This is a genomic window from Nocardioides sp. BGA-UO-ETr-FS32 (genome assembly GCF_059567905.1).
On sequence record NZ_JCAQOX010000013.1, the window covers coordinates 1 to 114072 of the forward strand.

The following is a 114072-nucleotide window of genomic DNA, read 5'->3' on the forward strand; positions in this document are numbered from 1 at the left end:
GGCTCGAACACCTCCGCGGCTCAGCGCTCGGGTTCCGCAACCTCACCAACTACATCGCGAGATCTCTGCTCGAGTCTGGCGGCTTCAGACCCCGACTACACCCTGGATTGTGAAGAGCCAGATTCGCTCTCCCTACCTCATCTCGCTGGCGATCGTCTTCGCGCCCATCGCGGGGTTCATCGTTGTGATGAAGGCCTGGAAGGTAGGCCGAGACATCGCGAGCCAGCCATCGCCTGCCTCCGGAGGCGGTGCCAATGCTTGACACCTGGGGCAGTGACCTGATCGTAGGGCTGATGGCGGCCCTGCTCGGTGGCACCTTCCGCATCTTCGCGATCGTCGTCCCACCGACACGGCCGAACCGCAACGACAGACGCGAAGGCGAAACCCTATGGTCCGCTGCCATGCGACGGGCGGAGGAAGACAAGGCAGCGTCCCTTCCCAAGTCGGCGAAGCTCGCCACGATCGCCCTCTACGGACTCGTAGCCGTCATATGGATATCGGTCGCGATCAGCCCGGTCGAATGGCGTTGGATCGCGTTTGTAGTCGGCACTGCCGTCGGCTACGTCGTGGTCGAATTGGCATATCGAGCCGGGATGCGAACTGGCGGGGCCCAGCCGCCCACAGCCACACCCCGCGCGACATAGGAGACACGCCGCGCCGTGCGGAGTACGCGGGGCGAGTCGCCTCCTGCGGTCGGCGGTGCGGGGCCGACGACCACCAGCCGAGCCTGAGATCCTGCTGCGCAATCTCGTGGAGGCGCTCTACGGACGATCCTTCCGTCATGGCGTCCTTGCGCCCGAGGAAGGTGAGGGCGGGGCCGGTGTCGATGATCGCGCCTGGGCCAACGCTCATGCGTCGTCCAGCCAACAAAGGTCGACCGTGGAGTCGGCCCCCGCAACGAGGTCGTCCTCCTCTGCGGCGTCATCGCGGACCATGGCTCGATTCCCGCGCCTTTCAACTCGGTGGCGGGATCGGCTGGCGCCACACCCCGCACCGAGGCAGCAGTCTCCCCTTGCTGGCGCCTGCCGGGGGAGTTGGTGGGCGGCCAGGCAGGTGACGGTCCCGCGGCCTATTGCCTATCGGTGGAGCCGACCTGTCGCCAGGATGGGGTACGTAGATGGGTCGCACTTATGTAACGAGGAACTTCGGGCCTAGCGTGACGCGGGGCCGGCCGCCTCATTCCAGCCCAGGGTGGAGCGAAGAAACGCATGAGCAACTTTGAGCCCTACAGCGCAGGCGACCACTTTGCTTGGCAGCAGGCGCAACAGCAGCCGTTGTCGGCTCCGAACCCCTCTGCATCGAGTCGTGAGTGGGACCTCAAACGACACCTGCACGCCCACCCAGGAACGCCTGCGCTCATCAGGTCGATGACGATGGACGTCTTGCGGAGTTGCCGCGAACAGGTCGAGTTTCATGTCACGACTGTCGAGTTCCGCGGTGGTGCACTCCACCGCGAAATGGTGGGTAGGGCGAACGCATTCGAAGTGGTGCCGATCGGCACGTTAACGGTCAAGGGCCGGTACGACGACAGGTTCCAGGGCGACCTGGCCGTGCGTGCGGACGGCCGTTGCTTCCTTCGCACGCCCCAGGACGCGAATGTGGAGATGTCGCCTGACATGCGGTGGCGAGAACTTGAGGTCCGCCTTTCCGATTCGTTCGTGCTCGGCACCATCGCTCTGAGGTTGCACGCACTATTGCCTGTCCACCTCCGACCCGATCTTGACGAGGCGCTCATGCAACCAGGGCCACCCCGAGAGCCGGTGGACTCGGAGCCAACTAACGTCGAGGCAGCCAAGGCTCAGGTGCCGAGGAGGCCGGTGTCAAAGAGGGCGCGGCGCAGGGCGGCGACGATTCGTTCCAACAACATGCGCACAGCCATTGCCGCGTCAGACTTGGCCTCCATTCTTGAGCGCACTCAGCCTCACGGTCCGTTGACTCGCGCTGAGAAGAAGATGTGGAAGGACTTGAAGCGATTACGCGCCAAGTCTGCCCGTGCCCATGCAAAGGCCAACGCGTTAGACGGAGGTCAGTGACCGGGGTTATGTGAAGTTCGCGGCCCGTGGAGGCGCCGCCGCAACAGACCCAGGCGCATGTCGCCCGAGCGGCACGCGGCCGCTTACCGCTGCCCTGATTCCAAGCGCTCCTTGACACAGAGGGGTGCCAGATATGGATGCCCGCGAGGCTCAGAACTACAAGCGTTCGGCTGAACTAGCTGAAGTCGAGGCCGATCAGCTCAGCGGCTTCACGCAGTCGCGCCAGGTATCGGTGGGTTGCCATAACCAGCACGGTGCAGCCGACCTCTGTGAACGCATGCGCTTGGCCGGGATCCTGGTCGGCTGCGGGATGGACCCCGTAGTTGCCGAGGTCGCGAAGGTAGGAAGCGTGTGCGAGCAGCTCTTGGGTCATCGCCCGTGCCCGACGGCCCCTTTCGCGGAACATGTTCGCCACCAAGCGCTGCACCTCTCCCGTGCTGTTCCGCGCCAGTGCGGCAGCCAGCTCGGAACTCTCGGGTTCAAGCCCCATGCCCACCTCGTACCAGGCAGCTTCGCTCACGGCTCCGAGTAGGTTGACCGCGCTCAGGTACAGACCCCGGCGATAGGCGGCGAGGGCTTCGGAAAGGCACTCCATGGCTCGTGGGGTCAAAAGTGATCCGAGTCCGGCGGCGAACTCCGCGGCACTCAGAGCCGGTGCCTCGCCGAGCGGTCCAGTGCGAGGTTTCGCCCGGTAGGCACCATCCAACTTGGGCGTCGAGACTGGCACGCGTTCATTGCCTGAAGTTCCCGCGCGATGGACCGCAACCTGGATGTAGTCATTGCCGGGGGTCTCCGCTGGAACGATGACTCCCTCCGCGACCAGCTCGGCAATGGCGAGTTTCGTCGCGTGGGTCATCCGTGCGCGCTTGAGCTGCATCGCCTCGGGATCGACAGCTACCTCGGGTTCGAGTTCCGGCCTTATGTAGTAGTGCTCGTTGCGCTCAGCTGGTGTCACGCCCATGCTCGCAAGGACCTCATCGATCAGCGTCTGGGTCTGCGCGGCTGCTTCGGAGAGTCGGGACCGGACAGCAGCCTTGGCGACGACTATGTCCGCATCGCCAGGGGTGACCGCTAGGCGAATCGCCTCCATCACCTGCGCGCCGACGATATTGGGTGCCATGCGAGGACCATGCCTCAATCACTGCCACGATCGCTCGCACATCAGCTGATCCAGTCGTCGCGCCAGCGCCGACAGGCGGCGCAATGTGGCCCATAGGCTGCATTCGAAGGGACGCTGAGCGTCGGGCGTGCGCGGCAGCGGTGCACATCCCCTTTGGCGTGTTGGCGGGCGAGGTCTACCAAGGCGCTTTGAGCGCGGAGGCGCACATTGCCCTTCTTGGTCGCAGTGCTTCCAGCAGGGGCCAAGTGACACCGATCCGTGCAGCAGACCCAGACCGTGCGTCGTCCGACAGCGGCGTCTCCAGGTGGCCGTGTCCGGGGAGTGTGTGTCCAGCCGTAGGGACGGTCCTCAGCGCTGTACGTGCAGGACGGTGCAGGCAGCCGGGTCGGTCGCCTCACCCGGCAGGCTCGGGTCGAGCTCGCTCTTGCCGTTGCCCTTGAAGTCGTAGGTGCCGTTGCCGTTGTAGTCGACGCCGTGCAGCACGTAGACGGCCTCGCCGCGGCGGATGGCGCGCGCCACGTTCTTCGAGGTCCGGGTCAGGCGGTTGTAGTGGATGTTGCCGCGTGGGGCGGTCGGGAACCGGGTGACTGCGAGACCGCTCTTGGCGCTCGTGTCGCCCTTGGTGGTCAGCGAGATCCGGATGGGTCCGTAGGCCGCGGCGCCGTCGGTGGTGGTGAGCTGGTTGTCGCCGTTCTTGTCGTCGAACGCTTGCGGGCACTCGTGTCGAGCCTGGGCGCCGAAGTGGATGTGCTGGGCGTGCGGGACGCCCTTGACGAGCTTGCGCGCGTCGATGTCGACGACGACACGGCGGCCGGTGACGATGGCCTCGGCGCTGCCCTCCACGCCGGAGTTGTTGAGGGCGGTCAGGCGGCCGAAGGTCTCGGTGGTGTCGCGCGCTTCCATCGCGGACGCCGTGCCGCCCAGGGCGCCGACGCTGAGCAGGGTGGCCACGCTGACCGTGGCAGCGGTCTTCATCACTGTGTGCATGGGGATCATCTCCAACTTGGGGGTAGCGGACCGGGGTCGGCCCTGGTGTGTGTTCCCCGCCACCGCTGATCTCGGATGGGACCCGTCCCCCCGTAAGGGTGAGCGTCACGGTGCGGACGTGCTTCGCACGAGCGATGCTCGCCCTCACCGACACATGGGCAGCGACCAGCACATGTGCAGCGCCGACGGAGTACAGCGGCACCCCAGCCTCGGCGCGACCGCAGCCCTGCCCGACGCGCCGCGGGCCACAGGCATTGGCGCCCTGCTCGGGTTGGGAACGTGCGCGGCTGAGGGCTCGTGGAGCGCGGCGTCAGTCAGCCCCTGAAAAGTGGGCGCTACTCTCGAGGAGCCACTCGGGGGAGGGGGGTAAGACCCCTGCCGGAGCTTGGGGATCGCAACGTCCAGGGTGCCGGCGCGGGTGTCGAAGTCACGGTGCCGTTACGACGGTTAACCCGCTCCGGGGTGCTGAGGTCGGCACTGCAGATCGCGTCAGCCTCAGCGGACAGCAGCGTGTTGATGAACGTGGCGAGGAGCTCGCGCAACAGATCAGGGCTCGCCTGCGCGCGAGCTGTTCCTTGAGCAGACGGGCAGGGTCGATACTGGGGGTGACGGTCATCGTCGTGTCCTTCTTCGAGTTGGATGTAGGAGATCACTCGAAGGATCACGCGGTGGCCGTCACTGCTTCTACAGCGACACGCTCCCCGGGAGCCGTACACCACTCTGCTGGACGTCACTCGACGGTGGTTTCAGCTGGACCTGCTGGAACTACAGGTGCGCGCCCAAGTGGCGCTCGGGGACGGCGCCAACGTGTAGTGCTGGACGGCCCCGCTCGAGGTGGGAGGAACGAGCGGGGCCTGATCGTCAGCTTGCGCCGGTCGATCTGAGTTGTGGTACCCCAAAGTTGCTCCGTCTATGACGAAGGCCCGGCGCAACGGGTGAAGCGAAGTAGCTGGGGGCGGCCCGGCCGGTCGCTGGGGGAGGGGCGCGTCGGCCGAGCCTGCACGCCGGCGATGCTGACCTCGCCGGCGTGCGCCCGAGAATCTGGGCCATCGTGTCCCGAAACACTGAAGCTGTCCACACTCTTGGGGGTGGGCGCTCGCGTCGGCTCAGTCTGCTCCGAGATTTCTACGTCATGCCTCAACACTTTGACCGTCTCCATCGCTGAGGGTGTGGCCGCTCAGTCCCCGCAAGTTGTCCTCCCGCCGGCTTGCAGGCCCCTGAGCGCTGGGCGGCCACCCCGACGAGACGGTGACCCGGGCTCGGATCCTGGTACGCGGGCTGTCGCCCCGGCCTAGACAGTGTGGCTGGCCGTTCGCGGCAGGCGTAGCGTCACTCGCGGGGGCTGCGTTCGCCATCCCATCCAGGGGACCTGCCCGCGGAGCTACTTCCAGCCAGCTCCGCGGGCAGCGCCGCATCACTCCTGGTCGCCGCGGATCCGGCGAGCACGGATGGCGGGACGAAGCCGTCGAGGTCGGTGAGCTCGGGGCGGCGGACCCACTCGGCTGGGAAGGTGTCGATGCGGTTCTCGCCGATGCCGGTGTTGTAGCCGACCTCGAAGAACCAGTCCTGCGTGTTCTCGTCGACGAGCCGGGCGCGGATCTCGGCGTGCCAGGTTCCAGCGTGGGTGTAGGGGATGGGGAGTTCGAGGATGGCGTCCTCGCGCGCGTGGACGGGGTAGACGTCGGTCATCCGCATCAGAACATGTGCGAGGCGGGTCGGACACGACGGAAGCGCCCCGGCTCGCCCTGCGGAGGGCGGCCGGGACCGTCGAGTTTCTGCAGGCACTACTTCATGTAGACGTTCCCAACGTTCCCAAGGAGCAGGTCGGCGCCACCGTCGTAGGCGCTGAACCGGATGATACTGAGGCCGCTCCTTGCCGGCCAGGACCTCGGTGACGGGACTGGCGTGATGGCCCACGCGGACCTGGACGCCGAGGTGTCCAGCTTCGGCTGATAGGTGCACCGGTAAGCCATCAGCCTGAGGGCGGCCTGCACCCAGCGTCGACCGCAGGGCGGCTGCGCTTGACAGTCATAGGCGTATTAGCGGGCGACCTCTACAGGGGCGCTTTGAGCGTGAGCGTGAGTCCTCCCTCTGTTGGCGAACCCGCCGTCCTCGACACAGGTCAGTCGTGGTTCCCCTGAGCCACGAGCCCGGGACGCGTGTCGTGTCCCGGGCTCGTGGTGGTGGGCATGAGCGCCTGGGCATGGGTGGACCAGGATCAGGTGGAGCTACGACAGGTTGACGATCGGGCCCGTGTGGTCCACGACAGTGCCGTCCTCGCCGGACGTCGAGGTCCACGTCGTGACTGGGTAAACGACCCGCGGTCGATGTCTTCCTAAGTCACGACGTGGTACGGCAGCGCGCAGTTGTAGGCGCCATTGGCCGGCATGTTGCGCCAGCGGCAGCTGCGGGCGGCGATCGCGGGATCGAGGTCACACAGGTTGCCGCTCGGGACGACCGTGGTCACCGCACTCGTCAGGTTGGTGACGCGGTACGTGAACTAGAGCCGGTCGCCGACCGCGTACGGCGTCGACTTCGAGTTGGTGAGGGTTCCGCCCGTCACGGAGATTCGACCGTCGATCTCCTCGGGTCGCTTCGGAACGACCACCGCGACGGTGCCCTTGAGCTGCGTCCACCCTGAGCGGTCAGGCGGACCGGGATGCGGTAGGTGCCTCCTGCTTTGGACTCAGGTACGGACACCGTGAGCGGCAGCTCGGTGCTGCTCTCGGGAACGAGCTGGTCCGGGACGGGGGCGCTGACCGTCCATCCATCGGGGGCTTCGAAGGTCAGCTCCTGGGGCTTGATCACGGGCCCGAGCTGGTTCTCCACTGTCAGGGTGGTGGTCGTGTCCGTGCCACGCTCGAGGGTCACCTCGGGTGAGGTGACGGGAGCTCACAGGCCCTGAAGCCAGGCGAGGTTGAACTTGGCGAAACGGATGCCGTTGTGGCCCGGCTCGTAGAGCAACCCGACGTTGCCGTCGGGCAGGGTGGCCATCGTCGAGTCCCCGGCCTGCAACCGCCTCCCGTCGAGCCAGTCATACCGCGCAACAGGAGTGGGCGCCGGCGTACTACCTCTTCGACGCCGCTGGCCGCCGCCCGCTTGATCCCGAGGAGGTCCCGCTCGTGCGGGCACTCGCTGGAGAGACCGTGACCGATGCGGCCATCACGACGCGCCGGCCGGGCCACCCGGTGCGTCACCTGCGCTGCACTGCGGCGCCCCTGCATGACGGTGACCGGACGAGCGGTGCCCTGGTCCTGGTCACCGAGGTCTCCGAGCACGAGGACGACCCGGCGGCGATGGTGGACGCCCAGCTGACCCGCTACTGGCAGAGCATCAGTCGCCTGCAGGAGCTGTCCTCTCGGGTGGCCACCATCGCCAACCACCAGATCCGTACGCCGCTGACCGTGATCCAGGCTCACCTCGAGCTTCTAGAGGACGCGATCGATGAGCTCCCGGAAGACACCCGCCGAGCGGTCCCCGCCATCAGGCGAGGAGTGACCTCGCTGACCGACGCGCTCACCGCACTGGCGCGTGCAAACGATCTTGCCAACGCTGCCGATCCGGCGCTGGAGGCGGTCGCCCTTGTCGACGTCGCACGGCGTGCGACCATCCTGGTTCGGGCCAGTCATCCCATGCTGCGGGTCCATCTCAGCAGTGGGCCCACCTCCTATGTGCCCACGAACGCCGACTCGTTGTGGGTGCGACGAGCCATCGCTGCCTTGACCGAGGCCCTGGTCGGGCCACACCTCGACGCCGACGTAGCCCTCGAGGTCCTCGACGAGGGCGACACGGTCGGCGTGCGCCTGTCTCTGCTCGGGCACGAGTCGGACTCAGTAGCCCACCTCATTGAGACCTGGACATCGCGCGGCGATTCGTCGACCAGCCCTCGCTGCCTCGCGTTGTCCCTCGCCGAAGTCATCGCGCTGGCTCACGAGGGTCGCGTCGAGATCACCGAGACCCCGAGCGGGACCATCGCAACCCTCGTGCTGTCCCGTGCCCCCCCAACTGCCCTCGTCACGCTTGACCACGGCATCGCCCCACTCCGACAGCTGAACCAGCAACCGCTCGGAGCCAGCCGGGAGCCCAGCTGTCGGGAAGGGGGCAGTTTTCGACCGCTGACAGGACTGCCATCCTTGCCGCTGGGAAGGCGTACGTCCGCCTGCGATCCTCAGTCGCGGCGCCCTGAGTCCCGAGACCAGCCGCTCGTCCTGATGCCTTCCCTTCGGTGCGCGCAAGTACCGCGCGGTCGGGTGGTCAAGCGGCCGGCCAGGTCGTGACGATGGTGATGTCTGCCCACGTGCTCTCGCCGACGGCGTCTCGGATCCAGTCGAGCACTGCCTGCTGATCGGTCCGGTAGGCGAAGTCGACGCCACGGCAGTAGGCGTTCAGCCCGAAGGAGGTGACCCCGACGATGAGGTTGCTCTTCGAGCCCCCGTACAAGACAGGACCACCGGAGTCTCCCGAGCAGGTGCCGCCACGCCCGGCGCCGTTTCCGTTGGTCTGCAGGTTGAACCCGTCGGTGAGGTGGCTGCGCAGGTTCGTCAGCTGTGCCTGGGCCATCAGCCGCTCGCGGAAGGACGTGACCTTCACCGGGGAGCTCTCGGTCAAGCCGTAGCCGCTGGCGGTGAAGGTGAGCTCCTGCTGTCCTCGACGAGTGGCCAGGATGTCGAGCGTGCCGGCGGCCCCCAGGGTGCCGTACTCAGGCATCGCGATCTCCTGGTCCAGGATGACCAGGCCGACGTCGCGTGTGTTGGGAAGGCCACCGGACTGGGAGAATCCGTAGTTGTACAGCTCGTCGGAGGTGGCGCACAGCGTTCCGAGTGTCCCGGCTGCGCACGTCTGCGGGTACCCGGAGACCGGGTCCAGCCCGGTCGCAGGATCGTAGTTGGCTCCGGCGTCCTGCTGGAAGTAGACCCGCGCGGTGGCTGCGCCTGTCGAGGCGTCCGTGCAGTGCCCGGCGGTGAGGAACACCGTGGGCGTCAGCAGTGACCCAGAGCAGCGCTGCACGAACTCGCCGGCGAACTCAATCGGTTGTTGCAACTCGATCGTGAGTGAGAGGTTGCGGCGCGTGCCGGGAGTGAGGTTGACCGCTGATCAGCGGTTGGTGATTGAGCGGGCGTACATGGCGGGGTTGCCGCAGGCCACGATCGCGGCGTTGGTGGACAAGCATCCGTCAACGATCTCGAGGGAGCTGCGACGCGCGGGGTCGTTCGGGACTGCCTCGCCCCGCAGGCGGACAGCGCGGGCCGGTGGGCGGGGCTATCAGCTCAAGTACAGCGCCAAGTGGTCGCAGCGCGAGGCAGCGCGCAAGGCCCGCCGGCCCAAGGCCCGGCGGCTGGACCATGCGCCGTTGCGGGAGAAGGTGTGGCAGCTGTTGCGGGGCAACTGGTCGCCGGAGCAGATCGCAGCGATGCTGCCGGTGTTGTTCCCACGCGATGTGAGGATGCGGGTGTCGCACGAGACGATCTACCAGGCGTTGTTCGTCCAGACCAAGGGCGAGCTCAAGCGTGAGCTGACCGCGCACCTGCGCACCCAGCGGCAGCGCCGCAAGACCCAGGCTGGTGGCGCCAAAAGGGTCACGCTCGGGATCACCGACGACATCCGGATCTCGCAGCGTCCCGCCGAGGCCGAGGACCGGGCGGTGCCTGGGCACTGGGAGGGCGACCTGCTGCTCGGCGGCACGGGCAAGGGAGCGGTGATCACGCTGGTCGAACGGTCGTCGCGGTTCGTGCTTCTCGCGCCGCTACCGGGTCGTCACACCGCGGAGATCGCCCGGATGAAGCTGAGCGAGATGATCGCGACCCTGCCGTTGGAGCTCAGGAAGTCGATCACCTGGGACCGCGGATCGGAGATGGCCCAGCACGCCCGGTTCAAGACCGAGACCGGCATCCCGATCTACTTCTGCGACCCCCAGTCACCCTGGCAGCGCGGGACGAACGAGAACACCAACGGGCTGCTGCGTCAGTACTGGCCCAAGAGTGCAGACCTGCGCCACCTCACCGCCACCGACTGCGATGCAGTCGCCCTGCAGCTCAACACCCGACCCCGCAAGACCCTCGAGTGGCAGACTCCCGGCCAGGCCCTCAACCAGAGGCTCGTTGCATCAACCGATTGAGTCCGCGGCCGTCCTCGTCGTAGAACGCCACCAGTCCTACGAACGGGTGCTCGAAGTCCTCGACATAGTTGCCCGTGATCGCCGCCGCGGGGGGCGCGGTCATGGTCGTGGCCATGAGCAGGCCCGCCAGCAGAACCAGTGTCTTGCGCATGTTCGTTGCTCCTCCCGAGCCGGGCGCCCACTGCGCGTGACTCGTCAGCTCCTGGGGTCAGGCTGCCGTAGATCCGAGCGAATTGAGGGACCCACGCGGCGGCCACGCCAGGCACGGCACCCAGACGGCCCAGTCCAAGAGGACCGGGCCGTGTGGTGGAAGCGTCAGGCGTGGCGATCAGGTTGCGATTTATGAGGTGCCGTCCTCAACGGCTGGGCTTGTTGCCACCCTTGCCGCCCTTGCCCTTGGTGGGCGCGGGTGCTGTGGTGACCGACGTCGCCGTGGCCGCGGCGGCGTCGACGATGCCCCAGCCGAAGACCGGCGAGTACACCCCGGTGACCTCGGTGAGGGGCTGGCGTGCCGTGTCGAGCAGCACGTTCTCGACCTCCGCGAGGTTGCGGCCCTGCGCGAATAGCAGTGCCGCGACGCCCGCGACGTGCGGGGTGGCCATCGAGGTGCCCGCGTAGAAGTCGTAGTCCGCCTCGCCGCAGCCGGCGCTGCCGGTGCCCAGCGGCACGGTCGAGACGATGTCGTCCTCGCAGAACAGGAGGCCGGCACCGCCCGGGGCCGAGACCGCCTTGAGGTCGGCCTTGTTCGGCAGCTCCGAGAACCAGCTCTTGGCCTCGTTGCGGTCGGTCGAGGCGACGCAGACAGCGCCCGGCTCGAAGGCCGGGGTGTTGCACAGCGCGGTCGCGGAGTTGCCGGCCGCCGCGATGACCGCGACACCCCTGCTGTTGGCGTAGGCGATCGCCTCGGTCACCGAGCTCTCGAGCCCCGTCAGGGTCAGAGCCTGCGCCCCGGGCAGGGCGCCCAGGCTCAGGTTGATGACGTCGGCGCCGTTGTCGGCCGACCAGCGGATGCCGTCGGCGATCTCCTCGAAGGAGCCGCTGCCGTCCTCGAGGACCTTGACCGGCAGGATCTTCGCGTCCGGAGCGGTGCCGGCCACGCCGATGCCGTTGTCGGTGACGGCCGCGACGGTCCCAGCCACGTGGGTGCCGTGCTCATCGGCGTTGTTCTCCCCATCCGGGCCGCGGTAGTCACCGTTGCCGCAGGGCGACTGTCCCGTGCAGCCGGTGAAGGTGGCGCCCTGGAGGAGGTTGGCCTTCAAGTCGGGGTGGGTGAAGTCGACTCCGGTGTCGACCACGGCCACCACCGTCCCGGCGCCCGTGGTCGTGGTCCACGCCTGCTCGGCGCGGACCTGGTCCAGGCCCCACTGCAGATCGCGGAGGGGGTCGCTCGTGGCTGCGTGGGCGGTGCCGCCGTGCAGCAGCGCGGCGGCCAGGGCGAGGGGCAGGGCTGATCCAAGGACTCGGCGCATGGGGGGCATGCCTTTCCGTCGGGGGGTGCTTGTCTCGCGATGTCCAACGGGCCGGCCGCGCAGAGGTCACGGCGGCAGCGCGTCTCGCTGACCAGATCTGTTCGAATGCGCGCGAGAGTGGGCCTGCTGCTACGCAGGCATCGGACCGTGCCGTGAGGGACAGCCGACCAGCGTCCGCTGCTCGTTGTCGCGAACGCGCGGCTCGTAGTGACGGTGGAATGCGACGGCAATCAGTTCCCGTCGGCTTCGGACGCCGGTCTTCTCGAAGATGTTGCGCAGGTGCGCCTGCACGGTCCCGCTCGCGATGACCAGTTCCCGCGCGATCGTCTCTGTCGATTCGCCACGGATGACCATGAGGGTGATCTCCTGTTCCCGTGACGTGAGGTCGAAGGCACGCATGAGAAGCGAGGTCAGGTGGATCGGCTGAGCGGCCTCTATGACGACCGAGACCTGCCGGCTTCCGTCGCGGCGGTCGAGGCCGGAGCCATGCAGGACGATCCATCGTCCGCTGTCGGCGCGTACCCGTGATTCAGCTGGGCCACCGGCCTGGCTCAACACCTGTCCCGCGACCGCGAGCACGCTTGCTGGCCGCGTGTCGACAGTCCCACCCAGGTCGGCGAGCCATCCGGGTGCGGTGGGTGTCGCCGATTCGACGGCGAGCCGCTCGTCGAGGATGACCAGCCCGGGCGCGTGCGGGAGGTCGGGCTCGTGTGCCTGACCGAGGAGTAGTGCGTGCCGGGCGCCGGTGGCGAGCCACGGCGCCACGTGGCGTACCAGGTCGACGTCGACGCGAGAGAACGCCGGTCGACCAGTCTCGCGGTACAGCCCGACGAGGCCCCACGCCTCGCCGTCGCGTGTCCGCAGGGCGAACAGCAGCTCCTGGTCGCACCCGTACGGCTGCATCTCCTCGTGGAACTTGCGGGAGAGCTCGGGCCTTCCCCCGGTGGCGTCATGCAGTGTCCCGACACCCTGCGAGGAGTTCAGCACCTCCCGCATCGAGTTGTAGTCGCTCTCGGCGTACTCCCGGCCCAGCCACTCGCCCGGGATCTCGGGCAGTCCCTCCTGGAAGTGGCTGGTTGTCAGCAGAGATGCGGGATCGACCGTGAAGAAGCACGCGCCTTCGAAGTGGGGGACTGCCTCGGCCAGCAGCGGACCTGTCTCCCGCCACAGCGTCACCAGGTCCGATCCTGAGTCTGTGACCGACTTCAGCTTGTCGATCACCCGCTGGTGCGTGCCCATGTCGGTCTGCCTACCAGATTTCTGCAATGGCGTACGAGCGCGCGCCGCAGGATCCTCAACCCATGGAGACACGCATCATCCCCGCCGGCGAGGGGGAGGTCCTTGGCCCACCGCTGGGGTGTCGCGACCGATTCCTGGTCGATTCCAAGGACTGGGGCGGCAGCTTGGCGGTGGTCGAACACCTGCTGGCCCCCCACGCCATCGCTGCTCCACTGCACCGGCACACCAAGGAGGACGAGTTCAGCCTCATCCTGGAAGGCCGGGTCTGGTTCATCGCGAACAACGCAGAACACATCGCCGAGGAAGGTGACCTGGTCTTCAAGCCGCGCGGCGAGTGGCACACCTTCTTCAACGCCGCCGACGAACCCGCCCGACTCCTCGAGCTGATCTCGCCGGGCGGGCTGGAGGAGGCGTTTCGCATCATCGACACCGCCACAGACGACTTCGACCTGGACCGATTCATCGCTCCCTACGGCTGCGAGCCCGACTTCGCGGCTACCACCGCCCATCATCGAGAAGTACGGGCTGACCTTCGGATAGGACGACCCACGTCGCGGCAATGGTTCTCACGAAGGGCAAGTCGTGACCGCTGTGGGCGGGGTGAGCCTCAGCGAGAAGACGGTCCGGACGGTGTTGGCGTGCGAGCTCCGTTGCGCACGCCTGCGCCCGGCGAGACACTCATCTGATGGGTGGAAGCCCGGTTCCGACGTACTGCCCGTTATGCGTGTCGCGCTGTGGGGCACGCGCCACGGTGAGGGGCGGGACGTTGGTAGCGCTGGACCCGGATCCGTCGCACCCAACGGGTAGCGCCATCTGCGTGAAGGGCAAGGCGGCGCCCGACATCGTCTACCACCCCTCGAGGCTGCGCCACCCACTCAGGCGTACGACCAGCAAGGATGCCGTCGACCCGGGGTGGGAGCAGATCACCTGGGACGAGGCGCTGGACACGATCGCCCACCGCTTGAACGCCGCCGCTGCCGCGGGAGGTCCGCAGTCGGTCGGCTTCAGCTCGAGCTCGCCGTCCACCTCGGCGATCAGCGACGCCGTCGACTGGGTACAGCGACTGATCCGTGCGTTCGGCAGCCCCAACTACTGCACCTCCGTGGAGCTGTGCGGGTGGGGTCGATACCTCGCGCCGCTCTACACGTACGGCGCCTCCGTGCCCGGCGCGTACCTGCCGGACCTCGAGAATGCCGGCTGCATCCTGTTCTGGGGATACAACCCGTCCGTGGCCAGGCTCGCGCACGCGACGAGCACCGTGGCCGCGCTCCGTCGCGGCGCGCGACTGATCGTCATCGACCCGCGCAAGGCGGGCTTGGCGTCCAAGGCGCACCACTGGCTACGTGTTCGGCCCGGCACCGACGCGGCACTCGCTCTGGCCCTCACGCACGTGATGATCGAGAACGGCTGGTACGACGAGGACTTCGTCCGTCACTGGACGAATGCCGGTGACGACGTCGACGGCCGCAGCGTCTGGGACCTGCTGACCTCGCGCTGCGCGGAGTTCCGCCCGGACGTGACAGCGGAGATCACCGGAGTACCGGCCGGGGTGATCGTCGCCGCCGCGCGGACGCTCTGGGAGGCCCGGCCGGTGGCGTTCTACACGTGGAGTGGGCTGGAACAGCACAGCGGCACGACGCAGACCATCCGCGCGATCAACGTGCTCTATGCGCTGACCGGAAGCCTGGACGTGGCGGGTGGGAACGTGCTGTTCGAGGCGGTGCCGTCGAACCCGGTCGACGGCATGGAGTTCCTGACCCCAGCGCGCCCGCCGGCAGTGGGTCTCGAGGAGCGACCGCTCGGGCCGGCCCGGTTCGAGTTCGTCACCGGCGAGGACTTCTACAACGCCGCGCTCGATCGACGGATCAGGACGCTGCTGAGCTTCGGCGGCAACCTCGTGATGGCCCACGGCGACAGCGCCCGCGGCCGCGACGCGCTACGGAGCCTGGACTTCTTCGCGCAGATCGACCTGTTCATGACCCCGACCGCCGAGCTGGCAGACATCGTGCTGCCCGCGACGACGCCGTTCGAGTCGGAGGCACTGAAGATCGGCTTCGAGTACAGCCAGGAGGCTCAGTCGCTCGTCCAGCTGCGACAGCCGCTGGTGCCACCGCAGGGTGAAGCCCGCTCGGACCTGCAGATCGTGTTCGACCTCGCGACGCGACTCGGCCTCGGCGCGCACTTCTGGGACGGCGACATCGACGCGGCGTGGCGCCACCAGCTGGCGCCAAGCGGGATCACCCTGGAAGAGCTGCGAGCCCAACCGGAGGGGGTACGAGTGCCGCTGACCACGCGCTACCGCAAGTACCTCGACACAGGGTTCGCGACCCCTTCAGGCAAGGTGGAGCTCTACTCCGCGACCCTGGCCGATCATGGCTACTCGCCCCTACCAGAGTTCGTGGAACCTCTCACCAGCCCCCGCTCCCGCCCGGACCTCGCCGAGCGGTACCCGCTGGTGCTCAGCTGCGCGAAGTCACTGTTCTTCTGCGAGACCCAGCACCGCCAGATCCCCGCCCTGCGCAAGAGTGCACCCGACCCGCAACTCGAGCTGCACCCGTCCACCGCAGCCGCCCGCGGAATCGTCGCATCCGACTGGGTCTCGCTCGAGACTCCCCACGGCAGCATCAAGGCGAGGGCGAAGCTCAATGCCAGCCTCGACCCACAGGTGGTGTTCGCCCAGCACGGCTGGTGGCAGGCGTGCGACGAGCTGGGGCTGGGCGGCTACCCGCCGTACGGGCCGGACAGCGCGAACCTCAACCTGGTGCTGCGCCAGACGCCGAGCGACCCCATCAGCGGCAGCTCCCCGCTGCGCGCCACGGTCTGTGACGTCACCCTGCTCGACGCCGCTGTGCCTGCCGGGAGATCGCCAGCCGGCTCGCCCCTTGTGAGCAGGGCTGAGCTCAGGTTCCCGTGGTCTGATCCAGGGGCTCCTCCGTCGCAATCGGGGTCCATAGTGGATCGATGAACGCATCCGAGCAGACAGCAGAGGAGGTTGCCGAGCGGTTGTTCGGCTCGCTCCTCGGCACGGTGGAGATCATGTCGGTGTATCTCGGCGACCGTCTCGGTTGGTATCGCGCCCTGGCCAGCGACGGTCCGGCCAGCCCGGCAGAGCTCGCTCACCGTACCGGCACCCAGGTCCGCTACGCCCGCGAGTGGCTTGAGCAGCAGGCCGTGTCGGGGTTGCTGGTCGTCGAGTCCGACGGCGCCCCCGACGATCGTCGCTTCGCCATCCCCTCCAGCACTGCCGAGGTGATGACAGACGCGACCAGCCTGGCCTACCTCGCGCCGATGGGACGGATGTTCGGTGCCGTGGGCCCCGTGCTCCCCCGACTCCTCGAGGTCTACCGGACGGGGGGCGGCATCAGCTGGGACGACCTCGGCGATGACGCCCGGGAGTCACAGGCCGACGCCAACCGGCCGTGGTACGACACGCGGCTCGCCCCGGCACTCGCAGGCGTGCCCGCCGTGCACGACGCCCTCACGACACCGGGTTGCCGGGTGCTCGACGTGGGGTGCGGTGCAGGCTGGTCGAGCATCGCCCTGGCCAAGGCCTATCCCTCGGCCACGGTCCTCGGGATCGACATCGACCAACCCTCCGTCGACATGGCCACCGCGCACGCAGCGCAGGAGGGCGTGACCGAACGGGTGCAGTTCCTGCACCAGGACGCGGCCTCCCTGCCCGAGGGGACGGTCGACATCGCCTTCGCCTTCGAGTGCGTGCACGACATGCCTCGCCCCGTCGAGGTCCTCCGCGCGGTGCGACGCACCCTCGCCCCCGGGGGCTCACTGATCGTGATGGACGAGGCCGTCGCCGACGCCTTCGCCCCGGACGGCGACGAGCTGGAACGGATGATGTACGGCTTCAGCCTCTTCGTCTGCCTGCCCGACGGGCTGTCCTCACCCCCCAGCGTCGGGACCGGCACGGTGATGCGCCCCTCTACCTTGCAGGCGTACGGCCAGGACGCCGGCTTCGACACCTTCGAGGTCCTCCCGATCGAGGACTTCGGCTTCTGGCGCTTCTATCGGCTGTCCTGACCTCAGGCGCCGAGCTCCTCGAGCAAACGGTGAATGTGACCTTCGACCCTCCCAGCCCTCCATTCGGCACTCTCGGCGTCCCAGGACTGGGCGCATCGTGAGGTGAGGAGTCCTGTCGGCCGGGCCGACCAGAGCCCGACGCGGACCAACGGGAGGGGGCGGAGATGACTACCCGCGATACGCACGCGGCAGACGTTCAGGACGAGCTGGGGCGCGGGCCGGCAGGGGCGCGCCTGCCGAGCAGGTTCCGCGCCGTGAGGGGCCGGTCGCTACGCCCCGGGCTGGCGCTTCTGCACTCCCCCTATCGCGTGCTGGCGGGCGACCTCCACGGGGGCGCTCTGAGCGGGGGAGTGCACCCTCCCGATGTTGGTCTCCGACGATGGTGTGCGAGACGATCGGCCACCAAGACGGCGAGGGTCGAGTTGTCACCTGTCCGCGCAGCAGACCCGATCGAGATCAACTAGGACCAGGCGCCTCGCTCGCAGAGCCGGGCAGTCGAGACCACCGAACTGTCAGGAGTCTGTCGCGCCGGTAATCCGCGAGGTCGTCATCATGCGGATGAGAAAAACGTAGAACGCTGAAGGACTTCGCCGACGGGCAAGGTCTTGCCCAGCAAAGCGTCGCCAGGAACGCGTGAGTCGACCGTCAACCTCTGACGCATACGCAATCGAGATGAGCAATGTCGACGGCGTTCCAAAGCTGGTCGATCCCGGCGCTTGAAAAGTGAGCGGTGTTGCCGAGTCTAGGACTCGGTCTGGTCGGTGGTGGTGCGGATGCTGGGCAGGCTGTCGATGCCTCTGCCGCGAAGTCGGTAGCTGGCGCCCTTCAGGGTCAGGACGTCGGCGTGGTGAACGATGCGGTCGATCATCGCGGCGGCGACGGCTTGGTCGCCGAACACGCCACCCCAGCCGCTGAAGGGCAGGTTGGATGTGAGGATCAGGGAGGCGTGTTCGTAGCGTGATGAGACGAGTTGGAAGAACAGGTTCGCGGCGTCCTGCTCGAAGGGCAGGTAACCGACCTCATCGACGATGATGAGGCCGTAGCGCCGCAACCTGGCGAGCTCTTGGGGCAGCCGGCCGGCCCGGTGGGCATCGGTGAGTCTGGTGACCCACTCGGTCGCGGTCGCGAACAGCACTCGGTGTCCGTGTCGGGCGGCGGCGACTCCCAGCGCGGTGGCCAGATGTGTCTTCCCGGTCCCGGGCGGGCCGAGCAGAACGACGTTGCGGCCCTCGGTCAGGAACCCTCCCGAAGCAAGCGCGCCGATCTGCTGACGAACGGCCGGTTGGGCGTCGAAGTCGAAGTCCTCCAGCGTCTTCACGCCACCGAACCCGGCTGCGCGGATCCGCAGCTGTGCCCCTGAAGCGTTGCGAGCCGACACCTCGCGTTCCAAGACCGCGGCGAGGTAGTCCTCGTGGGTCCACCCGGCGTCGCGGGCCTGGTCGGCCAGTCGGGTGGCGGCTTCGGTGATCCGCGGTGCCTTCAACGCCGCGGCGAGGTAGGTGATCTGTTTGACGGCCTCGGTGCTCGCTGCGGCCCGGCCTGAACTGGCGGAACTGGCAGGGTTCTTGGTGGCGGCCATCAGCTGATCTCCTCGCAACCATCTGTGATGCCGCTGATCCCGAAGGCCCGGTCGTAGTCGGACAGGTCGCGCACCAGGTCCTCACCAGCGGTCGCGTGGACGCGGGGCTGTTGGAACTGCCTGCGCAGCCAGCCGGCTACTTCGACGTGCGCGGGGTCGGTGACCGTGGTTCCCCTGGCCCAGACGCGGGCGTGCTCGGCCACGATCCGGCCATCAGCGCGGACCCGGACGCGGTCAAGGTCAGCGGCCACGTCGACCATCCGACCGATCACGTTGGGGTCCACGGAGTAGTCGTTGGTGTCGAGGCGGACGTAGTAGTCGCGGCCCAGCCGGATCTTGTTGCGCCACCCCAGGTGCAGCGGGACCGGTGGCAGCGGCAACATCGCCGCCCGATCGGCATCGATGAGATCGGCTGGCGCGGCCTTGATCGTGCGGACCACCCTGGCGTTCGCCTTGTCCAGCCAGTCGGTGAACTGGGTGTTGAAGTCGCCCGGTGAGGTGAACGTCCGCCCGGGCATGAAGGAGGTCTCGAACCAGCCGTTGCGGCGTTCCACCACGCCCTTGGACTCCGGGTCCCTCGGCGGCAACAGCACCAGCTTGGTGGCCAGGGTGCCCATGAACGCGGTCACCCCCTCGGCGCGACGAGGGCCACGACCGATGCCAGGTTCGTTGTCCCAGATCAGCCGACGCGAGACCCGGCCGAGTTGCTGGATCAGCTCCCACGAGCCAAGCAGCAGGTCCTCGGTCTTCCTCGTCGGGATCATCCGTCCCGTCACGAACCGCGAATGCGCCGCGGTGATCACCAACACCGGCAACAGCTTCGTGGTGCCGTCCTCGAGCGGGATCTTGCGCGGCGGGAACCACAGGTCGCACTGCGCCGCATCACCAGCGGTCCAGGTGATCCGATCCGCCGGATCGATCCGGACATGGTCGGGACGCAGCCGCCGCACGTTGTCGCTGAACCATCGGATCGAGCCAGTCCACCCCACCCGCTCGGCCAGCACCGTGGCCGGCATGTCCGGGGTCTGCTCCAGCAGCGCCCGCACGTGTGGCTCGAACTCCGTGAACGACGTCGGCCCCGGCGCCCGCACATAGCGCGGCGGCGCATCCGAGTTCACCGCCTTGATGACCGTGGTCCGCGAGATCCCCAGCCGCTCAGCGATGCGCGACTTCGGCACCCCGTCCGCAGCCAGCCTCCTGATCAGCGCCCAGTCCTCCAAAGTGATCACACTCCAATCGTTGAGTGCTCACTTTTCACCGCCGAAACTGTTCAGTTTTCGAGCGCCGCCGACAAGCAACGTTTCGCAGTGGTTGAAGGACTGGACGATACCCAATACCCAGCGCAAGCTGGGTGAGGCCAATCCTGAACGTCGCGGTCCTCACCATCAGCCTGGACCGCGGGGCGCCGCGTCAGCGAACCGACTCCAGTCGCCGCCCTTGGATCGCGGCTGCCGTTGCCACGACCAGCGTGAGCAGCATGGACAGCATCAAGGCTGGGATCGTCAGGTTGGACGCCAGGAAGTGCAGGCCACCGTCGTTGCTGAAGAGGTCCTCGGTCCTGCGGCTCTCCCAGCCGTCGTCCGCCAGCCGCCCGATGGCTGCGACTAGCTCGAAGAAGTTGCCGAGGACTGCAGCCGGGATCGACACGAGCAGGGCGCCGAGCAGGAGCCGGGCTGCCCGGGCATCTGGTGACGTCGTCCTACGCAGTCGCAGTGCCACGAGCGCCGCCCACACGAGAAGGCCAGCCGCGACGATGTGGAAGGCGATGTGGGGATGGCTGTCGCCGACACGTTCGACCAGCGCGGGTGCAGCGAGCGCGAAGATTGAAACGAACGGCACCCACACGAGTGCGACAAGCTTCCAGTGCTGTTTCACGACTGTCTCCCTTTGCTGGACACGACGTCAGAGGTCGTCGAACCGTAGGAAAGGGCCCGTCAAGTCCGCATCGGCCCTTTCGCCTAACCCGCTTCGACGGGTCGGTCTTGGGACCACATGGTGGCGGCGGCGTGCACCCGGCGGTTGTGGTCGGGCCCCTCGGGGAGGTCGAGCTTGGCGAACACCGAGCGGAGGTGTGCGTCAACCGTGCGTTCGGAGAGGACCAGACGTGCGGCGATGCCGGCGTTGGAGAGGCCCTCGGCGAGCAGGCCCAGCACCTCGACCTCGCGCTGGGTGAGGTGTGCGGTGCCTCCGGGCGCCTCGTACGCCTCGGGCGGTGGGTCCTGCGTCACAGGAGGCGCGTGAACGTCGATGCCGAGATGCTCCGTTAGGGCCTTCGTGCTTCCCCACCCTGCGATCGCCAACGCGATGTCCATGCCGACGACCACTAGTACCGCCGCCCACGCACTCGAAGTCAGCCCGGGCGCAGCGGCGAGAGCGCCGCACGCGATGACCAGGAGCGTCCCCGCCAGTGAGGACGCGGCAACAAACGCGAGTCGACGGGCCGCGGCGTCCTCCGCGCGCCACGCCGCCACCAGCGCCCACACCGGTCCGAGCAGCACTGTCGCCAGGAAGACCGCATTGATCGACATGCCGACCGCCGTTCCCGTCGAGGAAGGGATCAGTGCGGACGCTTTGAGAGGGGCGAAGTCGTCGAAGAACAGCATCATGGTGAGTGCGGCACTGCATCCCAGCACCAGCACTGCCAGCACTGGCCAGCGCGAGGACGTGCCGCCCAGGTAGCGCACCGCCAGCAGCGGCAGCGCGGTAAAGGTCGCCAGGACCGGCAGGTGGGCTGTCACGGCCAGGACGGCCGCCCCCCAGGCGGCAGGGCTACCAGGCATCCAGGCCGACGCAACCGTCGCCAACCCCCACACGAGCGGGTAGCAGGCAACCAGGACGGCCGACGCCACGAGGTACCGGCGCCACACCACCCATCCCGGCCGCGTCCGCGCCGACGAACGTTTCAGGACCCAGCCCGCGCCGGCGCCCGCCACAAGGGCGATGACCAGTCCGGGAAGCGACGTCACAGTCCCAGTGTGACGGCACCGACCGTCCCGGCGCCACGGTAGCCACAGTTGCCACTTTATATCGACGCGGTGGGAGCGGGGCCTCGGCCGACATGCGCTTCGTGAACCTTGCTCGCCCGTTTGGCGCCTACATTGCCGATACTTCTTGACCGCCCGCACTCGAAGCGGCAGGGAGGTCCGCAATTCGGTGCGGGCTCAGGCGGTCAACGCAACACCTCGGCTAGTGCTTGTGATGGTGTCTTGAAGCCGAGGGTCTGTCGAGGTCGGTCGTTGAGCTCGAGTGCGATGGCGTCGAGGTCGTCTTGGGTGAGGGTCCGGAAGTCGACCCTGCGGGGCAGGTACTGACGGAGCAGGCCGTTGGTGTTTTCGTTGCTGCCGCGCTGCCGCGCTGCCAGGGTGACTTGGGGTCGCAGAAGTAGACTTGGATGCCGGTCTGGTGGGTGAACCGTTTGTGCTCGGCCATCTCGTGGCCCTGGTCCCACGTGAGCGACCTCGCCAGGTGCTCGGGAAGGTCCGCAACGGCGGCAGCGAGCGCATCAGCGACGGCGTCGGCTTTGTGGTTCCCATTGGGCAGGCCGACGAGCATCAGGTAGCGCGTTGATCGCTCGACCAGGGTGGCGACCGGACTCATGCCCTTGCCGAAGACCAGGTCGCCTTCCCAGTGGCCGGGCACTGCCCGGTCGTCGGCTTCGGCCGGGCGCTCGCTGATGTTCACGATCCCGGGCCGGCCGCCTCGACCGTCGGGCAACCGGGTGCCGTGCGAGCGTCGGAAGACCCGGCACGCGACACCTGCCGTAGGAGAACGCTGCACCAACGATTCGTCGCTCTCGATGCGATCGGCAACATGATGAGCGACGAGTCGATCTGCGTCCCTCGCACGGAGCGCCCCGCCGACAGCTGGACCCGGTTCGCCCAGCCCGGTGTCGTTGATGAAGCAGGCACGTGCTTCCAAGCCCAAGTCCCAGCGTTCTGGTCTGCGTCGCACCTGACCGTAGCCGGCCCTGGGCGTAGCTACGGGTGCCGTCTCGGCGCCACCCATTGACACCCCTCGACCCGGCGCAGGCAACCGCTTGTACGGCCGCAGGAGACAGCTCAACACGACGATCGACGTCTCGCCGCCGGGGGCACGCGTGGGCAGCGCCCTTCTGGGTGCACATTGTCTGATGCTCGTTCATGTGGGTCACCAGCGTGCTCTTCCCAGGAGTGCTTGAAAAGTGCACAATCGGGGGACAACAAGCGGTGGACCGGGACCGGGACCGGGACCTCGGAGCTCGGTGGCGGCGGAGGAGTCGTGCTGGATGGCCGAGAGGGAGCACTTCGTCGCGGCGTACGACGAGCCCGGCGCTCTGGTCGCGTGCATAGCCAGCTTCGTCGCTGGAGAACGGCGTCCCGGTCGTCACGATCAGTCGGCCTACGCGCCGTCGTGCCGTCGATGACGTGCTGGCCGACTTGGGCGCCGACCGGTCGGTGCGAGGCGGAACGGCACCCTCGTCACTCTCGATGCCGAGGAAACGATGAGCCTGTTCATGGTCGAGAGGCGTCCGGACCCGGTGCGGTTCGCGGGGGTCGTCGCATCGTTGGTGCTTCCCGGCGGGGGTCCTGTCAGCGCCTTCGGCGAGATGGTGGCCCTGCTCTGGCAGCGCGGCGAGGTGGCGGCTGCCCTTGAGCTCGAGTCGTTGTGGAACACGGCCATCGTGGCGCACCCCATCAAGTTGCTGTGCGTGTATCCCGGGGAGTTGCTGGCAGGCTCCGGTCTGAGCGACGTGGCCCGGGCGTGCGACCTGCGCGACCACGTCAGCCTGATCGGGGCCCATCCTGGCGCCGGCGAGATGCCGCGGTGTTCTGACGCGGCCCTGTCCAGCATCCACCTCCCCGTCCCGGCGGCTGTCTCGTCCGTGCGCCGCTACGTCCGCGACGCCCTAACTGCGTGGGATCTTCACGCGCTGGTCGGCGACATCGCGCTGGTCACCTCCGAGCTCGCCACCAACGCCATCACGCACGGCAGCTCGCCCTTCCGGACGTCGCTCACTCGAGCCGACGGTGTCGTGCGCGTCGCCGTGGAGGACAGGTCAAGCGCCTGGCCCGAGCGGCACCACGCACGCCCGGGCGACCAGGACGGCCGAGGCATGGCCATCGTCGCGACGCTGTCGCAGCTCCGGCTGCGAGTCCACCCCCGGCGGCAAGATCGCATGGGCCGAGCTGAACATCTGACCCGGCGCGGCACGGGCTGCCCAAGAAGCACGGGAAAACGCGGGGCTGTGCGGTCTAGTCGGCACGCTCACAGTCGTGCGCAATCGTGGCCCGGGTCGTAGCGTGGTGGCCAGGCCCCACGGAGGAGTGTGCGGCGGCCTGAGGTCATGGGTGGGGGGGCGCTGACCGAATGGCCTGCTGCGCACGGGGCCCCGGGACGTTCTGTCACCATCCTTGACTGGTTTGGGAGTGGTGTGCCCCCGGTTTCGCGGAGTCGAGGTTCGTTGGATCTCATGCCACGGCGATGATGCGGTTCCTCTCGAACTCTATCGGCGTGAGCCATCCGAGTTGGCTGTGACGACGCTTGCGGTTGTGCCAGATCTCGAGGTATTCGAAGATCGCGTTGGCTAGCTGTGATGCCCAGCCAGGTTGTCCAACCTGGTGATGGGCGCGGCCTTCCCGATTGCTGAGTGGGGCCGGTGGTGGTTGTACTGGTGGACCCATGCTGGCAGAGCCGCGAGTCGGGCTGACTCGGAGTTGTAGAACTTCTTGAACGCCCAGCCCTCGGCCAGGGTGCGGTGGAAGCGCTCGATCTTGCCGTTGGTCTGCGGCCGGTAGGGCCGAGTCTTCTTCGGCGTGATGCCGAGATCGGCGCAGGTGTCGCGCCACAGGTGGGACTTGTNCATGGGCCGAGTCGGGGCCGCCGGCGACAACGCAGCCATGGAGTCATTCTTCGCGCTGCTGCAGAAGAACGTCCTCAACCGACGAACATGGTCGACGCGCGAGGAGCTGCGGATCGCCATCGTGACCTGGATCGAGAAGACCTACCACCGGCGCCGTCGCCAAGCCGCGCTCGGACGTTTGACCCCGGTCGAATACGAGCTGATCATGAAGCCGGCCGCGACCCAAGCGGCCTAACCAACCCTGTCACCAGTTCGTGCAGCAGTCCCGTGCAAGGTGATCCGCCGATAGGCGCCGAACGTTGGGTTCGGCCGCGTCGTTGCTAGCGGGGTGAGGCAGATACGGGCGCTCCCGTGTCAACCTCCGCCCCCCATGCCGCCGAGGTCCCGTTTCGGACGGTCTTCGCCATGGGGGGCCGGACTGCGCTTGTTCAGCACCCAGCCCGCCCACGCTAAGAACGCGACCAGAAGAATGACAACGATCAGCCAGCCCGGCATGGGAACCACCTCTCTCTGAGGCTAGGGCCATTGATACCAAAAGGCGCAATGGTCCAGACCGCCCATTGCCGCGACAAGATGGCGATCGGAGACAGGTCCGTCGGGCACGCCCGCTCATCGGCTGATCCGGATAATGGAGCTGCACCGATAGACGGCGGTCAGCGGCGGCACGTCGGCGCGACATGGCGTCCCTCACAGGTTTCAGCGTGGTCGGGGGAGTGGCCTGTTCCTGTGATGGTCGCCGCCCCGGGTGCACTCTCCCAATCACATGTTGGCGGGCGACAACATCGGGGACACGCATCGGTCCTATTCACCTAAGTCCGTTCAGGGCTCACAGCGATCAAATCGGGCCTGTGTTTTTCGTTGCGTCCTGCGAGCTGCTCGTAGGTGACCGCGCCACAGGAAGACCTTGCACGTAGCGCTGAAGGTGTGGGCCGATCTGAACCGATCGTCGAGGAGCCACCACGGACAGGGCCACCTGAGGCTGGTGCCACGCGAGGGCCACGGCCAGGGTCGGCGCTGGGGCAGACTCGAGTGGTAGCCGCTGTCCCTCGTGGCCGGGCTCGGCGAGATTGAAGGAAGAGAGCGCTTGATGACGGATGCCTATACGACCCGGACGCTGTCGCCGGAGAGCTGGGACGACTTCTCCGCGTTAGTGGAAGCCAACAACGGGGTGTGGGGTGGCTGCTGGTGCATGGGCTTCCATGTCGAAGGGTTCGGCAGTGCCCCAACCCCTGAGCGCAACCGAGCCGCGAAGCGCGCCCACGTGGACCGAGGCACGGTGCACCAGATCCTCGTCTACGACGCGGACGGCAGCTGCGTGGGTTGGTGCCAGTACGGAACCCCGGCGGAGCTGCCCAATATCAAGAACGCAGCCAAGTACAACGCTGATACGCCAGAGCTACCCACGTGGCGGATCGGGTGCATCCTCACCGGAAGCCGCCACCGCGGCCGTGGTGTCGCCCGTGCGGCTGTCGCGGGCGTGCTAGACGCGATCCAGGCTGCCGGCGGCGGCGTGGTGGAGGCCTATCCCGAGCAGACCCTCCATCGCAAGCCGCAGCGCGGCGCCTACCTGCACACCGGCCCAGAGGAGCTCTACGAGCAGTTCGGGTTCGTGCGAGAGCGTCGCATAGCCAAATGGCGGTGGGTTATGCGCGCGGAGGTCTGAAGATCGTCCCACGCAAGGATCCCCTTGTGGGACGCACGGATCGCGGCAGCCATTGGATCGGGAGTTCGGTCAGTCTTGGCTGCCGCCTAGATCGACACCCGGCGCGGCGTAGTCGCCACAAACGGGCGAGGAGCAGGTTCCCTGACGGGATGTAACGACGGCATGCCACCGCGGAGCCGCCGGGTCTCAGTCGGAGAGGCGCTCCCCCGACTCGGTGTCGAACACGTGGACGTGCTCGGGGTCGGTCGTGACGTAGAGCGTCTCGCCCTTGTGCGGGTGGTGCCGGCCGCCGCTGACGCGCACGATCACGTTGGACGGCGTGCCCTCCACGTCGCTGGTGCCGTAGACGTAGCTGTCGGCGCCGAGCTCCTCGACCACCGTCACCTTGACCGGGAGGCCGCCGTCCTCCGCCGTCACGAGCCGCCAGTTCTCGGGGCGCACACCGACGGTGACCTTGCCCGACATCTTGCGCTCGGCGGTCGGGTCGACCGGCACCTGGTAGCCGCCGATCTTGACGCCTCCGTCGGCCGCCACGCCCTCCATGAGGTTCATCTGCGGCGAGCCGATGAAGCCGGCGACGAACAGGTTGGCGGGCTTGTCGTAGAGCTTGAGCGGGGTGTCGACCTGCTGGAGCACGCCGAGCTTCATCACCGCGACGCGGTCGCCCATCGTCATCGCCTCGACCTGGTCGTGGGTGACGTAGACGGTGGTGACGCCGAGGTCCTGCTGGAGGCGGGCGATGTCGGTGCGGGTCGCCACGCGCATCTTGGCGTCGAGGTTGGACAGCGGCTCGTCCATGCAGAAGACCTGCGGGTTGCGGACGATCGCGCGACCCATGGCGACGCGCTGGCGCTGACCACCGGACAGCGCCTTGGGCTTGCGCTCGAGGAACTCGGTGAGCTGGAGGATCTCCGCCGCCTTGGCGACGCGCTCCTTGCGCTCGGCCGCGGGCACCTTGGCCATCTTGAGCGAGAACGCCATGTTCTCCTCGACCGACATGTGCGGGTAGAGCGCGTAGTTCTGGAAGACCATCGCGATGTCGCGGTCCTTGGGCGGGATGTTGGTGACGTCGCGGTCACCGATGTAGATCTTCCCGTCGTTGACCTCCTCGAGGCCCGCGAGCATGCGCAGGGTGGTGGACTTGCCGCAACCCGAGGGCCCGACGAGCACCATGAACTCGCCGTCCTTGATCTCCAGGCTGATGCCCGGAACCGCTGGTTCGTCGGCGCCGGGATACCACCGCTGCGCCTTCTCGAACGTCACTGTTGCCATTGTCTGCTCCTTCACCGGCAGGTACGTGCCGGACGATCCGTAATGAGTGGGTTGCTGCGGTGCTGCCTGCTGTCTCTGTGTTGTTCGCATGCGATGCGTCGCGTGGCCTCTGAAGGTCAAGGAGGGTGCTGGACTGATCCGCCTACGCGTAGCGACATCGGCACGGTCGTTCGCAGGGGCGCTGTGTGTTCGCGGTCCCCGCGGGTGAGTAGGCGGCGTACGGCGAGGGCGCCGAGTTCTGCCGCGGGCAGGTCGAGCGATGTCAGGGCCGGACGTAGCCAACTCGCAAGCGCGGATCCGTCAAGGGACACCACGCTGACGTCGTCGGGCACTCGTAGGCCGGCCTCGGCCAACGCCTGGTAGACCCCCATCGCGACCCGGTCGCTCATGCAGATCACGCCTTCGACGTGACCGCCTTCAGCGAGCCAGCGGGTGGTGGCGTCAAAGGCAGCGGCCGTCGTCCAAGTACACGACAACACGGCCGCCGGCTCGATGTCGGCGGCGGCGAGCCGGGCGCGGATGCCGGCTACGCGGCGTGGCCCTGCCAGGTCTCTTGCATCGGCGCTGGGGGCGCCCACGACCGCGATGTCGGTGACACCGGCCGTGTGAAGGACTCCTGCTGCGACGCCACCGGCTGCATGGTCGTCGGGCACGACACAGGGGGTTGGCCGTTGGGGGTCCTCGCAGTTCAGGAGCACCACGGGAAGACCGTGGAGCGGTTCTGGGAGGCGGATGATTCGGGTGGCCTGCGTGGCATATACGAGTCCGTCGACGCCGCGGTCCAGCAGCTCCTCGATGAGGCCAAGCTCGAGCTGTGGGTCGCCACCGCCTTCGACCAGCAGCGCGAGGTGGCCGAGCTCGCGAGCGGCTTGAGTAGCGCCGGCCAGGGTGCTCACGCCGTACCGGTCGCCGGTGACGTGGTCGGAGACCAGGCCGATGGTGGCGGTGGTTCGGGTGCGTAGGTTGCGCGCGCTCGGGTTTGGCCGGTAGTCGAGGATCTCGGCCGCGGCACGAACCTTGGCGACGGTGGACGGTGAGATCCGCATCTGGTCGGCGCGGCCATTGAGGACGTAGGACACCGTGGTTGTCGATACCCCTGCCCTGGTCGCGACGTCGCGCAGCCGCGCCGGCTTGGGGCGTTCGCCTCCGGCCATGGACTGGGACGAATCGGACGGTAACGGGCGGGGAGGGCTCGGGGTGGGCACGGCTGATCGCTTTGCCTCAGTCGGTCATCAGCCAGGCGGCTGCATCGGCTGGCAGTTCGCACTCGGACGCGCCCGGGGTGCTGATCAGGACGGGCTCGTGGGTGAGCTCGATCGGCGTGCTGCCGAGGTTGAGGACGCACTCGAAGCCCGACCCGCGACGGAAGTGCAGGACGGTGTCGGGTGAGTCGAGCCAGGTCAGGCCGGGGTGGTGAAGGTCGGAGTTCTCGCGTCGGAGAGCCAAGAGCCGGCGGTACAGGGTGAGCATCGAGTCGGGGTTGCCGTTCTGGGCGTCGACCGTGAGGTTCACCCACGCCGCAGGCTGCGGGAGCCACGGTGTGACTTCGGGTGGGGAGAAACCGAAGGGCTGCGCGTCGCCAGACCACGGGATGGGTACGCGGCAGCCGTCACGGCCACGGATGGTGCCGCCGGAGCGGTGGAAGACGGGGTCTTGGAGGACCTCGGCGGGCAGGTCCTCAACCTCGGGGAGGCCGAGCTCTTCGCCTTGGTACAGGTAGGCGCCGCCGGGCAGTGCGAGGGTCAGGAAGATGGCGGCTCGGGCGCGGCGGCGGCCCAGGGCCAGGTCGCTGGGTGCCTTCTCCTCGAACCCCAGGGGTGCCCATCTGGCTTCGCGTCCGAAGCGGGTGAGGTGGCGGATCTCGTCGTGGCTGGACATCGCCCAGGTCGCTGGGGCGTGGACGAGCTCGAGGGCTTGCAGGGTGTCGTCGATGACGGTGCGCAGCTCGGCCGGGTCCCAGTTCGCGTGCACGTAGTCGAAGTTGAACGCGGTGTGCAGTTCGTCGGGGCGCAGGTACATGGCCAGGCGCTCGGCACCGTTCACGACCGCCTCGGCGACGAAGATCTTGTCGTCGCCGTAGGTGTCGATGAGAGCTCGCCATCGGCGCATGACGTCGTGGAGGGTGTCGACGTCCCAGTGCGGGTTGTCGACCCACGCCGCGGACTGGAACTGCAGGTCGTGGGAGTACACCGCGTCCGGGAGGCCGGCCTTCTTGCCCATGGCGGGGACCGCGTCGATGCGGAATCCGTCGACGCCCAGGTCCAGCCAGAACCGCAAGATGTCCTCGAACGCGAGGTTGACCTCTTCGGACTCCCAGTTCAGGTCTGGCTGGTCGGGGGCGAAGGTGTGCATGTAGTACTCGCCTGGATCGCCCGAGGAGTTGGGCACCCTCGTCCATGCCGAGCCCCGGAACGCGCTGATCCAGTTGTTCGGGGGCTCGTCGCCGCCTGCGCCTCGGCCGGGCCGGAAGATGTACCGGTCGCGCTCAGGCGAGCCGGGGTCGGCCGCTAGGGCAGCGCGGAACCAAGGGTGCTCCTTCGAGGTGTGGTTGGCAACGAGGTCGAGGATGACTCTCAGCCCGTGGCGGTGCGCCTCGGTGAGCAGCTGCCGCGCATCCTCGAGCGTCCCGTAGAGCGGGTGGATGTTCTTGTAGTCAGATACGTCGTACCCGCCGTCGGCCATCGGTGAGGGGTACCAAGGCGCGATCCAGATGGCGTCGACACCGAGATCACGCAGGTATCCCAGCCGGCTGGTGATGCCCGGCAGGTCTCCATGACCGTCGCCGTTGGCGTCGGCGAAGCTGCGCGGGTAGATCTCGTAGATGACGGCTGTACGCCACCAGGCGGCGTCTTCAGGTGTGGACGTCGTCATGACCGACCTTCCTCGTTGAGGCGGTTGGAGGAGCGATACGCGCCGGGATTGTGGGCGCGGTCGCAGGATGTACGCGGTGTGCGCCGGTGGCGGTGCTCAGCCCTTGACGGCGCCGGCAAGCATGGCCTTTGAGAACTGTCGCTGGAAGATCAGGAACACGATGATCGTGGGAGCCATGATGATCAGCGACCCAGCGTTGAGGAGCACCACGTCGGTGGAGTACTGGCCCACGAAGTTGAGCAGTGCCCCGGCCATGGTGCGGTGCGACGGTTCGTCGATGAGTGTGATGGCCTGGAGGAAGTTGTTCCAGGTCCACAAGAACAGCAGGAGGCACATCGACGAGATGGCCGGGATGGCGAGCGGGATCTGGACGTAGCGGAACGACTTCCACGTGGTGGCGCCATCGATCGCGGTGGCCTCGGTGAGGTCCTTGGGGATGGACATGAAGTGGGCGCGCATCCAGAACACCGCGAATGGCATGAAACCGCCTACGAGGGCGAGGATGAGCCCGAGTCGGGAGTTCAGGAGGCCGTAGTCCCGCATCTGGTAGTACAGCGGGACGATGGTTGCTTCCTGGGGAAGCGTCAGTCCGAAGAGGAGCAGGACGAAGAAGACGTTGCCGCCCGGGATCTTCAGTTGTCCGAGGGCGTAGCCGGCCATCGTCGCGAACAGCGCGGCCAGCGGAACCACGCCGGCCACGAGGATGAGGCTCGAGACGAGCAGCGGGGTGATGTCCGCGACCTTCCATGCGTCGGCGAAGTTCTGCCACTGCGGGTCTGAGGGCCAGCTGATGCCGGATGGTACAGAGCCTTGGGGTTGAAGAGCCGCGGAGAGCATGGAGACGATCGGGAAGATGCAGAACAGCATCGTCACGACGAGCAGGAGGACGCCTGGGAATCGTTCGCGCACCGATCGCATTGGTCAGTCCTCCTTGAAGAAGCGCTGGATGGGAAGGATGACGGCCAGGATGAGAACCGTGAGCACGATGCCGACGGCGCTGGCCAGTCCGATGCGGGACTCGGTGAAGCCGAGCTGGTAGATCAGAACGCCGGGGACCATGGTCGCGTTGCCGGGCCCGCCCTGAGTCGACATGAGGACGATGTCGAAGCTGGCGAGAGCGGCGATGATGGTGATGGTGACGCACACGCCGATCTCGTGACGCAGTCCGGGGAGCGTGACTGATCGGAAGGTGTTGAAGAAGCCGGCGCCGTCGAGGCGGGCTGCCTCGTAGATGGAGCCGTCGATCTTGCCCATGCCGGAGATCAGCAGGATGGTGCAGAACCCCAGTCCCAGCCAGCTGCCGATGACGCCGACCGAGGGCAGCGCCCAAGTGAAGTCACCGAGCCAGGCTCGAGTGAAGCTGTCGAGGCCGATGGCCCGCAGGAGCTGGTTGACGGCTCCGTTGGAGGAGAACATCCACACCCACGCGATCGCGGCGGCTGCGCCGGGGATGATCTGCGGCAGGAACAGCAGCGTGCGCGCCGTTGTGACCAGGCCGCGGAGCTTGATCTCCTGCAGCAGCGCGGCGATGAGCAGGCCGCCGGTGACCGGGATGAGGGTGAAGAAGATGATGAGGAAGAACGAGTGCCCGATGGTGCCCAGCAGTTCCGGCTCGGTGAGCACGCGGCGATAGTTCTCGATGCCCACGAACTCCGAGGCGGTGATGCCGTCCCAGTCGTAGAACGAGTACTGGAAGGCGGTCACGATGGGGCGCAGGACGAACACCACGTACATGATCAGCGCGGGGAGTGCGAAGAGCCACCCGCTCCAGTTGGTGTTGCGGCGCGCCCTGGGGCGGGCGTGCCCGCCCCCGCCCCCGACCTCGCTCACGGCTTCGCCCGCGAGCGTGGCGTCCAGGGTGCCACTCACTGGAGCTGTTCCTCGTACGCGCCCTGGATGTTGGCCAGATAGTCGGCGGGGCTGACTCGACCGGCCAGGAGCTCCTGGGTCTGGGACAACCAGTCGGCGTTGATGCCGCTGGTGGCGTTCTGCACGAACTGCACCTGACCGTCGGCCTCCACGAGCTGGGTGAACGCTTCCTGAACCTCAGCCTTGAGCGAGCCGGGCTCCGTCTCGGGGGTCTCGCCTGTACCGCTGGGGCCGGCTCCCGTGTCCACGACGATCTGGCGCGCCTCGGGTGAGAGCAGGAAGTTCAAGAACGCGGCCGCTGCGTCCTTCTGGTCTGACTGCGCCGGGATGCCGAAGTTCGAGACCGGGTCGGACATGCCGAGCGGGGAGCCTGCCTCGCCGACGGGAGCGAGGACGAACCCGACCTTGTCGCCCATCTGGTCCTGCAGCGCGGACGCGTCCCAGCTGCCGGAGAAGAAGTACAGGGACTCGCCCTTGACGAACCGGCCGAGCGCTACGGTTCCGTCCGTGCCGTTGGCGTCGTCGTTGAAGTAGCCGTTGTCGACCCAGCCCTCGACGATCTCGACTGCCTCGAGCGCCTCGGGGGTGTCGATGGTGGCGTCGGGGACGTTGAACACCCAGTCGTTGATCGGCTGCTTGCCGACGGTGTTGTTCATCATCATCTGCACAGCGAACGTCGCGCCGCCCGTCTGGTTGCCCGACATGATGGGTGTGACACCCGCATCCTTGGCGGTGGCCATGGTCGACTCGAGCTCCTCGACCGTGGTGGGGGGCTCAACGCCGAGCTCCTCGGCCACGTCCTTGTTGTAGTAGATGCCGGTGAGGACGAAACCGCTGGCGACCGTGTACTGCGAACCGGAGCCACGGACCCCGTCGTCGTCCACGCGGTACATCGCGAGCTGACCCTCGGGAAGGTCGTTCCACCCGTACGCCTCGGCGTAAGGGTCGAGGTTCGTCAACTGGTTGTTGCCGACGATGTCGGAGAGCGCATTGATGCGGGCGATGTCCGGGGGGTCGTCGGAGGCCAGCACGCGGGGTGCATTCTGGGCCTGGACGTCGTCGGGGTCGAACCGGGTCTTGACCGTGATGTTCGGGTACTGCTCCGTGAACGCCTCGATGAGGGTGTCGTCGATGGCCTTCAGGCCGGCGCCGTCGTAGAGGGTGATCTCCACCTCTTCGTCGCCAACGTCGGTGCTGATGGCGTCCGGGTCGACGGTGGTGTCAGCCTCGCCGGCGCCCCCGCTTCCCGGAGAGGAGCAGGCAACGAGCATCGAGGCGGCAACCAGCGCCGCGGCCCCCGGAATCAGGCGGTGCCGAGACCCGCGAATCGAACGCTGAGCGGTCATGAGGTTCCCTCCATGGGCGAGCAGTTCCGATATAGTTCGGAAACGTTTCCGTGAACCATGTCACAGCCAGTGAGAGGTGTCAACGACCGCCCCGGAGCCTCTTTATCGCCACTCGCAACGGGCCGCCAAGACCAGGCAGGGCGGTTCGGTGTCCACGAAATCATGCTTGATCTGCGTAATCGACCCGCCACTGTGGTGCCCTGGCGCGCGCGCTGGCTAGAGTGAGTCACATGACCGCCAAAGATGCCGAGCCCGGCACCTCCGGAACTCGACGCCCTTCTCGCCGCAAGGAATCGAAAGCGCTTCCTACTGCGGGGGGGTCGCACGTCAACATGGAGGACATCGCTCGCGCCGCGGGAGTCTCCATGGCGACGACGTCGCGGGCTCTCAATGGTGCTTACGGTGTCGCGGAGAAGACCCGCGCTCGGGTTCTGGAGGTCGCAGCCGAGCTGTCCTACGTGGTGTCCCCGGCTGCGTCCGCGTTGTCCGGCGGGTCGACCGGCCGGGTCGCGGTGGTCGTCCCGCACCTGTCGCGATGGTTCTTCGGGGAGATGCTCAACGGCATCGAGTCGGTGTTCCGGCAGGCCAACCTCGACCTGATGCTCTACCACGTCGGGGACGCCGAGAACCGACGCTCGTTCTTTCACGACCTGCCCGCACGCCGCAAGGTCGATGCCGTCCTGGTGGTCGGCATCCCGGTCAACCCCGAGGAGCAGGAGCGCCTCGCGCTCATGGGTGTAGGAGTCGTGGCGGCCGGCGGTCAGTCGGCCCCGTACCCGCTGGTGAGCATCGACGACGAGAAGGCCGGCTGGCAGGCGATGAACCACCTGTTACATCTGGGTCATCGCCGCATCGCCATGATCGACGCGATCGACCCGCACGCGGTGGTGTGGCCGATAGACGGCCGCGCACTGGCCTACACGGAGGCGTTGAAGTCCGTTGGTGTCGAACCCGATCCGGAGCTGCTGGTCCGTTCACCGTGGGGTGCGGACGAAGGCGCACAGGCGATGGCCGAATTGTTGACCATGCGTAAGCCGCCTACGGCCGTCTTCGTACACTCCGACGAGATCGCCTTCGGCGCTTTGAGAGCCATCCGGCAGGCGGGGCTGCGCGTACCAGAGGACATCTCGGTCATCGGCATCGACGACCACCCACTCTCGGCGCAGGTTGGGTTGACCTCGGTGCGCCAAGAAGTCTTCGAGCAAGGTCAGCACGCCGGCCGGCTCGTCCTCGGCGTCCTCGGGCGCACGGACGGTCCCCCGTCGTCGATCATCGTGCCGACCAGGTTGGTGCCCCGTGGCAGCACGGCACGCGTAGCTGACCCGGGCCATGCCTGAACCCGCGAGTCCCGTCCCCGCGAGTGACTTCGATGCCGACTCCAGGGTGGTTGCGGATACAAAGCTGCCGGCGAGGCGAGGGTCGTCTACATCGCGTGCCCCGACCCGTCATCCGTCACCCGAACACTCGTTGACCACCCACCGGTTAGCAGCACCCAGGAGGCTTTGATGCTCGTATCCGAGACGAACTGGATCTGGGACAGCTGGGTCGCCGACGACGGCGACTTCTACCACCTGTTCTATCTGCAGGCGCCCCGCTCGCTAGTCGACGCGGGGCTGCGACACCTGGCTGCGACCGTGGGTCACGCCCGCTCGCGGGACCTCGTGGACTGGGAGATCCTTCCTGACGCGCTCGGCCCCACAGAAGGAGCATGGGACGACGTGTCCATCTGGACCGGCTCCACCGTTCAAGGCGACGACGGGGTGTGGCGGATGTACTACACCGCAACCAGCTCGCGCGGGTACGGCGTCCGAGACCAGCTCATCGGATTGGCCGAGTCTGAAGACCTGCTTACGTGGCGCAAGGTCGGCGACTCGCCTCTTCTCGCCGCCGATCCCACCTGGTACACGACGCTGCCGGAGGACGGCTCGGCCAGCGAAACGTGGCGCGACCCCTTCGTCTTCCGCGATCCGGATGGGGATGGGTGGCACATGCTCATCAGCGCACGCAGTCACACCCACGGCCAGAACGACGACGGCGTCCTGGCGCACGCGACCTCGAGCGACATGCGCACGTGGGAGATCGGTCCGCCGGTGTGCGACCCCGGATTTGGTTTCGGCCAGCTCGAGGTGGCCCAGGTCAAACAAGTCGACGGCCGATGGGTGCTGGTGTTCACCTGCCACCCTCAGGAGATGACAGCCGAGCGTCGCGCGCTGACCGGCGACTACTGCACATGGTCCGTACCTGGAGGCAATGCGCACGGCCCTTGGGATATCGGCCTCGCGCGCCCCTTCACCGCCGAGCCAGACCTCTTCGCCGCGCCATTGGTGCAGCGCCGAGACGGTTCATGGGCCCTGATCGGGTTCCGCAACACCGAACCCTCCGGCGTGCTCTCCTTCGAGATCATCGACCCCATCCCGGTAGTCGTAGACGCGGCCGGTGTGCTGCAGCGACGTGACGAGCGACAGAGCGCCGTGTGAAGGCGAACACGTCGGCATATCGGACACCGGCTGGCGGATCGACAAGTGTCCGCCGCTACTTCGCGGATGATCGGCTTCGAACACTCATCGGCATTCCCGGTTGTCCCGCAAGCCAAACGTCATCCGAAAAACCATGCTGCCGTTCGCCTGATGTGCGTTGGCTCGTCCCAGTGCACCCGTCCGATGAAGATCCCGGCACGGGGGCGGCGTCGCACGGTTCGAACCAGGCGTAGCGCTGATGCTTGCCCCCTCCCTATCGCGTGTTGGCGGGCGACAACATCTCCTGTCTGAGTGCATTCGGGGGCCACCGAACCCGGGGTTTGCACTTGAGCACCCGACGTTCAGCGGGCGAGGACTCACCGCGGTCAACGTCCGCCAGTGCGTTTACCCCGCAAGCGAACGCTGTCGTCAGCGGACGCGGGCCTTGACCCTTGGGTCTGGCTTCAGCGTGGCGGTCGTGGCGTCGCCCTCGGGATGCGGGTGACGGTTGCTGGCCCGACGATCAACCACCAGGTGTCTGTGTGCAGCGAGGTCGTCAGGGACGGGTCCGCATCTGTGGCGAACGCTGACCGGCCGGGCGCGGGGCGAGGCCTCTTCGACTTCGGGACCGGATCGACCGTCGTAGTCGGGTGCTCCAGGGATCCGAGCACTTGATGGTAGGCGGTGACGAGCTCGTCGAAACGCCTGGCCGCATCAGGCGCTCCGGAGGTATCTGGGTGGATGGCGCGCGCACGCAGCCGATAGGCCCGGGCGATCTCCGAGCGGGGCGCACCCGGTCCCAACCCCAACACCGTCCACGCCGCAAGCGGGGCGGCGTTCCCCTGTGCCATGCGGAACCTCCTCGAACGGAGTGACTGTCCGGGATCCTCTTGAACTGTTGCCTACCGAGTGAGAAAATCTTTAATACCCAGTATAGGTCAATCGATGGTCCTCGGACCAGAGACGCCAGCAAGGAGGAGCACCGATGTTGATGCGAACCGACCCGTTCCGCGACCTCGACCGCCTCGCCGAGGCTGCGCTGGGTACCCGTGCCCGACCCGCAGTGATGCTGATGGAGGCCTACCGTGAAGGTGAGACCTTCGTGATCCATCTCGACCTTCCCGGCGTCACACCGGACACCATCGACCTCACCGTTGAGCAGAACGTGCTCTCGGTACACGCTGAGCGCAAGCCACCCGCCAGCCACAGTGCCGAGCGGCTCATCGACGAGCGCCCCTACGGCGTGTTCAGCCGGCAGTTGTTCCTGGGCGACAACCTCGACGCGGACAACCTCAACGCCGACTACCACGCCGGCGTCCTCACCATCACCATCCCGATCGCGGAGAAGGCCAAGCCCCGAAAGGTCGAGATCACCGCGGGCGAGTCGATCGGCGAGTCGAACAAGGAGATCACCAGCTGACCCGACCGCTCCAGGTGGCGCGCCCACGTCCCTGCACACGAGAGGAGGTGAACGGTGATGGGCACGGCGATCAGCGAACGGATCCGCGCGTTCCGGTCGGGTGCGGAGAGACGCACGTCTGACGTTCTCACCCGCCTGCGCCGGGTGGCCGGTCAGTGGTTGTACGGCAACCACCCACGGCACGAACAACGGAACTGAATGAGCGGGCCCCGGCGACCCAACCCGGGCTCGGGGCCCCGACTCGAGATGGAATACCGAAACCACGGCGAACACACGAAGCACCGTTGACACGTGATCGACGAATCGAGACTCGTAACTGCTGCACTATGCGGTTGTGGTCCTGGAGTGGGCAGACGTTCAGTTGCCACCGGCAGGCCGCCACCGTAGATGCGTTGAGTCGTCCTTGTACCGAAGGAAGGAGGGTCCGACATGACGACTCTGACGTTCCCCACGCGCCCGCCGAGGAGGATGTACGGCCGGCGTCGACCCGTGTTCTCCGCCACGCGAGCCGTGCTCAACACGGCTAAGACTGCCGTCTTCCTCGGCGCTCTCGGTGGCCTGCTGGTCCTCGTGGGCTCGCTGTTCGGCCGGGGCGGCGCCGTGGTCGGCCTTGTCTTGGGGCTGCTCGTCGCCGGGGGGTCCTACTGGTTCTCCGACACCCTCGCCATCCGTGCCGCCGGCGCAGTGCCCGTGAGCGCGGAGGAGATGCCCGAGTACCACCGCATCGTCCGCGAGCTGTGCGCCGAGTCCGGGCTTCCCACGCCCAAGCTCTACCTCGCCCCCGATCTGCAGCCGAACGCGTTCGCGACCGGCCGCAACCCGAACCACGCCGCCGTCGCGGTCACCCGCGGGATCCTCGACTTCCTCACGTGGGACGAGCTCAAAGGGGTGCTGGCGCACGAGCTGAGCCACATCGGGAACCGGGACGTCCTGATCTCCTCGGTCGCCGCCGCCGTCGCGACGGGCATCAACTTCTTGGCGAACATGGCCGCGTGGCTGCCATTCTTCGGCAGCTCTTACGACGAGGACGAGGGCGCCACGCTGAACCCGATCGCCGTGCTGGTCGCGGCCCTGCTGGCTCCACTCGCGGCCGGTTTGCTGCAAATGGCGCTCTCCCGCAGTCGCGAGTTCGAGGCCGACCGGACCGGCGCACAGTTGCTCGGCGATGGTCGCCCGCTCGCCCGCGCGTTGGTGAAGATCGACCGGGCCGCCCGGGCGGTGCCAATGGACGTCCACCCCACTCAGGCGTCGAAGTACATCGTCAACCCGCTGACCGGCAGCCGCGCCAGTTTCGCCAGTCTCTTCCTGACCCACCCCTCGACCGAGGAGCGGGTGGCCCGCCTCATCTCAGCCACCAGGGTTCGGTGAGCAGCTCGGTTAAGGGGTTCGCTGCCGCTGCCGCTGCCGGCACCGGGCCCCTGACCAATAGACGTACCGCTAGGTGTGATGCCCAGCCAGGTTGTCCAACCTGGTGATGGGCGCGGCCTTCCCGATTGCTGAGTGGGGCCGGTGGTGGTTGTACTGGTGGACCCATGCTGGCAGAGCCGCGAGTCGGGCTGACTCGGAGTTGTAGAACTTCTTGAACGCCCAGCCCTCGGCCAGGGTGCGGTGGAAGCGCTCGATCTTGCCNGTTGGCTGTGACGACGCTTGCGGTTGTGCCAGATCTCGAGGTATTCGAAGATCGCGTTGGCTAGCTGTGATGCCCAGCCAGGTTGTCCAACCTGGTGATGGGCGCGGCCTTCCCGATTGCTGAGTGGGGCCGGTGGTGGTTGTACTGGTGGACCCATGCTGGCAGAGCCGCGAGTCGGGCTGACTCGGAGTTGTAGAACTTCTTGAACGCCCAGCCCTCGGCCAGGGTGCGGTGGAAGCGCTCGATCTTGCCGTTGGTCTGCGGCCGGTAGGGCCGAGTCTTCTTCGGCGTGATGCCGAGATCGGCGCAGGTGTCGCGCCACAGGTGGGACTTGTAACAGCTGCCGTTGTCGCTGAGCACGCGTGTGACGGTGACGCCACGCTCGGCGAACCAGGCGACTGCGTTCTTGAGGACCTCGGTGGCGGTCTCCTTGGTCTCGTCATCATGGGCTTCGACGTAGGCGACGCGGGAGTGATCGTCGATGACGGTGTGCAGGTAGCAAGTGCCAATGTTTGGGTTGTAGCTCTTGCTGCGCGAACCGGTTCGCGCAGCGGTCGCGGCGCGGTTCTTCTCGCCCTGTTGTTTGCCCACGTAGCGCCAGCCGCCGCCGTCGGGCACCTTGCCGAGTTTCTTGACGTCGACGTGGATCAGGTCGCCGGGCTTCTCGTGCTCGTAGCGGCGGATCGGCTCACCGGTGGCACGGTCGATGTGGGCAAGCCGGTTGAGCCGGCACCGGACCAGCACCGCGTACACGGTCGAGGACTGCATGCCGAGCCGGTCGGCGATCTCAACCGGCCCCAGCCGCTGCTTCCACCGCAGGTGCACGATCTTGCGCACCACCCGCACCGGAGTGCGGTTGGGCTGGTGGTGCGCACGTGAGGATCGATCAAGCATCCCGGCTGGGCCTTCGGCCTCGTAGCGATCAGCCCACTTCTTTGCGGTCTTCCACGACACGTCGAAACGCTCGGCGGCGCGGGCGATGTCCCAGCCCCCGTCGACGATGAGCTTGGCCATCTTGAGGCGGGCACGAGGGGTCAATGCGGCGTTGGCATGGGTAGCGTGGGACATGAAGGCCTCCTTCGGTGGCGGAGCGGTTCATAGACAGCTCCACTCCACACCGGGGAGGCCTTCACCCATCACAGGTCAAACCGTGTCGTCGCAGGATCTCGACCAACGTGCCTGGGCATCACAGCTAGGTAGACACCCACCTGGACGACTAGACGGTATGGCGTAGCCGTCTCATCGTGAGCGGTTGCGGNTGCGGCGTTGGCATGGGTAGCGTGGGACATGAAGGCCTCCTTCGGTGGCGGAGCGGTTCATAGACAGCTCCACTCCACACCGGGGAGGCCTTCACCCATCACAGGTCAAACCGTGTCGTCGCAGGATCTCGACCAACGTGCCTGGGCATCACAGCTAGCTCGAGTCGGGTGTTCCACTTCTTGCGGTCGAGGAGCTCGACCTGCATGCGCGACCGGAACGCCTCGATCATGGAGTTGTCGTAGCAGTCGCCGATGCTGCCCATCGAGGCGAGCAGACCGGAGTCCTTCGCGCGCTTGGTGAAGGCCCAGGAACCGAACTGCCTGGGTTCAACCAGTCGAAGTAACACCTCGATCGTGGAGGTGTTGATGGGACGACAGCCAGGTTGGATGGTCACGCAGACAGGACGGCCGGCGCGGAGGTCGCCGGGGAGGCCGCCGGTCGGCGAGGAGTCGATCGACCAGCCCACGACACGGCGTGAGTAGGTGTCGAGGATGACGCAGCAGTAGACCTTGCCCTCTCTGGTCGGGTGCTCGGTGATGTCGGTGACCCAGAGCTGGTTCGGGCCGGCCCGGTTGAACTGCCTTTCGACCCGGTCGGTGGCGATGTTGTCGGGCAGGATCCGCTTCCACCGACGTCGCCCGGTGATGCCAGCCGGGCCTGCGCGGCGCATCAGCAGCTGCACCTGGTTGTGCCCGACTACGACGCCCCGGCCGAGGGTGAGCTCGGCGTGCACGCGCCGGCCGCCGTAGATGCCGTGGGACTCGAGATGGATCTGGGTGATCAGGTCGGTCAGCATCGCGTGGCGGATCGAGCGTTCGGACGGCGCGCGTCTGCGGTGCTCGTAGAACCCGGACTCCGAGACACCGAGGACCTTGCACGCGACCTGGACCGCCATCCCCTCCGCGGCCATCACTTCGATGGCCGCGTACCGCCTTTTGGGCTGGTCTCCTCCTTGAGAAGCTCGGTCGCGCGGCGGCTGATTGCCAGCTCTGCCTCGAGTTCGGCGATCCGCTGCTTCGCCTTGGCCAACTCGGCGTTCTCGGCGGTGCTCAGCCCGGGTTGAAGGCCCCGGTCGATGCGGTCTTGGCGACGCAAGCTGTAGATCGTCTGGTCGCTGATGTCGAGGTCGTGCGCGATGCTGGCGACGCTTCTTGCCGTCCGCGAGAAGGTCGAGGACCTTGCGTCGAAACTCTGCCGGGTAGCCCCGTCGCCCCATCTGTTCCTCCTGGTGTCAGGCACCAGAATCCAGAAATCCAGACTCCGTGGGACCAGGGACACACCAGAGCCTCCATCAGACCCGGGGCGATTCAACATGATGAGCGGCCTGATCGGCCTCCGTGATCAGGCCGAGCACGTCGAAACCGCAGAGCGGCCTACCCGCCGCCACCAATGTCTGTAAAGCGGTCCAATGCGCCGCTACGGCCGCCCGGGTGGTCCTTTCCGCATCGGCGTCAACGCATGTAACGCTGATTGTCCTCGTTCCACATGACGACGAACCTGTGAAGTCCGAAGCGGCAGCGCCAGGATCCTTTGCTCATGGTCTCCTCCCGGGGCTTCAAACCGCCCCGCATTCATAGAAGGGCTTGTTGAGTCGACGACCTCTGGATCGGCAGGCGTTAGGTCGGCGGTAGGCCGCCGGACTCGTACGCCAGCCGTCGGAGGTTCACGCTCGTGCCCCCCGGGGGTCTGCTCGAAGGTCTTGGCCTGCTGCCTTGTTCCTGCGGGGTCGGTGGTCTCAGAAACGGTCGATCCGCAGGATCCTTCCGGAGAACGTCACTACGAAGCCCACTCCGTCAACGAGCTCCAGCGAGGTGGGCTGGTTGAGGCCGCGCACCACGGTCTTAAAGGTGCCGTCGTCGCGGACGACAACGATCTCGCCGGTGTTCGGCTTGGCGGGAAAGCCCTCGTTCTCGAAGGTCGGCTCCAGGTTCCAGTAGCCCTGAAGCAGCCCGTACAACCGGCCCTGGTCGTGCTCGACATCGACGATCAGGCCACGATTGCCCGCATAGTCCGCGGACCACTTGCCGACCACCTTCACTGATCCGTTCCGACGCACCACATTGATCTTGGAGGTGGACGGGACGTGCGGGATCGGTCCCGCCGTGGCCAGGAGAACCTTGCCGTCGGCTACCTCGAGTCCGGTGGGGACCCGGTCGGTACTGCTGAACGCCACCAGCTCACTGATCCGTCCCCTCCGGTTGACCCGAATCACCCGAGCGAGGTGCGCGTCGGCGATGACGAAGCCCTTCCGCCACACGTCCATCGAGTACTGGACGCCTTGCGAGAGGAACCAGTCGGAGTTTTTGGGCGGGTGCGCCGTCGACCACTTGCCCAAGTCGGCGAACACGGAGAACGTGCCGTCTCGCTTCAGGCGATAGATGCCCATGACGTCATCGGGACCTCCGACATCGACTCCTGCCAGGATGACCATCACGTAGGCACGACCGCCGATGAAGGCGACGTCCATCGCGCCGCCGATATCGATGAACTTGCGGGGCAGACCCCTGCCAACCACTTTGGCCGAACCCGTCGTCGGATTGACCCGGACGAGAGTGCCCTTGCTCCCATTCGTGACGTAGAGGGCGCCGTCGGGCCCGATTGCACTCCCCGACCCCAGGCCGCTGAGGGCCGTTTCGTTGAGCACGGTGACCACCGCGGCCGCTTCTGAGGATTTCTCGGCCCGTACATCGGGACCTGGCAGCACAAACGCGATCGCGAGCGCTGTGGCAAGCGCGGTGCCAAACGCAGTGTGGCGACGACGGGAGATGGTCATGATGGCTCCGCTTCGGCTCGTGCCCCCGCGTGGTCGTCTGCCCGACCGGTTGAGATCGCCGACTCTGACCGCCCGTTCGATGCTCCGCTCGACCACCGCAGAAGTCAACAGCGCCGCGTCCTGGTCCAGACGATCCTTTCCCAGTCGCTATAACCTCGTTTTCGAGCGCCGTCGACAGTCGTCGACAGCAGTGGCGGGCCATCGCGTTGCACCCTCCCTTTTGAACTCTGGCGGGCGACAACATCTCCTTGCTGAGTGCATTCAGGTCCTTGATGCGGGGCGGGCGATGGCCGCAGGCACCAGTAGGGGGTCCCGTAAGCGGATCCCGCATCGGTCATCGCTCCGTGTTTTCCTCGCCGGTAGGTGCAGCGCGCGGACGGCATCTCGGAGGGTCTCCCCAGGGTGACGACGTCGGTCGTGCCGGGGCGCGTGCGAGGCTGCGCCGTGTGACCTGGAGCGCTGAACGACGGCTCGCGGCCCTGCTGCTCGCGGTGGCCATCGGGACCAACGTCCCCACACCCCTGCTCCTTGTCTACCGCGAGCGACTCTCGATGACCGATGAGTCCCTGACCGCGATCTTCGGCGTCTACGCACTGGGACTGATTCTCGCGCTCGCGGTCGCGGGTCGGGCCGCCGACCATTTCGGACGTCGTCGCGTCGTCCTCCCGGGAGCGGTCTGCGCGGCCCTCGCATCGTTGCTGTTCATCCTCGCCGCGGACAGCAGCCACTCCTCTACCTCGTCCGGTTCCTGCAAGGGGCGGCCTCGGGAACGGTATTCAGCATCGGAAGCGCCTGGCTGGTGGAGACGGCCGTCCGACGCGGGAACCACGCCGGCCCTCGCACGGCCGCGGTGGCCATGACGGGAGGCTTCGCGATCGGACCTGCGTACGCGGGCCTGATCGGCCAGTGGGGACCGTGGCCCCTGGTCCTCCCGTACCTGCTGCACGTGGTCATCCTGCTGGCGGCACTCCGGGTCTCGCTGTCGGTTGCCGAGTCGCTGATCCGACATCCGATCACCCCCGATGCCTCTTCCGCCGGAGCGTTCCGGCCCGGCGCCCGACGTACCGTCCTGCTCGTCGTCGCACCGCTCGCGGTGTGTGTCTACGCCTTCCCAGCGAGCACGATCGCTGCGGTACCGGTCCTCGTCGGGTTCCCAGTAGCGCCGGTGGCGCTGACCGGTCTGATGGTCGGCCTCGCCCTCGGCGCGGGAGCGCTGGCCGCCCCGCTCCAGGGTCGTCTCGGCCCGCGCACCGCACCCGTCGCTGCTGCCTGTGGAATGGTCGGCTTTGGCGGCACGGCCCTCGCGGCCGCACTACCCGGGCTCCTGCTGATGGTCATCCCGGCCTCGGCCGTGCTCGGAGCCGGGGGCGGTCTCGCGCTCGCCAGCGGGATCTCGCGACTTCCCGCGCTGGCCAGCCCGGGGAGGTTGGGCACCGTGTCCGCCGGCTTCTACGCCACCGCCTACATCGGCTTCGGATTCCCGCTGATGATCACCGCGCTCGCCGAGCCGGTCTCGGTGGCCCTGGTTCTGGCAGTCCTGGCCGGGCTATGCGGCGTACTCGCCGTCCAACAGGCACGGGCCAGGTTGTGATACCTCCACCACGCCGTCCCCTGGGTCCAAACCCGCCGTGACCGAGGCACGCCGCAGGAGACAAATCTGTTCCGGACACCGATCCTCGATCGGAGCCGTTCATTCCCGTGTCCGCGCGGCGTAGGCGGCGGCCTCGGCGCGGGAGTGGAGGGCTAGCTTTGCGAGGATGCTGCTGGCGTGGTGTGCCACTGTCTTGCGGCTCAGGAACAGTCGCTCGGCGATCTCTGGGTTGCTCAGGCCGTCGGCGATCAGGGTGAGGACGTCTTGCTCGCGTCGGGTGAGGACCCCGGGGGCCCGGGGTTCCGGTCCGGGGATGACGCCGAGTTCGCGGAGGAGTGCGGCCGCCGCGGCCGCCTGGTCGGCCGCTCCCAGCCGCCTCAGGTTGCGGAGCGCCTCAGAGGCGTGGCCCGCAGCCGCTTCGGGATCGTCGGGGGTGAGGGTCCTGGCCAGGTCCAGTCGGGTCCGGGCGGCCTCGAAGGGGAGGTCGTGCCGCTCGAAGGCGGCGAGCGCCTCGGCCAGGCGTCGTACCGCTGTCGTTGCGTCTCGGGATGACGCCGCGAGGAGCCCTGCGCTGCGGGTCAGCTGGGCTCTGCCTCGGGGAAGGGCGGACCTCGGCGGGTCGGCCCGGCGATCAACCAGGGTCGCCTCGGCGCTGGGCGTGTCGCCGGCGGCTAGGTACGCCTCGGTGAGGGCGGCTGTGAGCAAGTCGCCCTGCGGGTCGTCGGGTTGGACCAGCCCGAGCCCCGCGCGGAGCAGTGCCGTTGCCTCGTCTGGCCTGCCAGTGGCGAGTCGCACCTCCGCGCTGACGAGGGCGCCGGCGGGGAGGCTGCTGTCGAGCTCCTCGACCAGCTGGGTGGCCTCGGCCAGCCGACCCTGCCGGAGCCGGAGGAGAGCAAGTGCTGTCCTCGCCTCGATCAGGGGGTGGCGCCCGACTTCTTCCGACATCGACAGGGCCCGCCGGAGCTCGGGCTCCGCAAGTGCCCAGTTGCCGGTGGCGACCAGAAGCGACCCGTAGTGGGCTCGGCATCTGGCCTGGAGGAAGGGGCAGCCGTAGGTCTGGGTGAACTCCTCGGCCACGCGGCACCACTGCGTGGCACGTCGCAGGTCGTCGGCCAGGCTGCACGCGGCGAGCATGTTGCAGCTCGACCAGACCACGATCTCGAGCCGACCGTTGTAGGCACCGAGCGTGGTGGCCATCGCTTCGTCGAGGAGCGCCATCCCGTCTTCCACCTCGCCGGCGGCGACCAGAAGCAGGCCCAGGTCGGCGAGTGCCATCGCGTGCAGCCCGTCGTCGCATGCCTCGGCCGCCAGGCGTAGGGCCTGCTCGAGCCCGTCGCGTTGCTCGGTGGCGTCGGAGCACAGGTAGGCGCCGATCAGCACCAGCCAGCCCCGGACCACCGGGTCCGTGGTGCGCTCGGCAGCGCGTTGGGCGCGGGCCAGCCAGCCGCTGGCTGCCGCGTCGTTGTCGAGGTTTGTGAGGTACCAGATGCACAGGTCGAGAGCTGCGATGACGGCCTCGTCGTCGCGGCCGGTCTGGCGCAGGAGCATGAAGGCACGCTCTCGATGACGAATTGCGGAGCGTACGTCACCCAGCCACCAACATGCCCGGCCCAGGCCGTCGAACGCGTCGGCAGATTCATCCGCGGCGGCCGCCGCTGCGAAGGCTGCCCGCGCCTCTTCCCAGCGTCCGGCCTCGGCGGCGGCACGCGCGTACGCGAGGCGTTCGGTGGTGGCCACTCGTCCATGATTCCCACCGATCGCGCCGGTGGATAGGTCAGCTGACCGATGTCTCGAACGTCCGTTCGCTCGATGCTGGTTTCCCGACTCCAGGAGGTGGCTTGGCGATGACCGAGACGTTTCAGCTCACCCGCGAGCAGGCGCAGGCATACGACGACCTGTTCGTTCCGGCCCTGTTCGGGCAGTGGGCACCCCAGCTGGTGGACTGCGCTCGGGTGCGCCACGGCCAATCCGTACTTGACGTGGCATGCGGCACCGGGGTGGTAGCACGGGCGGCACAGGCCGTCGTGGGACACGGCGGCCGGGTCGTGGGGGTGGACCTCAACCAGGCGATGCTCGAGGTGGCGCAGCGTGCCAGGCCCGACCTCGAGTGGGTGCACGGCGACGCCGAGGACCTGCCGTTCGAGAATGCCGAGTTCGACGTGGCGCTCTGCCAGTCCGCGCTGTTCTTCTTCGCAGACCCCGCCCGGGCAGTGTCCGAGATGGCGCGCGTGGTCGTCACCGGGGGTGTGGTCGCGCTGCAGACCTACGCGCCCTTGGCTGAACAGCCGGCGTATGGCCCCTTCGTCGAACTGGTCGCCGGACACGCGGGACCCGAGGCTCGGGTCCTGCTCGGCACGTACTGGTCCCAAGGCGCTATGAACGACTTGACCGGCCTCGCCGCCGCGTCCGGGCTGTCCTTGTTGGAATCGCGTTCGAGCCTTGGGGTCGCTGTCTTTCCCTCCGCGGCCGCAGTTGCCCAGACCGAGATCCAGGCCACGCCCCTCGCCGAACAGATCAGGCCGGAGACGTATGAGCGCATCGTCGCCGACACCGAGGAACTGTTCGGCGAGTACGCCGACGAGTCCGGCCTCGTACGCCTCCCGATCCGGGCCACTCTTCTCGCTGCCCGCCGAGACTAGGACGGCGCCGCGGTTGCACGTTCTATCGTCCGACGGGCGCTCGTCGTGGTGCGAGAGGGATGACACGACAGCTGATCTACGGCTATCCGACATGCTTGCCGTGCTCTCGGGCTGGACTTCATCGAGCATCGCCGCAACGGATCGGATTGCGGGATTCGGAGCGGCTGCTCGAAGCTTCCCTGGAAGGTGTGTCCTCTCGCCGCGTCGCTTGGCAAGATCCAACGGCCGGCGCGCCGTGACCGCGTGGACCTCGCTGCCGGCAGGGATGGACGACACCGCAATCAGGGCTATGTCATCCCGAACCTGCGCGTGACCTGGCGCACACCGGCTCGTTGAGGGTTCGACGCGCTCTCGTGACGGAGGAGACAACGACGCCTCGGGGCTGCGTATGTCGACAACATCCCCCGCGGCCCCACCGGGTCGCCAGTCAGCGCCAGCTGCTGCGGCCGGCGCGGAGGAGAACACGCGTGCACCACGTCCCTGGGAAGTCACGGCGCCGGAGGACAACCCTCCTCAGCGCATCCGCGATCGGCCTGGCCTTGCTGGCCAGTGTCCTGCCCGCCTCGGGCCAGTCCGTTGCCCAGCCACAACTGGAGGACGTGAAGTTCTCCTTCCAAGGGGAGGAGGACAAGCTCCCCAACCTCGACGCCCGCACCGGCGAGATCACGCCCAGCGCCTCGCAGCGGGCGGCGGCGCAAGAGCTCGGCGCCGACACCACTCGCTGGAACCACTTCGGCACCCCGCACGTGCTGATGAACACCACCGGCTACCTGTCGCCGCCCAAGGCCGGCGCTGCGGTGGACATCGCGCGATCGTTCGTGGAGCAGAACCGCGACCTCTTCCGGCTCTCCCAAGACGCCCTCGCATCACTCGAGGTGGTGGGCGACGCGCCGCTGCTCGATGCCCCCGACCTGGTGCGCCAGCGCGACGGGAAGGAGCTGCGCGATCCTGACGTGGCGCACGTCGTCACCTTCCGCCAGACCTTCGGCGACCTGGTCGCGGCCTGGGAGGGGCTGCTGACCGTCGGCGTCCAGCGCGACGGTCGAGTCGCCTGGGTCTCCTCCTCGGTGACCGGCGACGACGCGGTCAGCGGCACGCAGTCGCTCGGCGCGGTCGCGGCCCTGAAGGCCGCCGCCGCCGACGCCGGCATGGAGCTCGGCACGCTGACCGGGGCCGGTGTCGAGGGCGTGTGGACGACGTTCACCAGCAGCGCCTCCCGCGACGTCCAGCGTGCCCGCCTGATGGCACTGCCGACCCCCGCCGACGGTGTGCGCCTGGTGTGGGAGACGACGCTGCTCAAGGCCGACCACACCGACGACGAGCACGGCCACCCTGCGGCGTACATCAGCTTCGTCGACGCCGAGACCGGCAAGGTGTGGGTGCGCGACAACCGCGTCGACCACCTGGCCAACGGCCTCAAGCTGCCGGCGACGGCGGCTGCCCCAGCTGCGGCCACGTTCTCCGGGTCCACGGACGACGCCGGTGCCTGCACGCCGGCCGACCAGGGGCACGGCCCCTACGCCGTCGACTCCTCCCAGGGGCAGCTGACGGTCTCGGTCGCCACGACGATGCCTAACGGCCTGGACGACGACGTCACCGTCAACCTCTACCGCAGTGGCGCGGACATGCCGGTCGCCTCCCAGGACCTGCTGACCAGCCCGGAGGTCCTGACCTACGCCCCGGCCGGCGGCGTGCCTGCGGGCGACTACTTCGTCGAGATCTGCGAGTTCACGCCCAGCGCAGGCTCGATCGGGTACGCCGGGTCGTTCAACGCCGGACCGGCCGCGAGTGCCGAGGTGCAGTTGCCGCGGTGGCGGGTCTTCCCGGCCAACCCGAACTTCACCGACTCCAGCGCTCCGGACGCCGACACCCGCCAGTTGTGGTGCTGGATCTCTGACAGCTCCGCTTGCCAGGAGGAGCAGCAGAACATCGCCTCGCGCGTGCCGTGGGACGTCCTGGCGCCGAGCCTGGCGACCTACACCACGATGGGCAACAACGCGACGACCTCGATCTCCGAGGTCAGCTTCCTCACGCCCGACACGGTGGTGCAGCGGCCGTACTCGCTTGACCGCCGCTACGACTACCCGTGGCAGAACACCTGGTTCAAGTCCGATTGCGACCCCCGGACGTTCGACCAGGTCGGTGGCAACGACGACGATGCTGCGACGGCCAACCTGTTCGCCATGCACAACCGCATGCACGACTGGAGTTACTACCTCGGCTTCACCGAGCGCAACTCCAACCTGCAGGTCTCGAACTTCGGCAACACCGGCCCGAACCGGGAGAACGACCCCGAGGTCGGGAACGCTCAGGCCGGTCGCCGCACCTTCAACGGTCGGGACAACGCCAACCAGATCACGCTGCAGGACGGCATCGCGCCGATCACCAACCAGTACTTGTGGCAGCCGCTCGCGGGTGCGTTCTACGCCGCTTGCACCGACGGTGCCTACGACATGGCCGTGGTCGCGCACGAGTACGGCCACGCGATCAGCAACCGGATGGTGGCCGGCCCCGACACCGGCACCGGCAGCACGCAGGGCCAGACCGAGTCGTGGTCGGACCTGATCTTCGCCGAGTACTTCCGCGGCAACGGGATCAGCACAGGTGAGGGCGCCAACCCGTTCGCGCTCGCGCCGTACGTCAGCGGCAACAAGGAGCGCGGCATCCGCAACTACGGGATGAACAACAGCCCGCTGAACTACTCCGACCTCGAGTACGACGGCAACGGCACCACCTCGCCGCACGCCGACGGTGAGATCTGGAGCGCGACGAACTACGACCTTGCCGAGGCGCTCAACGCCAAGTACGACGCGCAGTTCCCGTCTTCGGACAAGGCGCTGCAGCTGCGCTGTGCCGAGGGCGTGCTCCCGGCCGACCAGTGCCCGGGCAACCGGCGCTGGGCGCAGATCATGTTCGACGGCCTTCTCCTGACCCCGGCCGGCTCGACCATGCTCGACTCCCGCGACGCGATGCTGGCCGCGGACCGGTTGCGCTTCAACGGCGTCAACCAGGCTGAGCTCTGGCGGGCCTTCGCCAAGCGGGGAATGGGTGAGACCGCCTCGTCGACCGGCGTCAACGACCGCGAGCCCGTCCCGGGCTGGTCGTCCCCGCTGGCCACCGACGAGGCCACGGTGACGTTCGTGGCCGGTGACACTGGCGGCGGTGCGGCACAGCAGATGACCGTCTACACCGGCGTCTACGAGGCTCGCATCAGCCCGACGGCCGACACGGACCCGAGCACCGCGACCTCCGGCACGGTGCAGTTCGTCCCGGGCACGTACGAGTTCATCGCCCAGGCGCCGGGCTACGGCGCCAAGCGGTTCACCCGGACGTTCGCCCCGGGCGAGACGGTGACCGTTTCGGTGCCCATGCGTCGGAACCTCGCCTCGGTCGCGAACGGTGCGACCGCCATGGGTGACGGCATCAACCTGACCAGCCTGATCGACGACACCGAGGAGACCAACTGGGCCTCGCTGACCGCCGACGGGACGGCCAGCCAGGGCAAGGGTGAGGGCCGTCAGGTCGAGGGCCGCCAGGTCACGGTCCGGCTGGGGAGCACGCCGGTGGCCATCAGCGACGTGCAGGTCAGCGCGGCGCTCCGGCCCACCGACGCCAACAACCCCGACTCGGGTGGCCAGAGCCGGTTCTCGGCCCTTCGCTCGTTCGACATCCTCGTCTGCGACGCCACCGTGCCGGGCAACACCTGCACCAACGACGAGGCGGAGTTCGACATCGTCTACCGCAGTGCCGCCGACGCCTTCCCGGGCGTCCGGCCGCGGCCGACGGCGCCGGACCTGGCCCTGCGGAGCTTCGACGTCACCGACGTCCGGGCGACGCACGTCCGGATCCGGGTGCGGGACAACCAATGCACGGGTGGTCCGGAGTACCAAGGTGAGGCCAACCCGTCGAACGACCCGGTGTTCAGCAACCCCGACTGCGACAGCACCGCGTCGACGCCGGACCGGGCGGTGCTCAACCCTCCGGAGAACATGGTCCGTATCGCCGAGCTGCAGGTCTTCGGACCGGTGGCCACGACGAAGACGGTCAAGGGCGGTCCGAAGCGAACGCGGCAGCGCTGAGCAACACCGTGCCTACGCTCAGCCGAGCGACCTTGACCCGACGCTGAGCTCACCACACCCGACCCCGGGCCCTCGGACCCGGGGTCGGGTGCGCGATGGTCTAGGTAGTCGCGCGGCTGCGCGGGATCGAGAAGAAGCTCGCCACGGCCGACGTAAATCGGCGTAGTTCTTGATGATCTTGCGCAGCTGGAAGTTCAGCGACTCGATCGAGTTGGTGGTGTAGATGACCCGCCACAGCTCGAGCGGGAAGGCCAGGAACGGCTCGAACCGTCCCAGGCGTTCTCGAAGGTCGCCACGGCGTTGGGGTAGCGCTGACCGAGGTCGCTGGTCTTGGACGCCTCCAGCTCGACCCGCGCGGCCTCGGCGTCAGCGGCCCCGTAGATCGCCTTGAGTGCCGCGGCCACGGTTGGCGAGCTCGGCGCACACGTCGGCCCAGAACTTGGCTCTCTCACTGGTCTGCACCCCGATCCCGAGGACGTGCTTGATGCCCTCGATGTCGACGCCCACGGCGATGTGTGCGGCCTTGTTGCGCACGTCCCGCCATCGCGGACCTTCACGATCAGCGCGTCGAGGTAGATCGCCGGGTAGAGCGCCTCGAGCGGGCGGCGCTGCCAAGCCAGCACCTCCTCAAGGACCTCGCCGGTGATCTTGCTGATCGTCTCGTGGGACAGCTCGGTGCCCAGCGTGGAGCGAAGGTGGTGCTCGATCTACTTCCTCGATGTGTTCGGCGGGCACGCCACCGACTGGTACCTCGCGTCGCTGGAGACCCCGCCGGTCACGTGCTCCGGCCGCACGACCTCCAGGTCGTCGACTCGTTCGGCGACGTGTGGCCGCCGCCGGGAGAGCCCTGGAGTCCGAGGCCGACGCGTGGACGACGCCGTTCCGGCCGGTCTCGGGGAGCACGACCTCCTCGCCGGGTTCGCCACACCCCAGCCGTCGGAGGGAGACGCCCTCGAGCAGGTCGTGCCAGGCGTCGACGAGGACGCCGACCTACTGTGGGTGGTCGAGGAGCGGATCGACGGTCGGGACGCGCCTGGACCGGACGCCGCGGACCGGCTCACGGCCCCATCGCCCGGGCCCTGGCACCCCTACCCGGCCCTCGACCCGACTCAGGGTGGGCCGCGCCGGTTCCGCCAGGGGCGGCTGCGGGCGGAGAAGAACGGGAGGCCGCGCAACGGCGTCCTGCCCGACGCCTCGAGCCGGTTCCTGGCCACCCGCCGCGGGGGCCGGCTGCCCGACATCGACCCGGCGGCCGTGCCCGCCGCCAAGTTGCGGCTCGAGCGGCGGTGGGTGCTGGCGCGCAGCGGGGACGGACTTCCGGTCGTGTGGCAGCAGCGTCGCCGGATCGACCCGCTCGCTGCGCCGGCGTGCGCCGTGGGTCGCGACCGGACGGTGCAGCGATGAGATCGCTGACGTCAGCACTGGACGAGCGCCCGCGGCCACTGGTCGACGACCTGGTGGCGACTGGCCGGCTGGCGGTCGCGGTCGTGCGTGGCGTCGAGATGGTGATGCGCGGGTTCGGCGTGCGCGTCGTACGCCCGGGCGAGCCGGTGACCTCGGAGACGATGCGCCACCCGGCGTCGGTGTCGAAGCCGTTCCGGGCGACCGCGGTCGCAACGTCGAGCAGCCTTGCCCGGTCATAGCTCGCACGCACTGGACGCCACGGCAACAGCGCTCGGGACGAGCCACGGCCCAGACCGGTGACGCGGGACGATTCCTTGAGCAGCAACGCCCCAAGACGAGGAGATCAGCGACTCGCGAACGGAGTCGAGAACCAGATTCGGGACACGGCTACGCTTGACTTACGGAGTGCCTTTCCGCTGAGGCTTCTTGGACTGTCGCAAGAACAAGAATCCCAAGCAGGACAGGCACTTCCGTGCTTTCAGCCCCAGCGTCGCCCCCGTCACTCGTGAAATTCCGAGGCTAGGGCGTGTCTCTGAGGGTGCTTGAGCCAGATCGTGAGCTCTCGGCCTCGAACACGGGTGGAGCAGGCCGATCGCTTCGTGGACGAGTCTCAGTCGCGGCGGCGCAGGCGGCGCAGCCCCACGGCGGCGACGAGGCCGGCGCCGACGGTGATCGCGGGCAGCTGCAGGGCGCTGGTCGCCTCCGTGACGGCGTCGGGTGCGGTGGTGGCGCTCACGCCCTCGGTGACCCCGGCGTCGACGAGCTCGTCGTCTGTCAGCAGCGAGAACGGCTGCAGCGGGGTGACATCCCGGTCGATGCCGGTGCCGTCGTAGTGAAAGACGTCGAAGCCGCGGACCAGGTCGTTGCCGTAGCCGTAGAAGGAGCCGTCGGCGGCGATCTTGTTGGTCTTGAACGACCAGGTGTCGGCGTCGGGCATCACGTAGGAGCCGACCTCGGTCATCCCGATGCCGTGGCCGAAGGCCACGGCCGCCGGGTTGGTCGCCACGTCAGCGAGGCCGGAGATGTCGAGCACGCGCACGCCCTCGCCGTACCAGGCGATCGTGAGCATCTCCTGCTCGGGGTAGATCCGCAGGACGTGGGAGGTACACCGCGACTCGGGCGCGTTGATGTGGTCGATGAACCAGGCGCCGACCTTGACCGGCTCGCGGACGTTGCTGCCGGTGATGTCGTAGACGTGCAGCCCGCCACCGGGGCACTCGAAGGTGCCCAGGGCGCCGGCCCGCTCGTCCGTCACCACGAGCAGCTCGCGCTTGGTGCCGTCCTCCCGGGTCAGCGTGACCGGGTCGGACTGGTGCGAGACGTTGACCGCCGGGTCCACGATCTGGGTCAGGATCGACGGCTTGGCCGGGTTGGTGGTGTCGAGCACGAGGGTCTGCGAGATCGCGGCGGAGTAGGCGCGGTCGCCGTCGGCGTCGAAGGTGACGTCGTGCGACTCCGAGCCGAGCGACGTCGGCACCACGGGCAGGCTCAGGGTGTGCACCTTGGCGGGCGATCTCACGTTCGAGACGTCCCAGACCTCGATGGTGGGAGAGGTGCTGGTGGCGAGGTCGGAGTTGGAGTTGTAGAGGTAGTCGCCGCTGGGGTGGATGGTCATGTTGTGCGATCCACGGGGGACCGGCAGGAACGACACCGTGCGCGGCTTGCGCGGGTTGGAGATGTCGACGATGACCGTGCCCAGGGCCTTGGCCGCGTCGATGCCCTGCGCCGCGAAGTCGTCGGCGAGGTCGCGACCGCACTGCGACGTCGAGGCCTTCACCCCGCCGGAGTCGAAGGCGCTGTCGGCGGTGTAGGCGGCGTACGCGCGGCCGCTGTTCTTCCAGACCTGGACGTCGCCCTGATAGAGCGGGCAGTCGTAGTGGGCAGCCTCCCACGGCTGGGTGGGGTCGGTGATGTCGACGATCCGCAACCCCTTGCGGAGCGTGCCGGCGAGGGCGTACTCCTTCTTGCCGGCGGTGATGAACTCGACGTCCGACCCGTTCTGGTCGACCGGGTCGAGCTCGCCGTCACCGTCGGTGTCGCGGGCGGCCTCGTACTGCAGGTTGGCGACGTAGGACATGTTCGTCCCCTCGCCCTCGGTGGCCACGTTCAGGCCACGGACGTTGGTGGGATTGTCGCCTCCGGTCTCGTGGGCAAACGCGGGGGTGGCGGTCAGGGACAGGGCGACCGAGGCCAGCACGGTGCCGGCGCGCAGTGCGGTGATGGGCATGGAAACTCCTCGGGACACAGGGGGTCAGGAGCGGCGGCGCTGGAGCCGGCGCAGGCCGATGGCCGCGAACAGGCCGAGGCCGAGCGCCCCACCGGAGGTCTGCAGGTTGGTGCCGCTGACCTGGGTGAGGAGGTCGCCGTCGGAGGACGACGTACGCGACTTCGGCAGGTCGACCTGGTAGACGTCGAGCCCGCGCACCAGGTCCACGCTGTAGGCGAGGTTGCTGCGCTTGCCGGTCGCGACCTCGTTCTTGTTGTAGACGGGGACCCAGTAGGTGTCCCAGACCTCGGAGGCGCCCCAGACGGCGTGGCCGTAGGTCTTCAGGTCCTGCGGGTCACGGACGTCGACGAACTGGGTGCCGCCGCCGTAGTAGCCCACCGCGGCGATGCCGGCCTGGTGGTAGTCGAACCAGTGGGCGGAGCAGAATCCGCCCACTGGGAGCGGGAAGGTGCCGAGGTCGGCGAGCTCGACCTTGTCGAGCGGCGTGATCGCGCCCTCGGCGGCGGCGCCACCGGGCAGGGACTGCACGTGCCAGGCCTGGAAGGAACCCGCGGTCGCGCAGTCGGGGTTCTCGTAGTCCTCCTCGGTGACGAGCAGGACGTTGCCGCTCGCGAGCGAGGGCGCGGCGCCGGCCACGAAGTTCTCGGCGTTGGGCCAGAACGAGTTGTGGTGGATGAAGTCGTTGTAGCCGTTGGCCGAGCCGTCGGGGTTCTTGCCCCGACCCGCGTCGCCGCTGGTGGCCAGCACCTCGGGCGCGGTCGGGTCGGAGACGTCGAGGATCTTGGTGCCGGTGCGGCCGGTGTGGATGCCGTAGCCGGCGGCGAAGTTCCACTTGTGGCCGCCGGTGGCGTTGCCGAGTGGCTGTACGCCGTCCACGAGCGCGTTGCCGTCGAGTTCGCGCGGGGTATCGAGGTCGCGCAGGTCGACGATCGAGTAGCCCTTGCTGCTGCCGGACGAGTAGGCGTAGTCGCAGGCGGTCTCGAGGATGCACGCGACCGTGTGGTCACCGGTGGTCGTGGTCAGCCGGGACCGGATGTGGGGGCTGGTCGGGTCGGTGACGTCGACGACGATCAGCTCGTTCTTGAGCGTGGAGCCGGCCGAGCCCTCCGGGTCGGAGCTGGAGTAGTCGTAGAGGTTGTTGCCGACGAGCACGAACCTCTCGACGCCGTCCTTGGTACGCCGCTCGCCACAGTTCATCGCCTCGTTCTCGAAGACGATGTTGTCCATCTTGCCCACCAGCTCGGGCCGCGCCGGCTCGGAGACGTCGTAGACGCTGATCGAGTCGAGGCCGGAGAGGTAGAAGTAGGGCGCCGTCTTGGAGAAGCAGCCCGAGATCCCCACCGCGCCGGGCGAGCTGGACAGGTGCTGGACGTTGTCGCTCATCAGCCCGACGTTCGAGGTGGTGGTCCCGGGGAGCGCGGCGACGCGGGTCGGGTCGAGACGTGGGTCCGGCTCGGAGCCGTCGTGGGCGGCGGCGGGGACGGTGAGGCCGAGGAGGAGCAGGGGGGCCGCCAGCGCGGCAGCACGGGACAGGGCTGACATGAGTGTCCTTCGATCGGTCGGACGGATGCACGACGCTGTGGGTGGGCGGCGTACCACCCGGTGTTCTATGTCACAACGATCGACCTTGGCAACGGTCACGCGGCAGATCGTCGTCGGTGGCTGGGTCCGTCTCGACCAGCAAGTCCTCGACTAGTTGTGATGTCCGGGCCTGTCGATTGGCGCCACTGCTGACAGCGGCGTCGCCGCCTGACAGTACGGTCAGATCATGCGTAGGGCGCCTTACTGAGATAGCGAAGACCTGAGTCCACGGCGAGGGTCACGACCTGGGCCTTGCTGGGAAGAGTCTCTGCGACGCGCAGCGCCGCGATCACGTTGGCCCCAGTGGACGTACCGGCGAAGATTCCTTCCTCGGCCGCGAGCCGGCGGGCCATCTGCTGTGCGTCGTCGCTGCGGACCTGCTCAATGGAGTCCACCAGCTCCGGCTGCCACAGGGGCGGGACGAAGCCGATGCCGATCCCTTCGATGCGGTGCGCGCCGGTGGGAGCACCTGACAGCACTGCGGACTCAGCGGGCTCCACCGCCACCACCCGCGTGGGTGTCGCGGTCTCGGCGAACCCGCGCGGCGCGCCATGGATCGAGTGGGCGGTGCCCACGGCATGCACGAACGCGTCGACCCGGCCGCCGGTCTGTCGCCAGATCTCCTCGCCGAGGGGAAGGTATCCGCGCACCCCGTCGTGGTTGTTCAGCTGGTCGGACCACCAGTGCCCGGGACGCTCGCTGATCTCCGCGGAGGTGGCGATCATCCGCTTGATGAGTTCCTCGGTGATGCGGCCGCCGTCGCTGGGCTCGTCGGTGATCTCCGCGCCGAGCGCCAGCATGGTCTTGCGCTTCTCGACGCTGAACGCGTCCGAGAACACCACATGTAGCCGGTACCCGAGCGCGGCGCAGACCAGGGCAAGAGAGATCCCCGTGGTCCCGGCGGTGTACTCCACGACGGTGCCACCCGGTTCCAGCCGGCCTTCTGCCGCTGCCGATCGGATCACCTCGACCGCCATCCGATCCTTCATGGACCCGGTCGGGTTGGCCGGCTCCCACTTCACAAAGATGCGCGCCCCCGAGCTCGGCACCAGACGCCGGAGCTCCACCATCGGTGTCCCGCCGACAGCGGCCAGGACTCCGACTGACCGCCCGTCCGGAAAGATTGTCATCGCACCAGTGAACACCCATGGCATGGTCGGCACTGGAGTTGCTGGGAAACACCCCGACCGCACCCAGCTATAGGTCCAGCCGCCCTCGCCGCTGGCAACGACGTCGAAGGCGCGCCCGTCACCGTATGGGGATCCGCTTGCGGGACAGAATGGGACCAGAGCATCGAGCGCCGGGCGGCCGCGCTTGACAGTCATACGCGGCGCTATGACTCAGCCCATCGAGTCGGTAACGTGGCTGCGTGCGTCGTTGGACGTGGTGGTTCGGAATGGCGTTGGGATCCCTGCTCGTCGTAGCCGGCATCGCAGAGATTGTCCGACTGCTTCGAACCGGCGATGGTGGACTGTGGTTCTGGCTTCCCACATTGGTCGGCGGTGGTGCCCTCGTTATTGTGGGGACTCTGACCCTTTCGCGTAACCCAAGCTTGGGGTGTGTCCTCACCTGCTCGGGGTGCGTGCTGGGCATCCTCCCGACGATGTGGACGCTCATCGTGCCTGTGCTGTTGATCGTGCTCGCCATCGTGAGCTTCAAGCAGGCAGCGGCGACGATCGAGAACTAGGGTTGGCCATCGACGCACCGTCGGGCGACGGAAAAGACTCACGTCCTGAGCAGACCAGCCACGCGACATGGCACACGCGTCGCAGCTATGGGGGACGCGCCCGGAACGGACTAGACCGCCGCTGTGTTGACTCCGCCGAGAGCTACCCTCGAACGAGGTGGACGTCAGCGGCTGCGCGACCGGCATGCGCCGCTCTGCCGGGACCTTGGCTGTGGAGGTATTCGGTGTCTCACACACAGGCCGCCGACCGGTCCCGACTGGCGCCCGGCGATTGGGTGACCGACGCGAAGGCCGCTACTCGCCGGTGGGCGACAGTCTTGCTGATCGGTGTTGCGTGCGGCGTCGTGGTGACGGGAGTTCTCAGCAGGCTGGTCATGTTGTTGCTCGCCGAACTCAACCCGGAGGCGGCGGGCGTCCGCAGCGACGACGGGTTCATCATGGGGCAAATCACCCTGTCGGGATCGACCCAGTTGGCGCTAGCCGGAGCGCAACTAGGAGCTGTCGGTGCATTCCTCTATATGGCGCTGCGCGGCCTGATGATCGGGCCGCCCTGGTTCCGGCTGCTGTCCATCTCGGTCGGCCCGGGCGTCGTGGTCGGCGCGTTACTCGTGCACACCACCGGGATCGACTTCCATCTACTGCACCCCCTCTGGCTGACAATCGGCTCCTTCGTGCTGCTACCCGTGGTGTTCTGCGCGGCAATGCACCTGATAGCGGAGAGGGCTCTGAGCCATGGTGGCGTGCGGTCGATGCCGCTGCAGGTGCTCGGTGTCACCCTCTCCATCGTGACGCTGCCACTAACGCTGGTTCTCAGCGTCGGCTGGCTGATCGCCCGTGCGTTCCGCGGCGATGACACGCTCTCCACGACCGCGGCCGCGTGGTTCGTGCGCGTGATGTTGGTATTCGTGTTTGTGATGGCAGTCATCGACCTCGTCGCCGACGCCAGGACGCTGTCCACCTAGATCCAGCTGACAAGCACGGATACTGACCCGGGTTACCCGCACGCGCCGGCAGGCGGCGCAAGGACTCACGCCGGGAGAGACGCACGCCCGTCAGCGTGCGAAGCTGCTGTGGACATCCGGCTGCGTCGTCGGCCACGAGAACCATCTGTCTGGAGCATTGGCCGAGGCGCCTAGGAACACTCGGGCTGCGTGAGCGCGAATACTCCCGGGCACCTCGTAGAAGCAGGTGTAACGGAACCTCGCCCAAACCGCAACGATGCTTGAAGTTTCGTCAACTTTCGGGAACTCGCCACGGACCGTTACGCAGAGGCGGGACTGCTGCACGGATAGGTGACATCTGATCTGCGTCGATGTGTCGGCGCTGGAAGGATGTGCACCATGCCGAAGGCGTTCCCCAAGGAGTTCCGCGAGGACGTGATCCGGGTCTACAAGGACTCCGATGCCTCGATGGCCCAGGTCGCGAAGGACTTCGNACTTGCTTGCGCCGCACTCAATCGCCGCCCCAATGCATCGCCACACCAAGGAAGACGAGTTGGGACTGCTGCACGGATAGGTGACATCTGATCTGCGTCGATGTGTCGGCGCTGGAAGGATGTGCACCATGCCGAAGGCGTTCCCCAAGGAGTTCCGCGAGGACGTGATCCGGGTCTACAAGGACTCCGATGCCTCGATGGCCCAGGTCGCGAAGGACTTCGGTATCTCGCCGTCGTGCCTGAAGCGGTGGCTGGCGATCGACGAGAAGAACTCGGTCCGGTCGTCAGGCTCGCCCCAGTCGGGTAGTGAGTCCGACGCGCTGCGGGAGGCGAACAAGCGGATCAAGCTGCTCGAGCAGGAGAACGAGGTCCTGCGCCGGGCCGCGGCCTACCTCTCGCAGGCTCATCTGCCGGGAAAATGATGTACCCGCTCGTCCGCGAGCTGGCCGACGACGGGATACCCGTCACGGTGACGTGCCGGGTCCTGAACATCGCCCGCCAGCCCTACTACCGCTGGCTTGCCAGCCCGGTCACCGATGCTGAGCTGACCGCGGCCTACCGAGCCAACGCGCTATTTGATGCTCACCGTGACGACCCCGAGTTCGGCTACCGGTTCCTGGTCGACGAGGCGAAGGAGGTTGGCGAGCCGATGGCCGAGCGGACCGCCTGGAAGATCTGCTCCGACCTAGGCTGGTGGTCCTCACACGGCAAGAAGCGCGGCGGCAACGGGAAGAAGCCTGGCCCGCCGGTCCACGACGACCTGTGCGCCGTGACCGACCAGCACGGCGTGACCCGCCACGAGTTCCGGGCCGAGGGCCCGAACGAGCTCTGGCTCAGCGACATCACCGAGCACTGGACCGGCGAAGGCAAGCTCTATGTCTGCGCGATCAAGGACGTCTTCTCGAACCGGATCGTCGGTTACTCGATCGACTCACGGATGAAGTCGTCGCTTGCGGTCGCGGCCCTCAACAACGCTGTTGCTCGCCGTCGTGATGTGGCGGGCTGTGTGGTTCACACCGACCGCGGGTCCCAGTTCCGAAGCAGGAAGTTCGTCCACGCGCTCAACCGCCACTCGATGGTCGGCTCCATGGGCCGAGTCGGGGCCGCCGGCGACAACGCAGCCATGGAGTCATTCTTCGCGCTGCTGCAGAAGAACGTCCTCAACCGACGAACATGGTCGACGCGCGAGGAGCTGCGGATCGCCATCGTGACCTGGATCGAGAAGACCTACCACCGGCGCCGTCGCCAAGCCGCGCTCGGACGTTTGACCCCGGTCGAATACGAGCTGATCATGAAGCCGGCCGCGACCCAAGCGGCCTAACCAACCCTGTCACCAGTTCGTGCAGCAGTCCCNATTCTTCGCGCTGCTGCAGAAGAACGTCCTCAACCGACGAACATGGTCGACGCGCGAGGAGCTGCGGATCGCCATCGTGACCTGGATCGAGAAGACCTACCACCGGCGCCGTCGCCAAGCCGCGCTCGGACGTTTGACCCCGGTCGAATACGAGCTGATCATGAAGCCGGCCGCGACCCAAGCGGCCTAACCAACCCTGTCACCAGTTCGTGCAGCAGTCCCGTTCAGTCTCATCCTGGAAGGGCGCGTCTGGTTTGTTGCAAGCGACGAGGAACATGTCGCCGAGGTTGGCGACCTGATGTTCAAGCCACGCGGCGAGTGGCACACCTTTTTCAACGCCGCGGACGAACCTGCCCGCTTGCTGGAGCTGATCTCCCCGGGGGGCTTGGAAGAGGCTTTCAGGCTCATCGACACAGCCGCCGATGACTTCGGCCCTGACTTCGACCTTGGTCCCTACCTTGCTCCCTACGGCGTCGAAGACGACTTCGAAGCCACCGCGCCCATCATGGAGAAGTACGGGCTGACCTTCGGGTAAGGCACCGAGAGCCACGAGGGTTTCGCCGGGAGGTGGCCGAGTGCGCTGACCGAAACAGGTCCGTGCCTACCCGCCGAGGGACACCGACCTGCCTGTTCGTCCAGGGTCGTTTGTGCCGCTAGGACGGGCCAGTCATGAGCGCCAGAGGCGGCTTCCGGATATCTGTCCGACAACCGCTTGTGACCGGCCTGGTTGAACCGGCGTCAAGCGCGTTCGGGCAATTGCCGGACGTGGTAGCGGCGTCGCGGTTAGCGTGGGTCCTCGGCCAGGGAGTGTGTGCTCATGGCCTGATGGGTGGAAGGAATCTCGGCGTGCTGACGCTACTGGCCACCCTCATGGTCATGGCGGGGCTGGTCCTGGCCGGCCTGGCGGCGTACGTCGCGTGGCGGCGAGAGTCGCGCATGGGCTGGAGCCTGGCGTTCCTTCTCGTCTCCGTCGCCTGGTGGGGCCTCGCCTATGCGGTGGAGCTCTCGGTCGAGGACATCGCGGCCAAGAGCCGCTGGGGTGACCTGAAGTACGTCGGGATCCTCGCCCTGGCGCCAGCGTGGCTGGTCTTCGTGCTGCAGTACACCGGCCGCGGCGGTCGCGTGACGCAGCGCCTGCTCGCACTCCTGACGGTGGAGCCGATCCTTGCGCTCACACTCCTCGCGGTCCCCGCCACCCATGACCTCGTGCGCTCCTACCCGGCATCGGCGGCCACCGAGGACTTGCCGATCGTGGAGGTCGGGCCAGCCTTCTGGGCGATCCTCGTCTACAACAACCTCCTGCTGGTGGGGGCGACCACGATGTTTGTGGTCAGCATGGTCCGACTGGCCCGCCACTACCGCCGCCTGGCCGTGGTCGTCTTGGCCGTGGCGCTGCTGCCGTGGGCGGCGAACCTGCTGCACAACTTCGAGGTCGGCTGGTTCGCCCGCATCGACCTGACCCCGTTCGCCTTCACCGTCACCGGCGGGGTGCTGGTGTGGGGCCTGTTCCACGAGCGGCTTGTCGACCTCGCTCCCCTGGCCCGCAGTGCCGTGCTCGACAGCATGGCCGACGCCGTCTTCGTGCTGGAGCCGTTCGGACGGATCGTCGACGTGAACCCCGCTGCCGTCGCCCTCACCACCACTACCCGCGCCGCGTTGCTGGGACGGCGGTTCGAGGACGTGCTTCCGGGTACCGACGTGACCGCGCCCGGAGTCACAGAGTTCACCCTGCCCGACGCGCGTCACGACGCGGAACGTCGGACGTTCGACGTCTCGTACCAGCACCTCAGCGACGCAACCGGTCGCCCTGCGGGTGAGCTCGTGGTGCTGCGCGAGATCACCCAACGCGTCCGCGACCGGGACCGACTCCGACGCGTGCTCGCCGAGAAGTCGCGGGTTGCTGCCGCGCTCCAGGCCAGCATGATCCCCCCGAACCTGCCCGACATTGCAGGCACCGAGCTGGCGAGCAGGTACGAACCGGCGGGCGACGGTAGCGAGGTGGGCGGCGACTTCCTCGACGTGTTCGGCCTCGAGCCGCAGACGTGGGCCTTCGTGCTCGGCGACGTCAGCGGCAAGGGTGCCGAAGCAGCCGCCGTGAGCGCCGCCGCACGGTACACACTGCGCGCCCTGGCCGACTCCGACCGCGGCCCCGCCGAGACCGTAGCCGAGGTCAACGCCAAACTGCTCGCCCAGACCGACGCCGAGCGGCACTGCACCCTCATCTATGGCTACCTGCGACCCACGGCCCGCGGGACATCCGTGACCCTCACCCTGGCCGGCCATCACCCGCCCCTGGTGCTGCGGGCCACCGGCGAGGTGGAAGAGGTGGGACACCTGGGCTCCGCACTGGCGCTCTTCGACGAGCCCGAGCTGCACGACACCACCCTCGAGATGGCACCGGGAGAGGTGCTGTGCGCTTTCACCGACGGCCTCATCGAAGCCCGCCGGGGGAGCAACATGTTCGGCTCCGATCGAGTCGCCGAGCTGCTCCGCCGACACGGCCACCTGCCGGTCGACGAGCTCGCCGCCCTGATCTGTGAGGCTGTCCGGGCCTTCCACGGTGACCAGCTCCAGGACGACCTTGCCCTGCTCCTGGTCAGGATCAGTGCGAGGCCGGGTCAACCATAGTGGTCGCACACCGCGGCGAGGTCACCGTCGACGGCACGCCCGGTGAGGGCAGCACATAGGTGACGCTTCCCCAGGGTGGTTGACACGCTCAACAGCGGCAGTGCGCACCTTCACGCTCAAAACGCCTCTGTAGACCTCGCCCGCCAACATGCGATAGGGAGGGTGGTGCAGCCGTCCCGAGGCCCAGCCGTGCCAGTTGACCGGCAAAGCGTCGACCGGGCACGGGGCGCCCGGCTAACTCACGGGCTGCTCGGACCTGCTGCCTTTCGCCCACTGTGACGCGCACCGAACCTCCGGATCTACCGGTTCGAGCGGTCACAAGCAGGACTCCCCTCACAGCGGGCTGCAGCCGCCGGACACGTCCGGTCAACTCGCGGTGATGCGCGCCTTCGTCTCCGCGACGTCCATGCCGTGCAGCCGCAACAGGTTCTCCCCCAGGATCTTTTTCTTGGCCTGCTCGGTCAGCTGCGGGTAGCCGTAGCCGTCGGTGAGGTCCTGCGGGATCTCGAAGTTCCAGAACGCCTCCAACGCCCACTGCGGCTGCCAGATCGGCGCCTCGGAGCCGTAGACGATCTTGTCCTCTCCGCACCAGAACAGCAGCTTGCCCAGCAGTTCGGCGAAGAGTCGCGGCGCCCGGACGATGAAGTTGATCGAGGCCGCGAGGGACGCGTGGAGGTTGGGGTAGCGGATGAGCTGCCAGCAGGTCTCGTCGATGAACGGCAGCCCGACGTGGTAGATCACGAAGTTGATGCCCGGGAAGTTGCCGGCGGCGCCGTCCATGTCCCAGGTCTGGGTGTGCTCGATCATCTGCGGCCCGAGCGGGACACCCTTGTGCACACCGATCAGGTTGACCCCGAGATCCTGGATCCGTTCGAAGACCGGGAAGGCGACCTTCGGGTCGTCCATCCGCCATGGCACCTGGCCGCCGTCCTCGTAGCGCACGTTGTAGAACTTGAACGCGCGTGCGCCGTACTCCTCCACCTGGCGAGTCACGTCGTCGAGCGCCTGCTTGCCCTCGAGGGGGTTGACCGTGCCCCAGAGGACGGTCCGGTCGGGATCGCGTTGTGCCAACTTCGCGCACTCCTGCCACGGCGAGAGCCCGTCCTTGTAGAGGTCGGTCAGTGGGAGCGGCATCGCGACCAGCATGTCGGTCTGCGACTTTTCGTAGACCATCTCGCGGATCTCGTCGATGCTCCATTTGTGCAGGAACTCCTCCGCGCTCATGACCGGCTCACCCTCGGGGGTCAGCGTGGCGTGGAAGGCGTAGAGGTGGTTGGAGAACATCTCTCCCGCCGGGCCGTACGCGTTGTCCGGCTCGAAGTTGAACGGGTGCGCCACCCCGTCGAACACGAGTGCGTCACCAATCATGAGAGGTCCTCCGTGGTCGTGGATGATGGCCAGTTGGCGGCGACGTACGCCGCCGGGTCGCGCACCGCCGAGGGATCCGGGAGGAACCGCAGCTTGGTACGCGCGCTGTCCGAGAGTCGTGCCGGTGTCCACGCCTCGTCCCAGACCAGGTCGACCTGAGCGGTGTCCACGCCGGGGAGCGACAGCAAGGCGGTCTCGACGTCGGTGAGAACGTTGACGGCGAAGGGACACCAGCCCGAGGTCAACATCAGCTCGACGCGGGCCTGCCCGCCGTGGATCTCAGCGCGGTGCAGGAGACCCATGTCGACCACCGAGATTCCCTTGTCCCGGCAGCACGGGTCGAAGACGTCGCTGAGGACCTCGCGCACCGACTCGTCGACCCGCTCCGTCTGCTGCACGGTCATGGGTGTCCTCCTCGCACTCGGCGTCTGGTGTGAACCGCTCCCTCAGCCAGTTTCACCCCGCAGCCGGGCTGCGGGTACCCCCGTGATTTCCCATGACGAAACGCTGGACGCCGATCCACCGGTGATTACGATGGTGGCCCGACAGCCGGAGCGCGAGGAGCCCGCGATGGAGCCAGGGGCTGGTTCGCTACCGGCCGACTTCGTGCAGAGCGTCGGACGCGCGATGCTGATCCTCGAGATGGTCGGGCGTCGACCCGGGCTGCCGGTCAAGGCCATCGCGCGCCACTGTTCCTTGAACATCTCGACGACCTACCACCTCATCCGGACCCTCGCCTACGAGGGTTACCTCGTGCGCCTGCCGGACGGCACGTACGCGATCGGGGACGCGGTGGCCCGCCGCTTCCATGACCTGGTGGTCTCTCTCGAGCGACCCCCGGAGGCCGCGGTGGTCCTGCACCAGCTCACCGAACGCATCGGACTCAGCACCTACCTCGGTCTGCTCCGGGACGAACGGGTGACCGTCGTCGAGGTCGCGGAGAGCCCGGGCTCACCGTACCTCGAGGACTTCGAGGTCGGGCTGGACATCTCGGCGCACGCGACCGCGCTGGGAAAGGCGCTGCTGGCTGCGCTACCGCCCCAGACGAGGCGCGACCTCCTGCTCGGGCACGGCCTCCGTCCGTTCACGGCCAACACGCAGACCGATCTGGACCGGCTGGAGGAGGAACTGCGCTCCGTGCGCCCCGGCGCACCCGTCGTCGAGCACGGCGAGTTCCGTGACGGGGTCGCTTGCGCCGCTGCCCTGGTGCCGCCAACCCGGGCCGAAAAGCCGACTTGGGCGGTGGTTGTCGCGATGCGTGATCAGGACGTCCCCTCGCACATCTGCAGGGAGGTCGTCCTGGCTGCCGCAGACCTCGGCCACGGCGCTCACGCGCCTGATCAGGGCAGCCCCGGTCAGGAACCCGAGTCGGTGTCATGACCTGCCCCGTGGCCGGTGTCGGTAGACGATGAGCGCCAGGACAGCGATCGCGGCACACCCGAGAGACGCTGCGAAGCCCCGTGAGTAGCCGAGCGACTCGTCGTACAGCGCGGCGCCGAGCGCGGGCCCCAGCAGACCGGCCACGCCCCAGGACGAGAAGACACGGCCGTACGCCGTGCCGAACCGGTCCTCTCTGGAGACCTCCCGGGTGGCCGCCGGGAGCAGCGCAGACGTGAGGCCGTACTGGACGCCGAGCAGCGACAAACCCACGACCACCGCGGCTGTGCCCGGGAGCCAGGCCAACGCCAACAGCGACAGCGCCAAGGCGCCGAGATCTGCCGCCAGCGCCCTGCACAACCCGATCCTGAGGACCAGCGATGCGGCGCCGAGCCGACCGACGAGGTTGGCGGCTGCCATCAGCGCGACCGCGACGCCGGCACCGCGGGGTGACACGCCCCGCTCGGTCGCGACGTGGGCGGCGTTCGCGAAGGCGAACAGCCCCGGCGCGAAGGCTCCGAGCGAGAACCACCACAACGCTGCCAGCGCGGGCGCGTCTTCCATCGGTCCCTCCGCCTCCTCAGCGAGAGCCGGAGACGGTTCGGGCGAGCCGGGCAGCCCCCGGCTCGCCAAGACGATGACGGCCCCGACCGTGATTGCGGCGACGACCAGCGTCGTCCGCCACCCCCAGCGATCGACCCCCAGGTTGCCGAGAGGTGCGGTCACTACCGGACCGGCGGCGTACGAGGCCACCACGACGCCTACCGTCCACAGCCCCCCGGCCCGAGTGGTTGCCCAGGAGACCGCGCTGAGGTAAGTGAGGCCGCTGCCGAGACCGAAGAGAACCCCGACGCCGAGATGGAGGACCAGCTCGCTTCCTGCTGCCGCCCCCAGGGCGATTCCCCCTGCAGAGAGGAGGCCACCCACCGCCATGGCACGGCGCGGCCCGTGTCGATCGACGGCGGTCCCGCCACACAGGACCGCGACGGCGAAGGCGACCACGCTGCTGGAGAAGACGGATCCGAGCTCAACGGCCGGTCGGCCGAGCTCCGCGCTGAGGGCGGGAACCAGGACGCTCCAGGCAAACAAGGTTCCAGCCGCCGCGTTGGCCGCCATTGCTGACAGGAGTGGAAGCCGATCGGGCCGGAGGTTTTCCTGCAGGAGCGGCACAGCGGGCTTCCTGTCGGTGAAGTAGCAAGGTCCGAGGACCTGCGCATAGGGATCCTGGACAGGCTCCTCCATCCGAATGGGGGCGTCCACCCTCGCCGAGCGGCGGCCGTAGCCCGTCGAACCGCGGCCGAGCCGTCTGCCGTACGGGCTCGCCTGACACTCCTCGTGGCGCTCGTCCCGAGGGCGCCTACATGTGTGGCTCACCCGCCGACATCCTCACCAACGGCAAAGACCGGTGGCTCTTTGCTGGGGAGGGCAACGACCCGCCGCATCAGAACACTGTCGGCTACTGGTGGCGCAAGACACTGCGCGACGCCGGCCTCAAGGGCATCAAGCTCCACGACCTGCGGCACTTCTATGCCTCTGGCCTCATCGCGGCTGGGTGCGACGTGGTGACGGTCCAGCGGTCGCTGGGCCACGCGAAGGCGACCACGACACTCAATACCTACGCGCACCTCTGGCCGACCGCCGAGGACCGCACGAGAAAGCCGGCGGAGTCGATCTGCGTCGCTCGGCGAGCCACCCGAGCCCGTAGCCACGTTGGTGGCGAGTCCGGCCGACTGAGCCGTGGCCTCGGACCGTGGATGCGGTTCCCAAGCATGACCCGGTGGTGCGTCACAGCGCCGCATGCCGGCGCATGCCCCGTAGTAGTTGGGCCCCCGGTACTCAGAGACGACCACGGTGCTCGCGGGACTGACGAGGTCAGCGAGGACGTCGGCGACCCCTTGGAACGCAGATGCGCCGCCTGCTGCGCGAGGTTTCGGTCTGGCAGTCCTCGGTCGGGGGCCTCACCCGGTTGCGGGGTGGCCTAGATTCGCCCGTACTTGGCCGGCGTGTTGGCTGAGCGCATCCAGGTCCCGGCTGTGCGGCGATGTTGCCGCGAATGCCTGGAGGAGGTCGCGGACGTGGGCGTCGAGGTGGAGGCGCAGTTCAGGGCTGTTGCTGGCGTTGCCTACCTGGTCGGCGAGCTCGAGGGTTCGGTGCAGAACGGTGGGGTGCGTGATCGCGTACACGCGCATGGCATTGAGCACGTGGTCGAGGATGTGGGCAAGAGTGACGCACGGTGCGATGACTCGCAGCCGGCCGTCCTCGTCGTAACGGTAGGAGGAGGGGGTGGGGCGACCGGCGAGCCGGACGAGACCATTGGCAAGGTTGTCGAGAGCGTTGATCGCGGTGTACGGATCGTTGGTGCCGGGCGAGAGGGCGCGTACGGCCATCTCCTCCAGCAGCATTGCTGGGAACTCCAGGTCTTCGTCCGGGGTTCTTGCTCGTCCGATACGCACGGCCTCTCGCACTGAGTCGCCTTGCTTGTCGTCGTGCTCGCCGGGTGACCAGAGCCGGGCGAGGACGGCACCTTCGATGACGTGATCGCCGGGACGTACGGTCACGTGCACGAGCGAGTCGTTCTCGCCGGCGAGGTGGGCGAGGTGGGTGAGGTCGATGCCCAGCACGTATCCGGTCCGCTGTGCGGTCACTTGGCTCGCCTGACTTGGATCCGAAGGAACCGGCAGCGCCTCTGGCTCGTCGGAGGGCTGGGCCTGGTCGTCGTCCTGGTCGTCAGCTGGGCGGAGCCTGTCGATCGCACCGGTGAAGTCGCTGCGCACCAGCTCGGCCAGCGTCCACACCTGGACTGAGTCGCTGATGTGATGGATGAAGTAGACCAGCACGGCGATGGCGACGACCGCGAGCAGGACGGCGACGTTCACCGCGAGATGAGGGACGAAGTAGTCCTCATCGCCGTCACCGACAACCCGGATGGAACGCAGCACGATCAGGCTGTACAGGAATGTCGCCACGAAGATGCCGAGCACGAACTGGTTCCCACGGTCGGCCATGAAGTTCCGGACCAGCCGCGGGCCGTACGTGGATGAGGAGAGCGCGAGCACGGCGATGGTGATGGAGAAAGTGGTCGAGGCGACCGCGAGCATCGACCCGGCGACAGCGCCGAGCAGGTCTCTGCTTCCCGACTCGCCCACCCTGGTGATCACCGCACCGAAGGCACCCAGACTCGTGTCGTCGAGCCGTCGGTCCAGCAGGATGAGCCCCTCGGCGAGAAGGACCGCTGCCAGACACAGCAGACCGGGGACGAACCAGAAGCTCTGCCGCAACCGGGCCCACACGCTCATCGCCGGAGCACCCGCCATCCCAGAAACCAACGACTCTGCCGTGCTTCAGTCATGGCGACGCACCTTCCCGGGTAGCCACGCCCTCGTGTCGGTGACCCGACCTGGGAAGGCGATCCTGCTTGCTGCACGTACACGGGGCATCGCGTGCGCGAGGTGAAGCGTACGACGGGCGGCGACCCCACGGGTGCACTCGCAAGGGGGAGGGCTGGGAGCCGGGGGCCGTCGTCCATGCGCTGACCTTCGCGGAGCGCGCGCCGAGGATGCGCGGCCGGGATGCACCCAGCCCCTCGCGAAATCAGGTGCGGACTGGCACAACGCATGGATGGAGTGGTTGCTCTGGCCCTCACGGTAGGCGGGGCAGTGACGTACACGGCCCGGCGCGTCAGTGCCGGCCGAGCCGACCGCAACGAGCGAATCGCGACCCTCGACCCAGACGCTCAGCGGGACTACCAGACCGCCCTCGACGCCTACGAGCGCGGCAAGTGGGATGCCCCCGGCTGAAGGACCCCGATGAGATCAGCCGCCTGGTCGACACCGTGGCCACCGGCCGCTATGCGCTGGCCTGCGTGCATGCGCGCGTCGAGGGGGCAGCCGGTTCCCGAGTATCGACTCCCGTGCTTCTTCAATCCCCAGCACGGACCCTCCGCCCGCACGTGATGTGGACCTCGGCCCGCCGCGGTAGCCGTACCGTGCCGGCCTGCACCCGTTGCGCGATGCAGATCGCCGCGCGGGAGAAGCCGGAGGTCCGGACGGTCAACATGGGGTCGCGCACGGTGCCCTACTGGAAGGCTGGCGCCAGCCTCAGTCCTTGCAGCCGCGGCTACTTCCCGGCGGAACCTGCCACCGCGGGCGCCATGATGGCGTGGATGTACGCGGCACCCGACCCCGGGTGGGATCATCAGGGCATTGATGGCGGCCACCCAGGAGGCGACGGCGGCAGCTTCGGCGGCGGGGGCGACGGTGGCGGGGGAGACGGTGGCGGGTTCTAACGTTGAGCGTGCAGCCCTCACTCAGGCGACGGGCTGGCGCCGGGTGCAGCAGGTTCGGACCAGCGGGCCAGAGTCGAACGCCCTCTCGGACGAGACCCTGACTCACGCGCACCCAGCGCGGGTGTCCGTCCTGTCTGCGGCTCCCGTGCGCCCCACTGGCACGAGAGAAGCCGCCCGCCCCTGACTGGCGAGGGGCGGGCGGCAGGTTCGCCTGCCGTACTTGGGAGGGGCGGCGGGTCGAACCGTCTCGTCCATGATCGGACACTCCCCGGTTCCCCGATGGGCTCTGTCCATGCAGTGAGCGACCCCGGCCGTGTGGGGGTTGGGATGCCGAGGCCGCTCGACTGCGCCCAGTGCACCCGGCCGAAGGGGGCGCGGCCGGGACGGGCAGCACGAAGAGTAAAGGAACTACGGATTGCGCGGTCACGGCGGGTGAGCGCTGCAGGGGCAGCCGGCTCGCCGCGCCTTCGCGAGACACCAGTGCCGGCGAGGCAGAAGGCTTGGTTCTCGGTCATATCGCGCCGCTCTTGATGGCGGTGCACGGGGGTGCGGAACCGTCGTCGAGCCCTATGCTTGACGGGAGTCATCGAGAAAGGCTGCGGCGTAGACCGCTTCGAGTTCAACCGGCAGCTTGCAGAAGCGGCCCGTGGCATGGCGGAGGAGCCCGCCACCGAGGCGACGCTCGATCGCGCCATCCTGACCGCCACCGAGCTGGTCAATCATGCGGACTTGGCCAGTCTGTCGTCGTTCACTCCCGACAGGGTGGACACACCCGCGGCCTCGCACGAGGACCTGCGTCGCATCGACCAGCTCCAGCACGACCTCGGCGAGGGACCGTGCATCGTCGCCCTGCGCGCCAGCGACGTCGTTAGGGTGGGCAACGTGGCCACCGACTCCCGGTGGTCGACGTGGGGGCCCCGGATCGCGGACAAGTTCGACATTCGTTCGTCGTTGAGCTTCCGGCCCTTCAGCGACAGGCACAGGCTCGGCGCTGACGTTGTACGCCAAGAAGCCCGACTCCTTCGACGAAGATGACGTCGCCGACGGATACGCGGTGGCCGCACAAGCGACGGTCATCCTGGCCGCGACGTCTGATCACGACCCTGCAGAGCAGGCAGGTCATCGGCGAGGCCGTCGGCATGCTGCGCGAACGCTTCGACCTGCCCTCTTCTCGCGCGTTCGACGTGCTCAAGAGACTCTCCTCGCAGCAGAACACCAAGCTCTTCAAGATCGCACAGCACATCGTCGACATCGGCAACCTCCCGGACCTCTCGCATAGCCCCAACGACGACGGCCTCCCGCCGTAGGTGCCAGGACCTCGCGGCCCTCCCCCGGCAACCAGCACACAGGGGCCACAAGGCTTGTCGTCACGTCACAGCGAGCGCACACTGGTGAAGCAACGAGCCGGAGGAAACGACCATGGGAATCCTACAAAGCATCGGCTGCAAACTGGGGTGGCACAGCTGGGAACCGCTCGTAAGCGACATGACAGGCGAAGCCCATCACAAGTGCCTGTACTGCGGACGGACGAAGCGCGTGGACACAGGTCACCCACCCGACGCGCACGACAAGTCGCAGATCCACACCTGAGCCGACGAACCGCCGGGCCGCAGAAGCGCCTCAGAAGACCTGCACCGCGACGATCGCGGCGTAGGCGAGGATCAGGGTGACGCCCTCGAAGCCGATGCGTCCCAGCCCCCGCGGCTGGCGCACCAGGAGTCCCGCGACCAGCACGATGGTCATCAACAGCGCGGCGGCCGTGCCGAAGAGCTGGTCCGCCTCGATCGCGTGATAGATCGACCCGCCGCGGTAGGCGACGTCACCGGCCACGAGGTTGAGCGCGTCCAGACAGTTCCCGCCGAGCACGGCCGCGACGGCCAGCGTCATCGCCCCCCGCCGGACCGCGGCGATGGCGGTGACCGCCTCGGGCAGGGCGTTCACCAGCCCCATCATCACGGTCCCCACGAAGCCGGCCGCCAGGCCGGTCGCGTCGACCAGGTAGCCGGCCGCCTCCGCGATCAACCACCCGCCGACCGCGACGACCCCGCCGACCAGCACGAACTGGGTCCACATCGAGCGGCCGCTCGTGGCGGGACCGTCCGGTCCGGGGTCGATCTCGTCGACGACGGTCTCGGCCGTCTCCACGGCCTCCCACATCGGCTCGGCGTTCTGGGCACGGATCAGCTGCAGTCCACCGAGGTAGGCGACCACCATCACGACGGACGCCGGGTGGACCGACCACACGTCGATGTCCGGTACGAAGCTGGCCATCAGGGCCAGCGCCAGCAGGAAGACCAGCAGGCAGCCGAAGAGGACGTTGGGCAAGGACGCCGCTGCGTGCTCCAGGTTGCCGCGTCGGTAGAAGGCGTCGGCGACCGCGACGGCGAGGGTCTGCGCCACGATGCCGCCCACAGCATTGCTGTACGCGAGCTCGGGTCGGTCCGCCCCGGCGCTCGCGACGGTCATCACGATGCCGCTCAGCGAGGTGACGAAGCCGAAGAACACCGCGCCGAAGAGCGCCTCCCCCCATCCGGTGTGATCGGCGAGGTCGTCACCGAGGGTGGCGAGCCGGATGCTCCCGGCGACGGTTACGGCACCAGCCACCACGAAGACGGCCAGGGAGAGCGGGATGCTCCACTCGATGAGGTCCACGGTGCCTTTCGGGGACGACGGTGATTGGAGACGCCACGCTAACGTGGCGAGGGAAGCGAGTACGACCTGACGCGGAGGGAGCCAGATGTCGCCCGGAGACGAGCACGTACGCACCAGCCCCACCCCCGCCCCGATCCGCATGGCGGCCGGCGGCTTCGGTGTCCTGTTCCTGGCGCTCGGGGTGCTCGGCTTCGTGCCCGGTGTCACGACGGACCACGACGAGCTCCGGATGGCCGGCCAGGACTCCGGAGCCCACCTGTTCGGCCTCTTCCAGGTGTCGGTGCTGCACAACGTGCTCCACCTCGTCGCCGGCGTCGCCGGGTTGGCGCTCGCCCGTACGGCCGCCCTGGCGCACGGCTACCTGATCGGCGCCGGCATCGTCTACGCCCTGTTGTGGCTGTGGGGGGTGTCCGTCGACGCGGACTCCTCGCTCAACGTCATCCCGCTGGACCACTACGGCGACCGGCTCCACCTCGGACTGGCGACCGGCATGATCGCACTCGGCGTCACGCTTGGTCGGAGTCGCCACGCCCGCTCCGACGACGCCGGCTGACGTAGACGGCCCCTCCCACGATGGCCACCACCGCGAGGGCGACCCATCCCGCGGCGCCGACGACCTCCTCGATGCGCTTGATCGATGCTCCGGCGAAGGCACCCAGGGCGACGTGACCGACTGCCCAGATGAGGGCTCCCAGGAGGGAGGCGGCCAAGAAGCGGGGGTAGCGCAGCCGCATCGCGCCCGCGGCGACGGGGGTCAGCACCCGCACGGCAGGAAGGAACCGGGACACGACCACCGTCCGTACGCCGTGGTCGCGCAGCAACTCTCCCGTCCGGTCCCACTTCTCGCGCCCCACCTTCCTCACCAGTCGCGCCTCCCGCGCCCGGGGCCCGTAGCGACGCCCCACCAGGTAGCCGAACGAGTCTCCGGCAGCAGCGGAGAGCCACACCACGACCGACATCGCCACGAACATCGGAACCGTGCTGACCGTGGTCGCCGCCACCAGCACCCCCGTCTCCCCCGGGACGACGAACCCGAACCCGATCCCCGTCTCGCTGAAGGCGAGGAAGCCCGCCACCGCGAGCAACAGCGGGGTGGGCAGCCGCGTGAGGCCGTTGAGCGCGTCGGTCAGCATGCCACTCGACGGTACCGTCCGCCGTCGACGGACGCGTCCGGCGCATACCGAGCCGCGAAAAGGGGTAGGGGCACACCATGATCGGATTCCTCGTAGCTGGCCTCATCATCGGCGCGCTCGCGCGCCTCATCAAGCCCGGAAAGCAGAACCTCGGACTGCTCGCCACCCTCGGACTGGGCCTCGTCGGGTCGCTGATCGGCGGCACCATCGCCTGGCTTCTCGGCAGCGGCAGCATCTGGGAGCTCAACATCCTCGGCTTCATCCTGGCCGTGGTGGCTGCCGTGCTGCTCATCGGTGTCGCCGAGGGCGTCGCGGGCAAGAACACGAGCAGGAGCCACGCCTGACTCGGTCCCCTCTGGTGCGAACCCGTGAGTGAGCGTGCGAGGGCCATCGCCACCGGACTGGTGGCGATGGCCCTCGTGGCGACGCTCGGCTACGCGCTCCGGCCCGCCGAGACCTCACCGCGCAAGGTGCTCGGCGAGGTCGTCGGGCTCCAGCTCTACGCGGGCCTCGACCGGCCGCCCACCAGCGAGCCCATTCCTTCGGCGGACGACACGAGCACGGCGGCACCGGGGCGACCTGGCGGCTATCGCCGTGCCGTGCGGTTCCACGATCCGCTGCTGCCGTGCTCCGAGCGTGCCCGACCGGTGACGTGCGGTGCGAAGCTCGAGATCTTCCGGCGCCGCAGCACGGCGAAGGACCGGGAGGCGGCTCTCGCGGACGCCTCGGGAGAGCACGTCGTACGCCGAGGCGCACTGGTGCTGCGCATCAGCTCGGAGCTGCCGCAGGAGCGGCTGGGCCTCTACCGGCGCCGGTTCCACAGCGCGGTCGACGACCTCGGCGCGTTCCGCGAGCTCGCCCGGCTCGATCGCGAGGACACGTGATCACCTCGGCCGCCCTGGCCATGCCACAGGTCTTCGACGACATCGCCGAGCGCGGACGAGAGCTGCTGGTGCAGACGGCGGCGGCCGTGCTCGTCGCCGTTGTCGTGATCCTGGTCGGACGCGCGTTCCAACCGCTCGTACGACGACATCTCCGCCGGACGGGGCGCCCGAGCCGTACGCGCGTGTTCACCGCGCTCTACCGCCTCAGCGTCGTCATCGTGGCAGTCCTTCTGGCCCTCACCCTCGCCTTCCCCTCGGTCAGGGTCGCCGACGTGCTCGCCAGCCTCGGCATCCTGTCCGTCGCTGTCGGGTTCGCCTTCAAGAACGTCCTCGAGAACCTGCTGGCCGGCGTGCTGCTCCTCCTGCGCGACCCCTTCAAGTCCGGCGACCAGATCAAGGTGGGAGACGCCGAGGGCACGGTCGAGGGCGTCACCGTTCGCGAGACGTTGCTGCGCACCTACGACGGACAGCTCGTCCTCATCCCCAACGCGCAGGTCTACACCAGCCCTCTCGAGGTGCGCACGCACTACCCCTACACCCGGGTCGCCTTCGCGCTGAGCTTCCCTGCGGACGTGGACCTCGGCGCCCTCCTGCCCCGGCTCCGCGAGCTCCTGCAGGAGCTGACCCCCGCCACCGCACCCGCCCCCGACGTCGTGATCACCTCGGTCCACGAGGGCGCCGTCGAGGTCGAGATGCGGCTCTGGTCGCTCGCACTGCGCTCCGAGACCACGGCGACCATCCACCACGCCATCAGCCGTACGCTCGAGGAGCTCGCCGCACTGGGAGTTGCCCTGGACGAACCGGCAGTCGTCCTGAAGTCATCACCCACCACACAGTCGACGCAATCGGATCCCGACCCCTGACTGCGTCGGCAAGCCTGAGCTGCTCGTCAACGAACGCACCGTTGCGGGCCAGCGGCCGTCGATTGCTCGTCTTCACAGCGTTGGAACGTGGCCACGAAGACTCGCTGGGCGTTGGGGAGGAGCGTGGGCCGCACGATCAGCTGCACCTGCACCTCGGAGCCGTCGGCGCGGACCATCGGCACGATCACAGGCACTCCGAGGAGATTGTCGCGTCCGTTGGTGGCGTGCAGGGTAGTGCCCGCGATGTGCGCCTGATGGAAGCGGGCCGGCACCACGACAAGGACTCGCCGCCCCAGGAGCTCGTCGGCACGCCGGTAGCCCAACAGGTCCCGGGCCGCATCGGAGGCCGCGACGATGATGCTGGGCTCGTCGGTGGCCAAGAGGGACTCGGGCACCGCAGCGAGATCTGCGTAGGCGGCGGTTAGAGCGGCACGGTCAGCCAGAGTCGCTGTGACATCGGTTCGCGCCAACCATGGTCTGGCAGTCATGGCACCGCCGGCCTGGCGGGCCACTTCTGAGCACATCCACTCGCGCATCTCGTCGATCTCCGGCTGGGTTGGTGGGCTGAGGAACACGTGAATATCCCGCCGGAGAGTTCATCGGAGTCACCGGCGTCGAGATCCACTGCAACATGAACTCATCGGTCCTACGAGATGACGCCACCAGTTTCACCGTCTGGGACAGCAACGGACAACCCGTCCTACGCGCAGACCTATGACGCCAACCGGCCACCCGCAAGAGCTACCGGTAGCGCGAAGCTGTGATCGCGTTACATCAGGGGCAGTCTGTTCCCAATGGCGGGTCGGGCCGGCCACCCGTCAGGTGAGTGCGAACTAGCATCGGCCGATCCTGGGCGACGTCCTGGCAGTTGCGGAAGCCAGTTGCCATCGTTCCGCATGGGAACAGGCACCGGAGAAAGGTGGACTGCCAGGGAAAGAGAGTCGGCTTCCGAGTAGGTGTCCCGTAGGGGATCGGCACGCGGAGCGTGCCACAACGGGATCCGCTATCGGTTTGGGCTGTCCCGCAATCGATCCGGCTCCAGTGTCCAGCCGGGAGAAGTTGAGCGGCACGGGTCAGATTCCCGGGATCGCTCGGGGTCTGGGTTCTTGCGGTCGTGGCGATGAGAGCGGGAATGAACCTGCGCCGCTGCCAGGAGTTCTCATTGTCCGCCAAGCCCGGCGTCGCGTGCCCGAGCCACCGCTGCGGCCCGGGTCGAGACGTGCAGCTTGGCGAACACGTTGGAGACATGGTTGCGGACCGTCTTATCGCTCACCACCAGGCGACCCGCCACCTCGGCGTTGGTCAGACCCCGCGCAACAAGGTCGAGGACCTCGCGCTCGCGATCGGTCAACTCTGGGAAGGGAGCCGCACCTCCGGTGCGGAACCAAGCTATGACGCTGCGGGCAATCGCCGGACTGAACGCCACTTCGCCGGAGTCCACCATGCGCACGGCTCGTTCGATCTCTGCTCGGTCGGCGCCCTTGAGCAAGTAGCCCCGCGCCCCCGCCCGCATCGCGGCGAAGAGCGAGTCATCACCCTCCAGCATCGTCAGGACCAGGACCCCGGTCGCCGGGTGTTCAGCGACGATACGGCGCGTCGCCTCCACACCCGACATGCCAGGCAGGTGCAGGTCCATCACGACCACATCGGGCTGGAGGGTGCGGGACAGGTCGACTGCGCACTCACCGTCCACCGCCTGCCCGACCACCTCGACGCCGGCCATCGTGCTCAGCGCCATGGCCAGTCCCTCGCGGTAGAGCGGGTGGTCGTCGACCAGGAGCACCCTCATCCGGCCGCTCCTGGCAGCAGCGCGGACACCCGGGTCCCCGGCCCACCGGGCACCGGGCCGACCACCAACCGGCCGCCCACGTCGGCGGCGCGGCCGGACATCGACGCCAATCCGATCCCGGTGCCGCCACGCGGGGCGATGCCGGTCCCGTCGTCGGTGACGCTGACCTCGACCGCGTCGCCCACGCGCCGCGCCTCGACCTTGACGACCGATGCCCGGGCGTGACGGTGGGCGTTGGTCAGCGCCTCGGCCACGATCCGGTACGTCGCTACCTCGGTCGAGGCGCTCAGCCCCCGGAGCGCATCCGGGGTGCACAGCAGCGTCACCCGCTGGTCCGGGGTGCTGAATCCCTCGACCAGCTCGGCGAGCGCCCCCTCCAACCCCAGCTCGACGAGCGTCGACGGACGCAGACCCAGCACCACCGAGCGCACCTCGGCGACCGTACCCGCGAGCTGGGGGACCATGTCGTTGAGGATTGCCGCGGCGCGGGCGGGGTCGGCGGCGACCAGGTCCCGGGCCACCTCCGCCTTCAGTGCCATGGCCGCCAACGCGGGGCCGAGGCCGTCGTGCAGCTCGCGGTGAAGTTCGCGCCGCTCCTCCTCCCTGGCGCCAACCAGCTCCCCTGTCGCGCGGGACAGCATCCGCTCCAGCAGCGCACCGTGCGCGACCACGGCCAGGCCGGGAAGCAGCCGCGCGACATGACGCCGGCGATGGCGGCCCAGCTCGGCCAGTGCGGTCGGCAGCCCCAGAGATCCGACCTCCCGGCCTGCGTGCTCGAGGAGAACGGCGTGCCCACCTCCCTCGCCCGGCCCGTCGCCGACGTGGCCGCCGTCCGCCAGCCGCAGCCACACCCCCTCGGCACCGAGCCGGGCGGACAGTGAGGAGATCGCTTCCCCGAGCAACATCTCGGCCGATTGGCCGCCCAACGGTCGGTCCTCGAGACGACGTCCTAGCTCGGCCAGGTCACTGGCGGGGTCGTCCTCGACGCCGTGCACGCGGAGGTTGACCTCCCGGCGATAGACGGCGTGCACCGGCGGTGACAGCGCCACGGTCACCGCCGCTGCCAGCACCCCCGGCCACAGGTCGTCGCCGGCCCCGGGGACCGCCAGCGTGACGGCTAACAGGACCGCCACGTAGACCAGTACGAGCGTCGCGAGGACGGCCAGCCAGATGAGGCCCCGCGAGATCACCATGTCGACGTCCCACAACCCGAGACGGAGAACGGCCAACAGGATCGCGGCGGGAAGCGGGATCATCGCCGATGCTGTGACGACCGGCCCGCCCGCGAATCCGGCGGCGAAGAGCAGGAGGCTGCCCACCACACCGACCAGGACCCATTTGAGCTGCTGACGGGTCTCCCCCTGGCTCCGGCGCCACCGCAGCACTACCGATGCCACCGAGAGGACCGTGCCGGCGAGGACGGTGGCGAAGAGGACATCGGCCAGAACGTCGCCCTCGACGGCCAGCGGGTTCCTCGCTCGGGAGGCGATGCCGGCCGAGATGTCGTCGTACGGCGTCGTCATCCAGGCCAAGGCCATGGCAAAGGTGGCGACCACCCCCGCTGCCGCCACCAGCCTTCTGCGTCCCTCGGGAACCCTGCCCTCAGGGAGCATGTGGGGCACGACCGCGACCACGGCCACCATCGCCACCGCCCACACCCAGTTGCCCACCCACAGCGAGAAGCCACCACCTGGGAGGCCGCCGGCCTCCAGGGAGCGGACGCCGTACTCGAGTGCAAGCATGCCGACGCCGGCGGCGAGGCCGATGGCCATGAGCAGCGTCCCTATCGTCAGGTCGGGCCGGCGCCAGAGGATCCACCCTCCGGTCAGCGTGTAGACGACGCCCATCACGACGCCGGTCAGCCACCAGTCCGTCACTCCGGACGCCAAGGGCGAGGCGACGTTGCGCTCGTGCACCAGCGCCGTCAAGGCGACCGCAACGCTGGCGACGGTCACGCCGGCGGCGACGGCGGGGCGGGTGGGCATGACTCATGGTGACGGACCCGGCCGAACCTGTCATGGGACCAGAAGTCCCGGATGCCCGGGCCACGCCGACCCGGCGGAAACGGGAGCGGTGCCTCAGGCGCCGCCGCCTCATGCGTCCCAGGCTGGTGCCGACAGATCCCGACCTTACCCAGGAGCTCCCATGACCACCTCACTCGCCGAACGCCAGGGGACTCGTCCCACGGCCGCAGTCGCAGCCCTCCTGCTGACCCTCGCGATCGCCGCGGTCACGACTGGCGGAGCAATCTACTTCTCGTTGTTCTGGGCCCAGGCGCCGACTCCCTCCGTGTGGACGGTGCTGTTCGCCGTCGGATTCGCAACGATCTCGGCTCTGGGCGTCGTGGCCGCATCGGCCCTCGCTCGCGGCAGCGAGCGTGGCCGACAAGGGGTGATCGCCTACGCCACGTTCGGCATCCTCTTCACGCTGGCAAAGCTGATCTGGTGGCAGGAGACGGAAGCGATCGTCTTCGGCGCCCTCGACATCGCCCTACTCCTGCTGGTCTCCAGCCGACGCGTGCGCGGCTGGACCGACGCCACCGCCTGAGGCAGCCAGGGGCGACGCCGTGCTGCTCACGGTGTCACTTCGCTGATCTCGCCAGGCCCTCTTCGCCTGCTCATAGGCTGAGGTCAAGTGGTGGCCACCTTCAGCGCCTAAGCGTCTGGCGGTGATCCGGGGGGGGATCACCGCCAGTCCGGCGAAGAGCGAGCTCTGAGGAATGAGCCCACTCCCCAGGATGTCGGACGTCCTAGATCGCGGTGGCTGGTCGGGCGCCGGTAGGCTACCCATTGCCTGTCCGATTGACTTGGGTCTCGTGCGCTCAGGAAGTTTTGGGCGGGGTATTGGCGCATGGAGGGCCTCTGGCGAGTCGTTGTCGCTTCCCGACACATTGTTGGCGCTCTGCACCCCGGCAGGTGAGATTTGAGCTGTCTACGCCTGCGCTGGGACCAGGTCGGCAAGAAGTCCCTGAAAACGCGCTGGTTGATCTCGATCGCGGATGGCGCACGGAGTCCGTTGAGCTGGGGCTACATGGGCGTCGAGAGGATGTTGCAGATGTCGGTGTCGGTGCAGTCGGTGGGATCGAGGTGGTGGCTGCGGGCGATGACGCCTTCGAGTTCTGCTTCGAGCACGGTGAGGTTCTTGATCCGTGCGCGCACGTCGGCGAGTTTGCTGTGGATCAGTGTCGTCACATGGGCGCAGGGGGCGTTGCCGTCGTCGCGGAGATCGATGATGCTGCCGATCTCGGCCAGGGTGAGGCCTGCTGTCTGTGCGGTCTGAACGAAGCGCAGCCGGGTGAGCGTGGATTCGTCGTAGTTGCGATAGCCGTTGGAACCGCGCTCGGGTAGGGGTAGGAGGCCTTTGCGTTCGTAAAACCTGATGGTCTGGCTGGGTAGGTCGGCCGCGGCGGCGAGCTCTCCGATCAACATCTATCCATCGTAGGCCTTGACCTTGCACTGTGGATCAAGGTTTACGGTCGCTGGCATGGACATTGACTTGTTGTACTTCGACGACTGCCCGAACTGGAAAATCGCCGATGAGCGCCTTGCTGTCATCGCCGCAGAGCACCCTGAGTTGATGGTCTCGCGTCGCTTGGTCGAGACGCTGGAGGATGCCGAGCGGGTGGGGTTCCGCGGCTCACCGAGCATCCTGATCGACGGCATCGACGTTTTCGCTCAGCCAGATGACGGGGTTGGGTTGTCGTGCCGGGTCTACCGCACACCGGAAGGCCTCGCGGGCGCCCCCACGATGGAACAGCTGCGAGCGGTGCTCGCCGTGGGAAGCGGCACCGCGCGATGACCGAGAACTACGACTTGATCGTGATTGGTGCCGGCACATCCGGTGCCTCCGCGGCCCACAAGTGCGCGTCGCAGGGCTGGAAGGTCGCGATCGTTGACGCGCTGCCGTATGGCGGAACGTGTGCATTGCGGGGGTGTGACCCGAAGAAGATCCTGCGCCGTGGTGCCGAGATCATCGACAGCGCCAGGCTGATGCGTGGCAAGGGCATCGACGACGAGGCCTATCGATCAACTGGGCCGACCTGATGAAGCACAAGCACGGCTTCACCGACCCGGTCCCGCAGCATGGAGGAAAGCCTCGCCGGGGCCAGCATCGACACCCTCCACGGCGCTGCCCGGTTCACCGGCAAGACCAGCCTCGAGATCGGAGGCGTTGCCTACGGGGCAAGGCATTTCCTGATCGCGACCGGGGCGCGTCCCCGGCCGCCGGGACTTCCCGGGCACGAGCACCTCATCGACAGCACCGACTTCTTGGATCTGAAGGTGCTCCCGCAGCGGATCTTGTTCGTCGGTGGCGGCTTCATCTCCTTCGAGTTCGCCCACATCTCGGCGCGTGCGGGCAGTAGCCCGACTATCATCGACCGCGGACCCCGTCCCCTTAAGGGGTTCGATCCCGGAGGTTCAGCTGGTCTTGAGTCGGGTTCCTCCCTTCGCTCGGGCCTGCTTCATTCGGTAAGAGTCGCCGTCGGTGACGACGGTGTGGCAGTGGTGCAGGAGCCGGTCGAGCATGCTGACTGCGGTGGTGTGCTCTGGCAGGAACCGCCCCCAGGACTCGAAGGGCCAGTGCGACGCGATCCCCAGCGACCTGCGTTCGTAGGCGGCCGCGACGAACCTGAACAGCAGCTGTGCGCCGGTGTCGTCCAAGGGCGCAAACCCGAGCTCGTCGACGAGCACGACGTCGTTGCGCAGCAGGGTCTCGATGAGACGACCCACTGAGTTGTCGGCCAGCCCGCGGTAGAGGGTCTCGACCAGTTCGGCGGCGGTGAAGTACCGGACCCGGTGACCGGCCTCGACCGGCGGCGATCCGAGTGCGATGAGGGTGTGGGACTTCCCGGTGCCGGCGGGCCCGATCAGGCAGACGTTCTCTGGCCCGGATCCACTCCGGGGATGCGAGGTAGTCGAATGCGGCGGGCGGGATCGAGGACGCCGTGACGTCGAACTCCTCGAGCCGCTTGGCGACGGGGAACGCCGCCTGTCGCATCCGGGTGCGGACGTTGGACTCGTCACGGGAGGTGATTTCGGCCTCGACGAGGGTGCGGAGGAACTCCTCGGGGTTCCACCGCTGGGTCTTCGCGGTCACCAGCAGCTCGGGAGCCAGCCGCCGCATTGCGGCCATCTTCAACCGTTTCAGACCCTCGTTGAGGTCCGCGGGCAGCGGCGGCGGAGTCGTGGCGGTCACGACACCTCACCCCCATCCGTGGTGTCGATCCGGTAGGCGTCCAGCGACCTGGTGGGCACCGTGGGAAGGGTCAGTACCAGCGCCTGACCTGCCGCGGTCGGGCGGGGTGCGTGCCCGCCGGTGGCCAGGATCGACCTGAGGTCATCAGCACGCCAGCGGCCGAACGCCACGGCCCGTTCCAAGGCTGCGAGCAGCGGCTCGGTGCCGTGCGCGGCGCCCAGAGTGAGGATCTCGGCGATCTCGGTGCCCAGCTTGGTGACCCCGGCTGCCCCGGCACCGGTCAGGAACTGCTCGGCGACCGGTCCCAACGCGAGGAACTCCCGCTCCACCGGCGTCCTGGCGCGTGCTCCCCGACGCGGGGTGGTGGGGCGTGGCCGGTCGTAGTGGCCGTCGTCGATGCTGACCTCGCCTGGCGCGACGAGGGCGTGTTCGGCGTGGATCTCGCCGGCGACCGGTTCGATCACCCGCAGGACGCGGTCGCGCTCATCGACCAGCACCGTGACCGTGGTCCCGATCAGCCGGTTCGGGACCGAGTAGCGGGTCAGCTTGATCTGGAACAACTCGCCCGTGACGCCATCGATCGCCGCAGCAGCGACAGATCGTGCGTGCACGTCGAGCCCAACACTCGTACGCTCGGTAAACACCGGGGCCTCCCACAATTGTCGGATAGGCCGAGCAGGCGGCCCCTGCTCGGTAACCCACGAATCTTGTGAGTGAGGCCCCGGCCCGCAACCGCTCACGATGAGACGGCTACGCCATACCGTCTAGTCGTCCAGGTGGGTGTCTACCTAGCTGTGATGCCCAGGCACGTTGGTCGAGATCCTGCGACGACACGGTTTGACCTGTGATGGGTGAAGGCCTCCCCGGTGTGGAGTGGAGCTGTCTATGAACCGCTCCGCCACCGAAGGAGGCCTTCATGTCCCACGCTACCCATGCCAACGCCGCATTGACCCCTCGTGCCCGCCTCAAGATGGCNACGAACATGGTCGACGCGCGAGGAGCTGCGGATCGCCATCGTGACCTGGATCGAGAAGACCTACCACCGGCGCCGTCGCCAAGCCGCGCTCGGACGTTTGACCCCGGTCGAATACGAGCTGATCATGAAGCCGGCCGCGACCCAAGCGGCCTAACCAACCCTGTCACCAGTTCGTGCAGCAGTCCCAACTCGTCTTCCTTGGTGTGGCGATGCATTGGGGCGGCGATTGAGTGCGGCGCAAGCAAGTGTTCGACCACCCCTAGATTCCCGCCCCAGTCTCTTGAGTCCACCAGGAAGCGGTCGCGGCACCCCAGTGGAGCACCAAGGATCTCGCCTTCTCCGGCCCGGATCATCCGTGATGTGCTCACTCGAGCATCCTGCCTGCGGTGCCGATCCGCTAGTAGCGCGAAGAGTTGAATGCCGTTGGCGTCATCAGCGCAACCCCTGTCCGCTCATCGGCCGATCCGGACCTCCTCGGCAGGCGGCTGATAGACGCGTCTTCGGAGTCGGACACTCCACGCCGGCAGGGGACGAAGCGACGCCAAGGCGTTGCTCGCCAGCGCGTTCCCCGGCACAGTGGGCGTACCGACTCCGGAAGGCCACGTCCATGGGCAAGCTGCTGGTTCACATCACCTCCGGCCCCGAGGCGCCGACCCGTGCCGCGCTCGGCTTGCTGGTGGCCAGGGCAGGTATCGACGAGGGTCATGACGTGAGCGTGTTCCTCGCCGGTGACGCCGTCCAACTGATCCGCGATGCGGTCCTCGACTCCCTGACCGGACTCGGGACGGGGTCCTTGCGCGAGTCCTTTGACGCGGTCGCAAGCGGAGGTGGGCGCTTCTACGTGTCCGGCATGTCCAGCAAGGCGCGTGGGGTGACCGAGGACGACCTCATGGGGAAACCGGCGGAGCTCGCGATGCCCACTCGCCTGGTGCAGCTCGCCTTCGAGGCAGACCGGAGCTTCACCTACTAGAGCTCGTCCTGACGGCTCCTGCTCCTGGTTCGTCCTGCCGCCATCTGCGCCGGCAGGAACGGAGCCGAGCTCCGGGTCAGACGCACTCAGTCCGTCCGTGTCAGCCAGACGGGTAGTCGCCCAGCACCTCGGTGCCGTACTGCGCGGCAAGCAATGCAAAACGCTCGGGATCGGCAAGGAGCTCGTCCTCCCCCTCGGCCACCACGGCATCGAAGAGTCTCTCGAAGCCAGGTGGGGCGATGAGAGTCAACATCTGCACCGGAGCGACCGACAGCCGTCGAAGTCCATGAGGAACGCCTCGTGGCACGACGATGAAGGATCCAGGCCCGGCAGCGCTGGTGGTGCCAGCAGTCCAGACCTCGACCTCACCGGCCAGCACGTAGAAGGCTTCCTCGGCACCCACATGCCTGTGCAGCGGCGTGGTGTCGCCCCAGAAGGTCTCCTCGGTCAGCGAGAAGGCCCCGGCCACATGAGTTCCGTCGGTCTTGGTGGTGTAGGTCGAGCCGAGCGCGCTCACCTGGCGCCCCTCGCCCGGATACAGCAGGAAAGCGGAGGTCATGGCTCATCATCCTGCGGCGGCACCCCGAGCGCCATCGAACTCGAGATCCGCCAGCCCGGCCTGCGTCATTGTGGGCGTAAGGGGCTACGCCGGCGGGGTGACCAGCGCGCCAGGACGGAGCGTCAGCAAGCGAGGGTGAGGGACCGCGGCTAGCCTCGGCAACAACACGTTCCGCGCGGAGACTTGCACACTCCCTTTGCGATGTTGGCGGGCGACTTCTATAGGGGCGCTTTGAGCGGGGGAGTGCACCCTCCCGATGCTGGCGTGTGCGGGTGAGGTTGATCGACGGCTGGCACCCAGGCGACCTGTCGCAGTCCGTGCGGCAGACCCTCCGGCGGCTGACGTCGATGCCGGCGACCACGATGAGCGCCGCCAGCACGACCTGCGTGACCGTCACGACGACGAGGTTGGTGCTGATCATCAGGGCGAGGCTGGCCAGGATCATCAGGGCAACGACGCCGCCGAGGGTGCTGCGTCTGTCGAGGGAGAGCCGGCGGCAAGCAGTCCACCGAAGCCGAGGCTCGCCATGAGGCCCGCCCAGTGCGGCCCGCACACGAGGGCGGGTGCGCCCAGATCGACCAGCCGCAGCGGCCCGAACTCGAGGAGCAGCATGAGGGAGGTCAGCACCGTCAGAGTGACGATCTCCAGCAAACCCGACTGTTGCCGATCGCCAATTGCCGAAGGGCCTGCGTGTGCCTGGCCAATCACGCGCGGGTGGCGATGGCGTCAACCGCGTGGGAAGGTGGATGTCCGATCGTCGTCTCGGGTTCGCGAGAGGTGTTTCTCGAATCGAAGGATGCGTGGATGACGCGGCAGATCTATCTTCATTTGCTAGGCCCGGTAGGTGCGACTTGCGATGGTCGGCCGGCGGAAGTGTCGGGGCGCCGGGTGATGGCCACGCTTGCCGCCCTCGGTTTGGAGGCCCCTCACGTCGTCAACAGAGATCGGTTGATCGACATGCTGTGGGGCGAACGTCCGCCTAGGACGGCGGTCAACTCTCTGCAAGGCAGCGTCTCCGCCCTTCGGCGGGCCTTGGAACCGAAGGCTGTGGTCACAGCCGACCGCGGCTACGTCCTCGGCGAACATGTGGTCATCGACACAGCGTTGTTCGACGGGCATCTTGCCAGGGCTGCCGCTTTGCGTGAGCCGTCACCAGGACACGCTCATCACGAGCTCGGGCAAGCATTGGAGTTGTGGCGCGGGTCGGCCCTCTCAGGTTTGGAGGACTTCCCCTTTGCGCAGATGGCGAGGGGCCAGTGGGAAGAGCGACGGCTGCTTGCGTTGGAACAACGTCTCGAACTCGATCTGTGTACGGGACGCGAACGCGAGGCGGTAACCGAATTGGATGTGCTCTTGCGGCAGTTCGCCGAGCGTGAACCGTTTTGGGCCCTTCAGGTTCGGGCGCTCGGGTTGTCCGGTCGACAGGAGGAAGCGCTCGCCACCTACCAAAGGGCGCGCGATCACCTACGCGACGACCTCGGTGTGGACCCAGGCCCAGGTTTGCGGGCGGCGTACATGGCGGTGCTGAACCAGGAAGAGCCCCAGGTTCTGTCTCCGACAGCCCGAGCGGAAGACACCTTCATCCACCGGATGGTCAGTCGCGCACGACCTCCGCACCTGTTGGGCGAGACCCGCGGACGCCACCAAGAGGTGGATTCCCTTGTGCACGCCTTGACCGCGTCGGTGCGAGACCGCCTAGTCACGATCACTGGGGCGGGAGGGGTAGGCAAGACCCGCTTGGCGGTGGAGGTGGCACACGTCGCCTCACCAGCATTCCGGCACGGCGCGGTTTTCGTGCATTTGGCTGAAGCCCAGTTGCCACAGGACGTCTTGCCCACGATCTGCGCAGCACTTGGCATCGACGCGGGCACGGATCCGTCGTTCAGCCTGCGAGCTGCGATGCACGATGCCGACCTGCTGATGGTGTGCGACAACGCCGAGCACATCCTTGACGCGGCCCCCGAGCTCGGTGAGTTGCTCACAGACCTGCCGGGCCTGCGGATGCTCGTCACCAGCCGTGCGTCGTTAGACCTCCCTGGTGAGCGTTGCTTCCCGATCAACCCGCTCGCCGTGGCGGGCGAGAATGGACACGGACCAGCCGTCGAGTTGTTCGTGGACCGCATTCGGGCTGCCGACCCGAGCCTCCTCGAAGAATGCCACGACGCGGACGTCCTCACGGACATTTGCTCGCGATGCGACGGGCTGCCTCTGGCGCTGGAGTTCGCAGCCGCCCGAGCGTCGTTGTTCGGCCTGGCAGCCTTGCGAGCCGAGTTGATGACGTCGGCCAGCCATCTGAGCGCCCGCGTTCGCGGAGTCCCGCCCCGGCATCGGAGCCTGGAGATGAACTTGGCATGGAGCATCGACCAGCTCGAGGCCGAGACCCGTGCTCTTCTGCAGTCTCTCTTTGTGTTCGAGGGCGGGTTCACCCTGCCCGCTGCCGCCGCCGTCTCTGAGCTCCGCGCGTCAGAGTGCGAGGCCGCACTCAGCGCCCTACTTCACAGCAGCCTTCTCAGGCGGACGATGACGATGCACAGCACCACGCGATACGAGCTGCTACGGACTACGCGCGACTACCTCACGGAGACATGCGACTCGGACACGGCTCGTCTGGTGCGCAGCCGTCACGCGGACTACTACAGGACGCTCTCTGGACCCGCACTTCCGGGGATGCAGAGTCCCCAACGTCCTGAGGAGTGGTGGGCCGTCGTTCCCGAACGGGCCAACATCCGAGCGGCCATCCGGTTCTCCCTCGACATCGGCACGCACGAGGTGGCAGCGGACCTTGTGCTGTCCACCTACAGCGTCTGGGATCAGTTAGGGCCTGTCTCCGAGCTCCGCGACTGGCTCACCGTCCTGCTGGAAAGCGATGCCATCACCGGTGAGCAGAGGATCGACATCTTTTTGTGCTGGAACCTCAACGAGGACCTGCCCGCTGAACGCGTCCGTCAGTCGGCTGCCGAGGCCCGCGAACTGGCGGAGAGGCTCGCCGATCCTGTCCGGGCGCTGGCTGCGAACGCCCAGGAGTGTGCCTCCCGGGCGTTACTGGGGGACTCGGCTGTCGATCTCGAGGCGCTCGCCGTCGAGCTCGACCGCCGCGCGGTTGATCCGTCCGATGACCTGGGCGCGGTCATCAGCGGCATGCTGATGGTGGGCGCCGCGTACGGGTCTCACGGATCAGCAGACGAAGAACGCAAACACCTGCGGCGCGCTCTGCGACTCGCGTTGGATCATGAGGCCGTCTTCTTCGCCTTGGACGCCTACAACAATCTCGCCGAGGCAGCTCTGCTCGCTCGGGATACGCAGGAGTGTCGCAACTACGCCACCCAAGGACTCCAGTTCTTCCACGACGCCTTAGGAGGGGCCGCGGGCACGTCGCTGGCGGCGCCAGAGCGCGGTCGGATCGACCTGTTGTCCCAACTCGGGGTGGCCTTGGCCAGCCTGCGAGATCCCTCCGCTGGGTTGTCGGCGCTTGCTCAAGCGCTGGACGGGCACCTCAGGATCGGGTCTCGCGCATGGGCCGGTGAGGATCTTCTGCGAGTCGGCCACGTGATCGCAGGCCGGGACCCGGTGGTGGCCGGCCGGCTCTACGCGGCGTACGAGATGGCCCGCGAGCGCGAGCCGTGGACGGTCTTCTCGTTTGCTGCCCGCCTGGCAGCGGATCTCCGTGCCGAGCTCGACGAAGCCGGTGTGGATGTGTCCCCGCTCGCAATCGGCACCAACGTGCGCACTGCAGATGGCGCTCTGGCGATACTGCGCTTGGGGGCCGAGGAAGTTCGACGTCTGGTTGTGTAGCTGCCCGGAGGCTGACTCCGTGCAGGTACAGCTCGACGGGACAGGTCTTTCAACGTAGGCGGTGACGACGTTCTTGGCCCAGTGGCTGGCCTCGAACTCAACGGGCGGGACGAGCCCGATCTCGCCGTGCAGGCGTCTGTGGTGAGCCAGTCGACGTACTCGGCGACGGCGATCTCGACATCGGCCACTGACTTTCAGCCGCCCTTGCGCCGCATGACCGGGTAGCGGATGCACTCGGCCTTGAACAGTGAGTTCAGTGCCTCGGCCATCGCGTTGTCATAGAAATCGCCCCGGCACCCAACCGACGCGACGGCCTCGGCCTCGGCGAGCCGTTCGGTGTATCGAATTGCTCGATACTGAACGCCCAATCCGAGTCGCGGGTGAGGCCTGTGACGTCTTGGCGGCTCGCTGCTGCGTCCACAGGCCCATGTCGAGGGCCTTGAGTGCGAGGTCGGTGCGCAGCGACTCGATACCTGCCACCCGACGACCATCCGGCTGAAGAACGTCCAAGACGTACGCGCCCACGACGCCGTACACGCACCGCAGATCAGCAGCCAGGGCATCGCTGATCAGAGCCCGGCGCTGACCTCGACTGCACGTCAACCGGCCGCAGCTCGTCGGGAACTGGGTCCGGCCCGAATCCGAGGACCCACGCCGTCTCGCGCATCCACGAGAGGAGACAGCCGCCCCGGGTGGGACGGGACTGCCTGCCTTCGGTGGCGTGACGAGCTCCACTGTGCTCAGATGCTGCGCTCAGAAGATCCAGATGGCCCCCCGCCCTCCGATCAGCCTGCCGTCGCGGCATTCGAGACTTTGAACCATGCACGCGTAGTCGCCAACGTGGCGCTCGTCGATCAACGTGTTGCCCAGTACCGTTCCGGTGGCGACGCTGCTCCAACCGACCGTGATGTCGACGGTGTAGTCGTTCGCGCCGTACGGCTCGAAGCTGATGTCAGGGATCCACACTCGGCTGGCTCCAGCGGGAATGGTGGCGGTGCGGTACAGGCTCTGCTCTGGGGTCCACCCGTTCGTGTACCGGCTGTAGCTGTAGATGTTCGCCATCAAGACGACGTGCTGCTGTCCCGTCGTGGCCGGCGAGCGATAGACGTAGCGGCCCGGGACCCGGATCGCTGAGCCGAGCCACCCGGCATACCCCTCTACCGTCTTCAGCTGGACGGTGCCCGGGCGGCCGTAGTTCTGCCAGTAGTGCGCCGAGGAGGGAGGCGCAGTCGCCAGGAGCACGCCGACGACGGCCAAGACGCTGCCGAGCGCGCCGGCCACACGAAGGCAGGATCGGGCGGCCAGGTGCAACACCGAGTTGCCGAGCAGGCGTTTGGCGACGGGGATGAAGCTTTGGGTTCGGTGTGTGAGGTTCATGGTTGCTCTCCTTCGGTTCGATTGATGTGGCGTCCACCTTTTGGAGCCACTAGCAGCCTTCAGCCGCCCCCTGAACAGACGCTGAAGAGACGCTGGAGCGCGATCGGCCGTAGCGGGTCGGGACCAGTTGCCCGCATCCACTGTGCTGACTCGGGGTCGCGTCATGTCTCGGTGGCGCGACCTCGAGGGGTCGAGCCCGCATTGAACCTTTGGGCGGGGACTTTCTCGCCGGTGAACCAGTCGTCCACCGTGTGCCGGGTGGGGCGGCTCGACGGTGGCGAGACGCCACATTGGCGCCGGCCCGGCGGATCTCGTCAACCGAGTCGGCCTCGGCTACACGAGTGGCCTTACTCAGGCAGACTCCCGCTGACGCCACCTATAGAGGAGGCCAGCTGCATGTGGGCGGCCGACGGCGATCAATCCTGGGACACTCCCAGCGGGAGTCGTGAGAGAACTGACGGGTGCCGCTATTTGGGCGCAACGGGCTACTCCGGTGGTCTGCTGGTGGCGTAGCGACCCCCGCGGGAGAGTGGCGGCACGCGGAATAGCTTGAGTCATCCCCATGTCGCAGCGTTAGCTGTGAACGCCGCTTGCACACTCCCTTTTAGATGTTTGCGGGCGACTTCTATAGGGGCGCTTTGAGCGGGGGAGTGCACCCTCCCGATGCTGGCGTGTGCGGGTGAGGTTGATGGACGGCTGGCACCCAGGCGACCTGTCGCAGTCCGTGCGGCAGACCCCACGACGGGATGGGTGGTTGTGCTTGTTGACGTCATGCCTCGCAGGCTCGATCCTTACTCGGTCGGCGCCACCGCCACGTCCTTGGGACGGACCACCTCTGAGTCAACGGCTGGATGACGGGCCGTTCGGGCTCCCGGCAGGGTTAGCGGTCGGTCGAGCCAGCGCGCTGGCATGGGAAGTTGTTCCTAGCGCTCCAGAGCCACCCGCAGCGCCTTGACAAAGTCAGCTCGCCTGGACAGCAGCCTCCGGATCTCGAAGGAGGGGTAGAGGGCGACCCAATCGGCCCTCAAAGCCCGCGTGTCCAGGCCCTGCCGGTTGCCGGTGGAGCCGAGGCTGTCACACCCGTCCTGGCCGAACAGGCAGACCTCGTAGCCACTCTCCCGCAGGCTCGCCGACAAGTTGACGGCGAAGTCCGTCGGCGGGACCACCTGTGAGGTCACGGCGACGTCGCGCACACCGCCACCGGCGCCGAGGATCTCCAGCACACGATCGCCCCGGTCGACGGTCGCCGCATGCACGGCCCGGAAGGCGCTCACCTTGGCCGTGGTCACATTCGCCGGCTCGTAGGTGACTGCGTCGGCCCGGTTCGTCTCCCGGTGGGCGCCGTTCATCAAGAACGCCTTGGCCCCCAGTTCGTCGAAGGCCGTCGCGGCGAGGCGCTCGCTGAATGTGGCCGAGCCGGCGTACGCCGCCTCGACCACGACATCCGAGTCGGAGCCGGGGTCGACGGCGTAGAGGCCCCACCCGCGGGCCACCCTCGAACCATCGAGCCGCTCGGCCAGCAGGAGCAGCCGCCGGTCGGTGTGGGGGTCGGTCAGTTCCACCACGTCGTAGCCGTAGTCGTCGACCAGGGCCGCCGCGGCCTTGGGCTTGTCGTCACGCAGGAGCCGCATGGCGGCACCGAAGTCGCAGGCCTCGTCCTGCGTCGGGACCACGTACCGCTCTGATCCCCGTGCCAGGAGACGCTCGTCCTCGTAGTCCACGACGTAGTCGTAGAACGCAGTGTCCACGCTCGAGACGACACCGGTTCCGGTCTTGCCCGGGACTGGACACCTCGGCGGCCGCGTGGGATTCGGGTCGGTGGTGGCCGGACCCCGCGGCGGGAGGGCCTCGGCCTCGGCCACGTCGATGTCGAACACCGAGCCGTCGCTGACCGCCGAGAGGATGTCGAGCATCGCGATGTGGGCGGCCTTGATCAACACCCCGGCGGCCTTCTGGTCACCGGAAACGTCCTGCTCCACCAGCACGCTGGCGGCGCCGCGGTAGCCGTAGGCGTTGCGTGCCGTGCTGATCGTGGTGCCCGGCGGGAAGCGCGTGACGATTCCGGTGGCGTGACTCAGGCTGCGCGCCGCCAGCGCGCTGACCTGCTTGGAGTACGTGATCGCGGCAGCCCGCTCCGGGGTGAGCTCGACGCCAGACGTGAATTGTGGCCAGTCCACGGACGCCGTGATGGCGTCGCCGCCCTCGGTCTGGTAGCTCAGCTGTCCGTGGTAGTCGACCACCAGCTCCGGCCGCCAGCGCGCGAAGACCTTGCGCACCGCCCTTGCCTCAGGGACAGGGACGTCGGCGGTCTCGACGAACGGGCTGTGCCACCGGTTGACGTCGAAGCCCCTGCCGGGGGTGCAGTCGGGAACGTCGGGGTCGCACTCGGGATCGACGTTCTGGCGCCAGTAGCGCTGGGTTCCGTCGGGGTTGACCCGCGGCAACACCAGGACCGTCAGCTCGTCGAGGATGCTGGTGATCGCTGAGTTGTTGCTGGTCGACAAGGTCTTGATCGCGGCGATCGCCGACTCGGCACCCAGCGCCTCGTTGCCGTGCTGCTGAGCCATGTAGAGGACCCGTCGGTCGCCGTCCCCGATGATGGCGAGTGGGATCTCACGGTCCCCGGTTGGACGTGCCGGCAGTTTCCAGCCTCATCCTGCCCCCGCTGCGCGCCTCGATCCCTTCGAGCTTGCGGAGCATCTCCTGATAACTATGGAACTTTTCGGGAGCTAGATTGTCGCTGGTGCGCGGCTGCGCCGCCGACGCGGTGGTCGAGGCGGCGGAGGGCAGGAGCCCGACCAGCAACAGCGTGGCCACCAAAGCAGCGCACAGTCCGCCACGCGGATGCGGTCGGGCAGGGGAGGTGGTCGGCATCATCGGCTCGCAATCTTGCGTGTGAGATGGACCACACGATCGTAATCCGGGGGTAGCAACATTTACCCCCCCGTGAGGGTGATATGCACCCGGGCTGGGAGATCGCTGCGTGGCATGCGCTGGCTCGCTCACGAAGCCCAGCTGTATCGGGGTAGAGACAACAAGGTGCTCAAGGGCAACTGCTGATCGGCAGATCGGACGTCGGTCGCAGGCGGAAGACTCACGCCGGGACAGACGCACGCCTGTCAGCGTGCGAAGCTGCTGTGGACATCCGGCTGCGTCGTCGGCCACGAGAAGCATCTGTCTGGAGCATTGGCCGAGGCGCCTAGGAACACTCGGGCTGCGTGAGCGCGAATACTCCCGGGCGCCTCGTAGAAGCAGGTGTAACGGACCCTCGCCCAAACCGCAACGATGCTTGAAGTTTCGTCAAGTTACGGGCAGCTCGGCGAGGACCGCAACGCAGAGAAGGTCTCGGACCGTCGCTGCGGCTCGCACAGGGCGATCGCGGCGCGCTGGGCTACTGGGGTGGACGCCAGTGTGCGGTCAGCCGAGGGGCGGGGCAACGTTCGAAGCCTGAGACCTGTACGTTGACGCGGCTCTGGTCCCCGGCGCGAGCGGTCGACGGTGTCCGCGCCATCAGGTCTTCCTGAGGGTCGTCTGAGAGTGGCGGTCTCCTGTGGACGGGGCTGGGTGACGCCGACGGTCGGCGCGTGTTACCCGTGGATCGGGATTCGGAGCCGCCAGCCCAATTCGATGTGGTCAGGATCGGTGATTTTTTGGGGGTTCGCGGCCTGGATCTGCTTGACCGTCGTCCGGGTGAAGTCCTTGAGCTTCCTGACGATCCCGGTCAGGGAGTCACCGCTCTCGACGCGGTAAAGCAACCAGCCCTGCATGTCCGGGAATATGATCACCTCGACGTCGCGGAGGTTGAAGCCTGGACTTGGCCCTTCGTCCGGGAGGCCGGGGTTGTCGCCGAAGACCTGGACCGTGAGTCGGGTGCCGGCCCGCGGTGGATCGTCCACCTTCACCCGGGTGGAGAACTCGCCGATCCCGATCCCGCCCCCGCTGGACTGGCCCGAGTCGGTGGCCAGCACATTCCCCTTCGGGTCGAGCACCCTGATCCCGATAGTGCCCTCGAACCCGGCGCCGACTCCCGTGACGAGGAAGCGACGGCCGACCAGCTCGTTGTCGACGGGCTGCCGGAGCCGCACGTCCGTAATGAGTCCCATGGCTGCCCCCTGAGGGTTCGAGACGGTGAGACTCGGAGTCTAATGCGGTGCCCGGGCACTCAGTGCCGTCAGACGATCACCGCTGTGCTAGCACCCTTGCACTCTCCCTATCGCGTGTTGGCGGGGGACAACATCTCGGCCAGGTTCGTGGTGCCCACCGTGGCCACGAGCGTGGACCTCGTGGTGCACCTCGGTCTCGGCGCCGACGGCGTACGCCGCGTCAACGAGATCGTGTCGGTGCCGGGGCGCGTCGAGGCCGACGTGATCGAGGTCGAGCCGATCTTCGTCCGCCACTGCTCCGAGCTGCGCAGGACAGGGGGAGTGCCGGCGCGCATCGAGCGGTTCGAGCGGGTCGGGATCGACATCCACCAGGTCCTGGCCACCGACGCCCTCGCCGACGACGTGGCCGGTCGCTGATGGGTGCGCTCGTCGGCCTCGGAGTGGGCGTCGGCCTGCTGCTGATCTGGTCTGCCTTCGCGCTGCCCCGGCAACCGAGGTCCGCGACGCCGACGTCGACGGCACTGGGTCGCTTGCTCGGCCGGGCCGGGCTGTCCGACGTGACCTCCGCCAGCGTGGTGTCGCTGTGTGCGGTGCTGTTCGCCGTGGCCTTCGCGGTCGTGCAGGCCGTGTCGCGGACGGTCCCGGTCGCGTTCGTCTTCGCCACGATGGCGGCCTACCTGCCGATCGCGGTGCTGCGCCAGCGGGCCGCGCGGCGGTTGCGCGACTTCGCCGAGGTCTGGCCCGAGGCGGTCGACAACCTCGCCAGCGCCGTACGTGCCGGGTTGTCCCTGCCTGACGCGGTCGCGGCGCTCGGCACCTCTGGTCCCGAGGCGCTGCGGGCCGACTTCGCGCAGTTCGCTGTCGACTACCAGGTCACCGGACGCTTCGGCGAGTGCCTCGACCGGCTGAAGGACCGGCTGGCCGACCCGGTGGGGGACCGTGTCATCGAGGGCCTGCGCCTGGCTCGCGAGGTCGGCGGCGGCGACCTCGGCCGGCTGCTGCGCAACCTGTCCGGCTTCCTGCGCGACGACGCCCGTACCCGCTCCGAGCTCGAGTCCCGCCAGGCCTGGACGGTCAACGGCGCCCGGCTCGCGGTGTCAAAGCCCTAGAATTGACATATGAGGGTGATGGACAGGGCCGAGGCCCTGATCGAGTGCTGCCCTCACAACGAAAGTGCCCGCCCGGAGCGGCAACTCCGGACGGGCTATACCCACCGAGAGGCATCCTCGATGAGCAACGACAGCATCCCAGACTGGAACACGCCAGCCACCCGCGACGACCTCCGCTGGTGGCTCGACAAGGCCCCGACACTCACGTGGACCTGGGCCAAGACCTTCGCCGACTTCGCTCCCCACTGGTACGTGATCCAAGGGCGGACGCGGGGGATGACGAGGGAAGACTTCGTCAGGGTCGGGAGGGTGATCCGCACCTTTGGTGAGCCCGGCAAGTTCTGGAAGCGCACCAACCTCTACCTATTCACCGAGGACAGGGCACGCAAGTTCTGGTGTATGTGGGGCGATCCGCCGGAGCCCCCGAATCTGATCAACCTGGCGACGACCGAGAAGGTCTACGGACCGCAGACCGACTTCAATGAGGCGCGGATCGTGAGGCTTCGACTGGAGGCCCGCGATGGCTGAGGAACTGCGAGCGGCGATCTACTGCCGGATCAGCAAGGACCGGGCTGGTGCCGGGCTCGGAGTCGAGAGGCAGGAGAAGGACTGCCGCGACCTCGCCGAGCGACTCGGGTGGAGGGTCGCGGCGGTGTACGTCGACAACGACCTGAGCGCCTACAGCGGTAAGCGCCGACCGCAGTACGAGGAGATGTTGAAGGCGGTCAAGGACGGTCAGATCAAGGGCATCGTCACGTGGCACACCGACCGCCTGACGCGCCGGGTCGCCGACCTCGACAAGTTCGTCCGGCTGGCCGACGAGAACGGCCTACTGATCCAGACCGTGAAGGCGGGGGAGGTCGACTTAACCACCCCGTCAGGGCGAATGGTCGCGCGAACGCTGGGCAACATTGCACAGTACGAGGTGGAGCACGCCAAGGACCGCATGAAGGCGGCGAAGCAGCAGGCCGCAGCTTCTGGAAGGTACCGGGGCGGTCCGCGCCCGTACGGATTCGAGAGCGACGGCGTGACGATGCGCCACGACGAGGCGGAGGTCGTCCGCTACGTGACGGCCGCTGTCCTGGCCGGTCGCTCTCTTCACGCGCTCGCTCGTGAACTCAACGACAAGGGGCTCCGGACGAGCACCGGCAGGGTGTGGACCCAACCGAGGGTCAAGGACATGGTGATCCGGCCCCGCAACGCCGGGCTCATCCATCGCGGTCGCGCCGATGGACGGACAGAGAACCGCGACGGGCGACCGGACTTCGAGATCGTCGGGCCTCTTCGTGACGAGGGGGGCGAGCCGGTGAAGCCGATCGTCACCGAGGACGAGTGGAGGGCGGTGCACGCGATGCTGGTTGATCCTTCCCGCCGCACCAACATCGCGAACGAGCCCAAGTGGCTGCTGTCCAACATCGCACTGTGCGGGCGGGAGGGCTGCGACTCGAAGATGCGCGCGACCTCGAATCTCTGGCGGCAGACCGGCAAGGACCCGAAGAAGCCGCGCACGCGCCGCGCCAACTACCGCTGCCGCGACAACAACCACCTGACCATCGACGCCGCCAAGACGGACGAGTGGGTACGCGGTGTGATTGCCGAGATGGTCCGGGACGAGCGCATCGTGAAGGCTCTGACGCAGGGGAGTGGCGAGGCGGTCGCTGTGGACCGGGACCGCCGTCGCCAACTGGTGCTGCGCCTGGAACAGACCGAGCGCGACTACGACGACGACCTGATCGGCGCGCGCGACTTGAAGCGGAAGCGCGAGCGGATCGCCGCAGAGATGGAGGAGATCGACGCACGGCTGGCCTCGGACCTCCAGCAGTCCTCGACGGCGAAGGTCTTGAACGCCCCGGACCCCGGGCAGGCGTTCCTCGACGCCCCGCTCGACGTGCAGCGCGCGGTGCTTCGGTCAGTGATGACGGTGACGGTGCTACCCGCCCCGAAGCGCGGTGGCACGTGGACTGATGCGCGGCTACAGATCGCGGCGGTGGGATAGCGACGCGGCTCTCAAGGGGTGTACGTCGGCACCGTGCCGCGCTCCTCGAGACCCGGGATTAACGCTTGAGCGCGAGCCACCTGGGCAGCCGAGAAACAGTCAGGGTTGTTGGCGACGATGTGCATGAAGGTGAGCGTCGCGATCCGAGCATCCTCACCCGCTTCGGCGGCTCCGGGCACCATCGTCTGGACGCGATCGTTCGTCAGGGTGTCGTACTTCTCCACGGCGTCCTTCGAGGCCTGGGCTGCGTCGTTAGCCTCCTCCTTAATCGAGACGCAGGGATCGGGGCGTCGTTCCTCCTCGTCCCCGCCCTCACCGCAGGCCGTAAGAAGAGCCAGGGACAGAACAACAAAGGCAGTCCTTCGCACGGGGTCGCCTAGAGCCGCATCGATGGCGGGGAAGCGGTCCAACCGTCGTCGCTGTCCGCCGTGCTCGCGCCGTCGCGCCTAGCCTTACGCGCCTCACGCATGGCCCGCTTCTGTGCTGGCTGCACGTAGAGGACCAGCACGGCCTCCTCAATCAGCTTTGCCACGTCCTCGACCTCATCGGCGGAGTACGTGAGGCCGTCGTGGATGCTGTCGTTGCCCAGCATCCGTGCCTCGTGCAGGTCCTCGACCAGTTCGTCGGACAAAGTTCCTTTCAGGCTCTCGATCTTGTCGTAGAGCGCGCGGCCGGTTGCTTGCTGGTCCTTCACCAGTTCCTCAACGGCGGCGCGGTACATCACCGCGGCGGCGCGGAACGCGCCTGCCTTCTCGCAGGTGCTTGCTTCAGCGAACAGCGAACGCACCACCTCGGGGGCGGTCCCATGCAACGTCCTCGGCGACTCAACGGGCCACACGATCGTGCGCCTCTGCCGCAAGTCGTCCGGCGTCCAAGGGTCGTCACTCGGGCGAAGGTCGTTGTGTTCGAGAAGAACTACCGACTTGCGGCAGTGGAGGCAGCGCACAATGATCAGCCCGGTCCACGCCGAGCCTCGCTGTTCTTGCCTCTCGACGACATTATGGGCACCGGCGGGCGATTGGTAGTAGGGCGCGACGCTGTTGATGCTGCTGACGACCTCGAAAGAACTGTCGCGCTCGTGCCACGGGCAGAAACCCGCTCCGTTCTCGAACAGCATCCTGCTGCCCCCCTTACCTCAGTGCGGTCGACAGCCTCGCATGCGGCGCCGTCAGTCGCCGAGACTTTCGGCGATTTGAGTGCCTGGGATTCGACCGCTGAACTCCAGGTCCACTCGACACTTGACAGGCCGCGAGAACCGAATTGTGGGCCGCGTAACGCGGCGGATTTTCCCCATTGTTTCCGCAGGTCAGAGGGTGATTGACATTCCGACGCTTTGACCCGTCGAAACCCCTGAATTGCCGTTTGAAAGCACACCGCAAATCTTCCGGTGATCGAACTACATGGTTGTTGTTCATGGTGGTAACCTGAGACTTGAATCAGCACGACGGCCCTCCCCACGTGAGACTGGGAGGGACGGTAAGACCACCGCAGACGACGGCGTGAGGCCGGAACCGTAGCGGACAAGGTGCCGTGACGCGGGCCGGAGGCCCTCCACCAGTGGTCGTGCTCCATCGCAACTCATGGAGCACTCTCATGCACGGTCCCTTCGCTTCCTTCCACTACGCCGCTGAAACGCTCGGCTGCGACTACGGCACCATTCGCAATTACGTCAAGCGCGGCGAGCTGACCGCGTTCCGACTGCCCGGGAGGCGCGGGCACTTCGTGGACCTCGACGAGGCGCGCGAGGTCCTGGGCAAGCGCCAAAAGTACGGCTCGTTCGGTCCTGACGCCTTGGTTCGCGACCTCTCGAACGTGGTCGCCGACTTCGAGGTGCTCGGGTGACCCCGCAGGAGGCGGCTGCTCTCATGCCTCCGCTGACCGACGACCAGGTAGAGCAGATCGCCACGCTGCTCGGGCTCGTGAGGTCCATTTCGACTGTGGCGGTGGACTGATGATGAGTGAGAACCAGTCCACCGCCAACGGACTTCACCCGTCCTCCAAGCGTGCCATGAACGAGGCCGTCGTGGTGGAGGCCGCGACGTCGTACGCCATGCTCGCCACGCCCGCGCAGATCGAGAAGATGATGCGCGACGCCTACGGCGACCGTCCACCGGGCTCGCACGCCCGCTGGCTCGACCAGCACCGCCCCGGCTGGCGTGACCGCGTGTGCACGGTCGAGGGCTGCGAGAAGCAGGCCCGCGCCCGAGGCTGGTGCGGGGCCCACTACGAGCGCTGGCGTCGTTGGGGTGACCCGACCGGCTCAGCGCCGCCCAAGCCTCCGCCGCCGTCGCGTACAGAGATCATCGAGGAGATGGAGGCCGCGCTCGACCGACTCCGTAGGGAGGTCGGCGAGTGAGCGACCTCATCGAGGCGCTCCGCGAGGAGGGGCGGGGGTCATTCCCCTGCCCCTCCTGCGGCTCGGTCGCCTCAGACACCTACGACTACCCGTTCTGTCCTCGCGGCTGCTCTCCGACTCAGATGCTCGTCGCGATCCAGACTCGGCCCGAGAAGTGCCCGGAGGACCACAGCGGGTTCGGGGCGAGGAACCCTGCGAGCAAGTGCCTGACGTGCCAACGTGAGATCGAGTGGGTGCGTCGTGAGGCACGTCGTCTCGTGGCTCAGGCCGATGACGATGGTTCGGGATGGACGGCGACGAATCTGACCGAGGCTCCCGACGTTCCGCCGCCGATGATCTTGGAGATCGGCGAGGGAAGCGGTGACTATCTGTTCCGTCGCGGCTGGGTGACCCTCATCCACGGTCGCTTCGCCTCAGCCAAGACGCCGGTGACCTACCTCGCGGTGGTCGAACAGGTACGCGCGGGACGGGGCGCGATCATCGTGGACTACGAGATGGGCCAGTCTGGCGCGGTCGCCCTGCTCCGTGAGATGGGTCTGTGTGACGGGCAGATCGAGCGCCACGTCCACTACATCGAGCGACCACCACCGATGAGTCCTGCCGGTGCGCGTCGGATCGCGCAGGACCTGGCCGACAAGGGCATGGACGACATCGCGGTCGTAGTCATCGACTCACTCACGCAGTCAATGGCGACGGTGCCCGGTGCCGACGACAACCGCGCTCTCGACGTGACCGTGTGGGCGGACGAGCTGCCGTGGTGGTTCGCCCAGGAGTTCAACGCCGCCGTGCTCATCATCGACCACTCGAACATCAGCGACGGCAACCGTCCCTCGGGTTCACACAAGAAGCGCGAGTTCCCGCAGTTCCACCTGTGGTGTCGTCTCGACGTGCCCTTCTCCCGCGAGAAGCCGGAGGCCGGCAAGGCAACCCTCATCGTCATGAAGGACCGCTCAGGAGAACGCGTGATCGAGGGCGAGGTGGCGGTGATGCGGACGCGTCCCGGCGGATCGTTCTACGTCACTGCTCCCGAGCCCACGAAGCACGGCGAGGTGGACCTTCCGCTCGACCAGCAGCCCGAAGGGTCGACCGACGAGGAGGTATACCGCGATCTCGTCCTTGCAGGTCCGGACGGCCTCCTCAAGACGCACCTGACGGGACGAGGGGCGCGGGGCACCTACCGTCGTCACGCGCTGGATCGGCTCATCGAGGAGGGTCGAGCGGTCGAGCGGGCAGACCCGGCCAGCAGTCGTGCCCGTCGCTGCTGGGCCGACATAAACGCCCCGTGATGCCCGAGTGTCGTGTGTCGAGTGTCTATAGATTGAAGGACACCTGACACACGACACTTAGGTTCAGATCACGCTCCCTGTCACGTCAGTTCCAAGTGTCGGGGTGTCTTTTCTATAGACACACGACACACGACACTTGGGATCAGCGCCGCCGCAGCCTCACGTGATCGGCCAACGAGGGGGCAGCCGAGGCGACGAGCGTCTGAACCTGCTCGGCTCGTGCAGACGATGCTTCGACGTGGGCCGTGAGGCTGGGTCGATAGGGGACGGGCTCAGTCTTGGGCGTCACGGGCGCTCCTCCTCGATACCCACTGGGGGTACCAGTGTAGTACGCCTGCGCCCAGCCCTCTGCGCCGTGAGAGCGGCCCACCGCGTAGTACGGTGCGGCGCTTCTCGCTCTCGACAGATCGAACGCCTCGGGAGACACTGGACCGACTTCACACCGCCGCTGGCAGATGGGCCGGGCACTCCTCTTGGAGGCTGCCCATGTCCCGTCCGTTCCTCTCGGTCCTCGCGGTGCCGTGCAAGCGGCACGCCGCCAAGCCCGGTGAGCCTTGCTGGACCGTCCTGGCGGGTGAGTCCGACATCGGTCACGCGGGTGTCTGTGGTCGCCGGATCAGCGCGCGGGGGTTCCCGCGATGAACGACCACTGCACGCAGTGCGGGCGTCGCTGCTCGCCAAGGCGGCTGACCGAACTCGGACCCGCAGACCGCCGCTGCCCGCGCTGCCTCGACCACATCCCGTCCGCCGAGCGGCGTGCGCTGCTGCGTCGAGCAAAGGAGGACCACCGTGTCCCGTGAACCCTCGTCCGGCGTGATGCGCTACGCCCAGACCCACGGCGGCTACGAACCCGCGAAGCAGGCCGAGCCGCTCCCGCCGCCGAAGAAGCGGCAGCGTCGGTTTCGCGTGGTGGTCCCCGACGCCAAGCCCAAGCCGCCGCCCCGACTCCCCACCGCCCAGCACCGGGACGAGCGGGGGAACTACCAGCGGGCCGTGACCAAGCAACTGACCTCCACGGAGGCGTTGACCCCCGAGGAGCGCCAGATCATCTCCGGTTACAGGCTCTCGGTCGGCGGTGCTGCCGCTGACGCCGAACGCCGCCGGATCGAGCAGGAGTTGAGGAGCCGATGACCACGACCAGGACCGACAAGGACGTCGAGCTGCTGCGGGCCACCGTTCCTGACGACCCGATCAAGTTGCCGCCCGGCCACCTTGCGTGCGAGGCGTGCGGCATCGCCGTGGAGACGCGGGAGGTGGCCTCGACCACGACCGTCCCCACGCCGAGCGAGCGGACCATCGCCGTCGTGGACTTCGCCCGCTGCGCCGCGTGCAGGGCGATCCGCGAGCAGGCCCGCGAGTACGTCGAGGCCCACCCGGCGCTCGCTGCGCGTCTGGGGGACATCGCCGTCGAGCGGATCGAGTCGGTGCTGTTCGGCCTGACGATCCTCAGGCAGCCCGTCCCGGACAACCTCGCGATGCTCCTGCCTCGGCTGCACCCAGCGGCCCACGGCGTCTGGTTCTCCAACCCGCTGACGCTGCAGCCGAAGCGCTGCTCGCCGCACCCGTGGGCACACGTGTCGCTGAGCCAGCGCGCCGAACTCCGCAAGGCGTTCGCCGCCAGCCTCCGCGACCGGCTCGCGCTGGGTGCGCCCCCCGTCGCGGTCGAGTGCCCCTCGGGCGGGTGCCTGATGTGCGGCGTCCGCGAGATCGAGCGCTCCGCCGTCGAGGTCAGCCAGCGCGGGGGCCCCGCCGCCGCTGCGTCTGCGATCTGGCGTCCGGTTCTGACCAGCGTCCACGCCCTCGGTCGCCGTGCGCCGGATCAGGCGGCGGGTCACGTGTGTCCGGCCTGTGACAAGGCGATCACTGACGCGGGAGGTATCGGCCAGCCCGCGATGGGCAACGCCGTGCTGGCCCACGTCCTGCACACGAAGGGCGAGGCGAAGGCCCGCCGCCTCCGCTCGCTCTTGGAGGCCGACGACCCGCTGCACCTGCTCGGCTGGGGAGCCTTGAACGCACGTCCCAGCGGCACGCCGTGGTTTCACCTGATCAAGGTGCTGGACCGCCTCTGAACTCCGCTCGGGGTCGGGTGGGCTGCCCATCGCCCTCGGTGACCCGGCCCCGGGCGGTCACCAGCATTCCCTGCCTGCTGACGGCAGTGGCTGTCAGACTTCGGCGCATGGTCGACATCGCCACCGTGTCCGTCGTTTCCTCCGCTGCGGTCGCCCTTGGCACCCTCGCGGTGAACTTCATCGGCAGCGAGCGCCAGCGCAAGCACGAGTCGGACCTCGACTTCGAGAAGCGGGTCTGGGATCAGAAGTCGGAGGCCCTGTTCAGCCTGATGAAGGTCAGTCGCGGCCTCTGGGTATCAGCCGACCCAATCACTGACGCCAACCGCCGCACCTACGCGGTCAACCTCTCTAAGAGGCTGGACGACCTTCAGGCGGCGAGAGGCGTTGTAGACGCGTTCGCCTCCACTCGCTGTGCCTTGGAACTCACTTGCCTGATCGACACGATGGTCGAGGGCGGGGTGACACCTGGCGTCGGCTACTACATCGACCGTCTGAGAGATGAGTCGATGAAGGTCGATCCGAGCGACACCGAGAAGTGGGGCTGGTACCGCGACTGGCGCAACAAGGCCGAGGCGGAGTTGCTGGAGAACTTCGATCCGGAGCTCGCGGACATCCGAGCGAGCGCAGAGCGCTTGTTCGAGGCCGCGCGAGACAGCGTTCGTCGACCGAAGGATTGATCTACCCTGCGAGCGTGAATTGAATATGTCAAAACATAGGTTTTGACGTCTCGGCGCCGTGGATCGTGCTGCTGCTGATGTCCTTCCAAACCACCGCCATCCGGCAGTACGCCTCACCCGGAGGGATCATCGTGCTGGGCATCGGCTTTGCGGTCTGCGTGCTCGCCTACGCCGCGATGATGCGGATCGGCCGGCTCCCGGTCGAGAAGCGGATCCTCTCGTGAGCACCGCCGTCTGGGGCGGCCTGCTCGGTGCGGTGGCAGGCGCCGGCGTCATCCTCATCGGGCTGCGGATCAGCGTCCTGCGGCGCCCGCAGCTGTCGCTGCGTGTGCTGCCCTACCTGCGCGACGTGCCGCGGCTCGACGAGACGCGGGTCGTACGCCCTGCCGCATCCACACCCACCTCGGCCGCCGCCGGGATCTTCGGCCCGGTGCTGGGGCAGGCCGCCGACCTCGTCGAGCGGGTGCTGGGCGGCAGCTCGTCCGTACGCCGTCGGCTGGAGCGTGCCGGCCTCGACCGCACGGTGCAGGACTTCCGCATCGAGCAGGTGGTGTGGGGCCTGGTCGGCTTCGGCGCCACCGCGGCGCTCGTCCTGCTCCGCGCCCTCGGCGGCGTCGGCAGCGTCGGCTCAGGACTGGTGTTCTGCGTCCTCGGCTTCGTGAGTGGCGTCCTGCTGCGCGACAACAGGCTCAGCACCCAGGTGAAGAACCGCGAGCGGCAGGTCCTCACCGAGTTCCCGACCATCGCCGAGCTGCTGGCGCTCTCCGTCGCCGCGGGGGAGAGCCCGGTGTCGGCGCTGGACCGCGTGGTCCGCCGCAGCCGCGGCGCGCTGTCCGACGACCTGGGCCAGGTCCTGGCCCGGATCCGCACCGGCGAGCCGGTCGGCGTCGCCTTCGAGTCCCTCGCCCGCAGCACCGGCCTGCCGATCGTGGCGCGCTTCGCCACGGGCATCACCGTCGCGATGGAGCGCGGTACGCCGCTCGCCGACGTCCTGCACGCCCAGGCCGCCGACGTGCGCGAAGCCGGTCGACGCCTGCTCATCGAGACCGCCGCACGCAAGGAGATCGCGATGATGGCGCCCGTCGTGTTCTTCGTGCTGCCGGTGACCATCCTGTTCGCCTTCTACCCGGGCGTGCTGGGGCTCCGCCTCACCACGCCCTGACTCATCCAACGAAAGGACACACCATGCCTCCGTCCATCTCGGGACCCCTCCTGCACCTGATGGCACGTCCTCGCGACGACCGCGGTGATGTGCCCGGCTGGGTGATGGTCACCCTGATGACCGCGATCGTCATCGCCGGCCTGACGCCCTTCGTCGGGGACGAGCTGCGAGGGCTGCTCGAGCGCGCGTTCTCGATGGTGAGCGGATAGGGACGTGCCCCGTCCCGCTCGTGTCGACGAGCGCGGATCGGCCGTGGTCGACTTCGTCCTGGTCCTGCTGGTCCTGCTCCCGCTGGTGGTCGGCATCCTGCAGCTCGCGCTGGTGCTGCACGTGCGCAACACCCTCGCCTCTGCTGCGGCCGAGGGCGCCCGCCACGCTGCGGTCGCGGGCTCGTCCGCGCCCGCCGGCCAGGCCAAGGTCGACGAGCTCGTCGACGGTGCGCTCTCGGAGGACTTCGTCCGCTCCGTCACGGTGCGGCCGGCGGTGGTGGGGGGAGCACCCGGCTACGAGGCGGTGGTCGAGGCCGACATCGGACTGCTCGGGTTGAAGGCGCTGGGCGGCGTACGGGTCCGCGTCGAGGGCCACGCGATCGCCGAGCAGGCGGCGGGAGGTCCGCCGTGAGTCGCCGCCGTGACGAGGAGGGGTCCGCGCTCGTCGAGCTCAGCTGGCTCGCGATCATCCTGCTGGTCCCGCTGATCTGGATCGTGATCTCCGTGTTCGAGGTGCAGCAGGGCGCGTTCGCCACGAGTGCCGCCGCTCGCGCGGCGGGCCGGGCGTACGCCCTCGCCCCCGACGACGCGACCGGCGCGGCACGTGCCGACGCCGTCGTACGCCAGGTCCTCGCCGACCAGGGCACCCCCGGCCAGCAGGCGAAGGTGACGATCAGCTGCGACGCCCCGGGCGACAGCTGCCATGTCGGCACGTCGGTCATCACCGTCCGCGTCGAGTCCGGGGTCGACCTGCCGTTCTTCCCGTCGATCTTCGACAAGGGTGCGGCGAGCTTCTCCCTCCACGCCACCCACACGGTGCCGATCGGGCAGTACGTCGAGAGCGCGCCCGAGGACGGCGAGGACCCCGGCGAGGATCCCGACGAGGACGGCGAGCGGTGAGGCGCGACGAGCAGGGCCAGGTGACTCTGCTGATCATGGGCTTCGCGAGCATCCTGCTGATGGCGATCGTGGCCGTCATCGACGCCTCCGCGGCCTACCTCCAGCGCCAGGGGCTCGACAACCTCGCCGACGGCGCCGCCCTCTACGGCGCCGACCTCGGCTCGGCCGGCATCTACGAGCAGGGCCTCGACGGCGAGCGGCTCACCCAGCAGGAGGCCGCGGTCGAGGCCGCGGTCCGCGACTACCTCGTACGCTCCGGCGCCCCCGCCAAGTACCCCGGGATCGACGTCGGCGTGCGCGTGGACCCGGTCAACCGCTCTGTCACCGTACGGCTCAGCGCACCGCTCGAGCTGCCCCTGAAGATCCCCGGATCGCCGAGCGACCCGATGGTCGGCGCCAGCAGCACCGCCGCGGTGACGGTCCAGCCCGGCTGAGTAGTCCGCCGACGGGGTCGTGAGCTCTCATGGCCCCTCCGCCGGCACCGCTTCGCTGGCCCAGCTCACGCCAGGTGACGGTGCACGAACGCGACCACGTCGTCGAGGACCGCGTCCTGGTTGGTCTCGTTGAAGATCTCGTGCCGGGCGCCGGGGTACGCCTTCTCCTCAGCGGCCTCGCCGGCGAGTCCGGGCCAGCCGGACTGCGACCCGGCGTAGGGGACGAGCTGGTCGTCGGCGCCGTGCAACCACAGGACAGGGACGCGGAGCCGGCCGCCGTCGCGGATGGCGTCGAGGCAGCCGGCGAGCGCCTTCACAGTCGGCTTCTTGAAGGGTCCGTGCCAGACGAGCTCGTCGGCGACGTATGCCTCGCCGACCGCCGGGTCGCGAGACAGCGTGCTCGGGTCGATCGGGGCGTCGGGCATCTCCTCCAGCTGCAGCAGCGCGTCGAGTGCGGCCCACTGCCCGACGACCGGGCCGGAGAGCACGACGCACGCCAGCCCGTCGCCGTACCGCTGTGCGTAGCGGGCGGCGATCATCCCGCCCATCGAGTGCCCGACCAGCACCACTGGTAGGCCGGGGTGCTCGTGCACCGCGCGCTGCCGGAGCAGGTGGAAGTCGTCGACGACCGGCTCGAAGTCGGTGACCAGCACCCGTTCGCCCTCGCTGCGGCCGTGGCCGACGTGGTCCTGCCCGTACACCACGGCGCCGTCGTGGTTCAGGCGCGCGGCCACGTGCTCGTAGCGGCCGATGTGCTCGCCGTAGCCGTGGCACAGGAGCACGACGTACGACGGCTGCCCCTGTGGCGCCCAGCGGCATCCGTGCAACGACCCGGCGTGCCCGTCCAGCGTGAAGATGTCCATGCCTCATGCAACCACGCCGGCGTCCTCGACCTCTTGAACTCCTGAGCCCGGCCGGGCGGGCAGCCGCACGTGACGGTCGCCACCACCTCCCCACCCGATGAGATGAGGCATGGGGGACTACGGGCGGGTCGCCGGTAGCGTCATGGCATGACCGAGACCTGGCCCGGCACTGCCTACCCCCTGGGTGCCACCTTCGACGGCACCGGCACCAACTTCGCGCTGTTCAGCGAGGTCGCCGAGCGCGTCGAGCTGTGCCTGTTCGACCCCGACCCGGACAACCCCGGCGCGTTCGTGGAGACGAAGCTCGAGGTCACCGAGGTCGACGCCTACGTGTGGCACTGCTACATCGCGACCGTGCAGCCCGGCCAGCGCTACGGCTACCGCGTCCACGGCCCGTGGGACCCGACCCAGGGCCTGCGCTGCAACCCCAACAAGCTGGTCCTCGACCCCTACGCCAAGGCCACGGCCGGCGACATCGACTGGGACCAGTCGCTGTTCGCCTACGACTTCGGCGACGAGGACTCCCGCAACGACGACGACTCCGCCGCGCACATGACGCACGGCGTCGTCATCAACCCGTTCTTCGACTGGGAGGGCGACCGCCGCCTCTCCATCCCCTACAACGAGTCCTTCATCTACGAGGCGCACGTCAAGGGCCTCACCCAGCTGCACCCCGACGTGCCGGAGGAGCAGCGCGGGACGTACGCCGGCCTGGCGCACCCCTCGATCACCGCGCACCTCAAGAAGCTCGGCGTCACCGCGATCGAGCTGATGCCGGTGCACCAGTTCGTGCAGGACTCGACCCTGCTCGACCAGGGCCTGCGCAACTACTGGGGCTACAACACCTTGGCCTTCATGGCCCCGCACGCCGACTACGCGACGAGCCAGCAGGGCCAGCAGGTCCAGGAGTTCAAGGGGATGGTCAAGGCGATGCACGCCGCCGGCATCGAGGTCATCCTCGACGTGGTCTACAACCACACCGCCGAGGGCAACCACCTCGGCCCGACGCTGAGCTTCAAGGGCATCGACAACGCGGCCTACTACCGCCTCGTCGAGGACGACCAGCGCTACTACATGGACTACACCGGCACCGGCAACACCCTCAACGTGCGCCACCCGCACTCGGTCCAGCTGATCATGGACTCCCTGCGCTACTGGGTCACGGAGATGCATGTCGACGGCTTCCGCTTCGACCTCGCCGCCACGCTGGCCCGCGAGTTCTACGACGTCGACAAGCTCTCCACCTTCTTCGAGATGGTGCAGCAGGACCCGGTCGTGAGCCAGGTCAAGCTGATCGCCGAGCCGTGGGACATCGGCCCCGGCGGCTACCAGGTCGGCGGCTTCCCGCCGCAGTGGACCGAGTGGAACGGCGCCTACCGCGACACCGTGCGCGACTTCTGGCGCGGCGAGCCGTCGCTGGGCGAGTTCGCCTCACGGCTCTCCGGGTCCTCCGACCTCTACGAGCACTCGGGTCGACGGCCCTTCGCCAGCATCAACTTCGTCACCGCCCACGACGGCTTCACGCTGCGCGACCTCGTGTCCTACAACGAGAAGCACAACGAGGCCAACGGCGAGGACAACAACGACGGTGAGAGCCACAACCGCTCGTGGAACCACGGCGTCGAGGGTCCGACCGAGGACCCCGAGATCCTCGGGGCGCGGGCGCGCGAGCAGCGCAACTTCATCGCGACGCTGCTGCTGAGCCAGGGCGTGCCGATGCTGCTCCACGGCGACGAGCTGAGCCGCACGCAGAACGGCAACAACAACACCTACGCCCAGGACAGCGAGATCAGCTGGGTGCACTGGGACGACGCCGACAAGCCGCTCATCGAGTTCACCGCGGCGGTCGCCAAGCTGCGCGCCGACCACCCGACCTTCCGCCGCAAGCGGTTCTTCACCGGCAACACCGTGCGTACGGGCGACGGCGAGCGCCTTAACGACATCGTCTGGCTCGACCTCGACGGCGAGCCGATGGAGGACGGCGACTGGGAGGGCGGCAAGGCCATCGGGATGTACCTCAACGGCCACGGCATCGCCGGCAAGGACGCCCGCGGCGGCACCCTCACCGACGACCACTTCCTGCTCTACTTCAACGCCGACGGGCCTGCGCAGGTGACCCTGCCGACCGCGGAGTACGCCGCCGCCTGGGACGTCGTCATCGACACCAGCGGCAACCCCGACGCCGACCCGACGCTCGAGGCCGGGGGGACGTTCGACCTCGACACGCACAGCCTCGTCGTGCTCCGCGAGCACGCCGAGCCCGAGGCCAGCCCCGACCACTCCGTGGCGGCATCACTCGCGGCCCGCTCGGGTACGGACGTGTCGTGACCGACTCCGACTCCGCCAGACCAGACGTACGCACACCGGTCAGCACCTACCGCCTGCAGGTCAGCCCCGACTTCGACCTGTACGCCGCGGCTCGGGTGCTGCCCTACCTGCACGACCTCGGCGTCGACTGGGTCTACCTCTCGCCGCTGCTGGCCTCCGAGCCGGGCAGCACGCACGGCTACGACGTGGTCGCCTTCGACCACGTCGACCCCGAGCGCGGCGGTGAGGAGGGTCTCGCCGCCCTCTCGGCCGAGGCGCGCCGCCTCGGCATGGGGGTGCTCGTCGACATCGTCCCCAACCACGTCGGCGTCGCGACGCCGTCGGAGGACCCCTGGTGGTGGGACGTCCTCAAGCTCGGGCGCGAGTCGGAGCACGCGACCGCCTTCGACGTCGACTGGGCCGCCGGCGACGGCCGCATCCTGATCCCGGTGATCGGGGACGACGACGAGGGCTCGATCCGGATCGTCAAGCCGGGCAAGGGGGAGGGTGAGGTCCGCTACCACGACCAGCGCTTCCCGCTCGCTCCCGGCACCTCGACGCTCGAGGAGCAGCACTACGAGCTCGTCAGCTGGCGCGCGGCCGACGACGACCTCAACTACCGTCGGTTCTTCGCGGTCAACACCCTCGCCGCCGTACGCGTCGAGGACCCCGAGGTGTTCGCCGAGACCCACGTCGAGATCAAGCGGTGGTTCGACGAGGGCCTCGTCGACGGGCTGCGCGTCGACCACCCCGACGGCCTGCGCGACCCCAAGCGCTACCTCGACGACCTCGCCGCCCTCACCGGCGGCGCGTACGTGCTCGTCGAGAAGATCCTCGAGACGGGCGAGCACCTGCCGACCGACTGGGCGACCGCGGGCACGACGGGCTACGACGCCCTCGCCCTCATCGACCGAGTCCTGACGGACCCGGCCGGCGAGGCCCCGCTGACCGCGCTGGAGGACCGGCTGGGCGGCACGCCGGTCGACTGGGAGCAGATGGTCCACGACAACAAGCGCGCCGTCGCCGACGGGATCCTGCACTCCGAGGTCCTCCGGATCACCCGCGAGGTGGAGCGCGTGCTCGACTCGCGCGAGGAGACGGCCGACGAGGACGCCGTCGCCGACGCGGTGGCCGAGCTCCTCGCGTGCTTCCCGGTCTACCGCTCCTACCTCCCCGAGGGCCGCGACCACCTCGACCAGGCCTTCGCACGTGCGCGCGAGCACCGTCCGGACCTCGCCGACACGTACGCCGTGCTCGAGCCGCTGCTCCACGACGAATGGGGCCAGCCGGCCCGCCGCTTCCAGCAGACCTCGGGCATGGTGATGGCCAAGGGCGTGGAGGACTGCTCGTTCTACCGCTGGTCCCGGCTCACCTCCCTCAACGAGGTCGGCGGCGACCCGTCGATGTTCGCGATCGGCATCGACGACTTCCACGACGCGATGGCCGCGCGCCAGCGCGACTGGCCCGACGCGATGGTGACCCTGTCGACCCACGACACCAAGCGCGGCGAGGACGTCCGCGCCCGCATCACCGTGCTGGCCGAGGAGCCGGGGCACTGGGAGCAGGCGATCGACGAGCTGCTCCGGCTCGCCCCGGTGCCCGACGAGGGCTTCGGTTCGCTGCTCTGGCAGGCGGTGCTCGGTGCGTGGACGCCCGACCACCTGCCCGACCTGCGCGACCGTCTGCACGGCTATGCCGAGAAGGCGATGCGCGAGGCCGGTGACCGCACGACGTGGACCGAGCCCGACGAGGCGTACGAGTCGCAGGTGCACGCGGCGGTCGACGCGGTCTTCGACTCCGAGGACGTGCGGGCGGTGCTGACCGACCTGGCCACCCGCATCGACGCGCCCGCCCAGGCCAACTCGCTGGCCGCCAAGCTGCTCGCGATCACGATGCCCGGCGTGCCCGACGTCTACCAGGGCAGCGAGCTGTGGGAGACCTCCCTCGTCGACCCCGACAACCGGCGCCCGGTCGACTTCGACCACCGCGCCGCCGTGCTCGCCGGGACCGCCGAGGACGACGCCGCGACCAAGCTGCACGTCACCTGCACCGCGCTCACGCTGCGCCGTGAGCGGCCCGAGCTCTTCACGACGTACGCGCCCGTGCGCGCCACCGGGGCGGCCGCGGGCCACGCGGTCGCCTTCGACCGTGGCGGCGCCATCACCGTCACCACCCGCCTGCCCGTCGGGCTCGCGGCGGCCGGGGGATGGGGCGACACCGCGCTCGACCTGCCCGAGGGGCGCTGGCACGACCTGCTCACCGGGCTCGACACCGACGGCCGGCTCGCCGACCTGCTCGCCGCGCACCCGGTCGCCCTGCTGGTGAGGAAGGACTGATCGAGATGCGTGGTCCCTACGACGTCTGGGCCCCGCGGCCGCAGCGCGTCCGCCTGCAGCTCGGCGGCGAGGTCGTCGAGATGGTCCGCGGCGACGACGACTGGTGGACTCCCGCCGGGACGGTGCCCGCGGACGGGTCGGTCGACTACGGCTACCTCCTCGACGACGACCCCGACCCGCGCCCCGACCCCCGCTCACGCCGCCAGCCCGACGGCGTGCACGGGCTCTCGCGGCGCGACACCACTGCGTACGAGTGGGGCGACGTCGCGTGGACCGGTCGCCAGCTGGCCGGGTCGGTGGTCTACGAGCTGCACGTCGGCACGTTCACGCCCGAGGGCACCCTCGACTCCGCGATCGACCGTCTCGACGACCTCGTCGAGCTCGGCGTCGACCTCGTCGAGGTGATGCCGGTCAACGCCTTCAACGGCACGCACAACTGGGGCTACGACGGCGTCGCCTGGTTCGCCGTCGCCGAGCCGTACGGCGGCCCGGACGCCTACCGCCGTTTCGTCGACGCGTGCCACGCCACGGGCCTCGGGGTCGTGCAGGACGTCGTGCACAACCACCTCGGCCCCTCGGGCAACTACCTCCCGCTGTTCGGGCCCTACCTCAAGGCAGGCCGCAACACCTGGGGCGACCTGGTCAACCTCGACGGCGAGGGATCGGCCGAGGTGCGCCGCTACATCCTCGACAACGTGCGGATGTGGTTCGAGGACTTCCACGTCGACGCCCTGCGCCTCGACGCGGTGCACGCGCTCAGCGACACCTCCGAGGTGCACCTCCTCGAGGAGATGGCGATCGAGACGGCCGCCCTGTCGGCCCACCTGCGCCGCCCGCTCACCCTCGTCGCCGAGTCCGACCTCAACGACACCACGCTCGTACGCCCGCGCGAGGCCGGCGGGTACGGACTGGACGCCCAGTGGAGCGACGACTTCCACCACGCCGTGCACGTCGCGCTGAGCGGCGAGACGACCGGCTACTACGCGGACTTCGAGCCGCTCGAGGCGCTGGCCAAGGCGTGCGAGAAGGGCTTCTTCCACGACGGGACCTTCTCCTCGTTCCGCGACCGCGACCACGGCAAGCCGGTCGACACCGCGCACATGCCGACGTGGCGGCTCGTCGTCGCCAACCAGAACCACGACCAGGTCGGCAACCGTGCCCGCGGCGACCGGCTCGCCGAGCACCTCGATGACGACCAGCTCGCCTGCGCCGCGCTGCTCACCCTGGCCGGGCCGTTCACGCCGATGCTCTTCATGGGGGAGGAGTGGGCGGCCTCGACGCCGTTCGCGTTCTTCACCTCGCACCCCGAGCCCGAGCTCGGGAGGGCGACGGCCGAGGGTCGGATCGCGGAGTTCGAGAAGATGGGCTGGGACCCCGCCGAGGTCCTCGACCCGCAGGACCCCGACACCTTCCGCCGCTCGAGGCTCGACTGGGACGAGCGGT

General features: G+C 68.0%; 105 protein-coding genes and 12 pseudogenes (1 of these 117 only partly in view). 61 read left to right on the plus strand and 56 right to left on the minus strand.

Annotated features, from left to right (window positions below; genetic code table 11):
• The first annotated feature begins 254 nt into the window (after window positions 1-254).
• Both AC57BS_RS05060 and AC57BS_RS05065 read left to right on the plus strand, forming a co-directional pair.
• Window positions 255-644, plus strand: a complete 390-nt coding sequence (locus tag AC57BS_RS05060) for a hypothetical protein (protein WP_496410371.1) — start codon at window positions 255-257, stop codon at window positions 642-644.
• A 564-nt stretch (window positions 645-1208) separates the two neighbouring features.
• Window positions 1209-2033: a hypothetical protein gene (locus AC57BS_RS05065; protein ID WP_496410372.1), complete on the plus strand. Its 825-nt coding sequence runs from the start codon at window positions 1209-1211 to the stop codon at window positions 2031-2033.
• Between the two features lie 175 nt (window positions 2034-2208).
• Here the strand turns inward: AC57BS_RS05065 and AC57BS_RS05070 are convergent, their stop codons facing one another.
• From AC57BS_RS05070 to AC57BS_RS05100, 7 genes and pseudogenes are all read right to left on the minus strand, one after another.
• A complete protein-coding gene (locus AC57BS_RS05070; protein WP_496410373.1) occupies window positions 2209-3153 on the minus strand; it encodes a hypothetical protein in 945 nt (314 codons plus the stop codon).
• Window positions 3154-3501: 348 nt separating this feature from the next.
• A complete protein-coding gene (locus AC57BS_RS05075) occupies window positions 3502-4140 on the minus strand; it encodes a hypothetical protein (RefSeq protein ID WP_496410374.1) in 639 nt (212 codons plus the stop codon).
• 360 nt (window positions 4141-4500) lie between these two features.
• Window positions 4501-4756 (minus strand): annotated as a pseudogene (locus tag AC57BS_RS05080) (transposase); the annotation flags it as partial.
• A 713-nt stretch (window positions 4757-5469) separates the two neighbouring features.
• On the minus strand, window positions 5470-5829 hold the full coding sequence (locus AC57BS_RS05085) for a hypothetical protein (RefSeq protein ID WP_496410375.1): 360 nt from the start codon (window positions 5827-5829) through the stop codon (window positions 5470-5472).
• A 646-nt stretch (window positions 5830-6475) separates the two neighbouring features.
• On the minus strand, window positions 6476-6607 hold the full coding sequence (locus AC57BS_RS05090; protein WP_496410376.1) for a hypothetical protein: 132 nt from the start codon (window positions 6605-6607) through the stop codon (window positions 6476-6478).
• Window positions 6608-6699: 92 nt separating this feature from the next.
• On the minus strand, window positions 6700-7011 hold the full coding sequence (locus tag AC57BS_RS05095) for an NEW3 domain-containing protein (protein WP_496410377.1): 312 nt from the start codon (window positions 7009-7011) through the stop codon (window positions 6700-6702).
• A gap of 21 nt (window positions 7012-7032) precedes the next feature.
• On the minus strand, window positions 7033-7155 hold the full coding sequence (locus tag AC57BS_RS05100) for a hypothetical protein (RefSeq protein ID WP_496410378.1): 123 nt from the start codon (window positions 7153-7155) through the stop codon (window positions 7033-7035).
• A 131-nt stretch (window positions 7156-7286) separates the two neighbouring features.
• Between AC57BS_RS05100 and AC57BS_RS05105 the strand changes: the two genes are divergently transcribed.
• Window positions 7287-8417: a sensor histidine kinase gene (locus AC57BS_RS05105; RefSeq protein WP_496410379.1), complete on the plus strand. Its 1131-nt coding sequence runs from the start codon at window positions 7287-7289 to the stop codon at window positions 8415-8417.
• Here AC57BS_RS05105 and AC57BS_RS05110 read toward each other — a convergent pair.
• The gene (locus AC57BS_RS05110; protein WP_496410380.1) at window positions 8395-9180 is read right to left on the minus strand and encodes a trypsin-like serine protease; all 786 of its coding nucleotides are present in this window, start codon (window positions 9178-9180) and stop codon (window positions 8395-8397) included. The two genes, AC57BS_RS05105 and AC57BS_RS05110, sit on opposite strands and share 23 nt — an antisense overlap.
• Window positions 9181-9208: 28 nt before the next feature.
• Here AC57BS_RS05110 and AC57BS_RS05115 point away from each other — a divergent pair, with 28 nt between their 5' ends.
• Entirely contained in the window at window positions 9209-10255 is a 1047-nt protein-coding gene (locus AC57BS_RS05115) for an IS30 family transposase (RefSeq protein ID WP_496410381.1), read from the plus strand.
• On the opposite strand, the gene AC57BS_RS05120 is transcribed toward AC57BS_RS05115, so the two are convergent.
• From AC57BS_RS05120 to AC57BS_RS05130, 3 genes are all read right to left on the minus strand, one after another.
• Complete coding sequence (locus AC57BS_RS05120) at window positions 10224-10406, minus strand: hypothetical protein (RefSeq protein ID WP_496410382.1); 183 nt, start codon at window positions 10404-10406, stop codon at window positions 10224-10226. The genes AC57BS_RS05115 and AC57BS_RS05120 overlap by 32 nt on opposite strands.
• Before the next feature lie 205 nt (window positions 10407-10611).
• The gene (locus AC57BS_RS05125; protein WP_496410383.1) at window positions 10612-11724 is read right to left on the minus strand and encodes a S8 family serine peptidase; all 1113 of its coding nucleotides are present in this window, start codon (window positions 11722-11724) and stop codon (window positions 10612-10614) included.
• Window positions 11725-11853: 129 nt separating this feature from the next.
• Complete coding sequence (locus AC57BS_RS05130) at window positions 11854-12963, minus strand: helix-turn-helix transcriptional regulator (RefSeq protein ID WP_496410384.1); 1110 nt, start codon at window positions 12961-12963, stop codon at window positions 11854-11856.
• 62 nt (window positions 12964-13025) lie between these two features.
• On the opposite strand from AC57BS_RS05130, the gene AC57BS_RS05135 reads away from it, so the two are divergent.
• From AC57BS_RS05135 to AC57BS_RS05145, 3 genes are read left to right on the plus strand one after another with little or no spacing between them, the layout of a single operon-like run.
• Window positions 13026-13649 (plus strand): cupin domain-containing protein, encoded by a 624-nt coding sequence (locus AC57BS_RS05135; RefSeq protein ID WP_496410385.1) that lies wholly within the window; start codon window positions 13026-13028, stop codon window positions 13647-13649.
• Window positions 13649-15928, plus strand: coding sequence for a molybdopterin-containing oxidoreductase family protein (locus AC57BS_RS05140; protein ID WP_496410386.1), 2280 nt, complete (start codon window positions 13649-13651; stop codon window positions 15926-15928). The genes AC57BS_RS05135 and AC57BS_RS05140 overlap by 1 nt, the downstream gene beginning before the upstream one ends.
• Entirely contained in the window at window positions 15925-16998 is a 1074-nt protein-coding gene (locus AC57BS_RS05145; RefSeq protein WP_496410387.1) for a class I SAM-dependent methyltransferase, read from the plus strand. The genes AC57BS_RS05140 and AC57BS_RS05145 overlap by 4 nt, the downstream gene beginning before the upstream one ends.
• Window positions 16999-17740: 742 nt before the next feature.
• Here the strand turns inward: AC57BS_RS05145 and istB (AC57BS_RS05150) are convergent.
• From istB (AC57BS_RS05150) to AC57BS_RS05170, 5 genes and pseudogenes are all read right to left on the minus strand, one after another.
• A complete protein-coding gene (gene istB / locus AC57BS_RS05150) occupies window positions 17741-18577 on the minus strand; it encodes an IS21-like element helper ATPase IstB (protein WP_496410388.1) in 837 nt (278 codons plus the stop codon).
• Window positions 18577-19806: an IS21 family transposase gene (gene istA, locus AC57BS_RS05155; RefSeq protein WP_496410389.1), complete on the minus strand. Its 1230-nt coding sequence runs from the start codon at window positions 19804-19806 to the stop codon at window positions 18577-18579. Before istA ends, istB (AC57BS_RS05150) begins: the two co-directional genes overlap by 1 nt.
• Window positions 19807-19987: 181 nt before the next feature.
• Complete coding sequence (locus AC57BS_RS05160; protein WP_496410390.1) at window positions 19988-20452, minus strand: hypothetical protein; 465 nt, start codon at window positions 20450-20452, stop codon at window positions 19988-19990.
• An 83-nt stretch (window positions 20453-20535) separates the two neighbouring features.
• Window positions 20536-21543, minus strand: coding sequence for a helix-turn-helix transcriptional regulator (locus AC57BS_RS05165; RefSeq protein WP_496410391.1), 1008 nt, complete (start codon window positions 21541-21543; stop codon window positions 20536-20538).
• Window positions 21544-21746: 203 nt separating this feature from the next.
• Window positions 21747-22294, minus strand: a pseudogene (locus AC57BS_RS05170) (IS30 family transposase); the annotation flags it as partial.
• A gap of 727 nt (window positions 22295-23021) precedes the next feature.
• On the opposite strand from AC57BS_RS05170, the pseudogene AC57BS_RS05175 reads away from it, so the two are divergent.
• Both AC57BS_RS05175 and AC57BS_RS05180 read left to right on the plus strand, forming a co-directional pair.
• A pseudogene (locus tag AC57BS_RS05175) lies at window positions 23022-23303 on the plus strand (DEAD/DEAH box helicase family protein); the annotation flags it as partial.
• Window positions 23304-23372: 69 nt separating this feature from the next.
• Window positions 23373-23855: an ATP-binding protein gene (locus AC57BS_RS05180; protein WP_496411245.1), complete on the plus strand. Its 483-nt coding sequence runs from the start codon at window positions 23373-23375 to the stop codon at window positions 23853-23855.
• Between the two features lie 169 nt (window positions 23856-24024).
• On the opposite strand, the gene AC57BS_RS05185 is transcribed toward AC57BS_RS05180, so the two are convergent.
• A complete protein-coding gene (locus AC57BS_RS05185; RefSeq protein WP_496410392.1) occupies window positions 24025-24237 on the minus strand; it encodes an IS3 family transposase in 213 nt (70 codons plus the stop codon).
• Window positions 24141-24410 (minus strand): annotated as a pseudogene (locus AC57BS_RS05190) (integrase core domain-containing protein); the annotation flags it as partial. The pseudogene AC57BS_RS05190 and the gene AC57BS_RS05185, both read right to left, overlap by 97 nt.
• Before the next feature lie 7 nt (window positions 24411-24417).
• On the opposite strand from AC57BS_RS05190, the pseudogene AC57BS_RS05195 reads away from it, so the two are divergent.
• A pseudogene (locus AC57BS_RS05195) lies at window positions 24418-24651 on the plus strand (integrase core domain-containing protein); the annotation flags it as partial.
• 852 nt (window positions 24652-25503) lie between these two features.
• Window positions 25504-26079: a GNAT family N-acetyltransferase gene (locus AC57BS_RS05200; RefSeq protein ID WP_496410393.1), complete on the plus strand. Its 576-nt coding sequence runs from the start codon at window positions 25504-25506 to the stop codon at window positions 26077-26079.
• Between the two features lie 186 nt (window positions 26080-26265).
• On the opposite strand, the gene AC57BS_RS05205 is transcribed toward AC57BS_RS05200, so the two are convergent.
• From AC57BS_RS05205 to AC57BS_RS05230, 6 genes are all read right to left on the minus strand, one after another.
• Window positions 26266-27351 carry an ABC transporter ATP-binding protein gene (locus tag AC57BS_RS05205; protein ID WP_496410394.1) on the minus strand — a complete coding sequence of 362 codons (1086 nt, stop codon included), beginning with the start codon at window positions 27349-27351 and terminating at the stop codon, window positions 26266-26268.
• Window positions 27352-27467: 116 nt separating this feature from the next.
• Window positions 27468-28505, minus strand: a complete 1038-nt coding sequence (locus tag AC57BS_RS05210; RefSeq protein WP_496410395.1) for a LacI family DNA-binding transcriptional regulator — start codon at window positions 28503-28505, stop codon at window positions 27468-27470.
• 67 nt (window positions 28506-28572) lie between these two features.
• Entirely contained in the window at window positions 28573-30222 is a 1650-nt protein-coding gene (locus AC57BS_RS05215) for a glycoside hydrolase family 13 protein (RefSeq protein WP_496410396.1), read from the minus strand.
• 96 nt (window positions 30223-30318) lie between these two features.
• A complete protein-coding gene (locus AC57BS_RS05220) occupies window positions 30319-31140 on the minus strand; it encodes a carbohydrate ABC transporter permease (protein ID WP_496410397.1) in 822 nt (273 codons plus the stop codon).
• 3 nt (window positions 31141-31143) lie between these two features.
• A complete protein-coding gene (locus tag AC57BS_RS05225) occupies window positions 31144-32091 on the minus strand; it encodes a carbohydrate ABC transporter permease (RefSeq protein ID WP_496410398.1) in 948 nt (315 codons plus the stop codon).
• Window positions 32088-33437: an ABC transporter substrate-binding protein gene (locus tag AC57BS_RS05230; RefSeq protein ID WP_496410399.1), complete on the minus strand. Its 1350-nt coding sequence runs from the start codon at window positions 33435-33437 to the stop codon at window positions 32088-32090. The genes AC57BS_RS05225 and AC57BS_RS05230 overlap by 4 nt, the downstream gene beginning before the upstream one ends.
• Window positions 33438-33769: 332 nt before the next feature.
• Between AC57BS_RS05230 and AC57BS_RS05235 the strand changes: the two genes are divergently transcribed.
• Window positions 33770-34774 (plus strand): LacI family DNA-binding transcriptional regulator, encoded by a 1005-nt coding sequence (locus AC57BS_RS05235; protein WP_496411246.1) that lies wholly within the window; start codon window positions 33770-33772, stop codon window positions 34772-34774.
• Between the two features lie 168 nt (window positions 34775-34942).
• The gene (locus tag AC57BS_RS05240; RefSeq protein ID WP_496410400.1) at window positions 34943-35914 is read left to right on the plus strand and encodes a hypothetical protein; all 972 of its coding nucleotides are present in this window, start codon (window positions 34943-34945) and stop codon (window positions 35912-35914) included.
• 443 nt (window positions 35915-36357) lie between these two features.
• Here AC57BS_RS05240 and AC57BS_RS05245 read toward each other — a convergent pair whose 3' ends face one another.
• Complete coding sequence (locus AC57BS_RS05245) at window positions 36358-36744, minus strand: DnaJ domain-containing protein (protein ID WP_496410401.1); 387 nt, start codon at window positions 36742-36744, stop codon at window positions 36358-36360.
• A 134-nt stretch (window positions 36745-36878) separates the two neighbouring features.
• Here AC57BS_RS05245 and AC57BS_RS05250 point away from each other — a divergent pair, with 134 nt between their 5' ends.
• Both AC57BS_RS05250 and AC57BS_RS05255 read left to right on the plus strand, forming a co-directional pair.
• Window positions 36879-37313, plus strand: coding sequence for an Hsp20/alpha crystallin family protein (locus AC57BS_RS05250; RefSeq protein WP_496410402.1), 435 nt, complete (start codon window positions 36879-36881; stop codon window positions 37311-37313).
• 429 nt (window positions 37314-37742) lie between these two features.
• Entirely contained in the window at window positions 37743-38681 is a 939-nt protein-coding gene (locus AC57BS_RS05255; protein WP_496410403.1) for a M48 family metalloprotease, read from the plus strand.
• Between the two features lie 69 nt (window positions 38682-38750).
• On the opposite strand, the pseudogene AC57BS_RS05260 reads toward AC57BS_RS05255, so the two are convergent.
• From AC57BS_RS05260 to AC57BS_RS05280, 5 genes and pseudogenes are all read right to left on the minus strand, one after another.
• Window positions 38751-38951, minus strand: a pseudogene (locus AC57BS_RS05260) (integrase core domain-containing protein); the annotation flags it as partial.
• 52 nt (window positions 38952-39003) lie between these two features.
• A complete protein-coding gene (locus AC57BS_RS05265; RefSeq protein WP_496410404.1) occupies window positions 39004-40011 on the minus strand; it encodes an IS481 family transposase in 1008 nt (335 codons plus the stop codon).
• 289 nt (window positions 40012-40300) lie between these two features.
• Window positions 40301-41113 carry an IS3 family transposase gene (locus AC57BS_RS05270; protein WP_496410405.1) on the minus strand — a complete coding sequence of 271 codons (813 nt, stop codon included), beginning with the start codon at window positions 41111-41113 and terminating at the stop codon, window positions 40301-40303.
• Complete coding sequence (locus AC57BS_RS05275) at window positions 41113-41442, minus strand: transposase (RefSeq protein ID WP_496410406.1); 330 nt, start codon at window positions 41440-41442, stop codon at window positions 41113-41115. Before AC57BS_RS05275 ends, AC57BS_RS05270 begins: the two co-directional genes overlap by 1 nt.
• 496 nt (window positions 41443-41938) lie before the next feature.
• Window positions 41939-42976: a hypothetical protein gene (locus tag AC57BS_RS05280; RefSeq protein WP_496410407.1), complete on the minus strand. Its 1038-nt coding sequence runs from the start codon at window positions 42974-42976 to the stop codon at window positions 41939-41941.
• Window positions 42977-43422: 446 nt separating this feature from the next.
• On the opposite strand from AC57BS_RS05280, the gene AC57BS_RS05285 reads away from it, so the two are divergent.
• Both AC57BS_RS05285 and AC57BS_RS05290 read left to right on the plus strand, forming a co-directional pair.
• Window positions 43423-43836 carry an MFS transporter gene (locus tag AC57BS_RS05285; RefSeq protein ID WP_496410408.1) on the plus strand — a complete coding sequence of 138 codons (414 nt, stop codon included), beginning with the start codon at window positions 43423-43425 and terminating at the stop codon, window positions 43834-43836.
• Window positions 43833-44567, plus strand: a complete 735-nt coding sequence (locus AC57BS_RS05290; protein WP_496410409.1) for a hypothetical protein — start codon at window positions 43833-43835, stop codon at window positions 44565-44567. The genes AC57BS_RS05285 and AC57BS_RS05290 overlap by 4 nt, the downstream gene beginning before the upstream one ends.
• Before the next feature lie 99 nt (window positions 44568-44666).
• Here the strand turns inward: AC57BS_RS05290 and AC57BS_RS05295 are convergent, their stop codons facing one another.
• On the minus strand, window positions 44667-46304 hold the full coding sequence (locus tag AC57BS_RS05295; RefSeq protein ID WP_496410410.1) for a LuxR C-terminal-related transcriptional regulator: 1638 nt from the start codon (window positions 46302-46304) through the stop codon (window positions 44667-44669).
• A 107-nt stretch (window positions 46305-46411) separates the two neighbouring features.
• Here AC57BS_RS05295 and AC57BS_RS05300 point away from each other — a divergent pair, with 107 nt between their 5' ends.
• Window positions 46412-47206 (plus strand): class I SAM-dependent methyltransferase, encoded by a 795-nt coding sequence (locus AC57BS_RS05300; RefSeq protein WP_496410411.1) that lies wholly within the window; start codon window positions 46412-46414, stop codon window positions 47204-47206.
• A gap of 467 nt (window positions 47207-47673) precedes the next feature.
• Window positions 47674-51285 (plus strand): M36 family metallopeptidase, encoded by a 3612-nt coding sequence (locus AC57BS_RS05305; protein WP_496410412.1) that lies wholly within the window; start codon window positions 47674-47676, stop codon window positions 51283-51285.
• A 165-nt stretch (window positions 51286-51450) separates the two neighbouring features.
• On the opposite strand, the pseudogene AC57BS_RS05310 reads toward AC57BS_RS05305, so the two are convergent.
• Window positions 51451-51992 (minus strand): annotated as a pseudogene (locus AC57BS_RS05310) (transposase); the annotation flags it as partial.
• Here AC57BS_RS05310 and AC57BS_RS05315 point away from each other — a divergent pair.
• Window positions 51928-52689, plus strand: a complete 762-nt coding sequence (locus AC57BS_RS05315) for a hypothetical protein (protein ID WP_496410413.1) — start codon at window positions 51928-51930, stop codon at window positions 52687-52689. The pseudogene AC57BS_RS05310 and the gene AC57BS_RS05315 overlap by 65 nt on opposite strands.
• Window positions 52686-52928 carry a serine hydrolase gene (locus AC57BS_RS05320; protein WP_496410414.1) on the plus strand — a complete coding sequence of 81 codons (243 nt, stop codon included), beginning with the start codon at window positions 52686-52688 and terminating at the stop codon, window positions 52926-52928. The genes AC57BS_RS05315 and AC57BS_RS05320 overlap by 4 nt, the downstream gene beginning before the upstream one ends.
• A 371-nt stretch (window positions 52929-53299) precedes the next feature.
• Here AC57BS_RS05320 and AC57BS_RS05325 read toward each other — a convergent pair whose 3' ends face one another.
• The 3 genes from AC57BS_RS05325 to AC57BS_RS05335 all read right to left on the minus strand — a co-directional run bounded on the left by AC57BS_RS05325 (window position 53300) and on the right by AC57BS_RS05335 (window position 57822).
• Entirely contained in the window at window positions 53300-54916 is a 1617-nt protein-coding gene (locus tag AC57BS_RS05325; RefSeq protein WP_496410415.1) for an LVIVD repeat-containing protein, read from the minus strand.
• A 24-nt stretch (window positions 54917-54940) separates the two neighbouring features.
• On the minus strand, window positions 54941-56458 hold the full coding sequence (locus tag AC57BS_RS05330; RefSeq protein ID WP_496410416.1) for an LVIVD repeat-containing protein: 1518 nt from the start codon (window positions 56456-56458) through the stop codon (window positions 54941-54943).
• Between the two features lie 224 nt (window positions 56459-56682).
• The gene (locus AC57BS_RS05335; protein WP_496410417.1) at window positions 56683-57822 is read right to left on the minus strand and encodes a PLP-dependent cysteine synthase family protein; all 1140 of its coding nucleotides are present in this window, start codon (window positions 57820-57822) and stop codon (window positions 56683-56685) included.
• Between the two features lie 44 nt (window positions 57823-57866).
• Between AC57BS_RS05335 and AC57BS_RS05340 the strand changes: the two genes are divergently transcribed.
• From AC57BS_RS05340 to AC57BS_RS05365, 6 genes and pseudogenes are all read left to right on the plus strand, one after another.
• Window positions 57867-58184, plus strand: a complete 318-nt coding sequence (locus tag AC57BS_RS05340; protein WP_496410418.1) for a hypothetical protein — start codon at window positions 57867-57869, stop codon at window positions 58182-58184.
• A 275-nt stretch (window positions 58185-58459) separates the two neighbouring features.
• The gene (locus AC57BS_RS05345) at window positions 58460-59146 is read left to right on the plus strand and encodes a hypothetical protein (RefSeq protein ID WP_496410419.1); all 687 of its coding nucleotides are present in this window, start codon (window positions 58460-58462) and stop codon (window positions 59144-59146) included.
• 601 nt (window positions 59147-59747) lie between these two features.
• Window positions 59748-60940 (plus strand): IS3 family transposase gene (locus AC57BS_RS05350; protein ID WP_496410420.1). Its coding sequence is split into 2 segments (ribosomal slippage): window positions 59748-60032 and window positions 60035-60940, totalling 1191 coding nucleotides; the frame shifts between segments, so codons are not numbered across the junction.
• A 31-nt stretch (window positions 60941-60971) separates the two neighbouring features.
• Window positions 60972-61163: pseudogene (locus AC57BS_RS05355) on the plus strand (IS3 family transposase); the annotation flags it as partial.
• 45 nt (window positions 61164-61208) lie between these two features.
• On the plus strand, window positions 61209-61508 hold the full coding sequence (locus AC57BS_RS05360) for a cupin domain-containing protein (protein WP_496411247.1): 300 nt from the start codon (window positions 61209-61211) through the stop codon (window positions 61506-61508).
• A gap of 311 nt (window positions 61509-61819) precedes the next feature.
• A complete protein-coding gene (locus AC57BS_RS05365) occupies window positions 61820-63601 on the plus strand; it encodes a histidine kinase N-terminal 7TM domain-containing protein (RefSeq protein ID WP_496410421.1) in 1782 nt (593 codons plus the stop codon).
• Window positions 63602-63967: 366 nt separating this feature from the next.
• Here AC57BS_RS05365 and AC57BS_RS05370 read toward each other — a convergent pair whose 3' ends face one another.
• On the minus strand, window positions 63968-64969 hold the full coding sequence (locus AC57BS_RS05370; protein ID WP_496410422.1) for an amidohydrolase family protein: 1002 nt from the start codon (window positions 64967-64969) through the stop codon (window positions 63968-63970).
• Window positions 64966-65373: a metal-sulfur cluster assembly factor gene (locus tag AC57BS_RS05375; RefSeq protein ID WP_496410423.1), complete on the minus strand. Its 408-nt coding sequence runs from the start codon at window positions 65371-65373 to the stop codon at window positions 64966-64968. The genes AC57BS_RS05370 and AC57BS_RS05375 overlap by 4 nt, the downstream gene beginning before the upstream one ends.
• Between AC57BS_RS05375 and AC57BS_RS05380 the strand changes: the two genes are divergently transcribed.
• On the plus strand, window positions 65372-66349 hold the full coding sequence (locus AC57BS_RS05380; protein ID WP_496410424.1) for an IclR family transcriptional regulator: 978 nt from the start codon (window positions 65372-65374) through the stop codon (window positions 66347-66349). The genes AC57BS_RS05375 and AC57BS_RS05380 overlap by 2 nt on opposite strands.
• Here the strand turns inward: AC57BS_RS05380 and AC57BS_RS05385 are convergent.
• Window positions 66344-67588 carry an MFS transporter gene (locus AC57BS_RS05385; protein ID WP_496410425.1) on the minus strand — a complete coding sequence of 415 codons (1245 nt, stop codon included), beginning with the start codon at window positions 67586-67588 and terminating at the stop codon, window positions 66344-66346. The genes AC57BS_RS05380 and AC57BS_RS05385 overlap by 6 nt on opposite strands.
• A 119-nt stretch (window positions 67589-67707) precedes the next feature.
• On the opposite strand from AC57BS_RS05385, the gene AC57BS_RS05390 reads away from it, so the two are divergent.
• Complete coding sequence (locus AC57BS_RS05390; RefSeq protein WP_496410426.1) at window positions 67708-68328, plus strand: tyrosine-type recombinase/integrase; 621 nt, start codon at window positions 67708-67710, stop codon at window positions 68326-68328.
• Here the strand turns inward: AC57BS_RS05390 and AC57BS_RS05395 are convergent.
• On the minus strand, window positions 68305-69660 hold the full coding sequence (locus AC57BS_RS05395) for a DUF2254 domain-containing protein (protein ID WP_496410427.1): 1356 nt from the start codon (window positions 69658-69660) through the stop codon (window positions 68305-68307). The two genes, AC57BS_RS05390 and AC57BS_RS05395, sit on opposite strands and share 24 nt — an antisense overlap.
• Window positions 69661-70002: 342 nt before the next feature.
• On the opposite strand from AC57BS_RS05395, the gene AC57BS_RS05400 reads away from it, so the two are divergent.
• From AC57BS_RS05400 to AC57BS_RS05410, 3 genes are all read left to right on the plus strand, one after another.
• A complete protein-coding gene (locus AC57BS_RS05400; protein WP_496410428.1) occupies window positions 70003-70143 on the plus strand; it encodes a hypothetical protein in 141 nt (46 codons plus the stop codon).
• A gap of 1061 nt (window positions 70144-71204) precedes the next feature.
• A complete protein-coding gene (locus AC57BS_RS05405) occupies window positions 71205-71666 on the plus strand; it encodes a hypothetical protein (protein ID WP_496410429.1) in 462 nt (153 codons plus the stop codon).
• Window positions 71663-71938: an ANTAR domain-containing protein gene (locus tag AC57BS_RS05410; RefSeq protein WP_496410430.1), complete on the plus strand. Its 276-nt coding sequence runs from the start codon at window positions 71663-71665 to the stop codon at window positions 71936-71938. Before AC57BS_RS05405 ends, AC57BS_RS05410 begins: the two co-directional genes overlap by 4 nt.
• Before the next feature lie 313 nt (window positions 71939-72251).
• Here AC57BS_RS05410 and AC57BS_RS05415 read toward each other — a convergent pair whose 3' ends face one another.
• The gene (locus AC57BS_RS05415) at window positions 72252-73283 is read right to left on the minus strand and encodes a sodium:calcium antiporter (RefSeq protein ID WP_496410431.1); all 1032 of its coding nucleotides are present in this window, start codon (window positions 73281-73283) and stop codon (window positions 72252-72254) included.
• Window positions 73284-73368: 85 nt separating this feature from the next.
• Here AC57BS_RS05415 and AC57BS_RS05420 point away from each other — a divergent pair, with 85 nt between their 5' ends.
• A complete protein-coding gene (locus AC57BS_RS05420) occupies window positions 73369-73836 on the plus strand; it encodes a DUF4383 domain-containing protein (RefSeq protein ID WP_496410432.1) in 468 nt (155 codons plus the stop codon).
• Here AC57BS_RS05420 and AC57BS_RS05425 read toward each other — a convergent pair.
• Window positions 73790-74416 carry a DedA family protein gene (locus AC57BS_RS05425; RefSeq protein ID WP_496410433.1) on the minus strand — a complete coding sequence of 209 codons (627 nt, stop codon included), beginning with the start codon at window positions 74414-74416 and terminating at the stop codon, window positions 73790-73792. The genes AC57BS_RS05420 and AC57BS_RS05425 overlap by 47 nt on opposite strands.
• A gap of 77 nt (window positions 74417-74493) precedes the next feature.
• On the opposite strand from AC57BS_RS05425, the gene AC57BS_RS05430 reads away from it, so the two are divergent.
• Genes AC57BS_RS05430 through AC57BS_RS05440 form a run of 3 tightly spaced genes read left to right on the plus strand, consistent with a single transcriptional unit; the run spans window position 74494 to window position 76163 of the window.
• A complete protein-coding gene (locus tag AC57BS_RS05430) occupies window positions 74494-74760 on the plus strand; it encodes a GlsB/YeaQ/YmgE family stress response membrane protein (RefSeq protein ID WP_496410434.1) in 267 nt (88 codons plus the stop codon).
• 24 nt (window positions 74761-74784) lie between these two features.
• Complete coding sequence (locus tag AC57BS_RS05435; RefSeq protein WP_496410435.1) at window positions 74785-75300, plus strand: hypothetical protein; 516 nt, start codon at window positions 74785-74787, stop codon at window positions 75298-75300.
• Window positions 75297-76163 (plus strand): mechanosensitive ion channel family protein, encoded by an 867-nt coding sequence (locus AC57BS_RS05440; RefSeq protein ID WP_496410436.1) that lies wholly within the window; start codon window positions 75297-75299, stop codon window positions 76161-76163. Before AC57BS_RS05435 ends, AC57BS_RS05440 begins: the two co-directional genes overlap by 4 nt.
• A 26-nt stretch (window positions 76164-76189) precedes the next feature.
• Here AC57BS_RS05440 and AC57BS_RS05445 read toward each other — a convergent pair whose 3' ends face one another.
• The 3 genes from AC57BS_RS05445 to AC57BS_RS05455 all read right to left on the minus strand — a co-directional run bounded on the left by AC57BS_RS05445 (window position 76190) and on the right by AC57BS_RS05455 (window position 79937).
• Window positions 76190-76738 (minus strand): PAS domain S-box protein, encoded by a 549-nt coding sequence (locus tag AC57BS_RS05445; RefSeq protein WP_496410437.1) that lies wholly within the window; start codon window positions 76736-76738, stop codon window positions 76190-76192.
• A 584-nt stretch (window positions 76739-77322) separates the two neighbouring features.
• Window positions 77323-77952, minus strand: a complete 630-nt coding sequence (locus AC57BS_RS05450) for a response regulator (RefSeq protein WP_496410438.1) — start codon at window positions 77950-77952, stop codon at window positions 77323-77325.
• Entirely contained in the window at window positions 77949-79937 is a 1989-nt protein-coding gene (locus AC57BS_RS05455) for a sensor histidine kinase (RefSeq protein WP_496410439.1), read from the minus strand. The genes AC57BS_RS05450 and AC57BS_RS05455 overlap by 4 nt, the downstream gene beginning before the upstream one ends.
• Before the next feature lie 160 nt (window positions 79938-80097).
• Here AC57BS_RS05455 and AC57BS_RS05460 point away from each other — a divergent pair, with 160 nt between their 5' ends.
• Window positions 80098-80499 (plus strand): hypothetical protein, encoded by a 402-nt coding sequence (locus tag AC57BS_RS05460; RefSeq protein WP_496410440.1) that lies wholly within the window; start codon window positions 80098-80100, stop codon window positions 80497-80499.
• A 479-nt stretch (window positions 80500-80978) separates the two neighbouring features.
• Here AC57BS_RS05460 and AC57BS_RS05465 read toward each other — a convergent pair whose 3' ends face one another.
• Window positions 80979-81380, minus strand: a complete 402-nt coding sequence (locus AC57BS_RS05465) for a heavy metal-responsive transcriptional regulator (protein ID WP_496410441.1) — start codon at window positions 81378-81380, stop codon at window positions 80979-80981.
• A gap of 55 nt (window positions 81381-81435) precedes the next feature.
• Here AC57BS_RS05465 and AC57BS_RS05470 point away from each other — a divergent pair, with 55 nt between their 5' ends.
• Together AC57BS_RS05470 and AC57BS_RS05475 are read left to right on the plus strand one after the other, a co-directional pair.
• Window positions 81436-81750, plus strand: a complete 315-nt coding sequence (locus AC57BS_RS05470) for a thioredoxin family protein (protein ID WP_496410442.1) — start codon at window positions 81436-81438, stop codon at window positions 81748-81750.
• Window positions 81747-82364 (plus strand): annotated as a pseudogene (locus tag AC57BS_RS05475) (FAD-dependent oxidoreductase); the annotation flags it as partial. The gene AC57BS_RS05470 and the pseudogene AC57BS_RS05475, both read left to right, overlap by 4 nt.
• A gap of 6 nt (window positions 82365-82370) precedes the next feature.
• Here AC57BS_RS05475 and istB (AC57BS_RS05480) read toward each other — a convergent pair.
• A pseudogene (istB, locus tag AC57BS_RS05480) lies at window positions 82371-83085 on the minus strand (IS21-like element helper ATPase IstB).
• Between the two features lie 59 nt (window positions 83086-83144).
• Window positions 83145-83687, minus strand: a pseudogene (locus AC57BS_RS05485) (IS21 family transposase); the annotation flags it as partial.
• 438 nt (window positions 83688-84125) lie between these two features.
• On the opposite strand from AC57BS_RS05485, the pseudogene AC57BS_RS05490 reads away from it, so the two are divergent.
• Window positions 84126-84278: pseudogene (locus tag AC57BS_RS05490) on the plus strand (IS3 family transposase); the annotation flags it as partial.
• A 453-nt stretch (window positions 84279-84731) separates the two neighbouring features.
• The gene (locus AC57BS_RS05495; RefSeq protein WP_496410443.1) at window positions 84732-85094 is read left to right on the plus strand and encodes a DsrE family protein; all 363 of its coding nucleotides are present in this window, start codon (window positions 84732-84734) and stop codon (window positions 85092-85094) included.
• 100 nt (window positions 85095-85194) lie between these two features.
• On the opposite strand, the gene AC57BS_RS05500 is transcribed toward AC57BS_RS05495, so the two are convergent.
• A complete protein-coding gene (locus AC57BS_RS05500; RefSeq protein ID WP_496410444.1) occupies window positions 85195-85653 on the minus strand; it encodes a cupin domain-containing protein in 459 nt (152 codons plus the stop codon).
• A 444-nt stretch (window positions 85654-86097) separates the two neighbouring features.
• Window positions 86098-86280: a hypothetical protein gene (locus AC57BS_RS05505; RefSeq protein ID WP_496410445.1), complete on the minus strand. Its 183-nt coding sequence runs from the start codon at window positions 86278-86280 to the stop codon at window positions 86098-86100.
• 177 nt (window positions 86281-86457) lie between these two features.
• Between AC57BS_RS05505 and AC57BS_RS05510 the strand changes: the two genes are divergently transcribed.
• A complete protein-coding gene (locus AC57BS_RS05510; RefSeq protein WP_496410446.1) occupies window positions 86458-89445 on the plus strand; it encodes an ATP-binding protein in 2988 nt (995 codons plus the stop codon).
• A 753-nt stretch (window positions 89446-90198) separates the two neighbouring features.
• On the opposite strand, the gene AC57BS_RS05515 is transcribed toward AC57BS_RS05510, so the two are convergent.
• The 4 genes from AC57BS_RS05515 to AC57BS_RS05530 all read right to left on the minus strand — a co-directional run bounded on the left by AC57BS_RS05515 (window position 90199) and on the right by AC57BS_RS05530 (window position 94907).
• Window positions 90199-90822: a hypothetical protein gene (locus AC57BS_RS05515; RefSeq protein WP_496410447.1), complete on the minus strand. Its 624-nt coding sequence runs from the start codon at window positions 90820-90822 to the stop codon at window positions 90199-90201.
• Between the two features lie 923 nt (window positions 90823-91745).
• On the minus strand, window positions 91746-93464 hold the full coding sequence (locus AC57BS_RS05520) for a M14 family zinc carboxypeptidase (RefSeq protein WP_496411248.1): 1719 nt from the start codon (window positions 93462-93464) through the stop codon (window positions 91746-91748).
• Entirely contained in the window at window positions 93436-93639 is a 204-nt protein-coding gene (locus tag AC57BS_RS05525; protein ID WP_496410448.1) for a hypothetical protein, read from the minus strand. The genes AC57BS_RS05520 and AC57BS_RS05525 overlap by 29 nt, the downstream gene beginning before the upstream one ends.
• Window positions 93640-94409: 770 nt before the next feature.
• Window positions 94410-94907 (minus strand): LysM peptidoglycan-binding domain-containing protein, encoded by a 498-nt coding sequence (locus AC57BS_RS05530; RefSeq protein WP_496410449.1) that lies wholly within the window; start codon window positions 94905-94907, stop codon window positions 94410-94412.
• A gap of 132 nt (window positions 94908-95039) precedes the next feature.
• Between AC57BS_RS05530 and AC57BS_RS05535 the strand changes: the two genes are divergently transcribed.
• From AC57BS_RS05535 to AC57BS_RS05550, 4 genes are read left to right on the plus strand one after another with little or no spacing between them, the layout of a single operon-like run.
• Window positions 95040-95342, plus strand: coding sequence for a hypothetical protein (locus AC57BS_RS05535; protein ID WP_496410450.1), 303 nt, complete (start codon window positions 95040-95042; stop codon window positions 95340-95342).
• A complete protein-coding gene (locus AC57BS_RS05540; RefSeq protein WP_496410451.1) occupies window positions 95342-96034 on the plus strand; it encodes a type II secretion system F family protein in 693 nt (230 codons plus the stop codon). Before AC57BS_RS05535 ends, AC57BS_RS05540 begins: the two co-directional genes overlap by 1 nt.
• A 9-nt stretch (window positions 96035-96043) precedes the next feature.
• Window positions 96044-96562, plus strand: a complete 519-nt coding sequence (locus AC57BS_RS05545) for a hypothetical protein (protein WP_496410452.1) — start codon at window positions 96044-96046, stop codon at window positions 96560-96562.
• Window positions 96555-98030 (plus strand): recombinase family protein, encoded by a 1476-nt coding sequence (locus AC57BS_RS05550; protein ID WP_496410453.1) that lies wholly within the window; start codon window positions 96555-96557, stop codon window positions 98028-98030. The genes AC57BS_RS05545 and AC57BS_RS05550 overlap by 8 nt, the downstream gene beginning before the upstream one ends.
• Window positions 98031-98041: 11 nt before the next feature.
• On the opposite strand, the gene AC57BS_RS05555 is transcribed toward AC57BS_RS05550, so the two are convergent.
• Window positions 98042-98440: a hypothetical protein gene (locus tag AC57BS_RS05555; RefSeq protein ID WP_496411267.1), complete on the minus strand. Its 399-nt coding sequence runs from the start codon at window positions 98438-98440 to the stop codon at window positions 98042-98044.
• Window positions 98407-99147 (minus strand): DUF4145 domain-containing protein, encoded by a 741-nt coding sequence (locus AC57BS_RS05560; RefSeq protein ID WP_496410454.1) that lies wholly within the window; start codon window positions 99145-99147, stop codon window positions 98407-98409. The genes AC57BS_RS05555 and AC57BS_RS05560 overlap by 34 nt, the downstream gene beginning before the upstream one ends.
• A gap of 476 nt (window positions 99148-99623) precedes the next feature.
• Between AC57BS_RS05560 and AC57BS_RS05565 the strand changes: the two genes are divergently transcribed.
• From AC57BS_RS05565 to AC57BS_RS05620, 12 genes are all read left to right on the plus strand, one after another.
• Window positions 99624-99872 carry a MerR family transcriptional regulator gene (locus tag AC57BS_RS05565; protein ID WP_496410455.1) on the plus strand — a complete coding sequence of 83 codons (249 nt, stop codon included), beginning with the start codon at window positions 99624-99626 and terminating at the stop codon, window positions 99870-99872.
• A gap of 112 nt (window positions 99873-99984) precedes the next feature.
• The gene (locus tag AC57BS_RS05570) at window positions 99985-100386 is read left to right on the plus strand and encodes a hypothetical protein (protein WP_496410456.1); all 402 of its coding nucleotides are present in this window, start codon (window positions 99985-99987) and stop codon (window positions 100384-100386) included.
• A gap of 332 nt (window positions 100387-100718) precedes the next feature.
• Window positions 100719-101672: an AAA family ATPase gene (locus AC57BS_RS05575; protein ID WP_496410457.1), complete on the plus strand. Its 954-nt coding sequence runs from the start codon at window positions 100719-100721 to the stop codon at window positions 101670-101672.
• 789 nt (window positions 101673-102461) lie between these two features.
• Window positions 102462-102803, plus strand: coding sequence for a hypothetical protein (locus AC57BS_RS05580; protein ID WP_496410458.1), 342 nt, complete (start codon window positions 102462-102464; stop codon window positions 102801-102803).
• Entirely contained in the window at window positions 102800-103741 is a 942-nt protein-coding gene (locus AC57BS_RS05585) for a hypothetical protein (RefSeq protein WP_496410459.1), read from the plus strand. Before AC57BS_RS05580 ends, AC57BS_RS05585 begins: the two co-directional genes overlap by 4 nt.
• Before the next feature lie 107 nt (window positions 103742-103848).
• Window positions 103849-104418 carry a hypothetical protein gene (locus AC57BS_RS05590; RefSeq protein WP_496410460.1) on the plus strand — a complete coding sequence of 190 codons (570 nt, stop codon included), beginning with the start codon at window positions 103849-103851 and terminating at the stop codon, window positions 104416-104418.
• A gap of 77 nt (window positions 104419-104495) precedes the next feature.
• Window positions 104496-104642: a hypothetical protein gene (locus AC57BS_RS05595; RefSeq protein ID WP_496410461.1), complete on the plus strand. Its 147-nt coding sequence runs from the start codon at window positions 104496-104498 to the stop codon at window positions 104640-104642.
• Entirely contained in the window at window positions 104639-105580 is a 942-nt protein-coding gene (locus AC57BS_RS05600) for a type II secretion system F family protein (protein ID WP_496410462.1), read from the plus strand. Before AC57BS_RS05595 ends, AC57BS_RS05600 begins: the two co-directional genes overlap by 4 nt.
• Before the next feature lie 23 nt (window positions 105581-105603).
• Entirely contained in the window at window positions 105604-105789 is a 186-nt protein-coding gene (locus tag AC57BS_RS05605) for a hypothetical protein (protein WP_496410463.1), read from the plus strand.
• 4 nt (window positions 105790-105793) lie between these two features.
• Window positions 105794-106201 carry a TadE/TadG family type IV pilus assembly protein gene (locus AC57BS_RS05610; RefSeq protein ID WP_496410464.1) on the plus strand — a complete coding sequence of 136 codons (408 nt, stop codon included), beginning with the start codon at window positions 105794-105796 and terminating at the stop codon, window positions 106199-106201.
• Entirely contained in the window at window positions 106198-106689 is a 492-nt protein-coding gene (locus AC57BS_RS05615) for a hypothetical protein (protein WP_496410465.1), read from the plus strand. The genes AC57BS_RS05610 and AC57BS_RS05615 overlap by 4 nt, the downstream gene beginning before the upstream one ends.
• 20 nt (window positions 106690-106709) lie before the next feature.
• Window positions 106710-107123 (plus strand): pilus assembly protein TadG-related protein, encoded by a 414-nt coding sequence (locus AC57BS_RS05620; protein ID WP_496410466.1) that lies wholly within the window; start codon window positions 106710-106712, stop codon window positions 107121-107123.
• Window positions 107124-107188: 65 nt separating this feature from the next.
• Here AC57BS_RS05620 and AC57BS_RS05625 read toward each other — a convergent pair whose 3' ends face one another.
• Window positions 107189-107986 carry an alpha/beta hydrolase gene (locus tag AC57BS_RS05625; RefSeq protein WP_496410467.1) on the minus strand — a complete coding sequence of 266 codons (798 nt, stop codon included), beginning with the start codon at window positions 107984-107986 and terminating at the stop codon, window positions 107189-107191.
• 147 nt (window positions 107987-108133) lie between these two features.
• Here AC57BS_RS05625 and glgX point away from each other — a divergent pair, with 147 nt between their 5' ends.
• The 3 genes in view from glgX to treZ are tightly spaced (at most 5 nt apart) and all read left to right on the plus strand, a layout consistent with a single transcriptional unit that may run on beyond the window.
• Entirely contained in the window at window positions 108134-110314 is a 2181-nt protein-coding gene (gene glgX, locus AC57BS_RS05630) for a glycogen debranching protein GlgX (RefSeq protein ID WP_496410468.1), read from the plus strand.
• Complete coding sequence (treY, locus tag AC57BS_RS05635; protein WP_496410469.1) at window positions 110311-112629, plus strand: malto-oligosyltrehalose synthase; 2319 nt, start codon at window positions 110311-110313, stop codon at window positions 112627-112629. The genes glgX and treY overlap by 4 nt, the downstream gene beginning before the upstream one ends.
• A gap of 5 nt (window positions 112630-112634) precedes the next feature.
• On the plus strand, window positions 112635-114072 hold the 5' portion of the coding sequence (gene treZ / locus AC57BS_RS05640; protein ID WP_496410470.1) for a malto-oligosyltrehalose trehalohydrolase. It continues 287 nt past the right edge of the window; only the first 1438 of its 1725 coding nucleotides appear in the window; the start codon lies at window positions 112635-112637; the stop codon falls past the right edge of the window.

Bases quoted from the DNA above. Each gene is read 5' to 3' on its own strand.
- AC57BS_RS05060 (WP_496410371.1), top strand. From the start codon at position 255: ATGCTTGACACCTGGGGCAGTGACCTGATCGTAGGGCTGATGGCGGCC.
- AC57BS_RS05065 (WP_496410372.1), top strand. From the start codon at position 1,209: ATGAGCAACTTTGAGCCCTACAGCGCAGGCGACCACTTTGCTTGGCAG.
- AC57BS_RS05070 (WP_496410373.1), bottom strand. From the start codon at position 3,153: ATGGCACCCAATATCGTCGGCGCGCAGGTGATGGAGGCGATTCGCCTA.
- AC57BS_RS05075 (WP_496410374.1), bottom strand. From the start codon at position 4,140: ATGCACACAGTGATGAAGACCGCTGCCACGGTCAGCGTGGCCACCCTG.
- AC57BS_RS05085 (WP_496410375.1), bottom strand. From the start codon at position 5,829: ATGACCGACGTCTACCCCGTCCACGCGCGCGAGGACGCCATCCTCGAA.
- AC57BS_RS05120 (WP_496410382.1), bottom strand. From the start codon at position 10,406: ATGCGCAAGACACTGGTTCTGCTGGCGGGCCTGCTCATGGCCACGACC.
- AC57BS_RS05125 (WP_496410383.1), bottom strand. From the start codon at position 11,724: ATGCGCCGAGTCCTTGGATCAGCCCTGCCCCTCGCCCTGGCCGCCGCG.
- AC57BS_RS05130 (WP_496410384.1), bottom strand. From the start codon at position 12,963: ATGGGCACGCACCAGCGGGTGATCGACAAGCTGAAGTCGGTCACAGAC.
- AC57BS_RS05135 (WP_496410385.1), top strand. From the start codon at position 13,026: ATGGAGACACGCATCATCCCCGCCGGCGAGGGGGAGGTCCTTGGCCCA.
- AC57BS_RS05140 (WP_496410386.1), top strand. From the start codon at position 13,649: ATGGGTGGAAGCCCGGTTCCGACGTACTGCCCGTTATGCGTGTCGCGC.
- AC57BS_RS05145 (WP_496410387.1), top strand. From the start codon at position 15,925: ATGAACGCATCCGAGCAGACAGCAGAGGAGGTTGCCGAGCGGTTGTTC.
- istB (WP_496410388.1), bottom strand. From the start codon at position 18,577: ATGGCCGCCACCAAGAACCCTGCCAGTTCCGCCAGTTCAGGCCGGGCC.
- AC57BS_RS05180 (WP_496411245.1), top strand. From the start codon at position 23,373: ATGCCGCGGTGTTCTGACGCGGCCCTGTCCAGCATCCACCTCCCCGTC.
- AC57BS_RS05185 (WP_496410392.1), bottom strand. From the start codon at position 24,237: ATGGGTCCACCAGTACAACCACCACCGGCCCCACTCAGCAATCGGGAA.
- AC57BS_RS05200 (WP_496410393.1), top strand. From the start codon at position 25,504: ATGACGGATGCCTATACGACCCGGACGCTGTCGCCGGAGAGCTGGGAC.
- AC57BS_RS05205 (WP_496410394.1), bottom strand. From the start codon at position 27,351: ATGGCAACAGTGACGTTCGAGAAGGCGCAGCGGTGGTATCCCGGCGCC.
- AC57BS_RS05210 (WP_496410395.1), bottom strand. From the start codon at position 28,505: ATGGCCGGAGGCGAACGCCCCAAGCCGGCGCGGCTGCGCGACGTCGCG.
- AC57BS_RS05215 (WP_496410396.1), bottom strand. From the start codon at position 30,222: ATGACGACGTCCACACCTGAAGACGCCGCCTGGTGGCGTACAGCCGTC.
- AC57BS_RS05220 (WP_496410397.1), bottom strand. From the start codon at position 31,140: ATGCGATCGGTGCGCGAACGATTCCCAGGCGTCCTCCTGCTCGTCGTG.
- AC57BS_RS05230 (WP_496410399.1), bottom strand. From the start codon at position 33,437: ATGACCGCTCAGCGTTCGATTCGCGGGTCTCGGCACCGCCTGATTCCG.
- AC57BS_RS05235 (WP_496411246.1), top strand. From the start codon at position 33,770: ATGGAGGACATCGCTCGCGCCGCGGGAGTCTCCATGGCGACGACGTCG.
- AC57BS_RS05240 (WP_496410400.1), top strand. From the start codon at position 34,943: ATGCTCGTATCCGAGACGAACTGGATCTGGGACAGCTGGGTCGCCGAC.
- AC57BS_RS05245 (WP_496410401.1), bottom strand. From the start codon at position 36,744: ATGGCACAGGGGAACGCCGCCCCGCTTGCGGCGTGGACGGTGTTGGGG.
- AC57BS_RS05250 (WP_496410402.1), top strand. From the start codon at position 36,879: ATGTTGATGCGAACCGACCCGTTCCGCGACCTCGACCGCCTCGCCGAG.
- AC57BS_RS05255 (WP_496410403.1), top strand. From the start codon at position 37,743: ATGACGACTCTGACGTTCCCCACGCGCCCGCCGAGGAGGATGTACGGC.
- AC57BS_RS05265 (WP_496410404.1), bottom strand. From the start codon at position 40,011: ATGTCCCACGCTACCCATGCCAACGCCGCATTGACCCCTCGTGCCCGC.
- AC57BS_RS05270 (WP_496410405.1), bottom strand. From the start codon at position 41,113: ATGGCCGCGGAGGGGATGGCGGTCCAGGTCGCGTGCAAGGTCCTCGGT.
- AC57BS_RS05280 (WP_496410407.1), bottom strand. From the start codon at position 42,976: ATGACCATCTCCCGTCGTCGCCACACTGCGTTTGGCACCGCGCTTGCC.
- AC57BS_RS05290 (WP_496410409.1), top strand. From the start codon at position 43,833: ATGACGGGAGGCTTCGCGATCGGACCTGCGTACGCGGGCCTGATCGGC.
- AC57BS_RS05300 (WP_496410411.1), top strand. From the start codon at position 46,412: ATGACCGAGACGTTTCAGCTCACCCGCGAGCAGGCGCAGGCATACGAC.
- AC57BS_RS05320 (WP_496410414.1), top strand. From the start codon at position 52,686: ATGAGATCGCTGACGTCAGCACTGGACGAGCGCCCGCGGCCACTGGTC.
- AC57BS_RS05325 (WP_496410415.1), bottom strand. From the start codon at position 54,916: ATGCCCATCACCGCACTGCGCGCCGGCACCGTGCTGGCCTCGGTCGCC.
- AC57BS_RS05330 (WP_496410416.1), bottom strand. From the start codon at position 56,458: ATGTCAGCCCTGTCCCGTGCTGCCGCGCTGGCGGCCCCCCTGCTCCTC.
- AC57BS_RS05335 (WP_496410417.1), bottom strand. From the start codon at position 57,822: ATGACTGTCAAGCGCGGCCGCCCGGCGCTCGATGCTCTGGTCCCATTC.
- AC57BS_RS05370 (WP_496410422.1), bottom strand. From the start codon at position 64,969: ATGATTGGTGACGCACTCGTGTTCGACGGGGTGGCGCACCCGTTCAAC.
- AC57BS_RS05380 (WP_496410424.1), top strand. From the start codon at position 65,372: ATGGGTGTCCTCCTCGCACTCGGCGTCTGGTGTGAACCGCTCCCTCAG.
- AC57BS_RS05375 (WP_496410423.1), bottom strand. From the start codon at position 65,373: ATGACCGTGCAGCAGACGGAGCGGGTCGACGAGTCGGTGCGCGAGGTC.
- AC57BS_RS05385 (WP_496410425.1), bottom strand. From the start codon at position 67,588: ATGGAGGAGCCTGTCCAGGATCCCTATGCGCAGGTCCTCGGACCTTGC.
- AC57BS_RS05390 (WP_496410426.1), top strand. From the start codon at position 67,708: ATGTGTGGCTCACCCGCCGACATCCTCACCAACGGCAAAGACCGGTGG.
- AC57BS_RS05395 (WP_496410427.1), bottom strand. From the start codon at position 69,660: ATGGCGGGTGCTCCGGCGATGAGCGTGTGGGCCCGGTTGCGGCAGAGC.
- AC57BS_RS05410 (WP_496410430.1), top strand. From the start codon at position 71,663: ATGACGTCGCCGACGGATACGCGGTGGCCGCACAAGCGACGGTCATCC.
- AC57BS_RS05420 (WP_496410432.1), top strand. From the start codon at position 73,369: ATGTCGCCCGGAGACGAGCACGTACGCACCAGCCCCACCCCCGCCCCG.
- AC57BS_RS05425 (WP_496410433.1), bottom strand. From the start codon at position 74,416: ATGCTGACCGACGCGCTCAACGGCCTCACGCGGCTGCCCACCCCGCTG.
- AC57BS_RS05430 (WP_496410434.1), top strand. From the start codon at position 74,494: ATGATCGGATTCCTCGTAGCTGGCCTCATCATCGGCGCGCTCGCGCGC.
- AC57BS_RS05450 (WP_496410438.1), bottom strand. From the start codon at position 77,952: ATGAGGGTGCTCCTGGTCGACGACCACCCGCTCTACCGCGAGGGACTG.
- AC57BS_RS05455 (WP_496410439.1), bottom strand. From the start codon at position 79,937: ATGCCCACCCGCCCCGCCGTCGCCGCCGGCGTGACCGTCGCCAGCGTT.
- AC57BS_RS05460 (WP_496410440.1), top strand. From the start codon at position 80,098: ATGACCACCTCACTCGCCGAACGCCAGGGGACTCGTCCCACGGCCGCA.
- AC57BS_RS05465 (WP_496410441.1), bottom strand. From the start codon at position 81,380: ATGTTGATCGGAGAGCTCGCCGCCGCGGCCGACCTACCCAGCCAGACC.
- AC57BS_RS05470 (WP_496410442.1), top strand. From the start codon at position 81,436: ATGGACATTGACTTGTTGTACTTCGACGACTGCCCGAACTGGAAAATC.
- AC57BS_RS05495 (WP_496410443.1), top strand. From the start codon at position 84,732: ATGGGCAAGCTGCTGGTTCACATCACCTCCGGCCCCGAGGCGCCGACC.
- AC57BS_RS05500 (WP_496410444.1), bottom strand. From the start codon at position 85,653: ATGACCTCCGCTTTCCTGCTGTATCCGGGCGAGGGGCGCCAGGTGAGC.
- AC57BS_RS05510 (WP_496410446.1), top strand. From the start codon at position 86,458: ATGACGCGGCAGATCTATCTTCATTTGCTAGGCCCGGTAGGTGCGACT.
- AC57BS_RS05515 (WP_496410447.1), bottom strand. From the start codon at position 90,822: ATGAACCTCACACACCGAACCCAAAGCTTCATCCCCGTCGCCAAACGC.
- AC57BS_RS05540 (WP_496410451.1), top strand. From the start codon at position 95,342: ATGGGTGCGCTCGTCGGCCTCGGAGTGGGCGTCGGCCTGCTGCTGATC.
- AC57BS_RS05545 (WP_496410452.1), top strand. From the start codon at position 96,044: ATGAGGGTGATGGACAGGGCCGAGGCCCTGATCGAGTGCTGCCCTCAC.
- AC57BS_RS05550 (WP_496410453.1), top strand. From the start codon at position 96,555: ATGGCTGAGGAACTGCGAGCGGCGATCTACTGCCGGATCAGCAAGGAC.
- AC57BS_RS05560 (WP_496410454.1), bottom strand. From the start codon at position 99,147: ATGCTGTTCGAGAACGGAGCGGGTTTCTGCCCGTGGCACGAGCGCGAC.
- AC57BS_RS05565 (WP_496410455.1), top strand. From the start codon at position 99,624: ATGCACGGTCCCTTCGCTTCCTTCCACTACGCCGCTGAAACGCTCGGC.
- AC57BS_RS05570 (WP_496410456.1), top strand. From the start codon at position 99,985: ATGAGTGAGAACCAGTCCACCGCCAACGGACTTCACCCGTCCTCCAAG.
- AC57BS_RS05575 (WP_496410457.1), top strand. From the start codon at position 100,719: ATGATCTTGGAGATCGGCGAGGGAAGCGGTGACTATCTGTTCCGTCGC.
- AC57BS_RS05585 (WP_496410459.1), top strand. From the start codon at position 102,800: ATGACCACGACCAGGACCGACAAGGACGTCGAGCTGCTGCGGGCCACC.
- AC57BS_RS05590 (WP_496410460.1), top strand. From the start codon at position 103,849: ATGGTCGACATCGCCACCGTGTCCGTCGTTTCCTCCGCTGCGGTCGCC.
- AC57BS_RS05595 (WP_496410461.1), top strand. From the start codon at position 104,496: ATGTCCTTCCAAACCACCGCCATCCGGCAGTACGCCTCACCCGGAGGG.
- AC57BS_RS05605 (WP_496410463.1), top strand. From the start codon at position 105,604: ATGCCTCCGTCCATCTCGGGACCCCTCCTGCACCTGATGGCACGTCCT.
- AC57BS_RS05625 (WP_496410467.1), bottom strand. From the start codon at position 107,986: ATGGACATCTTCACGCTGGACGGGCACGCCGGGTCGTTGCACGGATGC.
- glgX (WP_496410468.1), top strand. From the start codon at position 108,134: ATGACCGAGACCTGGCCCGGCACTGCCTACCCCCTGGGTGCCACCTTC.